117 protein-coding genes and 2 pseudogenes (1 of these 119 only partly in view) are annotated in these 111615 nt (G+C 72.4%); 61 read left to right on the top strand and 58 right to left on the bottom strand.

What is annotated here, in order from left to right:
• Positions 1-844, bottom strand: partial view of an acyl-CoA dehydrogenase family protein gene (locus ACFPFQ_RS27180; protein WP_379623722.1) — the 5' portion only. It extends 311 nt beyond the left edge of the window; 844 of the gene's 1155 nt are visible here — the first part of the coding sequence; the start codon lies at positions 842-844; its stop codon lies off the left edge, out of view.
• 87 nt (positions 845-931) lie between these two features.
• Between ACFPFQ_RS27180 and ACFPFQ_RS27175 the strand changes: the two genes are divergently transcribed.
• A complete protein-coding gene (locus ACFPFQ_RS27175) occupies positions 932-1618 on the top strand; it encodes a TetR family transcriptional regulator (protein WP_379623720.1) in 687 nt (228 codons plus the stop codon).
• A 361-nt stretch (positions 1619-1979) separates the two neighbouring features.
• Here the strand turns inward: ACFPFQ_RS27175 and purE are convergent, their stop codons facing one another.
• Positions 1980-2483 (bottom strand): 5-(carboxyamino)imidazole ribonucleotide mutase, encoded by a 504-nt coding sequence (gene purE, locus ACFPFQ_RS27170; RefSeq protein ID WP_379623718.1) that lies wholly within the window; start codon positions 2481-2483, stop codon positions 1980-1982.
• Entirely contained in the window at positions 2476-3687 is a 1212-nt protein-coding gene (locus ACFPFQ_RS27165; RefSeq protein ID WP_379623716.1) for a 5-(carboxyamino)imidazole ribonucleotide synthase, read from the bottom strand. The genes purE and ACFPFQ_RS27165 overlap by 8 nt, the downstream gene beginning before the upstream one ends.
• Positions 3688-3745: 58 nt before the next feature.
• On the opposite strand from ACFPFQ_RS27165, the gene ACFPFQ_RS27160 reads away from it, so the two are divergent.
• Complete coding sequence (locus ACFPFQ_RS27160) at positions 3746-4258, top strand: GtrA family protein (protein ID WP_379623714.1); 513 nt, start codon at positions 3746-3748, stop codon at positions 4256-4258.
• 25 nt (positions 4259-4283) lie between these two features.
• On the opposite strand, the gene ACFPFQ_RS27155 is transcribed toward ACFPFQ_RS27160, so the two are convergent.
• Entirely contained in the window at positions 4284-5555 is a 1272-nt protein-coding gene (locus ACFPFQ_RS27155; RefSeq protein WP_379623712.1) for an ATP-binding protein, read from the bottom strand.
• On the bottom strand, positions 5555-6211 hold the full coding sequence (locus tag ACFPFQ_RS27150; protein ID WP_379623710.1) for a response regulator transcription factor: 657 nt from the start codon (positions 6209-6211) through the stop codon (positions 5555-5557). The genes ACFPFQ_RS27155 and ACFPFQ_RS27150 overlap by 1 nt, the downstream gene beginning before the upstream one ends.
• A 100-nt stretch (positions 6212-6311) precedes the next feature.
• On the opposite strand from ACFPFQ_RS27150, the gene ACFPFQ_RS27145 reads away from it, so the two are divergent.
• The 7 genes from ACFPFQ_RS27145 (at position 6312) to ACFPFQ_RS27115 (ending at position 13418) form a co-directional block, all read left to right on the top strand.
• Positions 6312-9251, top strand: a complete 2940-nt coding sequence (locus ACFPFQ_RS27145) for a BTAD domain-containing putative transcriptional regulator (protein WP_379623708.1) — start codon at positions 6312-6314, stop codon at positions 9249-9251.
• Positions 9252-9314: 63 nt separating this feature from the next.
• Positions 9315-10085 (top strand): hypothetical protein, encoded by a 771-nt coding sequence (locus ACFPFQ_RS27140; protein WP_379623706.1) that lies wholly within the window; start codon positions 9315-9317, stop codon positions 10083-10085.
• Positions 10082-11053 (top strand): LLM class flavin-dependent oxidoreductase, encoded by a 972-nt coding sequence (locus ACFPFQ_RS27135; protein ID WP_379623704.1) that lies wholly within the window; start codon positions 10082-10084, stop codon positions 11051-11053. The genes ACFPFQ_RS27140 and ACFPFQ_RS27135 overlap by 4 nt, the downstream gene beginning before the upstream one ends.
• Before the next feature lie 42 nt (positions 11054-11095).
• A complete protein-coding gene (locus ACFPFQ_RS27130; RefSeq protein WP_379623702.1) occupies positions 11096-11608 on the top strand; it encodes a DinB family protein in 513 nt (170 codons plus the stop codon).
• A complete protein-coding gene (locus ACFPFQ_RS27125; RefSeq protein ID WP_379623700.1) occupies positions 11605-12129 on the top strand; it encodes a DinB family protein in 525 nt (174 codons plus the stop codon). Before ACFPFQ_RS27130 ends, ACFPFQ_RS27125 begins: the two co-directional genes overlap by 4 nt.
• A gap of 16 nt (positions 12130-12145) precedes the next feature.
• Positions 12146-12925, top strand: a complete 780-nt coding sequence (hisN, locus tag ACFPFQ_RS27120) for a histidinol-phosphatase (protein ID WP_379623698.1) — start codon at positions 12146-12148, stop codon at positions 12923-12925.
• Positions 12926-12959: 34 nt separating this feature from the next.
• Positions 12960-13418 carry a MaoC family dehydratase gene (locus ACFPFQ_RS27115; RefSeq protein ID WP_379623696.1) on the top strand — a complete coding sequence of 153 codons (459 nt, stop codon included), beginning with the start codon at positions 12960-12962 and terminating at the stop codon, positions 13416-13418.
• Between the two features lie 81 nt (positions 13419-13499).
• Here ACFPFQ_RS27115 and ACFPFQ_RS27110 read toward each other — a convergent pair whose 3' ends face one another.
• The 6 genes from ACFPFQ_RS27110 to ACFPFQ_RS27085 all read right to left on the bottom strand — a co-directional run bounded on the left by ACFPFQ_RS27110 (position 13500) and on the right by ACFPFQ_RS27085 (position 18136).
• Positions 13500-14054, bottom strand: coding sequence for a Uma2 family endonuclease (locus ACFPFQ_RS27110; protein WP_379623694.1), 555 nt, complete (start codon positions 14052-14054; stop codon positions 13500-13502).
• A 70-nt stretch (positions 14055-14124) separates the two neighbouring features.
• Complete coding sequence (locus ACFPFQ_RS27105; RefSeq protein WP_379623692.1) at positions 14125-15291, bottom strand: LLM class flavin-dependent oxidoreductase; 1167 nt, start codon at positions 15289-15291, stop codon at positions 14125-14127.
• Positions 15292-15362: 71 nt separating this feature from the next.
• Positions 15363-15713, bottom strand: coding sequence for a Uma2 family endonuclease (locus ACFPFQ_RS27100; RefSeq protein ID WP_379623691.1), 351 nt, complete (start codon positions 15711-15713; stop codon positions 15363-15365).
• Positions 15714-15850: 137 nt separating this feature from the next.
• Positions 15851-16786 carry a hydroxymethylglutaryl-CoA lyase gene (locus ACFPFQ_RS27095; RefSeq protein WP_379623689.1) on the bottom strand — a complete coding sequence of 312 codons (936 nt, stop codon included), beginning with the start codon at positions 16784-16786 and terminating at the stop codon, positions 15851-15853.
• Entirely contained in the window at positions 16776-17261 is a 486-nt protein-coding gene (locus ACFPFQ_RS27090; protein WP_379623687.1) for a PH domain-containing protein, read from the bottom strand. Before ACFPFQ_RS27090 ends, ACFPFQ_RS27095 begins: the two co-directional genes overlap by 11 nt.
• A 68-nt stretch (positions 17262-17329) precedes the next feature.
• Positions 17330-18136: a biotin--[acetyl-CoA-carboxylase] ligase gene (locus ACFPFQ_RS27085; protein WP_379623685.1), complete on the bottom strand. Its 807-nt coding sequence runs from the start codon at positions 18134-18136 to the stop codon at positions 17330-17332.
• A 248-nt stretch (positions 18137-18384) separates the two neighbouring features.
• Between ACFPFQ_RS27085 and ACFPFQ_RS27080 the strand changes: the two genes are divergently transcribed.
• From ACFPFQ_RS27080 to ACFPFQ_RS26990, 19 genes are all read left to right on the top strand, one after another.
• Positions 18385-20025, top strand: coding sequence for an acyl-CoA carboxylase subunit beta (locus ACFPFQ_RS27080; RefSeq protein ID WP_379623683.1), 1641 nt, complete (start codon positions 18385-18387; stop codon positions 20023-20025).
• Entirely contained in the window at positions 20025-20252 is a 228-nt protein-coding gene (locus ACFPFQ_RS27075) for an acyl-CoA carboxylase subunit epsilon (RefSeq protein WP_379623681.1), read from the top strand. The genes ACFPFQ_RS27080 and ACFPFQ_RS27075 overlap by 1 nt, the downstream gene beginning before the upstream one ends.
• Positions 20253-20378: 126 nt before the next feature.
• Positions 20379-20651, top strand: a complete 273-nt coding sequence (locus tag ACFPFQ_RS27070) for a hypothetical protein (protein ID WP_379623679.1) — start codon at positions 20379-20381, stop codon at positions 20649-20651.
• A 399-nt stretch (positions 20652-21050) separates the two neighbouring features.
• Positions 21051-21560: a hypothetical protein gene (locus ACFPFQ_RS27065; RefSeq protein WP_379623677.1), complete on the top strand. Its 510-nt coding sequence runs from the start codon at positions 21051-21053 to the stop codon at positions 21558-21560.
• Positions 21557-22666, top strand: coding sequence for a sensor histidine kinase (locus ACFPFQ_RS27060; protein ID WP_379623675.1), 1110 nt, complete (start codon positions 21557-21559; stop codon positions 22664-22666). Before ACFPFQ_RS27065 ends, ACFPFQ_RS27060 begins: the two co-directional genes overlap by 4 nt.
• Entirely contained in the window at positions 22663-23304 is a 642-nt protein-coding gene (locus tag ACFPFQ_RS27055; protein WP_379623673.1) for a response regulator, read from the top strand. The genes ACFPFQ_RS27060 and ACFPFQ_RS27055 overlap by 4 nt, the downstream gene beginning before the upstream one ends.
• Positions 23305-23326: 22 nt before the next feature.
• Positions 23327-23950 (top strand): Maf family protein, encoded by a 624-nt coding sequence (locus tag ACFPFQ_RS27050; protein ID WP_379623671.1) that lies wholly within the window; start codon positions 23327-23329, stop codon positions 23948-23950.
• Positions 23951-23960: 10 nt separating this feature from the next.
• Positions 23961-24851 (top strand): sulfurtransferase, encoded by an 891-nt coding sequence (locus tag ACFPFQ_RS27045; protein ID WP_379623669.1) that lies wholly within the window; start codon positions 23961-23963, stop codon positions 24849-24851.
• On the top strand, positions 24848-25285 hold the full coding sequence (locus ACFPFQ_RS27040) for a SufE family protein (protein WP_379623667.1): 438 nt from the start codon (positions 24848-24850) through the stop codon (positions 25283-25285). The genes ACFPFQ_RS27045 and ACFPFQ_RS27040 overlap by 4 nt, the downstream gene beginning before the upstream one ends.
• Before the next feature lie 109 nt (positions 25286-25394).
• Positions 25395-26306, top strand: coding sequence for a TIGR04222 domain-containing membrane protein (locus ACFPFQ_RS27035; protein ID WP_379623666.1), 912 nt, complete (start codon positions 25395-25397; stop codon positions 26304-26306).
• A 134-nt stretch (positions 26307-26440) separates the two neighbouring features.
• Complete coding sequence (locus ACFPFQ_RS27030) at positions 26441-27451, top strand: TIGR04222 domain-containing membrane protein (protein ID WP_379623664.1); 1011 nt, start codon at positions 26441-26443, stop codon at positions 27449-27451.
• Positions 27444-28322 (top strand): DUF692 domain-containing protein, encoded by an 879-nt coding sequence (locus tag ACFPFQ_RS27025; protein WP_379623662.1) that lies wholly within the window; start codon positions 27444-27446, stop codon positions 28320-28322. The genes ACFPFQ_RS27030 and ACFPFQ_RS27025 overlap by 8 nt, the downstream gene beginning before the upstream one ends.
• On the top strand, positions 28319-28753 hold the full coding sequence (locus ACFPFQ_RS27020) for a hypothetical protein (RefSeq protein WP_379623660.1): 435 nt from the start codon (positions 28319-28321) through the stop codon (positions 28751-28753). The genes ACFPFQ_RS27025 and ACFPFQ_RS27020 overlap by 4 nt, the downstream gene beginning before the upstream one ends.
• 112 nt (positions 28754-28865) lie before the next feature.
• A complete protein-coding gene (locus ACFPFQ_RS27015) occupies positions 28866-30629 on the top strand; it encodes an acetyl/propionyl/methylcrotonyl-CoA carboxylase subunit alpha (RefSeq protein WP_379623658.1) in 1764 nt (587 codons plus the stop codon).
• 292 nt (positions 30630-30921) lie between these two features.
• A complete protein-coding gene (locus tag ACFPFQ_RS27010; RefSeq protein ID WP_379623656.1) occupies positions 30922-31389 on the top strand; it encodes a hypothetical protein in 468 nt (155 codons plus the stop codon).
• A gap of 188 nt (positions 31390-31577) precedes the next feature.
• Entirely contained in the window at positions 31578-31913 is a 336-nt protein-coding gene (locus tag ACFPFQ_RS27005; RefSeq protein WP_379623654.1) for a hypothetical protein, read from the top strand.
• Complete coding sequence (locus tag ACFPFQ_RS27000) at positions 31910-32977, top strand: PPE domain-containing protein (protein ID WP_379623652.1); 1068 nt, start codon at positions 31910-31912, stop codon at positions 32975-32977. The genes ACFPFQ_RS27005 and ACFPFQ_RS27000 overlap by 4 nt, the downstream gene beginning before the upstream one ends.
• Before the next feature lie 34 nt (positions 32978-33011).
• Positions 33012-33254, top strand: coding sequence for a hypothetical protein (locus tag ACFPFQ_RS26995; protein WP_379623650.1), 243 nt, complete (start codon positions 33012-33014; stop codon positions 33252-33254).
• Complete coding sequence (locus ACFPFQ_RS26990; protein ID WP_379623648.1) at positions 33247-34074, top strand: ESX secretion-associated protein EspG; 828 nt, start codon at positions 33247-33249, stop codon at positions 34072-34074. The genes ACFPFQ_RS26995 and ACFPFQ_RS26990 overlap by 8 nt, the downstream gene beginning before the upstream one ends.
• A gap of 34 nt (positions 34075-34108) precedes the next feature.
• Here ACFPFQ_RS26990 and ACFPFQ_RS26985 read toward each other — a convergent pair whose 3' ends face one another.
• Entirely contained in the window at positions 34109-34477 is a 369-nt protein-coding gene (locus tag ACFPFQ_RS26985; protein WP_379623646.1) for a hypothetical protein, read from the bottom strand.
• Between the two features lie 67 nt (positions 34478-34544).
• Positions 34545-34919: a VOC family protein gene (locus ACFPFQ_RS26980; RefSeq protein WP_379623644.1), complete on the bottom strand. Its 375-nt coding sequence runs from the start codon at positions 34917-34919 to the stop codon at positions 34545-34547.
• A gap of 62 nt (positions 34920-34981) precedes the next feature.
• Between ACFPFQ_RS26980 and ACFPFQ_RS26975 the strand changes: the two genes are divergently transcribed.
• Together ACFPFQ_RS26975 and ACFPFQ_RS26970 are read left to right on the top strand one after the other, a co-directional pair.
• A complete protein-coding gene (locus ACFPFQ_RS26975) occupies positions 34982-35731 on the top strand; it encodes an AraC family transcriptional regulator (RefSeq protein ID WP_379623642.1) in 750 nt (249 codons plus the stop codon).
• Between the two features lie 11 nt (positions 35732-35742).
• Positions 35743-36027: a DUF5808 domain-containing protein gene (locus ACFPFQ_RS26970; protein ID WP_379623640.1), complete on the top strand. Its 285-nt coding sequence runs from the start codon at positions 35743-35745 to the stop codon at positions 36025-36027.
• On the opposite strand, the gene ACFPFQ_RS26965 is transcribed toward ACFPFQ_RS26970, so the two are convergent.
• Complete coding sequence (locus tag ACFPFQ_RS26965; protein ID WP_379623638.1) at positions 36002-37405, bottom strand: NAD(P)H-quinone dehydrogenase; 1404 nt, start codon at positions 37403-37405, stop codon at positions 36002-36004. The two genes, ACFPFQ_RS26970 and ACFPFQ_RS26965, sit on opposite strands and share 26 nt — an antisense overlap.
• Before the next feature lie 73 nt (positions 37406-37478).
• On the opposite strand from ACFPFQ_RS26965, the gene ACFPFQ_RS26960 reads away from it, so the two are divergent.
• Positions 37479-37928: a gamma-glutamylcyclotransferase gene (locus ACFPFQ_RS26960; RefSeq protein WP_379623636.1), complete on the top strand. Its 450-nt coding sequence runs from the start codon at positions 37479-37481 to the stop codon at positions 37926-37928.
• 191 nt (positions 37929-38119) lie between these two features.
• Here the strand turns inward: ACFPFQ_RS26960 and ACFPFQ_RS26955 are convergent, their stop codons facing one another.
• The 3 genes from ACFPFQ_RS26955 to ACFPFQ_RS26945 form a co-directional block, all read right to left on the bottom strand.
• The gene (locus ACFPFQ_RS26955) at positions 38120-39019 is read right to left on the bottom strand and encodes an endonuclease domain-containing protein (RefSeq protein ID WP_379623634.1); all 900 of its coding nucleotides are present in this window, start codon (positions 39017-39019) and stop codon (positions 38120-38122) included.
• 284 nt (positions 39020-39303) lie between these two features.
• Positions 39304-40551 carry an amidohydrolase gene (locus ACFPFQ_RS26950; protein WP_379623632.1) on the bottom strand — a complete coding sequence of 416 codons (1248 nt, stop codon included), beginning with the start codon at positions 40549-40551 and terminating at the stop codon, positions 39304-39306.
• On the bottom strand, positions 40548-40673 hold the full coding sequence (locus ACFPFQ_RS26945; RefSeq protein WP_379623631.1) for a hypothetical protein: 126 nt from the start codon (positions 40671-40673) through the stop codon (positions 40548-40550). The genes ACFPFQ_RS26950 and ACFPFQ_RS26945 overlap by 4 nt, the downstream gene beginning before the upstream one ends.
• Positions 40674-40991: 318 nt before the next feature.
• Here ACFPFQ_RS26945 and ACFPFQ_RS26940 point away from each other — a divergent pair, with 318 nt between their 5' ends.
• From ACFPFQ_RS26940 to ACFPFQ_RS26930, 3 genes are read left to right on the top strand one after another with little or no spacing between them, the layout of a single operon-like run.
• Positions 40992-42686, top strand: coding sequence for a serine/threonine-protein kinase (locus tag ACFPFQ_RS26940; RefSeq protein ID WP_379623629.1), 1695 nt, complete (start codon positions 40992-40994; stop codon positions 42684-42686).
• Positions 42687-42714: 28 nt separating this feature from the next.
• A complete protein-coding gene (locus ACFPFQ_RS26935) occupies positions 42715-43506 on the top strand; it encodes a purine-nucleoside phosphorylase (protein WP_379623627.1) in 792 nt (263 codons plus the stop codon).
• 35 nt (positions 43507-43541) lie between these two features.
• Positions 43542-45116: a phospho-sugar mutase gene (locus ACFPFQ_RS26930; protein ID WP_379623812.1), complete on the top strand. Its 1575-nt coding sequence runs from the start codon at positions 43542-43544 to the stop codon at positions 45114-45116.
• Positions 45117-45119: 3 nt separating this feature from the next.
• Here ACFPFQ_RS26930 and ACFPFQ_RS26925 read toward each other — a convergent pair whose 3' ends face one another.
• A complete protein-coding gene (locus tag ACFPFQ_RS26925; protein ID WP_379623625.1) occupies positions 45120-45902 on the bottom strand; it encodes a GDSL-type esterase/lipase family protein in 783 nt (260 codons plus the stop codon).
• Positions 45903-45917: 15 nt separating this feature from the next.
• Between ACFPFQ_RS26925 and ACFPFQ_RS26920 the strand changes: the two genes are divergently transcribed.
• From ACFPFQ_RS26920 to ACFPFQ_RS26910, 3 genes are read left to right on the top strand one after another with little or no spacing between them, the layout of a single operon-like run.
• The gene (locus ACFPFQ_RS26920; RefSeq protein WP_379623623.1) at positions 45918-46379 is read left to right on the top strand and encodes a flavodoxin family protein; all 462 of its coding nucleotides are present in this window, start codon (positions 45918-45920) and stop codon (positions 46377-46379) included.
• 8 nt (positions 46380-46387) lie between these two features.
• Positions 46388-46987: a TetR/AcrR family transcriptional regulator gene (locus ACFPFQ_RS26915; protein ID WP_379623621.1), complete on the top strand. Its 600-nt coding sequence runs from the start codon at positions 46388-46390 to the stop codon at positions 46985-46987.
• Positions 46988-46997: 10 nt separating this feature from the next.
• Positions 46998-48395 (top strand): amidase, encoded by a 1398-nt coding sequence (locus ACFPFQ_RS26910; protein WP_379623619.1) that lies wholly within the window; start codon positions 46998-47000, stop codon positions 48393-48395.
• Positions 48396-48398: 3 nt separating this feature from the next.
• On the opposite strand, the gene upp is transcribed toward ACFPFQ_RS26910, so the two are convergent.
• Both upp and ACFPFQ_RS26900 read right to left on the bottom strand, forming a co-directional pair.
• Positions 48399-49022 (bottom strand): uracil phosphoribosyltransferase, encoded by a 624-nt coding sequence (gene upp, locus ACFPFQ_RS26905; protein ID WP_379623617.1) that lies wholly within the window; start codon positions 49020-49022, stop codon positions 48399-48401.
• Between the two features lie 9 nt (positions 49023-49031).
• The gene (locus ACFPFQ_RS26900; RefSeq protein WP_379623615.1) at positions 49032-49469 is read right to left on the bottom strand and encodes a winged helix-turn-helix transcriptional regulator; all 438 of its coding nucleotides are present in this window, start codon (positions 49467-49469) and stop codon (positions 49032-49034) included.
• Between the two features lie 66 nt (positions 49470-49535).
• Here ACFPFQ_RS26900 and ACFPFQ_RS26895 point away from each other — a divergent pair, with 66 nt between their 5' ends.
• Positions 49536-50948 carry an MFS transporter gene (locus ACFPFQ_RS26895; RefSeq protein ID WP_379623613.1) on the top strand — a complete coding sequence of 471 codons (1413 nt, stop codon included), beginning with the start codon at positions 49536-49538 and terminating at the stop codon, positions 50946-50948.
• 583 nt (positions 50949-51531) lie between these two features.
• On the opposite strand, the gene ACFPFQ_RS26890 is transcribed toward ACFPFQ_RS26895, so the two are convergent.
• Together ACFPFQ_RS26890 and ACFPFQ_RS26885 are read right to left on the bottom strand one after the other, a co-directional pair.
• Positions 51532-53100, bottom strand: coding sequence for a metallophosphoesterase family protein (locus tag ACFPFQ_RS26890; protein ID WP_379623611.1), 1569 nt, complete (start codon positions 53098-53100; stop codon positions 51532-51534).
• The gene (locus ACFPFQ_RS26885; RefSeq protein WP_379623609.1) at positions 53097-54014 is read right to left on the bottom strand and encodes a haloalkane dehalogenase; all 918 of its coding nucleotides are present in this window, start codon (positions 54012-54014) and stop codon (positions 53097-53099) included. Before ACFPFQ_RS26885 ends, ACFPFQ_RS26890 begins: the two co-directional genes overlap by 4 nt.
• 434 nt (positions 54015-54448) lie before the next feature.
• On the opposite strand from ACFPFQ_RS26885, the gene ACFPFQ_RS26880 reads away from it, so the two are divergent.
• The gene (locus tag ACFPFQ_RS26880; protein ID WP_379623608.1) at positions 54449-54685 is read left to right on the top strand and encodes a hypothetical protein; all 237 of its coding nucleotides are present in this window, start codon (positions 54449-54451) and stop codon (positions 54683-54685) included.
• 118 nt (positions 54686-54803) lie between these two features.
• Here the strand turns inward: ACFPFQ_RS26880 and ACFPFQ_RS26875 are convergent, their stop codons facing one another.
• A complete protein-coding gene (locus ACFPFQ_RS26875; protein WP_379623606.1) occupies positions 54804-55838 on the bottom strand; it encodes an alpha/beta hydrolase in 1035 nt (344 codons plus the stop codon).
• An 85-nt stretch (positions 55839-55923) separates the two neighbouring features.
• Between ACFPFQ_RS26875 and deoC the strand changes: the two genes are divergently transcribed.
• From deoC to ACFPFQ_RS26860, 3 genes are all read left to right on the top strand, one after another.
• A complete protein-coding gene (gene deoC / locus ACFPFQ_RS26870; protein ID WP_379623604.1) occupies positions 55924-56907 on the top strand; it encodes a deoxyribose-phosphate aldolase in 984 nt (327 codons plus the stop codon).
• Position 56908: 1 nt separating this feature from the next.
• Entirely contained in the window at positions 56909-58342 is a 1434-nt protein-coding gene (locus tag ACFPFQ_RS26865; protein WP_379623602.1) for an aldehyde dehydrogenase family protein, read from the top strand.
• A gap of 225 nt (positions 58343-58567) precedes the next feature.
• On the top strand, positions 58568-59440 hold the full coding sequence (locus ACFPFQ_RS26860) for a DNA-3-methyladenine glycosylase family protein (protein ID WP_379623600.1): 873 nt from the start codon (positions 58568-58570) through the stop codon (positions 59438-59440).
• Between the two features lie 27 nt (positions 59441-59467).
• Here the strand turns inward: ACFPFQ_RS26860 and ACFPFQ_RS26855 are convergent, their stop codons facing one another.
• Complete coding sequence (locus ACFPFQ_RS26855) at positions 59468-59794, bottom strand: hypothetical protein (protein WP_379623598.1); 327 nt, start codon at positions 59792-59794, stop codon at positions 59468-59470.
• Between the two features lie 32 nt (positions 59795-59826).
• Positions 59827-60039 carry a hypothetical protein gene (locus ACFPFQ_RS26850; protein ID WP_379623596.1) on the bottom strand — a complete coding sequence of 71 codons (213 nt, stop codon included), beginning with the start codon at positions 60037-60039 and terminating at the stop codon, positions 59827-59829.
• Positions 60040-60288: 249 nt separating this feature from the next.
• On the opposite strand from ACFPFQ_RS26850, the gene ACFPFQ_RS26845 reads away from it, so the two are divergent.
• Together ACFPFQ_RS26845 and ACFPFQ_RS26840 are read left to right on the top strand one after the other, a co-directional pair.
• Complete coding sequence (locus tag ACFPFQ_RS26845; protein WP_379623594.1) at positions 60289-61167, top strand: aldehyde dehydrogenase family protein; 879 nt, start codon at positions 60289-60291, stop codon at positions 61165-61167.
• Between the two features lie 25 nt (positions 61168-61192).
• A complete protein-coding gene (locus ACFPFQ_RS26840; RefSeq protein WP_379623592.1) occupies positions 61193-62407 on the top strand; it encodes a primosomal protein in 1215 nt (404 codons plus the stop codon).
• Between the two features lie 4 nt (positions 62408-62411).
• On the opposite strand, the gene ACFPFQ_RS26835 is transcribed toward ACFPFQ_RS26840, so the two are convergent.
• From ACFPFQ_RS26835 to ACFPFQ_RS26825, 3 genes are all read right to left on the bottom strand, one after another.
• Complete coding sequence (locus ACFPFQ_RS26835) at positions 62412-62930, bottom strand: SRPBCC domain-containing protein (RefSeq protein WP_379623590.1); 519 nt, start codon at positions 62928-62930, stop codon at positions 62412-62414.
• Positions 62927-63268, bottom strand: coding sequence for an ArsR/SmtB family transcription factor (locus ACFPFQ_RS26830; protein ID WP_379623588.1), 342 nt, complete (start codon positions 63266-63268; stop codon positions 62927-62929). Before ACFPFQ_RS26830 ends, ACFPFQ_RS26835 begins: the two co-directional genes overlap by 4 nt.
• 332 nt (positions 63269-63600) lie before the next feature.
• A complete protein-coding gene (locus ACFPFQ_RS26825) occupies positions 63601-64689 on the bottom strand; it encodes an adenosine deaminase (protein WP_379623586.1) in 1089 nt (362 codons plus the stop codon).
• 202 nt (positions 64690-64891) lie between these two features.
• Between ACFPFQ_RS26825 and ACFPFQ_RS26820 the strand changes: the two genes are divergently transcribed.
• On the top strand, positions 64892-65929 hold the full coding sequence (locus ACFPFQ_RS26820) for a PA containing protein (protein ID WP_379623584.1): 1038 nt from the start codon (positions 64892-64894) through the stop codon (positions 65927-65929).
• Between the two features lie 125 nt (positions 65930-66054).
• Here ACFPFQ_RS26820 and ACFPFQ_RS26815 read toward each other — a convergent pair whose 3' ends face one another.
• From ACFPFQ_RS26815 to ACFPFQ_RS26790, 6 genes are all read right to left on the bottom strand, one after another.
• On the bottom strand, positions 66055-67335 hold the full coding sequence (locus ACFPFQ_RS26815; protein ID WP_379623582.1) for a thymidine phosphorylase: 1281 nt from the start codon (positions 67333-67335) through the stop codon (positions 66055-66057).
• Between the two features lie 40 nt (positions 67336-67375).
• A complete protein-coding gene (locus ACFPFQ_RS26810; protein ID WP_379623580.1) occupies positions 67376-67771 on the bottom strand; it encodes a cytidine deaminase in 396 nt (131 codons plus the stop codon).
• The gene (locus tag ACFPFQ_RS26805) at positions 67764-69032 is read right to left on the bottom strand and encodes an ABC transporter permease (RefSeq protein ID WP_379623578.1); all 1269 of its coding nucleotides are present in this window, start codon (positions 69030-69032) and stop codon (positions 67764-67766) included. The genes ACFPFQ_RS26810 and ACFPFQ_RS26805 overlap by 8 nt, the downstream gene beginning before the upstream one ends.
• Positions 69029-70123 (bottom strand): ABC transporter permease, encoded by a 1095-nt coding sequence (locus tag ACFPFQ_RS26800; RefSeq protein WP_379623576.1) that lies wholly within the window; start codon positions 70121-70123, stop codon positions 69029-69031. The genes ACFPFQ_RS26805 and ACFPFQ_RS26800 overlap by 4 nt, the downstream gene beginning before the upstream one ends.
• Positions 70120-71679 carry an ABC transporter ATP-binding protein gene (locus ACFPFQ_RS26795; RefSeq protein ID WP_379623574.1) on the bottom strand — a complete coding sequence of 520 codons (1560 nt, stop codon included), beginning with the start codon at positions 71677-71679 and terminating at the stop codon, positions 70120-70122. The genes ACFPFQ_RS26800 and ACFPFQ_RS26795 overlap by 4 nt, the downstream gene beginning before the upstream one ends.
• 91 nt (positions 71680-71770) lie before the next feature.
• The gene (locus ACFPFQ_RS26790; RefSeq protein ID WP_379623572.1) at positions 71771-72928 is read right to left on the bottom strand and encodes a BMP family lipoprotein; all 1158 of its coding nucleotides are present in this window, start codon (positions 72926-72928) and stop codon (positions 71771-71773) included.
• Between the two features lie 217 nt (positions 72929-73145).
• Between ACFPFQ_RS26790 and ACFPFQ_RS26785 the strand changes: the two genes are divergently transcribed.
• Positions 73146-73601, top strand: a complete 456-nt coding sequence (locus ACFPFQ_RS26785) for an SRPBCC family protein (protein WP_379623570.1) — start codon at positions 73146-73148, stop codon at positions 73599-73601.
• 77 nt (positions 73602-73678) lie between these two features.
• Positions 73679-74794, top strand: coding sequence for a D-alanyl-D-alanine carboxypeptidase family protein (locus ACFPFQ_RS26780; RefSeq protein ID WP_379623568.1), 1116 nt, complete (start codon positions 73679-73681; stop codon positions 74792-74794).
• Positions 74795-74799: 5 nt separating this feature from the next.
• Here ACFPFQ_RS26780 and ACFPFQ_RS26775 read toward each other — a convergent pair whose 3' ends face one another.
• The 4 genes from ACFPFQ_RS26775 to trpS are packed head-to-tail and all read right to left on the bottom strand — an operon-like array spanning position 74800 to position 77797.
• Positions 74800-75243 (bottom strand): hypothetical protein, encoded by a 444-nt coding sequence (locus ACFPFQ_RS26775; RefSeq protein WP_379623566.1) that lies wholly within the window; start codon positions 75241-75243, stop codon positions 74800-74802.
• Between the two features lies 1 nt (position 75244).
• Positions 75245-75616 (bottom strand): hypothetical protein, encoded by a 372-nt coding sequence (locus tag ACFPFQ_RS26770; RefSeq protein ID WP_379623564.1) that lies wholly within the window; start codon positions 75614-75616, stop codon positions 75245-75247.
• A 45-nt stretch (positions 75617-75661) separates the two neighbouring features.
• Positions 75662-76744: an inner membrane protein YhjD gene (yhjD, locus tag ACFPFQ_RS26765; RefSeq protein ID WP_379623562.1), complete on the bottom strand. Its 1083-nt coding sequence runs from the start codon at positions 76742-76744 to the stop codon at positions 75662-75664.
• A 27-nt stretch (positions 76745-76771) separates the two neighbouring features.
• A complete protein-coding gene (trpS, locus tag ACFPFQ_RS26760) occupies positions 76772-77797 on the bottom strand; it encodes a tryptophan--tRNA ligase (protein WP_379623560.1) in 1026 nt (341 codons plus the stop codon).
• 112 nt (positions 77798-77909) lie between these two features.
• On the opposite strand from trpS, the gene ACFPFQ_RS26755 reads away from it, so the two are divergent.
• The 3 genes from ACFPFQ_RS26755 to ACFPFQ_RS26745 are packed head-to-tail and all read left to right on the top strand — an operon-like array spanning position 77910 to position 80891.
• Positions 77910-78797: an alpha/beta fold hydrolase gene (locus ACFPFQ_RS26755; protein WP_379623558.1), complete on the top strand. Its 888-nt coding sequence runs from the start codon at positions 77910-77912 to the stop codon at positions 78795-78797.
• A gap of 54 nt (positions 78798-78851) precedes the next feature.
• Complete coding sequence (locus tag ACFPFQ_RS26750; RefSeq protein WP_379623556.1) at positions 78852-80318, top strand: carotenoid oxygenase family protein; 1467 nt, start codon at positions 78852-78854, stop codon at positions 80316-80318.
• Between the two features lie 33 nt (positions 80319-80351).
• Complete coding sequence (locus tag ACFPFQ_RS26745) at positions 80352-80891, top strand: hypothetical protein (RefSeq protein ID WP_379623554.1); 540 nt, start codon at positions 80352-80354, stop codon at positions 80889-80891.
• 87 nt (positions 80892-80978) lie between these two features.
• Here ACFPFQ_RS26745 and ACFPFQ_RS26740 read toward each other — a convergent pair whose 3' ends face one another.
• The 3 genes from ACFPFQ_RS26740 to ACFPFQ_RS26730 form a co-directional block, all read right to left on the bottom strand.
• Positions 80979-82487, bottom strand: a complete 1509-nt coding sequence (locus ACFPFQ_RS26740; protein ID WP_379623552.1) for an amidohydrolase — start codon at positions 82485-82487, stop codon at positions 80979-80981.
• Positions 82488-82534: 47 nt separating this feature from the next.
• Positions 82535-82714 carry a hypothetical protein gene (locus ACFPFQ_RS26735; protein ID WP_379623550.1) on the bottom strand — a complete coding sequence of 60 codons (180 nt, stop codon included), beginning with the start codon at positions 82712-82714 and terminating at the stop codon, positions 82535-82537.
• 102 nt (positions 82715-82816) lie between these two features.
• Positions 82817-85453 (bottom strand): bifunctional FO biosynthesis protein CofGH, encoded by a 2637-nt coding sequence (locus ACFPFQ_RS26730; protein WP_379623548.1) that lies wholly within the window; start codon positions 85451-85453, stop codon positions 82817-82819.
• Between the two features lie 117 nt (positions 85454-85570).
• On the opposite strand from ACFPFQ_RS26730, the gene ACFPFQ_RS26725 reads away from it, so the two are divergent.
• Positions 85571-86512, top strand: coding sequence for an alpha/beta hydrolase family esterase (locus ACFPFQ_RS26725; RefSeq protein ID WP_379623546.1), 942 nt, complete (start codon positions 85571-85573; stop codon positions 86510-86512).
• A gap of 106 nt (positions 86513-86618) precedes the next feature.
• Here the strand turns inward: ACFPFQ_RS26725 and ACFPFQ_RS26720 are convergent, their stop codons facing one another.
• The 3 genes from ACFPFQ_RS26720 to ACFPFQ_RS26710 all read right to left on the bottom strand — a co-directional run bounded on the left by ACFPFQ_RS26720 (position 86619) and on the right by ACFPFQ_RS26710 (position 89672).
• Positions 86619-87107: a YbaK/EbsC family protein gene (locus ACFPFQ_RS26720; protein ID WP_379623544.1), complete on the bottom strand. Its 489-nt coding sequence runs from the start codon at positions 87105-87107 to the stop codon at positions 86619-86621.
• Between the two features lie 23 nt (positions 87108-87130).
• Positions 87131-88603 (bottom strand): serine/threonine-protein kinase, encoded by a 1473-nt coding sequence (locus tag ACFPFQ_RS26715; RefSeq protein ID WP_379623542.1) that lies wholly within the window; start codon positions 88601-88603, stop codon positions 87131-87133.
• 754 nt (positions 88604-89357) lie between these two features.
• A complete protein-coding gene (locus ACFPFQ_RS26710) occupies positions 89358-89672 on the bottom strand; it encodes a hypothetical protein (RefSeq protein WP_379623540.1) in 315 nt (104 codons plus the stop codon).
• A gap of 49 nt (positions 89673-89721) precedes the next feature.
• On the opposite strand from ACFPFQ_RS26710, the gene ACFPFQ_RS26705 reads away from it, so the two are divergent.
• A complete protein-coding gene (locus tag ACFPFQ_RS26705) occupies positions 89722-89991 on the top strand; it encodes a hypothetical protein (RefSeq protein WP_379623538.1) in 270 nt (89 codons plus the stop codon).
• 55 nt (positions 89992-90046) lie between these two features.
• Here ACFPFQ_RS26705 and ACFPFQ_RS26700 read toward each other — a convergent pair whose 3' ends face one another.
• Positions 90047-90844, bottom strand: a complete 798-nt coding sequence (locus tag ACFPFQ_RS26700; protein WP_379623536.1) for an exodeoxyribonuclease III — start codon at positions 90842-90844, stop codon at positions 90047-90049.
• A gap of 14 nt (positions 90845-90858) precedes the next feature.
• Positions 90859-91212: a hypothetical protein gene (locus tag ACFPFQ_RS26695; RefSeq protein ID WP_379623534.1), complete on the bottom strand. Its 354-nt coding sequence runs from the start codon at positions 91210-91212 to the stop codon at positions 90859-90861.
• 185 nt (positions 91213-91397) lie between these two features.
• On the opposite strand from ACFPFQ_RS26695, the gene ACFPFQ_RS26690 reads away from it, so the two are divergent.
• Positions 91398-93590 (top strand): NADP-dependent isocitrate dehydrogenase, encoded by a 2193-nt coding sequence (locus ACFPFQ_RS26690; protein WP_379623532.1) that lies wholly within the window; start codon positions 91398-91400, stop codon positions 93588-93590.
• Here the strand turns inward: ACFPFQ_RS26690 and ACFPFQ_RS26685 are convergent.
• Complete coding sequence (locus ACFPFQ_RS26685) at positions 93577-94269, bottom strand: VC0807 family protein (RefSeq protein WP_379623530.1); 693 nt, start codon at positions 94267-94269, stop codon at positions 93577-93579. The genes ACFPFQ_RS26690 and ACFPFQ_RS26685 overlap by 14 nt on opposite strands.
• A gap of 106 nt (positions 94270-94375) precedes the next feature.
• On the opposite strand from ACFPFQ_RS26685, the gene ACFPFQ_RS26680 reads away from it, so the two are divergent.
• Both ACFPFQ_RS26680 and ACFPFQ_RS26675 read left to right on the top strand, forming a co-directional pair.
• Positions 94376-95512, top strand: coding sequence for a sensor histidine kinase (locus tag ACFPFQ_RS26680; RefSeq protein ID WP_379623528.1), 1137 nt, complete (start codon positions 94376-94378; stop codon positions 95510-95512).
• The gene (locus ACFPFQ_RS26675; protein ID WP_379623526.1) at positions 95509-96174 is read left to right on the top strand and encodes a response regulator; all 666 of its coding nucleotides are present in this window, start codon (positions 95509-95511) and stop codon (positions 96172-96174) included. The genes ACFPFQ_RS26680 and ACFPFQ_RS26675 overlap by 4 nt, the downstream gene beginning before the upstream one ends.
• Positions 96175-96196: 22 nt before the next feature.
• Here the strand turns inward: ACFPFQ_RS26675 and ACFPFQ_RS26670 are convergent, their stop codons facing one another.
• Positions 96197-97063, bottom strand: a complete 867-nt coding sequence (locus tag ACFPFQ_RS26670; protein WP_379623524.1) for an LLM class flavin-dependent oxidoreductase — start codon at positions 97061-97063, stop codon at positions 96197-96199.
• Entirely contained in the window at positions 97060-98082 is a 1023-nt protein-coding gene (locus tag ACFPFQ_RS26665; protein ID WP_379623522.1) for an aldo/keto reductase, read from the bottom strand. The genes ACFPFQ_RS26670 and ACFPFQ_RS26665 overlap by 4 nt, the downstream gene beginning before the upstream one ends.
• A 119-nt stretch (positions 98083-98201) precedes the next feature.
• Between ACFPFQ_RS26665 and ACFPFQ_RS26660 the strand changes: the two are divergent.
• Positions 98202-98345: pseudogene (locus ACFPFQ_RS26660) on the top strand (TetR family transcriptional regulator); the annotation flags it as partial.
• A 312-nt stretch (positions 98346-98657) separates the two neighbouring features.
• Here ACFPFQ_RS26660 and ACFPFQ_RS26655 read toward each other — a convergent pair.
• Positions 98658-98825: pseudogene (locus ACFPFQ_RS26655) on the bottom strand (hypothetical protein); the annotation flags it as partial.
• A gap of 343 nt (positions 98826-99168) precedes the next feature.
• On the opposite strand from ACFPFQ_RS26655, the gene ACFPFQ_RS26650 reads away from it, so the two are divergent.
• From ACFPFQ_RS26650 to ACFPFQ_RS26640, 3 genes are read left to right on the top strand one after another with little or no spacing between them, the layout of a single operon-like run.
• Positions 99169-99954 (top strand): ABC transporter permease, encoded by a 786-nt coding sequence (locus ACFPFQ_RS26650; RefSeq protein WP_379623520.1) that lies wholly within the window; start codon positions 99169-99171, stop codon positions 99952-99954.
• Positions 99947-100750: an ABC transporter permease gene (locus ACFPFQ_RS26645; protein WP_379623518.1), complete on the top strand. Its 804-nt coding sequence runs from the start codon at positions 99947-99949 to the stop codon at positions 100748-100750. The genes ACFPFQ_RS26650 and ACFPFQ_RS26645 overlap by 8 nt, the downstream gene beginning before the upstream one ends.
• Complete coding sequence (locus ACFPFQ_RS26640) at positions 100747-101688, top strand: ABC transporter ATP-binding protein (protein ID WP_379623516.1); 942 nt, start codon at positions 100747-100749, stop codon at positions 101686-101688. The genes ACFPFQ_RS26645 and ACFPFQ_RS26640 overlap by 4 nt, the downstream gene beginning before the upstream one ends.
• Before the next feature lie 4 nt (positions 101689-101692).
• On the opposite strand, the gene ACFPFQ_RS26635 is transcribed toward ACFPFQ_RS26640, so the two are convergent.
• Positions 101693-101992 (bottom strand): DUF3017 domain-containing protein, encoded by a 300-nt coding sequence (locus tag ACFPFQ_RS26635; protein ID WP_379623515.1) that lies wholly within the window; start codon positions 101990-101992, stop codon positions 101693-101695.
• Positions 101989-102846: a bifunctional methylenetetrahydrofolate dehydrogenase/methenyltetrahydrofolate cyclohydrolase gene (locus ACFPFQ_RS26630; protein ID WP_379623513.1), complete on the bottom strand. Its 858-nt coding sequence runs from the start codon at positions 102844-102846 to the stop codon at positions 101989-101991. Before ACFPFQ_RS26630 ends, ACFPFQ_RS26635 begins: the two co-directional genes overlap by 4 nt.
• 164 nt (positions 102847-103010) lie before the next feature.
• Between ACFPFQ_RS26630 and ACFPFQ_RS26625 the strand changes: the two genes are divergently transcribed.
• Entirely contained in the window at positions 103011-103634 is a 624-nt protein-coding gene (locus ACFPFQ_RS26625; protein WP_379623511.1) for a GPR1/FUN34/YaaH family transporter, read from the top strand.
• A 90-nt stretch (positions 103635-103724) separates the two neighbouring features.
• Here the strand turns inward: ACFPFQ_RS26625 and ACFPFQ_RS26620 are convergent, their stop codons facing one another.
• The 3 genes from ACFPFQ_RS26620 to ACFPFQ_RS26610 all read right to left on the bottom strand — a co-directional run bounded on the left by ACFPFQ_RS26620 (position 103725) and on the right by ACFPFQ_RS26610 (position 109592).
• On the bottom strand, positions 103725-104339 hold the full coding sequence (locus ACFPFQ_RS26620) for a pentapeptide repeat-containing protein (RefSeq protein ID WP_379623509.1): 615 nt from the start codon (positions 104337-104339) through the stop codon (positions 103725-103727).
• A 26-nt stretch (positions 104340-104365) separates the two neighbouring features.
• The gene (locus tag ACFPFQ_RS26615; RefSeq protein ID WP_379623507.1) at positions 104366-106126 is read right to left on the bottom strand and encodes a hypothetical protein; all 1761 of its coding nucleotides are present in this window, start codon (positions 106124-106126) and stop codon (positions 104366-104368) included.
• A gap of 103 nt (positions 106127-106229) precedes the next feature.
• Positions 106230-109592 (bottom strand): error-prone DNA polymerase, encoded by a 3363-nt coding sequence (locus tag ACFPFQ_RS26610; protein ID WP_379623810.1) that lies wholly within the window; start codon positions 109590-109592, stop codon positions 106230-106232.
• A 91-nt stretch (positions 109593-109683) separates the two neighbouring features.
• On the opposite strand from ACFPFQ_RS26610, the gene ACFPFQ_RS26605 reads away from it, so the two are divergent.
• Positions 109684-110154: a hypothetical protein gene (locus ACFPFQ_RS26605; protein WP_379623505.1), complete on the top strand. Its 471-nt coding sequence runs from the start codon at positions 109684-109686 to the stop codon at positions 110152-110154.
• On the opposite strand, the gene ACFPFQ_RS26600 is transcribed toward ACFPFQ_RS26605, so the two are convergent.
• From ACFPFQ_RS26600 to ACFPFQ_RS26590, 3 genes are all read right to left on the bottom strand, one after another.
• A complete protein-coding gene (locus tag ACFPFQ_RS26600; RefSeq protein WP_379623503.1) occupies positions 110138-110470 on the bottom strand; it encodes a thioredoxin family protein in 333 nt (110 codons plus the stop codon). The two genes, ACFPFQ_RS26605 and ACFPFQ_RS26600, sit on opposite strands and share 17 nt — an antisense overlap.
• Positions 110467-110850: a MerR family transcriptional regulator gene (locus ACFPFQ_RS26595; protein WP_379623501.1), complete on the bottom strand. Its 384-nt coding sequence runs from the start codon at positions 110848-110850 to the stop codon at positions 110467-110469. The genes ACFPFQ_RS26600 and ACFPFQ_RS26595 overlap by 4 nt, the downstream gene beginning before the upstream one ends.
• Before the next feature lie 67 nt (positions 110851-110917).
• Complete coding sequence (locus ACFPFQ_RS26590) at positions 110918-111520, bottom strand: DUF6226 family protein (protein ID WP_379623808.1); 603 nt, start codon at positions 111518-111520, stop codon at positions 110918-110920.
• Positions 111521-111615 lie beyond the last annotated feature (95 nt).

Below are 111615 nucleotides of genomic sequence, written 5' to 3'. Positions count from 1 at the left end.
ACTCCGCGATCGCCTTGCCGAACTGCTTGCGCTCCTTGACGTAGGAGATCGCGATGTCGAGCGCGCCCTGCGCGATGCCGACCGCCTGCGCACCGATCGTCGGGCGGGTGTGGTCGAGAGTGGCGAGCGCCGTCTTGAAGCCGGTGCCCTCGGCGCCGATGATGCGGTCGGCCGGGATCGTGCAGTCCTGGAAGTAGATCTCACGCGTCGGCGAGCCGTTGATGCCGAGCTTGCGCTCCTTGGGCCCCACCTCGAAGCCCGGGTCGTCCTTGTGGACGACGAACGCGGAGATGCCGTTGGCCTTCTTCTCCGGGTCGGTGACGGCCATGACCGTGTACCAGCTGGAGACGCCGGCGTTGGTGATCCAGCACTTGGTGCCGTTGAGCACCCAGGTGTCGCCGTCGCGGCGAGCGCGGGTCTTCATCGACGCGGCATCGGAACCGGCCTCCCGCTCGCTCAGCGCATAGCTGATCATGGCCTCGCCCGCGGCGATGGACGGCAGGACCTGCTGCTTGAGCTCGTGCGACGCCGAGAGCAGGATCGGCGTCATGCCCAGCCCGTTGACGGCCGGGATCAGCGAGGACGAAGCGCAGACCCGCGCCACCTCCTCGATCACGATGCAGCCCGCGAGCTCGTCGGCACCCTGGCCGCCGTACTCCTCGGGGATGATGATCGCGCCGAAACCGGCCTTCTCCAGCGCGTGCTGCGCTTCGATCGGGTAGCGGCCCTGCTCGTCGACCTCCGCCGCGTAGGGCGCGATCTCCTTCTCGGCCAGCGCCCGCACCGCTTCGCGCAGCGCCTCGTGCTCATCGCTGAGCCGGTAGGTGTCGAAATCGGTGTCCATGGCCCCGTTTCCCGTCGAGCGAGTGGATTGCTTCCACTCTAACGGCACTACGTGCCATTCAACAAGAGCACTGCTACCCTCCGTGCCATGAGTCAACCGGTGGTGCGTGCCCGCCGCGGCCGCTCCGCCGCGGGCCGGGCCGAGGTGCGCCGGGATCTCGTCGCCGCCGCCGTGCAGCTGTTCCGCAGCCAGGGCTACGAGGACACCACCGTCGACGACATCGCCGCGGCAGCGGGCGTCGGGCGGCGCACGTTCTTCCGCTACTTCCGCAGCAAGGAGGACGCGATCTCGCCCGATCACGAGACCGCGCTCACCCGCATCGCCGAGATCTTCGCGACCGCGCACCCGACCGAGCCCACCGGCGGGCTCGCCCTGCGCGCCGGCGAGACCGTGTTCGACCTCTACACCGATGACCCCGGCCTGTCGGTCGAGCGCTTCGCCCTGATCCGCGAGGTGCCCGCGCTGCGCGATCGGGAGTCGGCGAGCGTCGATCACTACCGGCGGCTGTTCACCCGCAACCTGCGCGGTCGTCTCGCCGACACCCCGGACGGCGACCTGCGGGCCGCCGTCATCGGTGCCGCCGTGGTGGCGGCCCACAACCTGGCGCTGCGGGCCTGGCTCGCCGCGGGCGCACCGGTCAGCGGCATCGACGCGCTGCGCGCCCGGTTCCGGGCCGTGGCCGGCATGCTGCCCGTGGAGCCGGCCCGCGACCTGCATGCGGTGGCGGAGCGGCTGGAGGCTGCGGTGGGGCGGCTGGAGCGGGCCGACACGTAGCCGGCTCGCACGGTCCCGGCGGTGGGGATCGAACGGCACGCTCGTACAACTGGAGTGGACGAACGTGCCGTTCGCTCGGACCGGCCGGCGACCCACCCCGGACATGCGTGATCCCCGGGCCGCACCCTACGAGTGCGCTAGCCGAGCTGGACGGGCTCGGGCCCGGGGATCACGGGTGACTGCCTGGGATTCGCCGGCACCACACCGGCTCCACAAACCGTCGGAAAGAACTAGTCCTGTGGTGCTAGCGGACAGCCACCTCACGAGTCCAATAGCTATTCAACGCTGGACCACCTCCTCTCACGTGTACCGCCACAGTACGACCGCGGGAGCCGGTTCGCCACGTTATTTTCGGGCCGTCTCAGTCGACCCCGGCCCGGGCCCGCAACGCCGCATCCTTGGTCAGGACGGAGCGCTCCAGATCGGCCTGGAACGCCTCCATCCGAGCGCGCAACGCCACGTCTGCGGCGCCGAGGATCCGCACCGCCAGCAGCCCCGCGTTGCGCGCGCCGCCCACTGCCATCGTCGCGACGGGCACCCCCGCCGGCATCTGGACGATCGAGAGCAGCGAGTCGAGCCCGTCGAGGTACTTCAGCGGCACCGGCACCCCGATCACCGGCAGCGGCGTGACCGAGGCGACCATGCCCGGCAGGTGGGCGGCGCCGCCCGCGCCCGCGATGATCACGCGCAGGCCGTTGCCCGCCGCGGCGCGGCCGTAGTCGATCATCCGCTGCGGGGTGCGGTGGGCGGAGTACACGCCCACGTCGTAGGCCACGTCGAACTCGGCGAGCGCCTCGGCGGCAGCCTCCATCACCGGCCAGTCCGAGTCGCTTCCCATGACGATGCCGACGAGCGGGTCAGACATTGGCTTCTTCCCTCATTCCGGCGTGCGCGGACCAGCCGTCGCTCCATTCGCCCGTGGACAGCCACTCCGCCGCGAGCGCCGCCCGCACCCGCACCTCGGCCATGTCGGTGCCCAGCGCGGTGACGTGCCCGACCTTGCGCGCCGGCCGTTCGGCCTTGCCGTACAGGTGCACCTTGACGTCCGGGAACCGGGCGAACAGGTGGTGCATCCGCTCGTCGACGCCCATCACGGGCGGGACGGCCGCGCCGAGCACGTTGGCCATCACCACGGCGGGGGCGGTGGGGGTGGTGGCACCCAGCGGGTAGTCGAGCACCGCGCGCAGGTGCTGCTCGAACTGCGACGTGCGGGCGCCCTCGATCGTCCAGTGCCCGGAGTTGTGCGGCCGCATGGCCAGCTCGTTGACGACCACGGCGCCCGAGTCCGTCTCGAACAGCTCCACGGCGAGCAGCCCGGTGACGCCCAGCTCGGCGGCGATGCGCAGCGCCAGCTGCTGGGCCTGCACGGCCCGCTCCTCGGGGAGGCCCGGCGCGGGCGCGAGGACCTGGACGCACTGCCCGTCGGCCTGCACGGTCTCCACCACCGGCCAGGCCGAGGCCTGGCCGAACGGCGAGCGGGCGACGAGCGCGGCCAGCTCGCGGCGCATCGCGACGCGCTGCTCGATCATCAGCGGCGTGCCGGCGGCCAGCAGCTGCGCCACGAGCGGCGCATCGGGCTCGTCGAGCATCCACACCCCGCGCCCGTCGTAGCCGCCGCGGACGGCCTTGAGCACCGACGGGCCGTGCTCGGCCAGGAACGCGGCCACGTCGCCCGGCTCGAGCACCTCCGCGAAGGGCGGCACCGCGATGCCGAGCTCGACGAGCCTGCGGCGCATCACGAGCTTGTCCTGCGCGTGCAGCAGCGCTCCCGGCTCCGGGTGCACCGCGACGCCGTCGGCGACGAGCGCGCGCAGGTTCTCCTGCGGAACGCCCTCGTGATCGAACGTGACGGCCGAGCAGCCGCGGGAGAACGCGCGCAGCGCGGCGAGGTCGACGGCTGCGCCGGGACGGACGTCGGCGCACACGAGCGCGGCCGGATCACCGGGATCGGCGGCCAGCACTCGCAGTGACTGTCCGAGGGCGATGGCGGCCTGGTGCGTCATGCGGGCGAGCTGCCCGGCACCGATCATCCCGACCACCGGCAGGTTCTTCGACTCAGCAGCGTCCACGGTGCGGGGAGCCTACCTGGCCGGGCCGACCGGTCTCTGATCTGGCACGATCGATCAGGTGGCATTAGTCGAGACGGTGCTCGGGCACATCCCACAGCCCTACCGGGATGTGGCGATCAAGCACCGTGAGCTGGTGAAGTTCGGTCTCGTCGGCGGTTCGACGTGGGTCATCGACACCGCGGTCTTCCTGTTCCTCAAGAGCACCGTGCTGGCCGACAAGCCGCTCACGGCGAAGGTGATCGCGGTGATCGTCGCCACGATCGTTTCGTACATCCTCAACAGAGAGTGGTCATTCCGGACACGCGGCGGGCGTGAGCGTCATCACGAAGCGTTGTTGTTCTTCGTGATCAGCGGCGTCGGGGTGGCCGTGTACACGGCTCCGCTGGCGATCTCGCGCTACCTGCTCGACCTCAAGTACCCCGGAGTGTCGATCTTCACGCAGGAGGTCGCCGACTTCGTCAGCGGCCAGATCGTGGGCGTGCTGGCCGGCATGGTGTTCCGCTGGTGGGCCTTCCGCCGCTTCGTGTTCCCGACCGAGGACGCGCGGCGCCAGGAGCCGATCGTCGACTGACCCCACGCGCGTCGAGCGAGGTCGCTCAGCGCGGAACCTGCGGCCGGCGCGGCGCCCCGACCACATCGTCGGCCCGGGCGGCGGGCAGGAAGATCGTGAACATCGCCGGGCGCGGCCGCGACAGCTCCAGCCGGCCCCCGTCGGCCTCGACGAGCGCGCGGGCGAGCGCGAGCCCCAGCCCCGTGGACGACCCGACGGAGACGCCGCGGTCGAAGACGTGGGGCACCAGCTCCTCCGGAACCCCGGCGCCGTTGTCACCGACCTCGATCAGCAGGCTGTGCTCGGTGGCGCGCGCGGTGAGGGTGACCGTGCCGCCGCCGTGCTGGATGGCGTTGTCGACGAGCGCGCCGACGGCCTCGCGGATGCGGGCCGGGGTGACGCGGGCCAGCAGCCCGTCGGGCACCCGGAACTTGAACGAGCGACCGGCGGCCCGCACCACCGGGCGCCACTCGTCGGCCACCGCGGTGAGCCCGACGCGCAGGTCCTGCAGCTCGGCCCCCGCCGCGCGGGCGGCCCGTGCGGCCTCCAGCAGCTCGTCGAGCACCCCGGAGAGCCGCTCGGCCTGCTCCAGCGCCGCGAGCGCCTCCTTGCCGACGCTCGGGTCCGGATGGGTGCTCAGCTCGTCGAGCCGCAGCTGCAGCGCCGTCAGCCTGCTGCGCATCTGGTGCGACACGTCGCCCACCAGCTCCCGCTCGCGCTGCAGCAGCGTGGCCAGTGCCGCGGCGGAGGTGTCGAGCACGTCGGAGACGCGGTCCAGCTCGAGGATGCCGTAGCGGTGCGGGGCGGAACGGAAGTCGCCGGCACCCAGGCGGGCCGCCCGGTCGGCGACGTCGGAGAGCGGCTCGGCCAGCCGCCGCGCCGTGACGGTGGCGACCACGGCGCCCGTCCCCACCGACATCACGACGAGCAGCAGCACCACGAGCGTGACCTGCAGCTGCTGGCCGCGCATCAGCGACTGCGGCTCCTCGAGCCGGATCGAACCGCCGGGCCCGAACGGCACGGTCTCCGACACCGTCTGCCCGACGACGGGCGAGCCGATCACCTGCGCCGGTGCGCCCTCCGGCTCCAGCACCAGCCGCCCGCCCGCCGGGATCGCGAGTTCGATGGCCGAGACGTCGCCGGCGTCGATCGTGCCGCTGCCGTCGATCCGGCCGGCGATCTGATCGAGCCGCGACGTGAGGTCCGAGCGGGTGAAGTCCTCGACCAGGCGCCACGTCGTGAACGCCAGCGGCCCGCCGAGCACCAGCGCCGTGATCGTGACGACCAGCAGCGTGGACAGCAGGATCCGGCGACGCATCAGTCGTGGTTGAAGCGGAAACCGACGCCGCGCACCGTCGCGATGCGGTGGTCACCGCCGATCTTGCGGCGCAGCCAGGACATGTGCATGTCGAGCGTCTTGGACGTCTTCATCTCGGGGTCGTTCCAGACCTCGCGCAGGATCTCCTCGCGCGTGACGACCTGCCCGGCGCGCAGCAGCAGCACCCGCAGCAGCTCGAACTCCTTGTTGGCCAGCCCCACCTCGGCCCCGTCGACGAGCACGCGCCGCCCCGACAGCTCCATGCGCACGCCGCCGACCTCGACCGACTCCGGCGTGAGCCTGCGCAGCAGCGCCCGGACCCTGGCCAGCAGCTCGGCGAGGCGGAACGGCTTGCCGACGTAGTCGTCGGCTCCCGCATCGAGCCCGACGACGAAGTCGACCTCGTCGGTGCGGGCGGTGAGCATCAGCACCGGCAGGTCCGGGAAGTCGAGCCGGACGCGCCGGCACACCTCGAGCCCGTCCATCCCGGGCAGGCCCAGATCGAGCACCAGCAGGTCGATGTGGCCGACCCGCACCTGATCCAGTGCCGCGAGCCCATCGGCCGCGACCTCCACGACATAACCCTCGCGCTGCAGCGCTCGGGAGAGCGGTTCGGCGATGGCGGTGTCGTCCTCGGCGAGCAGGACGGTAGTCACGGAGGACACCTTAGGCCGATCGGAGCCGACGGAGCGGAATTGCCATGATCTACACATGTCCGACGACCCGCGCGCGTCCGAGGCCTAGTCTGGTCCGACGATGAGTTCGCAGCTGGCGTTCCGGATACTGGGACCGCTCGAGGTCGTGCGCGACGGTCGGCGCGTGGAACCGAGCAGCGCCAAGCTGCGGGCGCTGCTGATCGCGCTGCTGGTGCACCGCACGCAGTTCCGGACGGGCCCGCAGCTCATCGACGACATCTGGGGCGATCGACCGCCGACCACGGCGCCGGGGGTACTGCGCAACTACCTGTCGCAGCTGCGGGAGCTGCTCGGGCCCGGCGTGCTGATCCGGCACGGAGCCGGGTACGGCATCGACGTGCGCCCCGGGGAGCTCGACAGCGAGCGGTTCGAGGAGCTCGCCGCGGCGGCGCGGACGGCGGCGCGCGGGCGTGATCTCGCGGCGGTCATCGATCTGACGGCGACGGCGCTGGCGTTGTGGCGCGGTGCGGCGCTGGCCGACGTGGCCGCGGCCGAGTTCACACGTCCGCACGTCGCCCGGCTGGGCGAGTTGCGCGATGCATTGACCGAGCTGCGCCTTGAGGCGACGATCGCGGCGGGCCGACCGCACGAGGCCATCGCCCCGCTGGAGGAGCTGCTGGTCGTCGATCCGTTGCGCGAGCGACTCTGGTGGCTGCTGATGCTGGCCCAGTACCGCTGCGGGCGTCAGGCGGACGCGCTGCGCTCCTACCAGCGCGTCCGGGCCGAGCTGGCAGGCGAGCTCGGCGTCGATCCCGGCACCGAGCTGCGCGAGCTCGAGGTCGCGATCCTCAACCAGCGCCCCGAGCTCGACGACCTGCTCCCCAGGGCGGCCGCGCCCGCGGTCGAGCAACCGGTCACCGGGGTGTCGCGCCTGCTTCCGCCGCGCCGCTACCGCACCGCGTTGGTGGGACGGGCGGGCGAGCTCGATGCGTTGGTCGGGAGCGTCGTGGCCGGTGCGGTGCTGACCCTGACCGGGGTCGGTGGTGCGGGCAAGACGCGGTTGGCCGTCGCGTTGGCCGAGCGCGTGCGCGCCGGTTGGTCGGACGGGGTGGCGTTCCTCGATCTCGCCCCGGTGGGCGACGACGGCATGGTCGCGGTCGCCGCGCTGGTGGCGCTGGGGCTCGACGAGGAGCCGGCCCGGCCGCCGCTCGACACCGTCACGCGTGCGTTGCGCCAGCGTCGGATGCTGCTCGTGGTGGACAACTGCGAGCACGTGATCGAGGCGGCCGCGCGTCTCGCGGATGCGGTGGTCGATGCGGCACCCGGCTGTGCGGTGCTGGCCACCAGCCGCGTGCCGCTGGCGGTGCCGGACGAGCGGGTCTGGGCCGTGGGGCCGCTCGCGGCCGACGACGAGGGGTCCGACGCGGTGCGGCTGCTGGTGGAGCGCGCGGTCGCGGTGAATCCGGGCTTCCGCGCCGACCACCACGCCGTCGAGCTGGTCCGGCGGCTGGGCGGCCTGCCACTGGCGATCGAGATGGTCGCGCCGTGGACCCGCACGCTCTCGATGAGCGACATCGCGGATCGGCTCGACCAGCTGGTCGCGATCGGTGATGACGCGAGGCCGCAACGACAGCAGCGGATGGCTGCCGTCTTCGACTGGAGCGACCGCCGCCTCGATCCGGCCACCCGGCGGGTCTTCCACCGGCTCGGCGTGTTCGTCGGCGATTTCGATCTCGCCGCGGCGGAGGCCGTCGTCCCGGCCGATGCCGGGGAGCGGCCCGGCGTGCTGGTGGCGCTGGGCAGGCTCGTCGATCACTCGCTGGTGATCGCGGAGACCTCGGGGGGACCGACCCGGTACCGGATGCTGGAACCGGTGCGGCAGTTCGCGGCGGCGCTGCTCGACGGGGGCGGCGACGGGGAACCGGTCCGCGACCGGCACGGGCTGCACTACCGGTCGATCGCGATCGGTGTCGGCCGGCACGCGGCCGGTCCCGCGGCCACGGAGTGGCTCGCCCGCGCCGATCAGGAGACCGCCAACCTGCGCGCCGCACACGACCGGGCGCTGCGGACGCGGCGGGCCGACGATGCCGCGGTGATCGCAGGCGGGCTCTACTGGTACTGGTGGATCCGGGCGTCCAGCACCGAGGGGATCGACCGCCTGCGCCGCTCGCTGGACCTGCGACCGTCGCCGGGGCCGCGGGCCAGGGCCCGGATCGGCCTCGCGTCGTTGCTGATCCAGGCCGATCGGCTCGACGAGGCCGCGGAGCAGGCCGAGGCGGCCGTCGAGGATGCCCGCCTCGCCGGTGACGCGCGCCTCGAAGCGCACGCGGTCGGCACCGTCGGCAGGATCGCGGGCGACCGCGGCCGCTCCGATGTCGCCGAGGAGATGCTGCGCGATGCCCAGGACCGTTTCGAGGCATGGGGCAACCGCGGAGGCACGGTGTGGTGCCTGTTCGTGCGCTACGCGGTCGCCGCCCGACCCGGAGCCCAGGCCGCGGCGTTGCCGGGCCTGCACCGCGCGCACCGGCTCGCCATCGAGGAAGGCACGCGGTGGGGACAGGCCTGGACCACGGCCCTGCTGGGACTGGCTGCGCTTCGCGACGAGCGGTTCGAGGCCGCCGTCGACCTGTTGACCACGGCGAACCGGCTCATCGACGACAACGGCCTGCGTGATGAGCTGGCGGTCTACGCGAAGTCGTACCTGGGCGTCGCCCGGGCGCGGACCGGTCGTGCGCGCACCACCACCGGCGTGCTCGGGCAGGCACTGGCGATCGCGGAGGGCTTTCCCGATCGGAAGCCGCTGGCGGCATGGCGCTGGGCGCTCGCCGAGGTCGCCGCCGCCACCGCGGATCCCGAGCTCGTCGCACGCTCGCTCGGCGCTGCGGAGCCCCGTGTCGAGCTGGTCGGCTGCATGACCGACACCGAGCGGATCGACGCGCTGCGGGCCACGGCCGCCGCGAAGCTGGGTGCGACCCGCGTCGAGGCCCTGTACCGCGCGGGCGAACGCGAGCCCGACCACGACCTGCTGGCCGAGCTCGAGGCGAGCCTGAACCGCGGCTGAACCACGGCTGAACACCTCATCGGCAGGCTGATCCGCACCGAGTCTCCCGACGGACGGATCACCGTGACAACGACGAGCTTGTTCCTCTCATCCCGGTTCAACGGGCCGCCCGGCGTGGCGAACGGGGGCATCGCCTGCGGGTCGCTCGCCGGCGCCGCCGGTGTCGCTCCCGGCGCAGCCGTCGAGGTCCGCCTGCGCCGACCGGTGCCGCTGGATCGACGGCTGGACGTCCGCCTCGACGGCGACGCGTTCCGGCTCGAGGACGCCGGCGAGGTGGTGGCCCGCGGACACGTCACGGAGGCCGGCCCGGACCTCTCCGTTCCGGATGTCGTCACCGCCGACGAGGCCGTCGCCGCGACCCGGCGTCACACGAACGCGGTCTTCCCGGCCTGCTTCGTCTGCGGATCGGGGCGACCGGACGGCGACGGGCTCCGGATCTTCCCGGGCCGGGTGGCGGACCGTCGGGTGTGGGCCGCGCCGTGGACGCCGGACCGCTCGGTCGTGGGCGCGGACGGACGCGTCGCCCCGGAGTTCGTCTGGGCCGCACTCGACTGCCCGGCCGGCTTCGCGGCCGTGGAGGACGCCCTCGAACGCGACGCGCTGCCAGGGGGCTCCGCCGCGGTGCTGGGCCGGATGAGCGTGCGGCTCGCGGGCCTTCCCGAGATCGCGGTCGAGCACCGGATCGTCGCCTGGCCGATCGCCGTCGACGGGCGCAGGCTCACCGCAGGCTCGGCGCTGCTGTCCCCGAACGGGGACGTGCTGGCGGCGGCCGGCACGACGTGGGTCGCGCTCACCGCGTCCGCTCCGCAGCTCGATGCCGGACGTGTGCGGTGAGCGCGGGACGCCGCGGGGTGGCACTGACCCCGATGGAGACCCGTGAGGACATCATCGTGCGCACCGCACTGCTGGCCGACGAGCTGGGCTACGAGGCGTTCGCCCTGCCGGAGGCGTGGGGGCTCGACTCGACGGTCCTGCTCACCCGGATCGGGCTGCAGACCCGACGGATCGCGCTGGTGGCAGGTGTCCTGTCGGTGTGGGGCCGGACCCCGGCCACGATCGCGATGACCGCGACCGCGCTCCACCGCGCCACCGATGGCCGGTTCGTGCTCGGGCTCGGCACCAGCACGCCCGCGCTCGTCGAGGGCTTCCACCGCGTCGCGTTCGAGCATCCCGCCGCCCGGCTGCGCGAGGTCACGCGCGAGGTGCGGAACCTGATCAGCGGTGGGCGGGCCCAGCTCAACCCGGAGCTGGCGACCCGCGCGCTCGGCATGGGCGTTCCCCCGGTCCCCGAGCTGCCGATCTGGGTCGGGGCGCTCGGCGAACGCACGGTCGAGGTGGCCGCCGACCTCGCCGACGGCTGGTTCGCGGTCTTCCAGACCCCGACCGGCCTCGCCGACCGTGCCGCGCGGTTCACCCGGCCGATCACCGTTGTCGCAGGTCCGTTGACCGTCGCAGGCGATGACGGCGGGGCCGCGCGGGCGGCTGCCGCCGGCGCGCTCGCCTGGTACCTGTGCGCGATGGGCACCGACTACGCGGCGGCCGCGACCCGGCAGGGCCACGGTGCGGCGGTGCGCGCCGTCCAGGCCGCGAACCCGCGCCCCAACCCCGTCACCGGCGTCGTCCCGGAGGAGGCGAACGGGCTGCTCGACGACTTCGCCGCGCACGGGGACCCGGCGCAGGTCCGCGCCGCGCTGGCGGACTGGGACGAGGTCGCCGACATCGTCATGATCGGGTTACCACCGGGGCTGTCGTGGGACCGGATCGAGGCGACGCTGCATGCCGCCGCACCGGACATGCCGTGAATGTGGTGGCAGCGGGCGGGGCCGCCCGCCATGCTCGCCGCCATGACCGATCCCCGCACCCAACCGCCGCTGGTCGCCGACGAGCGTGCCACCCTCGCCGGGTTCCTCGACTGGCAGCGCCAGACACTCGCGCTCAAGTGCGCGGGTCTGACCCCCGCGCAGCTCGCGGAGCGCCCCGTCCCGCCGTCGGCGATGTCGCTGCTGGGCCTCGTCCGCCACCTCACGGAGAACGAGCGCGGCTGGTTCCTCGAGGTGCTCGACGGGCAGGACGTGCCGCTGCTCTACGGCGCCGGTGATGCCGACATCACCGGCGTCGACCCGGAAGGTGTCGACGCCGCCGAGGTGACGGCCGTGTTCGACACCTGGAACGCCGAGTGCGCCCAGTCCCGGGAGGTCGTCGCCCGGCTCGCGACGCTGGACGCCATCGGCAAGGACGACCGCGGCCGGGAGTTCTCGGCGCGCTGGATCATCACGCACATGATCGAGGAGTACGCCCGCCACAACGGCCACGCCGACTTCCTGCGGGAGCGCATCGACGGTGCCACCGGAGAATGAGCCTCGACCGCCGCACCCGACCGGCGCAGGACGCCGACGAGCGCACGATGCTCGCCGGGGTACTGGAGTTCCAGCGTGAGACGCTCGCCCGCAAGTGCGAGGGCCTGTCCCCCGGTCAGCTCGCCGAGCGCGCCGTCGCGCCGTCGCCGATGTCGCTGCTGGGGCTGATCCGCCACGTCACCGACGTCGAGCGGGGCTGGTTCCAGCGCGCGCTCGGAGGGCTCGACGCACCGCCGCTCTACTACGACGAGGCCGCCAACCCGGACGGCGACTTCGACGACGTCGACGCGGCCACGGTCGGCCCGGCGGAGGTGGACGCCACGTTCGCGACCTGGCGCGCGACCTGCGCCCGGTCGCACCAGATCTACACCGCGCTGCCGTCGCTGGAGGCCACCGCGCACAACCGCGGCCGCGTCCTGTCCGCCCGCTGGGTGCTCCTGCACCTGATCGAGGAGTACGCCCGCCACAACGGCCACGCCGACCTGTTGCGGGAGCGCATCGACGGCGTCACCGGTGAATGAGGCAGGCTCTGTGCTCGTGGACCGCGATCTCGAGCTCGCCCTGCGCATGGCCGACACCGCCGATGCGATCACGCTGAAGCGGTTCCGGGCCGCTGACCTGCACGTCACCCGCAAACCCGACCGCACCCCCGTCACCGACGCCGACACGGCCACCGAGCACGCGCTGCGCGAGCAGATCAGCGCCGAACGCCCCGACGACGCCGTGCTCGGCGAGGAGGAGGGCGGCACGGTGCCCGAGTCGGGGCGCGGCTGGGTCCTCGACCCCATCGACGGCACCAAGAACTACTCCCGCGGCGTGCCGGTCTGGGCCACGCTCATCGGGCTGACCGTGGCCGGGCAGCCGGTGGTCGGGGTGGCCAGCGCTCCCGCACTGGGTCGGCGCTGGTGGGCCGCGCAGGGGCTGGGTGCCTGGACCACCGACAGCCCGGGCGGAGAGCCCCGGCGGCTCACGGTCTCGGGTGTCACCGACATCGGCGACGCGTACCTGTCCACCACCGACGTCCGGACGTTCGCGGAGCAGGGCCGGCTCGACAACTACCGCGCGCTCATGGACGCGGTGTGGGAGACCCGCGCGTTCGGCGACTTCTGGCAGTACTGCCTGGTGGCGGAGGGCGTGCTCGACATCGCCGTCGACCCGATCGCCAACCCGTGGGACCTCGCAGCGCTCGTACCGATCCTGGACGAGGCCGGCGGACGCCTCACGTCGCTGACCGGCACCGGCGGCTACGCCGACGGCGACGGGATCGCCACCAACGGCGCGTTGCACGAGGCGGCACTCGCCCTCGTCGGCCGCTGACCCCCACCGACCAGTACCGAACGTGGAGACACCAGTGCCCGAGTACGCCTTCGAGGACCTCACCGCCGGCCGCGTGTTCGACCTCGGCACCCTCGTCGTCGACCACGACGAGATGCTTGCCTTCGCGCGCCGGTTCGATCCCCAGCCGTTCCACGTCGACGAGGCCGCGGGTGCCGCGTCGATCTTCGGTGGGCTCGCCGCGTCGGGCTGGTTCACCGCATCGCTGTGGATGCGCACCTACGTCGACGGCATCCTCAACCGCGCCACCTCGCTCGGCTCCCCGGGTGGCGAGGAGATCCGCTGGCCGGCACCGGTCTTCGCGGGCGACAAGCTGCAGGCGACGATGGAGGTGCTCGAGGCCCGCCGTTCCCGCACGCGCCCGACGATGGGGCTGATCAAGTTGCGCGGCGTGCTGCGCCGGGGCGACCAGGAGGTCTTCACCAGCATCTTCACCGGGATGTTCGGCACCAGGGACGCGACGCCGGGCACCTGATCGGCGCCCGACCCTGATCGGGAACTGAACCACACCGACCGGGGTGCGGCCGGTGTGGGACCTGGCGGCGCGAGCGGCAGCTCAGGGAGCCTCGACGAGCCCGGCCACGTCGATGCGCAGCGGGAACGGCACCGACGTGACGAGCTCGCCGGTGGCCCGCTGGCTCTCGACGTAACCGTCGCCGGGCGCGCCGAGGCCGAACACCGTGATGGACGGCACCGGCGGATCGAGATCCACCACCCAGTAGTGCGGGATCCCGGCCCCGGCGTACTCGAACGGCTTGAGCACCGTGTCGATCCCCCGCGAACCGGGCGAGATGATCTCCACCGCGATGAGCACCTCGCTTGCCGCTACCCGCATCTGCGCGCCACCCCGGGGCACGACCACCAGATCGGGAGCTCGAACGATCGCAGGCGTCTCGGCACGCACCACGACCTCGAAGTCGAACAGGGCCTGCCACCGTGGTGGCAGCTGCTGGCGAACCGACCAGGCGAGCGCCAACAGAGCGTCCTGGTGCCTCCGCGCGGGCTTCGGCGACACGACGAGCACCCCCTCCTGCAACTCGACGTGCCCCGCGTTGTCCTCGGGAAGCGCCTCCCATTCCGCCAACGTCATCAGCGCATGCGGGATCGGCATGACCATTGCGACACCTCCTGCCCCGGTCGCGACCAGTGTGCCCGACACCACCGACGGTTGCGGTGCCAGATCAGCTCTTGTCGGCGATCTCCTTCTGGTACTTCTCCGTCATGTGCGCCACGGCTGCGAGCTGCGCGTCGGCGTGGCCGGTGCGCGTCTCCGAGGCCCTCGCCTTGGCGTCGAGGGTGACCTGCGCCTGGCCCTGGAAGCGCGGCAGCACGTGCTGTGCGATGAGCTCGTAGGAGCGCTTGGTGGCCTCCGGGTTGGCCCACTCGTGGGCCAGCAACAGCATCGAGCCGAACCCGCCGGACTGGTCGACGAGCTTCTGCACCTGCGCCGCCGCGTCCTCCACGGTGCCGATCGCGCCGATGCCGGCCTCGTTGATGAAGTCGATCATCTCCTTGACGTCGCCGCCGCTCACCGCCATCTGCGGGAACGCCGCCACCTTCTGGAAGTAGCGGAACCACTGCTCGATGCCGAACTGCACGTCGCGGTAGGCCTGCTCGCGCGTCTCGGCGATGTGCATGAGCCCGACGAGCCGCCACTTGAGCCGGTCGACGACCTTGTCGTGCGCTGCCGCCCGCTCCTCCATGACGTTCCAGTGGTGCGCGAGCGCGTCGAAGCCCTCCGGCGACAGCGTGGCGCCGATCGACAGGAGCCCGACGCCGTGGGTGCCCGCCAGCCGGGGACCGGTGGGCGAGGCCACCGCGGCGACCGTGACGTCGAACAGCGGGTCGGAGTAGGGCCGCAGGTGCGTGCGGGCCTCGATGAGCGTGTGGGTGCGGGTCTGCGCCGACACGGTCTCGCCGCGCAGCAACCGCATGACGATGTCGAGGTTCTCCTGCAGCAGTTCCCGCGTGTCGGTGGGGTTGAGCCCGATCATGGCGGAGTCGGTGGGCAGCGATCCCGGGCCGACGCCCAGCATCACCCGGCCGCGGGTGAGGTGGTCGAGCAGGATCATGCGCTCGGCCACCCACAGCGGGTTGTGATAGCTCAGCGAGGTGACGCCGGTGCCCAACCTGATGTGCTTCGTGCGCTCGGCGGCTGCGGCGATGAAGATCTCCGGAGAGCCGATGATCTCCGAGCCCGCCGAGTGGTGCTCACCGATCCACGCCTCGTCGTAGCCGAGGTGGTCGAGGTGCTCGATCAGCGCGAGGTCGCGCTGCAGCGCGCTCGTCGGGTTCTCGCCTGCGGGGTGGAACGGTGCCAGGAAGATGCCGAACCGCAGTCTGCTCACGTGGGCTCCCAGTCATCGGTGACGTCCCTCGACCGTAAGCACCCGCCGCGCTCGGCGGCACCCCCAGTCGGTCAGGTGCCGCGCGGGGCCAGCAGCGCGGGGACGTCGACGCGCGACGGGAACGGCGCGGTGACGTTGAGCTCGCCGGTGGCGATCTGGCTCTCGACGTAGCCGTCACCGGGGGCACCGAGTCCGAACACCGTGATCGACGGCGCCGGCGGATCGAGGTCCACGAGCCGGTAGTGCGGGATGTCGGCCTCTGCGCACTCGAACGCCTTGAGACGCGAGTCCAGGTTCCGGGTGCCCGCCGCGATGATCTCTACCGCGAGCAGTACATCGCCCGCCTCGACACGCTCCGGCGGACCATCGACGCGGACGATGACCAGGTCAGGGGCCCGGACGGTGGCAGCGATCCGTGCCACAGCCCGCTGGTGGTCACGCGGCGGTTTGGGGACGGCAAATGAGCACGCCCTCCTGCAGTTCGTAGTCGGCCGAGGTGTCCTCGGGCAACGCGACCCACTGCACCAACGTCATCAGGTCCCGCTGGATCGGCGGCACCTCATCCCGCCAGCGCCCGCACCACCCGCGACGGGGACGGCCTGCCCAGCTGCTGCGCCATCCACGCGCTCGTGCCCACCAGCGCGTCGAGGTCGACGCCGTGGGCGATCCCCAGCCCGTCGAGCATCCAGACGAGGTCCTCGGTGGCGAGGTTGCCGGTGGCGGACTCGGCGTAGGGGCAGCCACCCAGCCCGCCCGCGCTCGCGTCGACGGTGGTGACGCCCCGGCGCAGAGCCGCGAGCGTGTTGGCCAGCGCCTGGCCGTACGTGTCGTGGAAGTGCACCGCGAGCTGGCTCGGCGCCACCCCGGCCGCGACGCAGGCGTCGATGACCGCGCCGACGTGGCCCGCGGTGCCGGTGCCGATGGTGTCGCCGAGCGAGAGCTGCACGCAGCCCATGTCGACGAGCCGCCGTGCGACGGCCGCGACCTGCTCGGGCGCCACCGCGCCTTCCCACGGGTCGCCGAAGCACATCGACACGTAGCCGCGCACCCGCAGGCCCTCGGCCCTGGCGCGGGTGACCACCGGGGAGAACATGGCGAACTGCTCGTCGAGGGTGCGGTTGAGGTTGCGCTTGGCGAACGTCTCGGTGGCGCTGCCGAAGATCGCGATGTGCCCGACGCCCGCGGCGAGCGCGCGGTCCAGGCCGCGGTCGTTGGGCACCAGCACCGGGTAGTCGAGGCCGGGACGGCGCGCCAGCGTGGCGAGCAACTGCTCCGCGTCGGCGAGCTGGGGCACCCATTTCGGGTGCACGAAGCTGGTGGCCTCGAGCACGCCGAGGCCGGCGTCGGCGAGCCGGTCGAGGAACTCGACCTTCACCTCGACGGGCACCACGGTGGACTCGTTCTGCAGCCCGTCGCGGGCACCGACCTCGTAGATCGTGACCTCGGCCGGCAGGTCCGGGTCGCGCACGATCATGGGGAGCGCTCTAGTGGTCATCGGCCACCTCCTGGTACAGCAGTGCGTGCACCCGCTCGACACCCGGGATGTCGGAGAACTCGAGCGGCTCGTCCGAGGCCGACTCGATGACGAGCGTGCCGCAGCCGAGCAGCCGCTCGATCACGGTGTGGCGGAACTGGACGCTGTTGATGCGGCTCATCGGGATGTCGATGCCGTGGCGTGACACCAGCCCCTCCCGCACGAGCACCCGCCGCGTCGTGACGACGAAGTGGGTGGTGCGCCAGCGGACCACCGGCTTCACGGTGAGCCAGACGACGAGCACCAGCCCGACCACGGCCAGCGCGATCCACGCCCACGGCGCCCACGACTGGTTGCGCACGAGCGCAGCGAGGAAGCTTCCGATCCCGATGACGAGCAGCAGCGCCAGCACCGGCAGCACCAGCATCTTCCAGTGCGGGTGCTTGTGCATGACGATCTGCTCGCCAGGGACGAGGAGATCGTCCGGATAGGCCACATCGTCACCGTATCGCCCCCCGGCCCGGCGCCGGCACCCACGGACGGAGGGTCAGCCGGCAGGGGTGCTCAATCGGCTGGGCGCAGGTGCACGACGTCACCCGCAGCCACGGCCCGGCGGTGCCCGGCGGCGTCGAGCAGCAGCAGCCTGCCGTCACGGTCGACGTCCTCGGCGATGCCGGTGAACGACGCCCCGCCCGGCAGCTCCACGCGGACCTCGGAGCCGAGGCTGACGCAGCCGGCGCGGTAGTCGGCGCGCAGACGGGTCAGGTCGGGGTCGCCGCTGCCCTCGCGCCAGGCGGCCTCGCGCTCGAGCAGCCGGTTGAGCAGCGTGACGAGCAGCGTGGCGCGGTCGATGTCGGCACCCTCGGCCGTCAGCGACGATGCGCCGGCCTGCTCGGGCGGCGAGGCGTGCACGTTGATGCCCATGCCGATCACGACGGCGGGGCGCACCGAGTCGGCGACCTCGGCGAGGATGCCGGCGGCCTTGCGCTGCTGTGCACCGATGAGCAGGTCGTTGGGCCACTTCAGGCCGGCCGGGACGGCGGTGAGCTCACGCACCGTGTCGAGCAGCGACAACCCGGCCAGCAGCGGCAGCCAGCCGAACCGCGACGGCGATACCCCGACGGGGCGCAGCAGCACGCTGACCATGAGGGCGGTGCCCGGCGCCGACGACCAGCTGCGGGTGAGCCGGCCGCGGCCGGACTCCTGGAACTCGGCCACGAGAACGGTGCGGTCGGGCGCGCCCTGGGCGGCGGCCGCGACCAGGTCGGCATTGGTGGAGCCGGTGCGCTCCACCACGTCGACCTGGGCCCACGGACCGATCAGCGCGGCGCGGAGCGCGTCGATGTCCAACGGGTGCGCCGTGCGGTTCATGAGCCGGGACGCTACCGGCGGCGTGGAGTGGCTGACGGTCGCGAAACGATGGCGGCGACGGACGGCCGGAACCCGTCGCCGGGCGCACACTCCGTGATCACCCGGCGCGCGGCGGCCCACGCCCGGCGCGACGAACGGCGCTCCGCTCATCGGTGCCCGTCGGACGTCGCCCGGTGGCGGAAAGGGTGACGTAGACCGCTCCGCGGGAGCGGGACCTGCGGGTTACCGACGGGTTAGGCTCCGCGACCATGAGTGCCGCAACGGAGCCGCTCCAGGGCCGCGCCGACGATGCTGCTGACGAACCGGACATCCACACGACGGCGGGCAAGCTCGCCGATCTGCACCGGCGGGTCGACGATGCCGTGCACGCCGGCTCGGCGGCAGCGGTGGAGCGCCAGCACGCGAAGGGCCGCCAGACCGCCCGCGAGCGCCTCGACGCGCTGCTCGACCCCGGGTCGTTCATCGAGATCGACGCGCTGACGCGGCACCGGTCCACGAACTTCGGCATGGAGGCCAAGCGCCCGTTCGGCGACGGCGTGGTCACCGGCACCGGCACCATCGACGGCCGCAAGGTCGCGGTGTTCAGCCAGGACGCCACGGTGTTCGGCGGCGCGCTCGGCGAGGTGTACGGCGAGAAGATCATCAAGGTGATGGACCTGGCCGTGAAGGTCGGCTGCCCCGTCATCGGCATCAACGACGGCGGCGGCGCGCGCATCCAGGAGGGTGTGGTCGCGCTCGGGCTCTACGGCGAGATCTTCGTGCGCAACGTGCGCAGCTCCGGTGTCATCCCGCAGATCTCGCTCGTGATGGGCCCGTCGGCTGGTGGCGCGGTGTACTCCCCCGCGCTCACCGACTTCATCGTGATGGTCGACGAGACCAGCCACATGTTCATCACCGGGCCGGACGTGATCAAGACCGTGACCGGCGAGGACGTCGGCATGGAGGAGCTCGGCGGCGGGCGCGCCCACAACGCGAAGTCGGGCGTGGCGCACTACCTGGGCAGCGACGAGGACGACGCGATCGCCTACGTCAAGGAGCTGCTGAGCTACCTGCCGTCCAACAACCTCTCGGAGCCGCCGGTCTTCCCGGCGCCGCCGCACGCCGGGTCCATCGAGGACGGGCTCACCGACACCGACCTCGAGCTGGACACGATCATCCCGGACTCCCCCAACACGCCCTACGACATCCGCGAGGTCATCTCGCGGGTCGTCGACGACGGCGAGTTCCTCGAGGTCCACGAGCTGTTCGCACCCAACATCGTGGTCGGCTACGGCCGCGTCGACGGCCACAGCGTCGGCGTCGTGGCGAACCAGCCCACCCAGTTCGCCGGCTGCCTCGACATCGACGCCTCCGAGAAGGCGGCCCGGTTCGTGCGCACCTGCGACGCGTTCAACATCCCGATCCTCACCTTCGTCGACGTCCCCGGCTTCCTGCCGGGCACCGAGCAGGAGTGGAACGGGATCATCCGCCGCGGCGCGAAGCTGATCTACGCCTACGCCGAGGCCACCGTCCCGAAGGTCACGGTGATCACCCGCAAGGCCTACGGCGGCGCCTACGACGTGATGGGGTCCAAGCACCTGGGTGCCGACATCAACGTGGCATGGCCGACGGCGCAGATCGCGGTGACGGGCGCGGCGGGCGCGGTGAGCATCCTCTACCGCAAGCAGCTCGCCGGGCTCGAGGGCGACGAGCTGGCCACCGAGCGGCAGGCGCTGCAGCAGGAGTACGAGGACACCCTCGCCAACCCCTACATCGCCGCCGACCGCGGCTACATCGACGGCGTGATCGCGCCGTCGCACACGCGCGGCTACGTCGCCCGCGCGCTGGCCACGCTCGAGACGAAGCGCGAGGCCGGCCCGGCCCGCAAGCACGGGAACATCCCGCTCTGATGGAGGAGCAGACGCCCGAGGAGCGGCGCGCCCTGTTCCGGGTGGTGCGGGGCGAGCCCAGCGATGCCGAGCTCGCCGCGCTCACCGTCGTGCTCGCCGCCGCCGGCTCCGGCGACGGCCCGCCCGCCCCGCGCGTCCAGGACCGCTGGTCGGACCCCTCAGCGCGGTTGCGCACGCCGCTCACCGCAGGTCCCGGCGCCTGGCGCACCACGTACTGGCCACGCTGACCTGCACCTCAAGTCCTCCTCAACAACCTCGCCAGAGCGCGTCGCCGCGGCTCATCGTGTGATGGAGGGCACGCGGACGACGGGCTTCCGGGGGGAGGCCGACCGCGGGCCGGAGGAGGTACCGACATGAACGGTCCACTGGTCCTGATCATCGTCATCGGGCTCGTCGTGCTGGCCGCGATCATCGTCGCCGTCGGGCGTTCCGGTGGGTCGCGCGGTGGGAGCTCGGGAAGCGATGCCGGCAGCGGGTTCTTCGGTGGCTTCCTGGGCGGATCCGACGGCGGCGGGCACCACGGTGGGTTCGACGGTGGCGGCTTCGGCGGGGGCCACGGGGGTGGCCACGGCGGCGGTGACGGCGGGGGTGGCGGCGGGGGTGGCGGCGGCTGCGGGAGCGGCTGAACCCCTACCTCAAGTCCTGGTCAACTTGCTCGACTCCGACTGTGGCCCCGCCCACACTGGACACAGACGGAAACCGCTCCGTCACCGACAAAGGAGGTGCGAGATGCTCACTCTCATCGTTGTTGTCCTCGTCCTTCTGCCCCTGCTCTTCGGTGTTGTCAACCTCCTCACCGACAGGGGCCGGAGAAGGCGTCCGACGAAGCACTGGCCGCTCGAGCCGAGCGGATCCACCTACCTGACAGTGGCCTGACCGAACGGGGCCCGACCGAACGGCGGTGACCGTGGCGGCGCCGACGCGGCGCCGCCACGGTCTCCACCCCAGGGTTGAGGTCCCAACTCCACCCGGGACCGATCCGCGGACCGACGTCGCGGCGGCGCCGGCCGAGCAGAGTTCTCGCCATGGACATCGCCAACTACCTGATCCCCGCCGCCGCGATCATCTGGATCGTCTACCGGCAGTTCGTCGGCCGCTACGCCAACCCGGCGCGGATGATCCTGCCGCTGGTGCTGATCGTCCTCGGCGTCTCCCAGACCGTCTCCGCCCACATCGACTGGACGCCTGCCGTGATCGGCATCATCGGCGCCGACCTGTTCGTCACGGTGGTGCTGGGCGCCATCCGCGGCGGGGCGATCAAGCTCTCGATGCAGGACGGCTACCTGTTCCAGCGGGGTGGGGTCACGAGCCTGGTGCTGTGGCTGGTCTCGATCGGGGCCCGCGTCCTGTTCGGTGTCTTCGCCGCCGGCACCGGGGCCGGCCCCGCGAGCACGGCCACGCTGATGCTCTCGTTCGGGATCAGCATCGCGGCCCAGTACGTCGTCCTGTCCGCCCGGATCAGGGCCGACGGTCGCCCGATCCGCCCGTCCGGGGATCGACGCCCGACCCGCTCGGGGTCCACACTCGGCAGGTGAACACGGATTGGGGCCCGCTGCGGCGGGCCAGCAATCTGGCCTGGATCCCGCTCGTGCTGGTGTCGTCGTTCCTGACCGCACCCGAGCAGTTCGGCGCCGTGTCGGTGGTCGCGTCGCTGGTCGCCGCGGCAGGCTGGGTCATCACCGGGCTGCGGCTCGAAGAGCCGCCGTGGCTGGTGCCCGCCGGGATCGTCACCATCGCGGCCGGCGGGATCACCGCGCTCGCCGCCATGCACGTCTGGGCCGCCACGCTGGCCTTCCCGTTCTACGCCGTGCTCAGCGCGGGGGCCCGGCTGCCCGTGCTGGCGGCCGCCGTCATCACCCTCCTGACCGGCGCCGGGGTCGCGCTGGCCGCCCACACGGTGACACTGGCCAACCTCACGATCATCCTGGTGAGCCTGCTGGCCGCGCTGCTGTTCGGGATGGGCCGCCGGGAGAGCCGCAAGCGCGCGGAGGAGCGGGAGCTGACGCTCGTCGCCGACGCCCGGGTGCACGAGGAGCACGCGCGGGCCGCGGCGCTGGCCGAGCGCGCCCGCATCGCCCGCGACGTCCATGACGTGCTCGCCCATTCGCTGTCCGCGCTCGCCGTCCAGCTGCAGGGCGCGCGGCTGATGCTCCAGCGCGACGGCGCAGCGCCCGACACGATCGCCCAGGTCGAGCGCGCGCAGCGCCTCGCGGCCGACGGGCTGGCCGAGGCGCGGCGCGCCGTCACCGCGCTGCGGAGCGAACCCGTCGACGTCACCGAGGGGCTGCGCGCGCTCGTCGCCGACGCGCCCGGGGCGTCGCTGGAGATCGACGGCGAGCCGGTCGACCTGAGCGCCACCGCCCGCGAGACGCTGCTGCGCACCGCCCAGGAGGCGCTGTCGAACGCGCGCAAGCACGCGGCGGGCGCACCGGTGACGGTGCGGCTGTCGCACCGCGGCGGCGCCACCGAGCTGGAGGTGCACGACCGGGTGGGCTCGCCGCCGCCACGCCGGGGCGGTGGCTACGGTCTGATCGGGATGGCCGAGCGAGCCGCGCTCGCCGGTGCCCATCTCGACGCCGGACCCGTCGCCGACGGCTGGCGGGTGCTGCTCTCACTCCCCGATGCCACGGAGGCCACGTGACCTCGGCACTGCGGGTCGTGCTCGCCGACGACCAGACGATCGTGCGCGACGGCCTCGTCACGCTGCTGGGGCTGCTGCCCGGCATCGACGTGGTCGGGGCCGCCGCCGACGGCGCACAGGCCGTCGCGATGGTGGCCGAGCACGCCCCCGATGTGCTGCTCACCGACCTGCGGATGCCGGTGTGCGACGGGGTCTGCGCCACCCGACGTGTCCGCGCCGAGCATCCGGCCACGGCCGTGGTCGTGCTCACCACCTACGCCGACGACGCCGCCGTGCTGGACGCGCTGCGAGCCGGCGCCGTCGGCTGGCTGTCCAAGGACGCCGACGCCGAGGCGATCGGGCATGCACTGCGCTCGGCGGCCGCCGGCCAGTCCACGATCGACAGCGCCGCGCTGGCCGCGCTCGTCTCCGCGGGACCGGCCGCCCCGGCCGCGCCCCCCGACGGGCTGACCGCGCGCGAGGCCGAGGTGCTGGGCCTCATCGCGGGCGGGCTGTCCAACGCGGAGATCGCCCGCAGGCTGGTGGTCAGCGAGGCCACCGTCAAGACGCACGTCAACCACCTGTTCGCGAAGGCAGGCCTGCGCGACCGCGCCCAGGCCGTCGGCTACGCGTACCGCCACGGCCTGGTCCCCGGATAACCCTGCCTTAGGGTCGGGCACCGTGCACGTCGTACTCGCCTCCGCGTCCCCTGCCCGCCTCGCCGTGCTGCGCGCGGCCGGGATCCGCCCGCACGTCGAGGTCGCCGATCTCGACGAGGAGGCGCTGCTCGCCGCGATGCCCGACGCCGCGCCCGGCGAGAAGGTGACGGCGCTGGCCGCTGCCAAGGCCACCACGATCGCGCGGCGCATCGCCGGCAGCCACCCGGACGCCCTCGTCATCGGTTGTGACTCGATGCTGCACATCGACGGCGCGCTCGTCGGCAAGCCCGGCGACGTCGACACCGCCCGACAGCGCTGGAAGGCGATGGCGGGTGGCAGCGGCGAGCTCGTCACGGGCCACGCCGTGCTCCGGATGGCCGACGGCGAGATCGACCGCGTCGCCGAGGGCCACGCCCTCACCGTGGTCCGCTTCGCGACGCCCACCGACGCCGAACTGGACGCCTACCTCGGCACCGGCGAGCCGCTCGTCGTCGCCGGCTCCTTCACCCTCGACGGGCTCGGCGGCTGGTTCGTCGAGGGCATCGACGGCGACCCGTCCAACGTGATCGGCATCAGCCTGCCGCTGACCCGCAGGCTGCTCGCGGGCGTCGGTGTCACGGTGACCGACCTGTGGCGACAGGACTAACGTTTCCGGTATGGCTCTGGACAACGACACCGACCCGAAGCTGGCCGCCTACGCGCATCCCGAGCGGCTGGTCACCACCGAATGGCTCGCGGCGAACCTGGGCGCGGACGGCCTCGTGGTCGTCGAGTCCGACGAGGACGTGCTGCTCTACGACACCGGCCACATCCCCGGCTCGGTGAAGCTCGACTGGCACACCGAGCTCAACGACCCCGTCACCCGCGACTACGTCGATGGCGCCCGCTTCGCGGAGATCTGCGGCGAGCGCGGCATCTCCCGCGACACCACGGTGGTCTTCTACGGAGACCGCAACAACTGGTGGGCCACCTACGCGTTGTGGGTGTTCTCCCTGTTCGGCCACGCCGACGTCCGTATCCTCGACGGCGGCCGCGCCAAGTGGGTGGCCGAGGGCCGCGAGATGACCACCGAGGCATCCAAGCCCGCCGCCACCGACTACCCCGTCATCGAGCGTGACGACTCCTCGATCCGGGCGTTCAAGGACGACGTGCTCGCGCACCTCGGCAAGCCCATGGTCGACGTCCGCTCCCCCGGCGAGTACTCGGGCGAGCTGCTGCACATGCCCGACTACCCGCAGGAGGGCGCCGTGCGCGGTGGCCACATCCCCGGGGCCGCCAGCGTGCCGTGGGCCCGCGCGGCCGCCGAGGACGCCACGTTCAAGTCCCGCACCGACCTCGAGGCGATCTACCTCACCGAGCAGGGCCTGTCGGCCGACGACGACGTCGTCGCGTACTGCCGCATCGGGGAGCGCTCCAGCCACACCTGGTTCGTGCTCACCCACCTGCTCGGCTTCGGCCACGTCCGCAACTACGACGGCAGCTGGACCGAGTGGGGCAACGCCGTGCGCGTGCCGATCGTGCAGGGTGCCGAGCGGGGTTCTGTGTGAGCCTGCCGCCCCAGCTCGAGGAGCTGGTCGAGGACTTCTCCGGGGTCGGGCCGAAGGATCGCCTGCAGCTGCTGCTGGAGCTGAGCCGGGAGCTGCCCGAGCTCCCGGAGCGGTTCGCCGACGCCGCCGGCACGATGGAGCAGGTGCACGAGTGCCAGTCGCCGCTGTTCCTGGCGGTCGAGGTGGAGCCCGACGGCGAGCGGGCCGTGCACCTGTTCTTCTCCGCACCGCCGGAGGCCCCCACCACGCGCGGCTTCGCGTCGATCATGCACACCGGTCTCGACGGCGAGCCCGCCGCCGAGGTGCTCGCGGTGCCCGATGACTTCTACGTGGCGCTGGGGCTGGCCCAGGCCGTGAGCCCGTTGCGGCTGCGGGGCATGTCGGCGATGCTCGGGCGGATCAAGAACCAGGTCAGGGCGGCGATCGCGGCCTGAAGATCGGCCATCTGCCAACCTCAAGTCTCGGTGAAGAACGTTCCCTGACGCCCTGTGCACTGCCCACACTGTGAGTCCGCTCATAGGGCAGCAGCTCAGGGGGTGTGTGATGGCAAGTCTCGCAGCCACCGGCGACACCTGGGGGATCAGCGGGCCGGAGTTCCTCTGGCTCTACCTCGCCGTCGCCGTCGTCGTCCTCATCGTCGGCACCCGCGTCCGCAAGGCGCAGGCCAGCACCGCGAACGCCGGAGCGGAGGGCGACCTCGGCGCCCGGCCCCATGACGTCGCCTACCTCAACGGCGGCGCGACGCTCGCGATGTACTCGGCGCTCACCTCGTTGCGCCTGCGCGGGCTCATCAGCTCCGACCGGGGCCGGATCACCGCCACCGGGCGGATCGAGCCCGGTGCCGACCAGCTCGAGCAGGCGATCCACATCGCCACGGCCACTCGCAAGTCCCGCGTGCAGCTGCCCCACAACCGGTCGGTGGCGGCGGCGCTCGCCATGATCGACGCGCGGCTCGTCGACGAGCGGCTCCTGCTGTCGGGCGAGCAGCGCAGCCGGATCCGCAACGTCGGGCTGTGGATGTTCGTGGTGGCCGCGTTCGGCTTCGTCCGGCTGGTGGCCGGCATCGCCGACGCCAAGCCCACCAGTTTCCTCGTGGTGGCCATCGTCGCCACCATCGGCATCGGCATCTACCAGCTGGTCAACGTCCCGCGGCGCACGAACCGCGGCACCAGGGCACTGGACGGGATGCGCACCCGCAACGACGCTCTGCACCCGCGGTCCACCCCCAACTGGGCGGTGTACGGGCCGGCGGGCGCCGCGCTCGGGATCGGACTCTTCGGCACCAGCGCGCTGTGGGCGTCGGACCCGGCCATGGCCTCGGAGTTCGCGACGCAGCGGATGACCTCGGGCGACGGTGGCAGCTCGTGGAGCGGCGGCGGGGACAGCGGCGGCAGCAGTGGCAGCAGCTGCGGCGGCGGGGGCGGTTGCGGCGGCGGCGGGGGCTGCGGCGGCTGACCGGCCACAGACGGGGGACCCGCTCCCGCAGATCCGTCAGGAGGGGTACGGATCTGCGGGAGCGGTGGGGGCCGCCATCGGCGGGATGCAACGAAGTGGCGCGCGGGTACGTCCACTTGCCGGGGGTGAGTTCGATGACCGGAGCAGCGGTGGCGTTCGGCGCCATCGGGATCGCCCTGCTCGTGGTGCTGGCCCTGCTGCGGCGGGACCGCCGCGACCCGGCGCAGGTCGCCGCGCTCCGGGAGCTGGTGGACCGGCCCGAGCACCTCGCCTACCTGGCGGGAGGCCCGACGCGGGCGCTCTTCACCGCGATCGCGGCGCTCGACGTGCAGGCGCTGATCACCACCACCGGCGGGACCGTCCGGGCCACCGGCGCGGTCAACAGCTCCGCGCCGGTGCTGGAGCGGGCCGTTCACCGATCGACACGGCTGCCGGTGCAACGCACAGCGCTGCCGGTGCTCGCACCGGTGGCCGCCGCGCTGGGAGAGATCAGGGATCGCCTCGAACACGACCGGCTCCTGCTGCCCGGTGGGCGGCGAGACACCGTCCGGGCACTCGCGCTCCTGCTGCTCGCGCTCGCCGTGGGCGGGGCGGTCTGGGCGGGGTTGCGCGCCATCGACGGGCACGCCGACCTGCCGTTGATCGGGACCTGCCTGGTGCTGGGGGTCCTCGCGATCTGGCAGCTGCGGACGGTGCCGATCATCAGCGGCAGCGCCGCCCGCGGTCTGGACCGCCTGCGGCGGGCGAACCACGGCCTCCATCCCCGCAACCGGCCCGACTGGAACGTCTACGGAGCCGACGGTGCGACCCTGTCGGTGGCACTGTTCGGGATCGACGCGATGTGGGCGTCGGAGCCGACGCTGGCAGGCGAGCTGGGGTTGTGGCGGCGCCAGAGCCTCGACGCCACCCGCAGCGACTGGGGCTGCAACTGCGGTTCCACGGTGTGCGGGGCGGGCAGCGCCGGGGGAGGTCACCACGCCGGCATCGGGTCCGGCCTCTTCGGCGGCTGGGGCGGGGACGGCGGCACGCACCACCACGGCAGCACGCATCACCACGGGGGCGGGCACCATGATGCGGGCGGCCACCACGGTGGCGGGAGCAGCTGCGGGGGCGGTTGTGGTGGAGGCGGCGGAGGAGGTGACTGAGCTGATGGCCGAGACGATGACGGCGATGCACGACGTCGCAGGTCTGCGCCGTGGGGTCGGGGTCGGCTGGCGCCCCGAGATCGCGGGTTGGGTCGAGAGCGTGCCCGCGCTCGGCTTCTGCGAGGTGATCGCCGAGGCGATCGACCCGGCAGCACCGCCGCGGGGTGTGCTCGAGCTGCGGGACCGCGGGGTCGCCGTGATCACCCACGGGGTGCGGCTGTCGCTCGGCGGCACCGAGGGGCTCGACGCGCACCGCGTCACGCACCTCGCCGCCGCTGCGGCCGCCGTCGGTTCACCGGTGGTGAGCGAGCACATCTCGTTCACCCGTGCGGGTGGTCGCGATGCGGGCCACCTGCTGCCGATGCCGCGGACGCGTGAGGCCCTCGACGTCCTCACGCGCAACGTGCGGCGCCTGCAGGCCGAGCTCGACGTCCCGCTCGCGCTGGAACCGATCGCCGCGCTGTTCGACTGGCCCGACGACGCGTTCAGCGAACCGGACTTCCTCACCGAACTGCTGGAACGCACCGGCGCGCTGCTCCTGCTCGACGTGGCCAACGTGCACGCCAACGCGCTCAACCGCGGTCAGGACGCCGCGGCGATCCTGGACCGGATGCCGGTGGACCGGGTGGCGTACGTGCACGTCGCGGGTGGTTCCGAGTACGAGGGCCACTATCACGACACGCACACCGATCCGGTCCCCGACGCCGTGCTCGACCTGCTGGCACAACTGGTCGAGCGCACCGGCACCGCGCCGCCCGTGATGCTGGAGCGCGACGGGCGCTACCCACCGGCGGCCGAGCTCGCCGGCGAGCTCGCCGCCATCGCCGCGGCGGCCCGGCTCGACTCCCCCCTCGTGGCGGTCGCGCCGTGACCGCCCACCGGGACCTCGCCCGGCAGGATCTCGGCGAGCGGCAGGCCGAGCTCGTGGCCGCGCTCGTCGCGGGAGCGCCGCTGCCCGGCGGGTTCGATGCCGTACGCCTGGACGCCACCCGCCGCGCGCTGCTGCGCAAGCGGGCGGGGATCGCGGCAGGCGTCTGGCCGCTGCTGGCCGCGTCGCTGGGTGCCGAGTGGAAATCCGTCTTCGCCGCCCACCACGACGGGCACGAGTCGGCGGGGGCGCTGCGCGACGGCTGGGACGTCGCACGGGCCCTGCGCGCACGAGGTGAGCTCGCCCCCGCTGCGGCCGTCGAGCTGGGCGAACGGGAGGCCGCGCTGCACTACGACGGGCACAGCGCGCCGCGTCCCCGCCGGTTCGGGCGGGCCCGCCTGATGCTGCGCTCCTGGGTGCCGCAAGTCCCGTAGCGAGGGCTACGCCACACCCCAGAGACCGCGGAGCGGGCCACTGTCGTTCTAAACTCCCCGGTAACCACGCGCCGGGGCAGGGTGTCCCCGTGGCACCACTAGGAGGCCGACCGTGCCGCGCTTGAGCAAGATTCTGGTCGCGAACCGCGGGGAGATCGCGGTACGCGTGATCCGCGCCTGCGCCGATGCCGGGCTTACCAGCGTCGCCGTCTACGCCGACCCGGACCGCGACGCGCCGTTCGTCCGGCTCGCAGACGAGGCGTTCGCGCTCGGTGGCAGCACCGCTGCCGAGTCGTACCTGGTCATCGACAAGCTCCTCGATGCGGCGAAGCGCTCCGGCGCCGACGGCATCCACCCCGGATACGGGTTCCTCTCCGAGAACGCCGAGTTCGCACAGGCGGTGATCGACGCCGGCATCACCTGGATCGGCCCGACGCCGCAGGCGATCCGCGACCTCGGCGACAAGGTCACGGCGCGCCACATCGCGACGCGCGCCGGCGCCCCCCTGGTGCCGGGCACCAACGACCCGGTCTCCGGCGCCGACGAGGTCATCGCGTTCGCGGAGGAGCACGGGCTGCCCGTCGCGATCAAGGCGGCGTTCGGCGGCGGCGGTCGCGGCATGAAGGTCGCCCGCGAGATGAAGGAGATCACCGAGCTCTACGAGTCGGCTGTGCGCGAGGCCACGGCGGCGTTCGGACGCGGTGAGTGCTTCGTCGAGCGCTACCTCGACAAGCCCCGCCACGTCGAGGCGCAGGTGCTGGCCGACACGCACGGCAACGTGATCGTCGTCGGCACCCGCGACTGCTCGCTGCAGCGCCGGTTCCAGAAGCTCGTGGAGGAGGCGCCCGCGCCGTTCCTCTCCGACGAGCAGCGCGCCACGATCCACGCCTCGTCGAAGGCGATCTGCAAGGAAGCGGAGTACCACGGCGCCGGCACCGTCGAGTTCCTCGTCGGGCAGGACGGGCTGATCTCGTTCCTCGAGGTCAACACGCGGCTGCAGGTGGAGCACCCGGTCTCGGAGGAGACCAGCGGGCTGGACCTGGTGCGCGAGCAGTTCCGCATCGCCGAGGGCGAGGTGCTCAACATCCTCGAGGACCCGACGCCGCGCGGGCACTCGATCGAGTTCCGGATCAACGGCGAGGATGCCGGCCGCGGCTTCCTGCCCGCCCCCGGCACCGTCACGTCGATCTCCTTCCCGGCCGGGCCCGGTGTCCGCGTCGACGCCGGTGTCGAGTCCGGCTCGGTCATCGGCGGGCAGTTCGACTCGCTGCTGGCCAAGCTGATCGTCACCGGCTCCGACCGGGCGCAGGCGCTGGAGCGCTCGCGGCGCGCGCTGGCCGAGTTCCAGGTGGAGGGCATGGCCACGGTGCTGCCGTTCCACCGCGCGGTCGTGGCCGACCCGGCGTTCGCATCCGACGAGTTCACCGTGCACACGCGCTGGATCGAGACCGAGTGGGACAACACGGTGCCGCCGTTCGAGGGTGACCCGGGTGCCGACGAGGAGACCGGCGAGCGCCAGACGGTCGTCGTCGAGGTCGGTGGCAGGCGGCTGGAGGTCTCCCTGCCCGGCGACCTCTCCTTCGGCGGCGGCGGTGGCCCCGCGGCCTCGGCGAAGGCACCGTCGCGCAAGCGCGCGGGCGGCAAGAGCGGCAAGGCCTCCGGCGACGCCGTGACGGCGCCGATGCAGGGCACCATCATCAAGGTCGCCGTCGCCGACGGGGACACCGTCTCGGCGGGCGACCTGATCGTCGTGCTCGAGGCGATGAAGATGGAGAACCCCGTCACCGCGCACAAGGACGGCACGATCACCGGGCTGGCGGCGGAGGCCGGTAGCTCCGTCACGCAGGGCACGGTCTTCTGCGAGATCAAGGACTGACCGCGGGTTCCGGCGACTTCGGCCAGTACCTGGCCGAAGTCGCCGCCGCCTGGCGCCCGGCTGTTGACGCCGCCGGGCACCGCACATAACGTCGAGCGGCCAGGTCACTTCACAGCGACCCCGCACCGTGCTGAACAAGTGCATAGCGGACAAGCAGTGATCAACCCGTGTGTCCATCCACGGGGCCCGGTTCCTCCGCCACGCGGAAGTGCCGCGCCGCGGATCCGTTCACCACGCTGGCCCAGCCGCGCCGTGGACACGCCCCCATCCCTACCGGCGACCAGGATCCGTCATGCCCCCCGACCATGTGTACGTCTCCACCCACATCCACACCGACGGGCCGATCCCCGGCCCACACTCCCTGCTCACCGTCACCTCCGTCGCCTACGCGCCGGACGGTGGCCCGATCGGTACGTTCACCACGAACGTGCGGGAACTCCCCGGCGCCACCCTCCATCCCGTCGCACTGCAGAACTGGCGGCGACGGGCGGAGGACTGGCTCTCCACCCGCCGGGCGAGCCTCCCACCAGCGTTGGCGATGAAGTCCTACCTCCGGTGGCTCGACAGGATCCCCGGGGACAAGGAGTTCGTGGCCGACACCGCGGAGCCGGACTACCTGTTCCTCTACTGGTACCTGCAACGTTTCGCCGGGCAGTGGCCCTTCGCCCGGACGAACACCGAGGTGGGTCTGCACGACCGCCTCAGCCCCACGCCGATGTGCCCGCTGGCCGGTTGCCGGTTGCTGGCACGCACGAGCTGAGGTTTCTCGACCACGATCGGCCGGTGCCGCTGCAGCCGCACCGGCCGATCGTCGTTCCCGGGGTGTTCCCGCCCCCGAGGATGACGTCGCTGACGTTCACCATCGCGAACCGTTCTCCCGCGATCGGCCTCGAGCCCCCGCCCCGCACTCCTACCGTGGCGGCGCACTCGAACCGAGGGGGAGGCGCCGTGCCCGAACGTCCATCGGCCGTGCTCCGGCTGGAGCCGCACCAGATCCCGGCGCTGCGGGCCGCCTTCGCCGACGCCGCCGCGTCCGTGGCGCAGTCGGTCACGCGGTTGCGCAGCAGCGGCTACGTCACCACGCCGTGGATGGGCGATCCCGTCAGCGAGACGGTCCGCACGATCTACAACAACCGCGCTCTCGATGGGCCTGATTCGGCCTACCAGCACCTGTCGAGCTATCACGACGAGCTCATGGCCGTGGTGCGCACGCTCGATCGGATGCAGGCCGACTACGGCAGCACCGAGGGCACCAACGCGGCGCTGTGGGAGCGGCAGGCGTGACGGGCCCGGCCGCCGACGCCACCCGCTGGCTCGGCCACACGCACGAGGAGATCTACGCGATGGTGCAGGCGGGTGCCGGCCCGGCCGCCGCCCACGGCGCCGAGCAGTTCTGGACCAGCACCGCCGGCACGCTCTCCGCGACCGCGGCGCAGTTGGGTGGCGCGATCCAGGCCGCGGGCGCCGGCTGGGAGGGCGTCGCGGCCGACGCCACGGCCACCGGCGCTGCCCCGCTGGCGGCCTGGGCGCTCGATCGCGCCACGCTGGCGAGGCGCACCAGCGCCACGCTGGCGGTGCAGGCCGGGTACGTCGACCACGTCCGGCGCGAGATGCCGGTCCCGGCCCCGCCGGGCGGTCCGGAGGTGGCCCAGCTCGGCGCCGCCCCCGATCTGCTGTCCGACTGGAGCGCCGCCGATCTGGCCCGGCAGAACGCGGCCGAGCGGGCCGTCGAGATCATGGACCAGTACACGTACAACGCCTACGACACGCTGCCGGGCGTCGAGATCGGGTCGATGCCGCCCGCAGTGGTCGTCGACCAGGGTGGAGCCACCCCGGCCGCCACCCCAGCCGTCGCCCCGGCCCCGACGGCGGCTGCGGCGGCGCTCCCGGTGCCGCCCGCCCTCGCGCCGGCGCCGGTCGCAGCTGCGGCGGCACCCGCCGCGATGGCGGCGCCGCCGGCAACGGCTCCGGTGGCTCCCGCCGGCACGGCGGCGATCACCGGTCCACCCAGGATCACCGGGCCGACCACGGTCCCCGGGCGCAACCCGGCAACGGCGCCTGGTGTCGATGGCGCCGGATCCGCCGCCGGCGGCCGAGCGGCCCGATCCGGTGCTCCGTTGCCGGGAGGTGCGAGCGAGCTCCCGGCAACCGTTGTGCGGTCGACCCCCGGTGGCGGCACCGAGCTGGATGTCGGGCTCGGTTGGCCCCCGGGTGGATCCCACCGTCCGGGCGGCAGCGTCCGGCATCCGGCCCGAGCGTGCTCTGGATGCACCGGCCAGCACGCCCGGTGGCGCCCCGCCCGTCTCCGTCGGTGGCGGCGTCCGGGCCGCACGCGGGGTCGGCAGTGACGATCGACATCGGGTGGCACCGCCGCCTGCAGAGGTGGCTCGCGGCGCGGCGGAGCCGCCGGTCCTCACCGTGAGCGCCACCGGCGTTGCACCGCCCCGCACGGGCCGCGCGGAGCAGGCCCCGTACGTCCCGCCGCCGGGAGGGGCCGGGGTCCGCGGCACCGAGCGCACCCACCGCCGTCCCGACTACCTGATCACGCCGGATGCGTTCGCCGACGACCGCGTGGTGGCGCCCGCTGTGATCGTTCCCGATGATCTGGAGGAATCCCGTGGCTGAGCCGCTTCCCGTCGTCGATGCCACCGGCCACGCCGGTTTCTGGCACGACGCACCGCGCCAGGTGCTCACGGCCGTCGAGTTCGACGTGCTGTGGGAGCGGCTCGGGCTCGGCGTCACCCCCGTCGCGCTGCGCCTGCCGTCGCCGGGACGCACGCAGGGCGAGCGTCGTGACGTCATCGCGTCCGGCTGGCAGGCACTGCGCGATCGCGGGCTGGCCGGCCCGGCGGGCCCGGATCCGGAGCTGGCCCGGATGCTGCGCCTGCTCGCGAGGCCCGCAGCGCAGCTCGAGCTCCGCGCCAACTGGGGTCGCAGCGTCCGGGCGCTCGCCGCCGGCAGCCCCGGCGCGGGCGTGCTGGCCGTCCGCCAGGACGCCACCGTCACGCTGGGCCCCTGCGGTTCCCTGCCGTCCGGGCTGCTCAGCGTGCTCCCGGCGGCCGGTCCGGGCCCCGGGCAGGCGGCGAGCGTGCCCACCGCGGCGCTGGCGTCCGCCCTCACCCCGGCCGGGGTCGGGCTCCGCACGGCGCTGCTGGGCCAGGATGTCGACGCCGAGGAGGCCGCGCTGCTGGCCCGGATGCTGGGTCTCGTCGCGGGGCGGGCGCAGATCGTGGCGCTCGCCGCCGACCGGTGGGGGGTGGCGCGCCGCGCCGGCGGTGTCGTCGGCGTGCTCGACGGGCCACGTGGCCGCTACCTGATGACGCGCTCCGCAGGCGACGACGGCACGGAGTGGACCACGGTGGCGCCCACCGACCGGCGCCGGCTGCACCACCGCGTGGCCGAGCTCCTCGACCACGCCACCCTTGCGGCGGCGCCGATGGCGTAGCGCATGTGCGATGGCGCGCCCTCGAATCGACGTGCTAGACGTCGAAGGCCTCGCGGGAGGCGAGGCCGCGGCCGGCGACCGCGGCACCGACACCCACCACCACCGTCACCACGGCGAGCAGGATCGCGATGATCCCGAGCCCGCCGATGATCAGGCCGATGACCGCCGAGGTCAGGCCCACGGCGAGGCCGGTGCGCGCAACGGTCGCACCGCTGTGGCCCGTTGTCAGCGCGCGGGCGGCCACCGCGGTGAGCAGGATGGCGATCAGGCCGCTGAGCGGCGCGATCACCAGCCCGGAGGGCGGGAAGATGAAACGGACGGCGTCATCAGCGAGCTGGGCGCCGAGCCCGGCGAGCAGAACGGGCACGGCGGCAACCCGGGACGTGGCAGGCACGGTGGTCATGTGTTCGAGGATGCGCCGCGCTCGGGCCGTCCGGCATCGGGGATGACCCCGAGGTCGACCCCGGCCCTCATTCGGCCGCCGCGTCGTACTGCATGGCACCGATCGCGTTGCCGTCCGGGTCCTCGATCCAGGCGAGGTGACCGACCCCGGAGATCGTCGTCGTGTCCATCAGCACACGGCCACCCGCGGCGACGGCGGCCCGCACCACGGCCGCCACGTCGTCGACGGCGAAGGTGACCTCGAGCCCCCGCATCGGCACCCCGTCGGCGAGCTCACGGCGCTGCTGCAGCGCGCCGAACACGGCGGAGTCACCGGTGTCGATCTTGAAGAAGCCCGGCGGTCCCCAGGGGGTGAAGCGCCAGTCGAAGACAGCCGCGTAGAAGCGGCGGGCCGCGTCCAGGTCGGTGGCATTGACGGCGAAGTGACGCAAAGGGCTGGGCACGGCACCAGCCTTGCGCTCCCGCGACTGGCGCGCTGTCGCTGGTGCGGCGAACACTGTCGCAGATGCGACACGAGCTCACCGACGCCGACCTCGTTGCGCGGGGCTACGCGGTCACGCACCCGAGCGGGGCGATCGTGCTGCCCACCGAGCCCGGCTGGCACGAGCTGATCTTCGCCTCGTCCGGGGTGATGCGGGTGGAGACGGGCTCCGCGGTGTGGGTACTGCCCCCGCATCGGGCGTTGTGGCTGCCCGACGGTGCCCGCGCCCGCATCGTCATGCACGGGCGCGTCATGGTGCGCACGCTCTACCTGCGCGGGGCCGCGCTGCTCGGGCAGCGCACGGTTGCCGTCGACGTCCCGCCGTTGCTGCGCGAGCTGATCCTGCACGCGGTGCGCAGCTGCCCACTGGAACGCGACCGGCCCGAGCACCGCCGGGTGGTCGACATGATCGGTGACCTGCTCGCCGTCGCCCCGCAGGCGCCCCTGCTGCTGCCCGGACCCACCGACCCGCGGGCCCGCGCGCTGGCCGCGGCACTCGAGACCGACCTGGCGGCCGGTGCATCGCTGGAGCGGCTCGCGGCCGCCGTGGGCGCGAGCAGGCGCACCCTGGAGCGGCTGTTCCGTACCGAGACCGGCATGTCGATCGGGCAGTGGCGGCAACGGTTGCGACTCGCCAGGGCGCTGGAGCTGCTCGCCGCCGGGCAGCCCGTCACGGCCGTCGCCTCTGCGGTCGGGTACGCGACCCCCAGCGCGTTCACCGCGATGTTCCGCGCCCAGCTCGGCGAACCACCGCGCGTCCACCTACGGGCGTAGGGTCCTCTCGCATGGCAGCACGGCTGAACCGGATCGTCATGCTGAGCGGGGTCGCCGCCGTCGGCCTCGCCGTCGCGCAGGAGCTGCGCAAGCCCGCTGAGCAGCGCGAATGGCACGGCACGCTGGGCGGGCTGGTGCCCTACGACCTACGGCCGCCGACAGCGTCGCGGCTGCGCCGGGCGATGTGGAACCCCGACGAACCGGCCGTGCTGGTGCCGCACGCGTTCGGCGTGGGCTGGACGGTGAACATGGCCGCCGTGGCGGCGCTGCTCAGTCGAGGTCGCCGTGGCGCATGAGCTGGCGACCGGCCTCGGTGATCGAACCGGATAGCGAGGGGTACACCGAGAACGTGTAGGCCAGGTCGTCGACGGTGAGGCCGTTCTGGACGGCGAGTGCGATCGGCAGGATGAGCTCGCTGGCCACCGGCGCCACCACCACCCCGCCGACCACCACGCCCGTTGCGGGCCGGCAGAACAGCTTCACGAAGCCGCGGCGCAGGCCCTGCATCTTCGCTCGCGGGTTGGTGGAGAGCGGCATCATGATCGTGCGGGCCGGCACCTCACCGGCGTCGATCGCGCGCTGGCTGATACCGACGGTCGCGATCTCCGGTCGGGTGAACACGGCAGCGGCCACCGTCTTGAGCTTGATCGGCGCCACCCCCTCGCCCAGCGCGTGCCACATCGCGATCCGGCCCTGCATCGCGGCGACCGAGGCGAGCATCAGCACGCCCGTGCAGTCACCGGCCGCGTAGACACCGGGCACGGACGTGCGGGAGACGCGGTCGACCGGGATGAACCCGCCGCGGCCCAGCTCGATGCCGATCTTCTCGAGGCCGAGCTCGGTGGTGTTGGGCACCGACCCGACCGTCATGAGCGCGTGTGAGCCGGTGACCGTGCGGCCGTCGGCGAGGGTGACGACGACGCCGTCACCCTCCCGGCGCACCGAGTCGGCGCGGGCCTGGCCGAGGATCTCGACACCACGCTCGGCCAGCGCGTCCTGCAGTACCGACGCGGCGTCGGCGTCCTCGCCGGGGAGCACGCGGTCGCGGCTCGACACCAGGGTGACCCGGGCGCCGAACTCGACGTAGGCCGACACGAACTCGGCTCCGGTGACACCCGAGCCGATCACGATGAGGTGCTCGGGCAGCTCGTCGAGGTCGTAGATCTGGCGCCAGGTGAGGATCCGCTCGCCGTCGGGCTTGGCGTCGTCGAGGACCCGCGGGGTGGCGCCAGTGGCGATGAGCACCACGTCGGCGGGCAGCTCCTCCCGCCCACCCTCGCTCGTGCGCACCTCGATGACGTGTGGCGCGCGCGTCGCCGGCTGGTCGGTGAAGGCGGCCGAGCCGCGCACGATCCGCACACCCTCGCGCTCGACGCGAGCCCGCACGTCGGCCGACTGGGCCTGCGCCAGGCCCTTCACACGCCCGTGGACGGTGGGCATGTCGAGGCTGCTGGCGCGGTCCTCCGCCATCACCCCCATCGCGTGTGCGCGGCCGAGGTCGACGCGGGCGCCCGCGGAGGAGATGAACGTCTTCGACGGGACGCAGTCGTCCAGCACGCAGGCGCCGCCCATGCCGTCCCGCTCGACGACGGTGACGTCACTGCCGTGCTGCGCGGCGACCAACGCGGCCTCGTAGCCTGCCGGGCCGCCGCCCATGATCACGATGCGCGTCACGGATGACGCCTCCTCACGAGTTGTCTGGTTGCCCGATCACGGTACGCGGGAGGGCGCGCACTAGTCTGTGGCGGTGCCGTTGTATGCCGCCTACGGGTCGAACATGGATCCGGCGCAGATGAAGGAGCGGGCCCCGCACTCGCCGATGGCGGGTAGCGGCTGGCTGATGGGTTGGCGACTCACGTTCGGTGGCTCGGACTACGCCTGGGAAGGCGCACTCGCCACCGTCGTCGAGGCGCCCGGGGCGCAGGTGTTCGTGGTGCTCTACGACGTGCCCGACCACGACGCCGCCCAGCTCGACCGCTGGGAGGGCGGTGAGATGGGGCTGCACAAGAAGCTCCGCCTCCGCGTCCACACCCTCGACGGCGACGTGCTGGCGTGGATCTACGTCCTCAACGACTACGAGGGCGGCGAACCCAGCGCCCGCTACCTCGGAGTGCTCGCCGACGCGGCCGAACTGGCCGGCGCCCCCGACGACTACGTAGCAGCCCTGCGCAGCCGCCCCAGCAGCAAATCCTTCTGACGCGAGTTGCGCTGAACCGTCCCGCGAGTTGCGCTGAACCGTCCCGCGAGTTGCGCTACATCGCCCCGCGAGTTGCGCTACATCGCCCCGCGAGTTGGGGCAATCGGACCTGCGAGTTGGGCAGAACACTCCGAGACTCGGGGTCAATGGCCAGCGAATCGAGACGGAGAATCTCAGAACGCAGTAGTCTGTCAGCTGGCGCAGCCGCGACGCGCGAGTGCTGCCCGGATCGTCGCGATCACCGCAGCCTTGTCCTGGAGATCCTCGGCCCATACCGAGATGACGGTCCACCCGCGACGTTCGAGATCACGCACGCGAGCTTCGTCGGCGGGCTTCCTGCCGATATGTGCTGCGTACCCGTGGTACTCGATCGCGATCCGCAGATCTGGCCAGGCAAGATCGAGTCGGTAGATTTCTCGACCGTCGATATCCAGGACCGGCCAGTTCATCTCCGGCAGTGGCAGCCCGGCTTCGGCGACGGTCCACAGCATGATGCTCTCCATCGGTGAATCAACTCGACCGGTGGCGAGATCGAGGATGCGCGCGCCACGCACCGTGCCACGCGGATCGTCACGATCGACGAGGCCGGCGTGCAATCGTTGGCGTAGCGCGCCGCGTTGCGCCTCCGGGATGAGTGCCAGCGCTTGGTCGACGACCGCGAGCGCGCCGCCAGGCTCTGCCGTTGCCAGCAGATCGACGACGACGCGATGCAGAGCGAGGACGCGCAACCCGTCAAGTTCCTGGACGACGTCCTGGAAATGTCTGCTCTTGTGGACCACCAACCCGGGCTGGGTCCTCAAGGAATGTTCGTACGGCACCATCAGGTGCACGGGCAGTGCGGGCATCGCTTGGCATCCGTGCAGGTGAGCGGCGGTCGGCCCGGTGATAGCCGACGCCGGTCCGCCCGCTACGAGCGCTGCACCGGCTCGACCAGCGATCGTCGCTGCCCGATCGGCATCAATGACCACACCGGACCAGAGCTCCACGAGCGCACCGCTGGTCACTGCCGATCGCACCCGTTTTCGCCCGAGCTCCGCGACCAACTCACTGCGACGACACGCTCCCAGCTTTCCCACCACGCGAATGCCCATGCGTCGACGGTGACGGACGGCGACGGTCACCGGACCGGAATCGGCAAACTGTGGATAGACGGTGCTGCATGTGGATAACTTTCGCGAGGACAGCCCAACGCTCACGGGACGGCTCAGCGCAACTCGCGGGACGGCTCAGCGCAACTCGCGGGACGGCTCAGCGCAACTCGCGGGACGGTTCAGCGCAACTCGCGGGGTAATGCAGCGCAACTCGCGGGACGGTTCAGCGCAACTCGCGCGGGGGGCCTGGTGGCCACCCCGGCTGGTGCCGGGGTGGCGGGGCGTCAGGGGGTGGGGACGGCGAGGGCTCCGAACGCCGCCGTGACCAGGATGCGGACGCCGAAGGGGATGGCGCGCTCGTCGAGGTCGAAGGTGGGCTGGTGGATGTCGCGCATCGGGCCGTGGCCGGGCCACACCCCGAGCCGCGCCATCGCACCGGGGACGTGCTCGAGGTACCAGGCGAAGTCCTCGCCACCGCTGGACTGCTCGGTGGTGGTGGAGGCCTCCGGGCCGAGGACGGTGGCGGCCGCATCGGCGAGGATGCCGGCGCTGATCTCCTCGTTGACCACGGGCGGGACGCCGCGGATGTGGTCGAGCTCGTAGCCGACGCCCATGGGCGCCAGCACGGCCTCCACCAGCATTCCGAACTTGGCCTCAAGCTCGCCCCACGTTGCGTGGTCGGCGGTGCGCAGCGTGCCGCGCAGGACACCGTGCTGCGGGATCGCGTTGGCCGCCTCACCCGCGTGCGCCGCGCCCCAGACCAGGACGGTGCCCGAGCGCGGGTCGACCTGGCGGGTGAGCAGCAGCGGGAGCTGGGTGATGAGCAGGCCCATCGCCTCGACGAGGTCGGCGGTGAGGTGCGGCCGCGACGTGTGACCGCCGGGCGAGGTGAGCCGGATCTCGACGACGTCGCACGCGGACGTGATCGGCCCGACGCGGGTGCCGAGCTTGCCGACCTCCAGCCGGGGGTCGCAGTGCAGCGCGAAGATCCGCTGCACGCCCTCCATCGCGCCGTCGGCGACCATGTCGATGGCGCCGCCGGGCTGCACCTCCTCGGCCGCCTGGAAGATCAGCCGGACGCGGCCGGGCAGCGCGGGAGCCGAGGCGAGCGCGAGTCCCGCGCCCAGCAGCATCGCGGTGTGGGCGTCGTGCCCGCAGGCGTGCATCGCACCGTCGACGGTGGACGCGAACGGCAGGCCGGTGTCCTCCTGCAGCGGGAGCGCATCGAGATCGGCGCGCAGCGCGACGCAGCGATCGCCGTAGCCGATGTCGCATACGAGGCCCGTGCCGCCGGGCAGCGTGCGCGGTTCGAGGCCGGCGGCCATCAGGTGGCGCGCGACCATCTCGGTGGAGCGGAACTCCTGCCGCCCCAGTTCGGGAAGGGCGTGCAGGGAACGCCGCCACCCGACGACGTCGGAGCGGTGGGCGGCGAGCCAGGACTCGAGCCATGCCGGGCCGCTGCCGATGCCGAGATCGGCCGTTTCGGGTCCGCCCGCGGGGATGAGATCGGTGTGCGCGTCCACAATCGTCACCGGACCTCACCGTCCCCGGTGGACACCGGCCGGACCGGGGCGGCACCCACCGACGCCGGAACGCGCGTGGGCGCCCCGTCGAGCCCCAGGGGGGCTCCCATCGGCACTGCTGTGTCGTGCATCGCTCAATGGTGCTCACCCGGACGGCGGTGTACCAACTCGAATCGGGCCAGAACGGAGGATGCTCGCCAAGGGGTCGCGGATCTGCTGCGGGCGGCCGGGCTACCGATGACGAACGGTTGTGCGGTCGTGCGCCGAACGGGACCTCACACCGCTCGTCGCAGGTAGCAGCCCCGAATGCACCTGACTACGCCGTTCGCCACCGTTCGTTCCACCGATGGCAGCGTCCGGTTACCCCGATCGGTGGCCGTCGCTGGGCTCAAGGCGTGGCCGAAGGGGGCGATAGCGCTCGGTGATCAGGGCCTCGACAGAATGGGCCCGTGCCGGAGGGTAGCCAACGCGACGACGAGCAGCGCCGTATCGGCGGGCGCTATCGGCTGGCCGGTCAGCTCGGCAGCGGCGCGATGGGCACCGTCTGGTCCGCCTACGACGACGTGCTGCAGCGCCGCGTCGCGGTGAAGGAGCTGAAGGTGCCTCCCGGCGTGCCCGCGCAGGAGGCGCTGGACATGCGGGAACGCATCATGCGCGAGGCCCGCGCGCTGGGCGGGCTGTCGCATCCCAACGTCATCATGGTCTTCGACGTCGTCGACGCCGACGGCGAGCCGATGGTCGTCATGGAGCTCGTGCCCTCGCGCAACCTCGCCGAGCTGATCACCGAGAAGGGCACGCTGTCGCACCAGGAGGCGGCCGTCATCGGCTTCGCCACCGCGAGCGGCCTGCGGGCGGCCCACCGCGCGGGCATCACCCATCGCGACGTGAAGCCGGGCAACGTCCTCATCGCCGACGACGGCCGCGTCAAGCTCACCGACTTCGGGATCGCCCGCAACGTCGCCGACGCGCCGATGACCAGCGCCGGGCTCGTGCTCGGCTCCCCCGCCTACATCGCGCCCGAGGTGGCCGCCGGGCAGGCGGTCACGCCGGCAGCCGATCTGTGGGGGCTGGGCGCCACCCTGTTCGCCGCGATCGAGGGCCGCCCGCCCTACGACGTGCACGGCGACCCGTTCTCCACCATCACGGAGGTGGTCGACGGTGCGGTGCCGCGGCCGCGCGGCAGCGGCCGGGTGGTCGACGTCATCGTCGCGCTGATGGTGAAGGACCCCGACGCCCGGATGCCGCTCGAGGAGGTCCGGCTGCGGCTGCGGCCGATGATCGAGGACCCCGACGACCCGATGTACCCGGACTCGCCCGACGCACCGACGATGGCCGCCGCCGTCATCCCGACGCAGGCACCGCCGGCACGCAACGAGTACGTCACGCCCCGGCCCACCCCGCTCCCCCAGGCCGCCGCACCCGTCGTGCCACCGGCGCCACGCGCCCCCGCACCGCTCGCGGCGTCCCCGGGCCCGCTGCCGGTGCCGCCACCCCGCGCGACGCCCACACCGGCTCCGGCCCCGCTCCGCGCCGCTGCGTCCGCCCCGCTCGCCCCGCTCGCGCAGCAGTGGCAGCCGCCGCCCCGGCCCGCGGCGCCCGCCACCGCGTGGTCGTCGCTCGGGCTGGTGCTGGCGGGCGCTGCGGTGGTGCTGGTCGGCGCGGCGGCCGGCTGGGTGGTCACCCGGATGCTCGGCGGCCAGTCGCCCTGGATGACGCAGAACATCACCGCGTCGTCCACGTCGCTGGTGCAGCACCAGGACGCGAACGGTTTCAGCATCGCCGTCCCGCAGGGATGGTCCACGTTCCCCGGCGACGGCACGGGCGGCGACCCGGTGGTCAACTTCGTGAGCCAGGACGGCACGGAGGAGCTGACGGTGGCCAGGGCGGCCACGATCGATGCCGCCAAGGCCTTACCGAGCCCCACCAACACGTTGCTGGTCCCGCCCGTCGCGGAGACGGCCGGGCCGGCAGGAGCGTTGCGGATGTCGTACGGCACGTCGCAGCGCACGTCGTGGCGGCGGATCGTGGTGGAGGGCAGGGCGGTGTGGACGATGACGCTCACGGTGCCCCGTTCGGTCGCGGGCGCCACCTCGGAGGCGCTGTTCGCCACGCTCGCCAACACGTTCTCGCCGGTCTCTCCCTGATTCCGGGGCCCGCCGTAGGCTGCCTCGCATGACCTCCCCCGCCTCCCCCGCCGAGGCCGCCGCCGCGATCGCCGACCGCACCGGGGTACCCGCCCACGACGTCGCGGTCGTGCTGGGATCGGGCTGGCGACCAGCCGCCGATCTGATCGGTGAGTCCACACACGACATCCCGATGGGCGACCTGCCCGGGTTCCTCGCACCCACCGTCGCCGGGCACGGGGGCACCGTCGGATCGGTCGTGGTCGGCGAGCGCCGCGTGCTCGTCATGCTCGGCCGCACCCACCTCTACGAGGGCCACGGCACCCAGCAGGTGGCGCACGGCGTGCGCACGGCCGCCGCGGCGGGCTGTCGCACCGTCGTGCTCACCAACGCCGCGGGCGGGATCCGCGAGGACATGAGCGTCGGCGAGCCGGTGCTGATCTCCGACCACCTCAACCTGCTCGCGACGTCGCCGCTGGAGGGCGCGCGGTTCGTCGACATGACCGACCTCTACTCCCCGGCGCTGCGCAAGCTGGCGCAGGAGATCGACCCGACGCTGCGCGAGGGCGTCTACGCCGGGCTGCCCGGCCCGCACTTCGAGACGCCCGCCGAGATCCGGATGCTGCGCGGGCTGGGCGCCGACCTCGTCGGCATGTCCACCGTGCTCGAGGCGATCGCGGCGCGCGCGGAAGGGATGGAGGTGCTCGGGCTCTCGCTCGTCACCAACCTCGCCGCCGGCATCACCGGTGAGCCCCTCAACCACGAGGAGGTGCTCGCCGCAGGCGCCGCATCGGCCGAGCGGATGGGCCGGCTGCTGCACGAGCTGGTCGCGCGCTCGTGACCGCGCCGCTCCCGCCCGCGCTGCGCGACGCGGCGATGCGCTGGATCGCCGACGATCCCGACGCCGTCACCCGCACCGAGCTGCAGCAGGTGCTCGCCGCAGCGATGGGCCGCACGCCGGGCGCCGTCGAGGAGCTCACCGCCCGCATGGCGGGCATGCTGCGGTTCGGCACGGCCGGTCTGCGCGGTCCGGTCCGGGCCGGGCCCGCCGGGATGAACGTGGCGGTGGTGCGCCGCGCCACCGCAGGCTTGGCAGCGTGGCTCGGCCGGGGCGGCACCCGCGGGGTGGTGGTCGTCGGTCGCGACGCCCGGCACGGTTCGGAGGCGTTCTGCGCAGCGGCCGCGGAGGTGCTCGCCGGCGCCGGCTTCACAGTGCGCGTGCTGCCCTCCCCGCTGCCGACGCCCGTGCTGGCCTACGCCGTGCGCGCGCTCGGAGCCGTTGCGGGGGTGCAGATCACCGCGTCGCACAACCCGCCCGCCGACAACGGCTACAAGGTCTACCTGGCCGACGGCGCGCAGCTCGCACCGCCGTCGGACGCCGAGATCGAGGCCGCGATCACCGCGGCACCGGCGGCCGTGTCGGTGCCGACCGGCACGTCGATCACCACCGCCGACGTCACACCCGACTACCTGGCGCGCGTGGCGCGGCTGCCCCGCGGCACGGCGCGCGAGCTGCGGGTGGCGCTCACCCCGATGCACGGCGTCGGCGGGGAGACGGCCGTGCACGCGCTCGCCCTGGCCGCCTTCACCGACGTCCACGTCGTGGCGTCGCAGGCGGCGCCCGACCCCGACTTCCCGACGGTCGCGTTCCCGAACCCGGAGGAGCCCGGCGCCACCGACGCGCTGCTCGCGCTGGCCGCCCAGGTGGGCGCCGACATCGCCGTGGCGCTCGATCCCGACGCCGACCGGTGCGCGCTCGGTGTCCCCGGCCCCGACGGGTCGTGGCGCATGCTCTCGGGCGACGAGACGGGCGTGCTGCTCGGCGACCACCTGCTGCGCAGCAGCACCTACGCCGACCCGCTGGTGGCCACCACCGTCGTCTCGTCGTCGATGCTGCAGGCCGTGGCAGCCGGGTACGGCGCGCGGTACGCGGAGACCCTCACCGGGTTCAAGTGGATCGTGCGCGGCGGGCCCGGGCTGGTGTTCGGGTACGAGGAGGCGCTGGGCTACTGCGTCGACCCGGACGCCGTGCGCGACAAGGACGGCATGGCGGCCGCGGTGATCGCGTGCGATCTCGCCGCCACGCTGAAGGCGGCCGGGCGTGGCATCGACGACCGGCTCGACGAGCTCGCCGTGGCCCACGGCGTGTACCGCACCGAGGGCGTCTCGCTGCGGATGGAGCCGGCGGCACGGGACGCTGCCGTCGCGGCGCTGCGCACCACGCCTCCGGAGGGCTGGACGGCCACCCGGCCGGCCCCGGACGTGCTGGTGCTGCGCCGGGAGGGTGAGCGGCTCGTGATCCGGCCCTCCGGCACGGAGCCGAAGCTCAAGGCCTACCTGGAGGTGGTGGCACCGGTCGTCGACGCGCCGGGGCTGGCGGCGGCGAAGGTGGCCGCCCAGCGTCGCCTCGACGCCCTGCGTACCGAGGTCAAGGCGCTGCTGGGAGCCTGAGGCTCACCGCGTCGGGGGCAGCGCCGCCCTGATCTGCTTCTCCCACATGCGGGCGATCTTGCGATAGCCGGCGGGGTTGGCGTGCAGCCCGTCGATGAACTCGCCGGGTGACTGCAGCAGCCCGGACGTGTCGACGAAGGTGCTGGCACGGCCCTTCGCCTGCTGCGCGGCCACCACCACGGCGGCCTGCCTGGCGAACTCGATCCGTTGCGGCATCGGCGCCCACACCCCGGCGACGATCACGTGTGCATCGGGGGCCTCGGCCGCGATGTCGTCGAGCAGCGCGCCCAGCTGCCGGGCGGTCTCGGCGGGGCTGACGTTGCGGAGCATGTCGTTGGTGCCGACGTGCAGCAGCACGACGTCCGGGTGCTGGGCGCGGATCCAGCCGCGGACCAGCGGTTTCATCTGGGCGATCGTCCAGCCGCTGTGACCCTCGTGGTCGGGGTCACGCACGCCGGGGACGTCGGCCTGGTGCAGCGAGCCCACGAAGTCGAAGACGATCCCGTCGGTGCCGAGCATCGTCTGGAGCAGCCCGCGGTAGCCGCCGGTGGCGGGACTGCCGATGCCCTCGGTGCTCGATGCGCCCAGCGGCATGATCCGCACCGGCACCGCAGCCGGCGCCGCGGCCGCGATCGCGGCGACGGCGGGCGCCGCGGCCGGCCGATCCTCCGCGGAGACGACGAGCAGGAGCGCGAGGGCCGTGACCACGACCGCGGCAACGCGCCGGACACCGAACCGGGCCACCGACATCCTCCGTACGCGGGCCTGGGCGGCGATCTGCTCCATGGCAGCATCACCCGGGTGGCCCGCCTGCTGATCGTGCACCACACGCCCTCCCCGCCAACAGCGGAATTGCTCGACGCCGTGCTGCGCGGCGCAGCCGACCCCGAGATCACCGGGGTCGAGGTGGTGCGCCGGGCCGCTCTGGCCGCCACGGCGTCCGACCTGCTGGCCGCCGACGCTGTAGTACTCGGTACACCGGCCAACATCGGTTACATGTCGGGCGCGTTGAAGCACTTCTTCGACACCGTGTTCTACGTCTGCGCCGACGACACGAGGAACCTGCCCTACGGCCTCTACGTGCACGGCAACCTCGACACCGCGGGTACCGTCACGGCCGTCGACACCATCGCGGGAGGCCTGGGCTGGCAGCGCGCGGCGGCCACCGTCGAGGTCCGCGGCGCACCCGATGCCGCGGCGCGCGAGGCCTGCTACGAGCTCGGTGCGACGCTCGCCGCCACGGTCGCGGTCGACGGGGGTTAGTGTTCGTCATGCCTCGTCCGAAGATCCATGACGAGAAACTGCGGGTCCGCCTGTTGCGCAGGGCCGGCGCCATCGTCTCGGCCGATGGTCTCGACCGGCTGAGCCTGCGCACGCTCGCCACCGACTGCGAGACCTCGACCACCGCCGTGTACTCGCTGTTCGGCGGTAAGACCGGGCTGCTCACGGAGCTGTTCGACGAGGCGTTCCGCCGGCTCGGTCGCCATCTCGCGCAGGTGCGGCCCGGTGCCGACGCGCTCGATGACCTCGTCCGGATGGGGCAGGCCTACCGCGACAGCGCGCTGGACGACCCGCACCTGTTCGCGATGATGTTCACCGGACGCACCCGGCTCCCGGCGGAGGCCGAGGGACGCACGGTGGCCGGCACGGCGCTGGGTCCGCTGCGCGAGGCCGTGGAGCGGGCCGTCGACGAGAAGGTGCTGCGGCCGGACACCGATGCGGCCACCGCGTCACTCGTGCTGTGGACCACCGTGCACGGCTGGGCGTCGTTGCAGCTTCGAGGGTTCCTCCCGCCGGGTGCCGACGGCCTGTTCGACGTCGCGGTGCGTGCCGTGCTCGATGGCTGGCGCCCGGCCGGGTTCGCGAGTTGAGGGGGTAGCAGTGGCTGACCGGATCCAGGCATTCACCGATGACGTGCTGTCCGACCACGACGCCGTCGCGCTGGCCGCGATGGTGCGCAACCGTGAGGTGAGCGCAGCGGAGCTGGCCGCGGCCGCCGTGGCGCGGGCCGAGCTCGTGGAACCGGCGCTGCACGCGATCGAGTACCGCTCGTTCGACGAGCCGACCAGGGGTGCGGCCGATGGGCTGCTGGCAGGCGTGCCGTCGTTCGTCAAGGACAACACCGATGTCGCCGGCATGCCGACGGGCAACGGCACGTCGGCGTACCGCCCGTCGCCCGTTCCGGCGCACGGCGCGGTCACCCGGCAGTTCCTGAGCACCGGGCTGAGCGTCCTGGGCAAGAGCCGCATGCCGGAGTTCGGGTTCAACGCCACCACGGAGTTCCCCGGCGCCGAGCCCACCCACAACCCGTGGGACACCGCGTTCTCCTCGGGGGCGTCCTCGGGCGGCGCCGCGGCGCTGGTGGCGGCCGGGGTGGTGCCGATCGCCCACGCCAACGACGGCGGCGGCTCGATCCGCATCCCGGCGGCCTGCTGCGGGCTGGTCGGGCTCAAGCCCAGCCGCGGCCGCCTCGTCCCCGGCGAGACCAGCCGGAAGATGCCGCTCGACATCGTCACCGACGGCGTCGTCACGCGGTCGGTGCGTGACACAGCCACGTATCTCGCCGCGGCGGAGCGCTACCGCCGCAACCCGGCGCTGACGCCGCTCGGGCTGGTGCGCGGGCCGGCCGACCGCAAGCTGCGGATCGGCCTGCTCGTGGACGCCCCGACCGGCTTCCCCACCGACGCCGAGACCCGCGCCGCGGTGGTGGAGGCGGCCCGGACGCTGGAGAAGCAGGGCCACGACGTCGAGGAGTGCACGATCCCGTTCGACCGGGGGTTCGTCGAGGACTTCGTCGACTACTGGGGGATGCTCGCGTTCACGGTGGCCGTCAGCGGCCGGTTCATGATCGACTCCAGCTTCGACGCGCGCCTGATGGACGGGCTGAGCCAGGGGCTGCGCGAGCGCTACCGGCGCGCGCTGCCCCGCACGCCCGCGGTGCTGCGCCGGCTGCGCAAGGTCCGCGCGACCTACGCCGGGATGTTCACGAGCCACGACCTCGTGCTCTCCCCCGCGCTCGCCCACGTGACGCCGGAGCTGGGCCATCTGAGCCCGAACGTGGCGTTCGACGAACTGCTGCAGCGGCTGATGTCCTACGTCGCGTTCACGCCGCTCAACAACGCGGCGGGCGCGCCTGCCATCGCGCTGCCCACCGGGGTGGCGTCGAACGGGCTGCCGATCGCGGTGCACCTGTCCGCGGCGCACGGCGACGAGCGCACGCTGCTGGAGGTGGCGTTCGCGCTGGAGGCCGACCGGCCGTGGCGGCGCATCCAGGACTGACGGCTACACCGCGCCGAACTGGCGGTCGCCCGCGTCGCCGAGGCCGGGCACGATGTACGCGGAGTCGTTGAGGCGCTCGTCGATGCTCGCGGTGACCACGCGCACCGGCAGCCCGCTCACCCGCAGGTGCTCGATGCCCTCCGGAGCGGCGAGCACGCAGATCGCCGAGACGTCGGTGGCACCGCGCTCGGTGAGCAGCCGGATCGTGTGCGCCATGGAGCCGCCGGTGGCCAGCATCGGGTCCAGCACGAAGACCGGACGGCCCTCGAGCGACTCGGGCAGCGACTCCATGTACGGCGTGGGCTGGTGGGTCTCCTCGTCGCGCGCCATGCCGACGAAGCCCATCTGGGCCTCGGGCATGAGCGCCTGCGCCGCGTCGGCCATGCCGAGCCCGGCGCGCAGCACCGGCACGAGCAGCGGCGGGTTGGCCAGCCGGTAGCCGGTGGTGCGGGCAACGGGGGTGTGCAGCGGCGCGGTGACCATCGGCGCGTCGCGGGTGGCCTCGTAGATCAACATCAGGGTGAGGTCGCGCAACGCCGCGCGGAAGGTGGCGTTGTCCGTGCGCGCGTCGCGCATCTCGGAGAGCCTGACCTTGGCCAGCGGATGATCGACAAGGCGGACGTCCATGGGGTGAAACTACCTGGCGGCCGCGGCGGCCGCGGCACGCTCGTCGTAGGCAGCGCGCGCCGAGGCGATCTCCCGCTGGTGCATCTCGGTCCAGCTGACGAGCGCCTGGATGGTCTGGTGCAGCGTGGAGCCCAGCGGCGTGAGCCCGTAGTCGACGCGCGGGGGCACCACCGGATGCACGGTGCGGTGCACGAGGCCGTCGCGCTCGAGCTGGCGGAGCGTGACGGTGAGCATGCGCTGGCTGACACCGTCGATCTCGCGCTGCAGCTCGGTGAACCGCAGCGTCCGGGTGTCGAGCAACGCGATGACCAGCAACGACCACTTGTCGGCAATGCGGTCGAGGATCTGGCGGACCTCGCAGTCCTCCCGGGTGTCCCACTGGTACGGGTCCGGATAGGCGCCGGTTACACAGGAGTAAGCGGGTGACTTCGAAGTGCCTTCTTCCACGATCGTTCATGGTGTCCGACGATGAGGTCAGTTACAAGAAGGAACTGACCGAACGTAGGAGAACTGGTGTCCACAACCCTCGACACGTCCGGTCGGCTGCGCGGCCGCGCGCTGGGCGTGCTGTTCGTCCTCTGCGGCGCGATCTTCCTCGAGGGGATCGACATCTCGATGATGGGCGTCGCACTCCCCGCCGTCCGGGCCGAGCTCGGCCTGTCGACCGCCGAGCTGCAGTGGGTGGTGAGCGCCTACGTGCTGGGTTACGGCGGCTTCGTGCTGCTGGGCGGCCGGGCCGCCGACCTGCTGGGCAGGCGCCGGATGTTCCTGCTCTGGCTCGCCGTGTTCATCGCCTTCTCCGGGCTGGGCGGGCTGGCCGGAGAGGGCTGGATCCTCCTGCTCGCCCGCTTCACGACGGGCATCGCCGCCGGCTTCATGACACCGGCCGGGCTGTCGATCATCACGACGTCCTTCGCCGAGGGACCGGCGCGCAACCGGGCCCTGCTCGTCTACGCCGGCACCGCAGCGGGCGGCTTCACGCTCGGGCTCGTCGTCGGCGGCCTGCTGACCGCGATCGGCTGGCGCTGGGTGTTCTTCGCCCCGGTGCTCCTGGCGGCGGTGATACTGGCCGTCGCGGTACGCCTGATCCCGAAGGAGCCCCGCATCGAGCGCATTCGCGGCGGCTTCGACGTCCCCGGCGCAGCGACGCTGACGACCGCGATGCTCCTGCTCGTGGCGGGCATCGTCCGCGCTCCGGAGGTCCCGGCGGCGGTGACCGCGGCGACGCTGCTGGGCGGCATCGTGCTGCTCGGCGCCTTCGCGGTGATCGAGCGCCGCTCGGCGGCACCGCTGGTGCGGCTGGGCATCCTGCGCTCCGGTGCGCTGTTGCGGGCCAACACGGGTGCGATGCTGCTGGTGGGCTCGTTCGTGGGCTTCCAGTTCGTGCTGGTGCTCTACCTGCAGGAGCTGCGCGGCTGGTCGGCGATCGAGACGGGCCTCGCGATCCTGCTCGCCGGGCTCGACACGATCCTCGCCCCGACGATCACGCCGTGGCTGGTCAACCGGTTCGGCAACCGGGTCGTCGCGTTCACCGGGCTGCTGCTGGCCGGCGTCGCGTACCTGCTCGTGTGGCCGCTCGGCGCCGAGTGGGGCTACCTCGCCTTCCTGCCGACGATGCTCGTGCTCGGCACCGCCTTCGCACTCGGCTACGGACCGCTGACGATCGCGGCCACCGACGGCGTCGACGAGCGTGAGCAGGGGCTGGCGAGCGGGCTGCTGACCACGTCGATCCAGTTCGGCTCCGCGCTCGGACTGGCGGTGGTGACGGCCGTGGTGGTGGCGGCGACCGGCGTCGACCCGACACCGGAGGCGCAGCTGGCGGGGTACCGGGCCGGGTTGACGGTGCCGCTGGTGGCGGCCGTGCTCGGGGCGCTGGTGCTGGGCTCGGGGTTGGGGCGGCGGGGGTGGGTACCGCTCGCGGCCTGAGGTTGCAGGACAGCCACTTTCCCGCAACGTCGTTGCGGGAAGGTGGCTGTCAGGAGAATCCCCATCCGCTAGAGGGAAGTGCATCCGACGCCCCCGCGCTGGCCCCGTTGCAGGAAAGGTGGCCTTCCCGCAAGAATCTTGCGGCAAGGTGGCCTTCCTGCAACGCGACAGCCGGCCGCGCGCCGGACGAGTGATCAACGCCCACAGGTTCCGGTTCGATCATGAGCCAATGCGCACTCGGCAGCGAACGCGGTGATCGCACCCCACGGCCCCTGCCGGGCCCTGCAGCGCCGCTCGCGGAGCTTGATCCGCGCGAGCCGCACCTCAACGCCATTGCGAGGGCCGTACGCGCAGCCACGCCGCCACCTCGAGGCCACGTTCCCAAGCCTGCGCGTGGGGCGGGCGCGTGATAGCCCGATAGGGAGGTCGGCGGGAGGGCACAACCCCCCTCCTGTTGATCTGCCGGCCCGGCGAGGGCGCAGTAAAGCCGGGGCACGCGGTCCAACCGCACCCGACAGCGCCGATTCTCATCCTTCATAGCGGCCGCAGGCCATGACGGACTTTCCTGCAAACGAGGTACCCGCTACGGCACCGCTCTCCCCGGCGTCTCACTCGTCCAGGTCCAGGTCCCGTCCGCCTCCCGCCGGGCGCGCATGCGGTCCTCCAGCACCGGGTCCCGCTCGTGCTCGAGGCAGCCGGTGGCCGCCCAGCAGGAGATCACGACCTCCTGGTCGGTGGCGTCGAGCCGCAGGAAGCACTTGAACAGCGGCGGGGTGTTGGTGTCGAACAGCAGCGACATGAAGTTGTGCGCGGGTGACACCCCGCGCGCCGGGAGCGGGAAGACGCGGTCGGCGGCGCGGCGGGCCCGCTCCCCGACCACCGCCGACCCGGTGCGCGGCGGCGTGATCCCCACCCGCTCGGCCATGATGGTGGTGGCGTCGTCGGGCGAGATCACGAGCCGCCCGGTACCGAAGCGCAGCAGCCGGTCGTAACCGCGGCTGAACAGCGCGAGCGAGTCACCGCGCAGCGGGTAGCAGCGGAAGTCCTCCTCGTGGACGGCGGGCGCGAGCCGGTCCACGTTCGGGATCTGGTGGGTCGCCGAGAGATACGCCCCGGAGCCGCCTGCCACGAGGTAGAGGATCGTGCGGCCGTCGGGCTGCCGGACCGGGTAGCGCTGGTAGTTGTGGTCGTCGCCGCCGATCGCCGCGATGTAGTTGTGCGCGGGGTCGCTGACGATCTGGTTGACGTCCAGGTCCTCCGGCCCCTCGATCCGGCTGCGCTGCACGGCAGCGTAGGTGAAGAGCGGCTTGCCGGTGAGCAGGATCTTGGGCTGCGGCCCCTGTGACACCTCGCGGAGCCATTCCGCCTGGTCGCGGTCGATGCCGCCGCTGATCCCGGTGTCGATCAGCACCAGCCGCACCGGGCCCGCGTCGATCGCGCAGTACGGCCCCGGCTGGCCGGCCTGCTGCGACTCGGCGTCGCGGTACCACCGCATGCCGGCCACGTCCTCGACGGTCGCCTTCGGCGGGCGCCGCCACAGCAACCGGCGCAGCAGCCGCTGCAGCGCGTTACCCGGTCCGGGGACGTCGGGCGCGCCTGCGTCGGGCGGCACGTCGCAGAACGTCGTCATGAAGCCGGTGAGGCCGTCGTACCAGTCGTGGTTGCCGGGCAGCCCGTAGATCGGCGCCGCGTAGTCGGCGTAAGGCCGGTAGAAGCGGTCCTCGTAGGACCGGATCCCGCCTGCCGGGTAGATGACGTCGCTGCACACCACCGCGAAGTCGGTGTGAGCCGCGACCCGCTCGAACACCGGCACCACGACGTACTGCGACGCGTCGCCCTCACCGGGGTCACCGAGCAGCGCGACGGAGATGCGGTCCCGGTCGGCGAAGCGGGTGACGATCCGGTCGCGCGACGGCGGCGCCACGCCTTGGGCGCGCGCGTAGTCGTCGAGCCTGCGCATCCAGGCGCGGCGCATCTCGTCGGTCGGGTCGCCACCGAGGTGCCGCGAGATCACGTCGTTGCGGGAGGCGATGAGCGGGCCCGGCCGCAGCCAGGAGAACGGCCTGCTCTGCGGGGCGATGTCGACGAACTCGCCCAGGTGCTGACAGCCCCATCCGGCGCCGGCCTTCGAGCTGCGGGACGGTCGGCTCACGACGTCCGGAGGGACGCGACGAAGTCCACCACGGCCGCGGCGAGCGCGGGCCCGGCGTCCTCCTGCAGGAAGTGCCCGGCGCCGACGATCGTCGGGTGCTCCCGCCCGGCCGCACCCGGCAGGGTGGCCCGCAGGACCGGCTCCATCGCGGCGGTGATCGGGTCGCCGTCGCTGAACGCGCACAGCAGCGGCACATCGGATCGGGTCAGCACGTCCCAGGCCGTCCGGTTGGCCGCGCTCGCCGGGTCGTCGGGGCGGGTCGGCACGATCAGCGGCATCGCCCGCGGGCCGGCCTTGAACGTCTCGTCCGGGAACGGCGCGTCGTAGGCGGCGGCGATCTCGGGCGTGAACCGCGTGCGGCAGCCCGACTGCACCAGCCGCGCGACGTCGAGGTGCGTTGCCTGCTCGACGGCCCGCCGGAACTGCCACCACACCGCGGGCATGTCCCGGTCGCCGGTGGGCAGCCCGGTGTTGGCGGCGACGATCCCGGCGAACCGGTCGCGGTGCTCGGCCACCAGCCGCAGCCCGATCAGGCCGCCCCAGTCCTGGCCGACCAGCGTGACGTCGCGCAGGTCGAGCACGTCGAACGCGAGCGCCCGCACCCACTCGACGTGCCGCGCGTAGCTGTGGTCGGCGATCTCGGCAGGTTTGTCCGACCGGCCGAACCCGACGAGGTCGGGCGCCACCACCCGCAGACCGGCGCCGGCCAGCACCGGGATCATGGTGCGGTAGAGGAACGACCAGCTCGGTTCGCCGTGCAGGAGCAGCACCACCGGGCCGTCGGCAGGGCCGTCCTGCACCCACGCCATCCGCAACGTCTCGCCGTCCTGATCGGGGACGTCGGCGTAGTGGGCCGGGAGGTCGAATCCGGGGAGATGGTCGAACCGCTCGTCAGGGGTACGGAGCGCGCGCATGGACGCGATACTGGCACCCGGAGCGCCACATCGCCGACAACCCGACCGCACGGCAGCGCACGAGCCACCGAACCGGGTTCGACGTTGATCACCATCTGCGACCGCACGTGCAAGTGCAAACGGTTCTGCACGTTCCGCAGATGCCCGGTCGCCTGCCGTGACGGCCGTGTTCGAGACCGCGCAACGGCCGTTACAGGACGGTTATCACCGGCCCTCCGGAGGCGCTTCAGCCACGGGCCGTGGCGATCACCGAGAGTGCCAAGATCGTCACCCAGGTCGCACATCTGGACCGGTTCACACGCTTGGCGCGCCAAAACGGCGACCGCTAGTGATCAACAGCGAGTTTCACCCTGACCCGAACGGGTGGTATGCCACGAACACTGTCACGCCGGAGGCCCTCCCGACGCTGTACTACATGACAAGGAGGTGATCCGGTGCAGGAGTTCACGACATCTGACGAGGCGACCTTGGTCGCTGCAGCAGAGAAGCTCACGCAGTGCGACGGATACGTCGTTCTCGCGGTCGACCCGCAGACCGGCGAGGTCGACGCGCACGGACCGTTCGACGGGCTTACGGCCACGATCAAGGCCGACCAGCTGCGTCGCGATTTCGACAGGGGCGGTCTCGAGGACGTCACCGTCGGAGTGGTCCGGCTTCACAGCTCTACCTGATCCGCCGCCCCCCGGCGTCCGACCGTGGGGAACACCGGATCCGCGCCTGCCTTCACGCCCGCCGCTCCTCCCGCGCGGCGGGCGTTGCGCGTTCCGGGCCCGGTGACCGGCATGGGTCTCAGGTGGCGATCCGGTGGCAGAGCCAGGCGAGCGCCGTCGGATAGCGGTAGTCGATCGCCATGTGAGTGGCGTCGAAGATCTCGAACCGCACCACGTCGTCGGCCACGCCGATGTCGGCCAGCGCCTGCCGGAACGCCTGGGCACCCACGTCGAGGTACCACTCGTCCCGGTTGCCCGCGTCGATCCACATCGAGTGCACCGAGCGCAGCGCGTCGGCGTGGTCGGGCACCATCCGCACGGGGTCCCAGTCCAGCCAGCGCTGCCAGATCTCGGGTCGCAGCACCCCCGTGACCGGGTCGAACGGGATCTCCGGGGTGCCGTCGGGTCGCGCGGAGAAGCATGCCGAGATGCCCAGCAGCGACAGCAGGTCGTGATCGCAGCCCTTGGTGAACGCGACGCGTGCGGTGAAGTCGTCCCACCATCGCATCAGGTCGCCGTCGTAGTCGCGCAGCTGGCGAACCATCCTCCCGAACTCGGGCAGGTAGCAGTACTCGTAGAGGTTGTCGCCCGCGTGCGTGGCGAGCGCGCCGAACAGGTCGGGCCGCAGCATCGGCGTGATCATCGCGCCGAACCCGCCGCTGGACTTCCCGCTGATGGCCCGGTGCGCGGGAGCGTCGAGGGTGCGGTAGTGCGCGTCGACCCACGGCACGATCTCGTTGCACAGGTAGGAGTGGTAGGCGCCGGTGCCGGGCGAGTCGACGAACTGGCTGCCGCCGTAACGGGTCCAGGCATCGACGTAGACGATGATCGCCGGCGGCGCCTCCTCGCGCGCGAACACCGCGTCGGCCGTCTCGATGAACGGCTGCCGGTACGGGGTGCGGTTGCGCCACATCGCGACGTGGCCGGTGTAGCCCTGGATGACGTAGACGGTGGGGTAGCGCCGCGCGGCGTCGTCGTCGTAACCGGGCGGGACGTAGACCCACAGCGGCCGCACGTGGGGATCGCCCAGCGGGTTGCCCAGCAGCAGTTCGCTGGTGATCTCGCGTTCTTCCAGCCGTCCGGCGAGCGGCGCGGACCATGGCAGCGTCGACATGTCCCGAGCATGGCGCATGCCCGCCGCGTCCTCGTGGCAATTCTCGACGACCCGGCGGGTCGGCGTGCCGCTTACAGTGGTCGGCGTGACCAGGACCGTTCCCGCGCCGAGGCGCAGTTCCGATCCCGGAGGCGATCCGGGTCTCGCCGATGCCGTGCGCGACGACGCGTCGCTGCGGCGGTTCCTGCACGGCCTGCCGGGCGTCGACGAGGTCGGGCTGGAGCGCCGCTCGGCGACGCTCGCCACCCGCAGCATCAAGAAGGACTCCAAGCTGCAGGCCATCGACCTGGCCGTCTCCATGATCGACCTGACCACCCTCGAAGGCGCCGACACACCTGGCAAGGTGCGCTCGCTGTGCGCGCAGGCGCGCCGGCCCGACTCCGAGTACCCGGAGGTGCCGCCGGTCGCCGCCGTCTGCGTGTACGCCGATCTCGCCCGCGTCGCGTCGGATGCGCTGGCGGGCAGCGGGGTCGGCGTGGCCGCGGTGAGCACGGCGTTCCCGTCGGGGCGCTCGTCACTGGCGATCAAGCTGGCGGACACGGAGCTCGCGGTCGAGAACGGTGCCACCGAGATCGACATGGTCATCGACCGCGGCGCCTTCCTGACAGGCCGCTACGGCGAGGTGTACGACGAGATCGTCGCGGTGAAGCAGGCCTGCGGGTCGGCGCACCTGAAGGTGATCCTCGAGACCGGCGAGCTGGCCGGCTACGACGACGTGCGCCGCGCGTCCTGGCTGGCGCTGCTCGCGGGCGGCGACGTCATCAAGACCTCCACCGGCAAGATCTCCCCGGCCGCCACGCTGCCGGTGGTGCAGCTGATGCTGCTGGCCGTGCGCGACTGGCACCGCCTCACCGGCGAGCACCGCGGCGTCAAGGCCGCTGGCGGCATCCGCACGTCGAAGGACGCCATCCGCCACCTCGTGGCCGTCAACGAGGTGGCCGGGCCCGCGTGGCTCACGCCGGAGCTGTTCCGCTTCGGGGCGTCGTCGCTGCTCAACGACCTGCTGCGGCAGCGGCGCGCGCAGCTCGAAGGCCACTACGTCGGCACCGACTACATCGGGAGCGCCTGACATGACCACCTGGACCTACGCGCCCGCGCCCGAGTCCGCAGCGCTGGCCAACCTGCAGCCCACCTACCGCCCGTTCATCGACGGCAAGTTCGTCGACGGCGGCGGCGAGCCGCTCAAGACGCTCAACCCGGCCACCGAGGAGGTGCTGGCCGAGGTCGGCACCGCGTCCGCCGACGACGTCGACCGGGCGGTCGCCGCGGCGCGGCACGCCTACGAGACGACGTGGGGGCCGATGTCGGGTGCCGAGCGCGCCAAGTACCTCTACCGGATCGCGCGGGTCGTCGCCGAGCGCAGCCGCGAGCTCGCCGTGCTGGAGACGCTCGACAACGGCAAGCCGATCCGCGAGTCGCGCGACGTCGACGTGCCCACCGCGGCCGCGCACCTGTTCCACCACGCCGGCTGGGCCGACAAGCTGGAGTACGCGGGCCTCGGCCCGGCACCGCGCCCGGTGGGGGTGGTCGGCTCGGTGATCCCGTGGAACTTCCCGCTGCTCATGGCCGCCTGGAAGATCGCGCCCGCGCTGGCCTGCGGCAACACGATCGTCCTCAAGCCCGCCGAGACCACCCCGCTCACGGCGCTCGTGCTCGCCGAGATCGCCGCCGACGCCGGCCTGCCCGACGGTGTGCTCAACGTGGTGCCCGGCGCCGGTGACGTCGGGCAGGCGCTCGTCGGGCATCAGGGGCTCGACAAGGTCGCGTTCACCGGGTCCACCGACGTCGGCAAGGAGATCCAGCGCCGCCTCGCCGGCACCGGCCGCCGCCTGACGCTGGAGCTGGGCGGCAAGGCCGCCAACATCGTCTACGACGACGCGCCGCTCGACCAGGCCGTCGAGGGCGTCGTCGACGGCATCTTCTTCAACCAGGGCCACGTCTGCTGCGCGGGCTCCCGGCTGCTCATCCAGGAGTCGATCGCCGAGGAGTTCGCCGAGCTGCTGCACGCCCGCATCGAGACGCTGCGCGTGGGCGACCCCCTCGACAAGAACACCGACGTCGGCGCCATCAACTCCCGCGCCCAGCTCGACCGCATCGTCGAGCTCACCGCGGCGGGCGACGCCGAGGGCGCCCTGCGCTGGACGAGCTCCTGCCCGCTGCCCGAGCGCGGCCTGTTCTTCCCGCCCACGGTGTTCTCCGGCGTCGAGCAGACGATGCGGGTGGCCCGCGAGGAGATCTTCGGCCCGGTGCTGTCGGTGCTCACGTTCCGCACGCCCGAGGAGGCCGTGGCGAAGGCCAACAACACGCCCTACGGGCTCTCGGCCGGGATCTGGACGGAGAAGGGCTCCAAGGCGCTCTGGACGTCGCAGCGCCTGCGGGCCGGTGTCGTCTGGACGAACACGTTCAACCGCTTCGACCCCGCGTCGCCGTTCGGCGGCTACCGGGAGTCCGGGTTCGGGCGCGAGGGCGGGCGGGTCGGCCTGGAGGCGTACCTCGCGAGGTGATCGGCGTCCAGCGACGGGCTCGACGGCGCCAACCCCGTAGCCACCGCGCCAACGTCTCGACATAGGCGCCGTGGCCACTTCGTCGGCGCGGTCGAGAGGACGCTCGACCGCGCCAATCTGTTGGCCACCGCGCCAACGTCCCGACATCGGCGCGGTGGCCATTTGGTTGGCGCGGGCGGGAGGACGTTCGGCCGAACTGTCGGGGGTCGGGCCCACACTGGCGCCATGACCACGTTCGACATCGTTCCCCGGGGCGCCTTCTCGCTGCGGGAGAGCGTCGAGTTCGGCTTCGGTCAGCGGCACTCCACCGTCCTTGACGGCACGATGCGGCTGGCGTTCTGCGTCGACCACCACACCGAGCAGGTCGGGGCGGTGCTCACGCAGGATGCGTCGGGCGTGCACGGCGAGCTCGTCGGCGATGCGCCGGTCGACGCCGTGCGGGCCCAGGTGGCGCGCATGCTCTCCCTCGACGTCGACGCGCGCGCCTACGAGGAGGTCGGCGCCCGCGACCCGGTGGTGGCCCGTGCGCTGGCCGCAGCACCGGGGCTGCGACCGCCCCTGTTCCACTCCCCCTACGAGGCCGCCGCCTGGTGCGTGCTGTCGCTGCGCTGGAGCGCCCGCCAGGCCGCGGCCGTCCGCGAGCGGTTCGCGACGGCCCATGGGCGCGTGTTCGACGTGGCAGGCGAGCGGATGGCCGCCTTCCCCACGCCTGCGCAGCTGCTGACCGTCGCGGAGTTCCCGGGGATCCCGCCGGTCAAGATCGAGCGGCTGCACGCGGTCGCCCGCGCGGCGCAGGCGGGCGCGCTCGACGCCGAGAAGCTGCGTGCGGCCGAGCCGGATGCGGCCACTGCCGGGCTACGACAGATCCCGGGCATCGGCCCGTTCTCGGCATCGCTGATCGTGCTGCGCGCGTCCGGGGTCTGCGATGTGCCGATCGATCAGGAGCCGCGGCTGGCGGAGCTCGTCGGGCAGCTCTACGGGCTGCCCGCCGTGGCCACCCCGGCCGACATGCTGCGCATCGGCGAGGCCTGGCGGCCGTTCCGCACGTGGGTCGGGGTGCTGCTGCGGGCGGCGGGCGCCCGCATCGCGGTCAGCTGACGACACCTGCTCACGGGCGGCACGGGCTCAGCCCAGGAACCTCTCCAACGTCGAGCCGTAGGACAGGCGCGAGTGCGAGGACTGGTTGCAGTACACGGTGCTGGCGAAGCCGGCCCAATTCCGCCATGGCCCGTACGCGTAGTAGGTACCCGATCCGTTCGAGCAGTAGACCCACACGCGGTACTGCTCGATGCTGGACAGGCCCGAGCAGATCGCGGTCGCACCGTTGGGGTTCAGGTCCCACTGACCGCACGAGGCCGAGGAGGTCCCGGCGGCGGACGCCGACCCGGAGCCCCCGATCAGCGCACCGCCCACCAGCGCCGCCACGACGAGCGACCGCATCATCCTGATCATGCGCTGCTTCCTGGCCCCGATGGCCTCGCGCCTCATGTGGAGATCACCAGCTCGTGCCCGAGGCCGGTACGTGCGTCCGCCGCGACGTTGCAGTAGACCCGGCTGGTCTCGTTCTCGCCCGTTCGCCACGGGCCATGGGCGCGGTAGCCCGGCGCGCAGTCCACCCAGACCCGGAACTTCTCGCCCCGGCGAGACCCGAGCAGGTGGCGTCGGCCCCGTTCGGTTGCACGCCGCTGTGCGAGCACGTCCGCTTCGCCCCCGCGTCGGCCGGGGCTGCCGGGCCGACGCCCGCGAGTACCGAACCACCGGCCAGCGCCGCAACCGCGGCCATTCGCATCAATCCGATCACGGCGCTCCCATCCGTCGACAACCGTCGGACGCGACGGTAGGTAGGTGCCCGGTCGGCGACCATGCCTTTCAGCGCTGCCTTCACGTGACTCGTCGCCACGGTGATCGCCGTCGCCATTCGTTCCACGGGCGGTAGCCTCGGCACGGTGACCACCTCCACCGACGGACGCCTGGCCGTCGCCAAGACGTACAAGCTCTACGTCGGCGGCGCGTTCCCGCGTTCGGAGTCGGGGCGCAGCTACCCCGTCACCGACCAGAAGGGCCGGTTGCTGGCGCACGCCGCGCTGGCCTCCCGCAAGGACGTCCGCGACGCGGTGAGCGCAGCCCGTTCGGCGGGTGCCGGCTGGGCGGGCGCCACCGGCTACAACCGCGGGCAGGTGCTCTACCGGGTCGCGGAGATGCTGCAGGCGCGCCACGACCAGTTCACCGACGACGTCGTCGCGGCGGAGGGCGCCACCCGCAAGCGCGCCACGGCGGTCGTCGACGCGACGATCGACCGCTGGGTCTGGTACGCGGGGTGGACCGACAAGATCACCAGCGTGCTGGGGTCGGTCAACAGCGTCGCGGGCCCCTATCTGAACTGGTCGGCGCCCGAGCCCACCGGCGTCGTGGGGGTGCTCGCGCCGCAGTCGTCATCGCTGCTGGGCCTCGTCGACGTGCTGGCGCCCGTGCTCGCCACGGGATGCACCGCCGTCGTCGTCGCCTCCCAGGAGCGGCCGCTGCCCGCGATCGGGCTCGCCGAGGTGCTCGCCACGTCCGACCTGCCGGGCGGGGTGGCCAACCTGCTCACCGGTAGCGCCACCGAGCTCGGCCCGAGGCTGGCCGCGCATGCCGAGGTGCAGGCGCTCGATCTCGCCGGGGCGCCCGAGGAGCTGGCCGCCGAGCTGGAACGCGCGGCAGCGGGCACCGTGAAGCGCGTGCTGCCCCGACCAGCGACGGAGGCCGACCACACCCGCGTCCCGGGCATCGAACGGCTGCGCGCCTACACCGAGATCAAGACGGTCTGGCACCCGGTCGGGCGCTGACCTGCGGGGGTTCTAGGCTCACCGCGTGGCCAGCGACATCGTCTCGATCCAGCTCTCCCTGACCGAGGGCGACCTCGTCACGCTCTGGGCCCCGCGGTGGCGCGAGGACGGCGAGGAGTGGGAGGCGTTCCTCGGTGATGACGACTCCCTGTTCGCCTTCCCCGAGGTCGCCCAGCTCGCGGCGTTCGTGCGCACGGTGCGCGAGCACGATCTGATCGATCATCCGGCCTGGTCGGTGGTGCCCGAGCTGACGGTCGCGGAGCTCACCCCCGACGACACCCAGAGCTACGACATCATCGGCGTGCCCGAGCTGGCCGCCGCCGAGGCCGACACGTGGACGATCAGCGAGCTCGCCGAGATCGTCGAGATGGTGCGCTCCATCGCCGACGTGTGCGAGCTCGACACCGTCACCGAGGTGCTCGACTCGGCGCCTGCGTTCTCCATGCTGCGCCAGGGCACGCTGCCGTTCGTCGGGCGCGAGGGCGGCCGGCTGTGGACGCAGCTCATCGACACCATCGCCCGCCGGTGGGACGACGTGATCGACGCGCTCGACGCGCTCGTCGACACCCCGGCCGTCGACCCCGCCGCGCTCGCGCTCGCGGAGAAGGAGGTGGCGCTCGTCGCCGAGGCCGACGGCGAAGCCGCTGCCGACGTCGACGACGCCGCCCCCGCCGAGGAGCACCAGGACGGCTTCTGGGAGGAGGTCGGCATCGACCCGATCCGCATCACCACCAGCACCGGCACGGTCCTGACGCTGCGGTGCTACCTCGACGACGCCCCGGTCTTCCTGGGCTCCGCCGGGAAGATCGAGGTGTTCCCCAGCGAGCGGGCACTGGTGCGCTGGATCGGCGAGGACGGAGCCGACGGCCACGACCTGACGCGCGCGTCCACGTGGAACGACATCGTGGAGCGGGCCGGGGTGGGCGACCTCACGGTGGAGGTCGACGAGCTCAACTCCTACGCCCTCACCGGGCTGGAGCAGGACATCGCCGAGGACACCCTCGAGGTGGACCCCACCCAGCTCGAGCTGGCCGTGGAGCTGCTGCTCGATGTGGCCGACTGGGCGGGCGACGACGAGCCGAAGGACGCGCTCGCCGAGTCGCAGTCGCTGGGCTGGCTGGTGTCGTTCCTGACCAAGCCCGACCCGACCCGGCTGGCCCCCAGCCCGCCCTTCACCACGGAGGCCGCACGCTGGCACGAGCTCGTCGAGGAGCTCACCGCCCGCCTGCACGTCAACTGAGGGATCAGTGGGCGACGATGCTGTCGCCCGTCTCCAGCACCGACTTGAGGTCCGAGAGGATCCACGCCCAGCCGCCGCCCGCGCTCTCGCCGGGCCCGGCGTCGATGTTCTCGAAGCGGCCGGCCACGAGTGCCTCGTGGGCCGGCGCACCGGTGAGGTCGTGGGTCACGGTCAGCCGGACGCCTGCCGTCTTCGTCTCCTCGATGTCGTAGGTGATCGTGGTGAACGGCTCGGCGGCGAGGCCGGGGTCCATCAGCAGCCGCCACGTCATCACGAGCTTGCGCGGTGCGTCGGCCACGAGCACCTCGCCATGGGCCATGTCGCCGCTGAAGCCGAACTCCTCCAGCTCGGGCGTCGGCGCCAGGCGGTAGCTGCCGCCGGGGCGCTGGTCGACGTGCGCGAGGCCGGTGTACCCGTAGCGGCGGGTCCACTCCGGCTGCGTGAGGGCGTCCCAGATCGCCTGCGGGGTGGCCCTGATGTAGATGCGGTGCACCTGGACGGTGGCGGTGGACGGCTCTGTCATGGCTGGGGCTCCTCGGGGTTCGGACGGGATTCGAGCTCGGCCCGCAGATCGAGCAGGGCCGAGACCTGACGTTCGGTGTACTTGTCGATCCACCGGTCGTGGACCTCCCGGATCGGGACCGGGTTGAGGAAGTGCCACTTCTCGCGGCCCTCCTTGCGCGTGACGACGAGACCCGCCTCCTCCAGCAGCCTGAGGTGCTTCATCACCCCGAAGCGCGACATGTCCACCTCGGACTCCAGGTCACCGAGCGTGCGGCCGTCGCGGGTGAAGAGCAGGTCGAGCAGGAAGCGGCGGGTCGGGTCCGCGAGCGCCTTGAACACGAGGTCGTCGTCGGGCACCCCGCCAAATTAGGTGACCAAAAGGTCACATGTCAAGCCCGGCCCGACTGCTCGGCGGGATCAGCCCACCGTTCGGCGTTCACGCGACGGCTTCAGCCGTAGCTCTGCGTAGCAATCGCGCTCGGAGTCCGCCGGCGCGAGCCGTGGACGATCTTGCGCAAACCAACCCTGTGGGTCTACACGGGTCCGGCCGTAGCCATCGCAGCGCCGGCGCTGCCTCCGGAAGCGGCGAACGGGTGGCAGCACCACCGAACGGGTGACGACCACCGGATGGCAGGAAAGCCACTTTGCCGCAACCTCGTTGCCGGAAAGTGGCTTTCCTGCAACGGCGGCTACGCCATCAGGGCCGCGTACCCCGGCTTGATCACGTCGTTGATCAGCGCGAGCCGCTCGTCGAAGCCGATGAAGGCCGACTTCATCGCGTTGACGGTGAACCAGCGCAGGTCCGACCAGCCGTACCCGAACGTCTCCACGAGGTCGGCGAGCTCGCCGCTGGTGGTGACCTGCGACATCAGCCGGTTGTCGGTGTTGACGGTGACCCGGAAGCGCAGCTTCGTGAGCAGGCCGATCGGGTGATCGGCCAGCGACTTCGCCGCCCCGGTGTGGACGTTCGAGGTGGGGCACATCTCGAGCGGGATGCGCATGTCCCGCACGTAGGCGGCGAGCAGTCCCAGCTTCGGCGTGCCGTGCTCGTCCACGGTGATGTCGTCGACGATGCGCACGCCGTGGCCCAGCCGGTCGGCCCCGCACCACTGCAGCGCCTCCCAGATCGACGGCAGGCCGAACGCCTCACCCGCGTGGATCGTGAAGTGGGCGTTCTGCTGGCGGACGTACTCGAACGCGTCCAGGTGACGGGTGGGAGGGAAGCCCGCCTCGGCGCCTGCGATGTCGAACCCGACCACCCCGGAGTAGCGGTACCGCACGGCGAGCTCGGCGATCTCGCGCGAGCGGGCGGCGTGCCGCATGGCCGTGAGCAGGCAACCGACCCGGATCCGGCGGCCGCGCTCCGCGGCGCGCGCCGTGCCGACGCGGAAGCCCTCCAGCACCGCCTCGACGACCTCCTCGAGCGCGAGGCCCTGCTCGACGTGCAGCTCGGGGGCGAATCTGACCTCGGCGTACACGACGCCGTCGGCGGCGAGGTCCTCCGCGCACTCCGCCGCGACCCGGACCAGGTTCTCGACGCTCTGCATCACCGCAACGGTGTGGCTGAAGCTCTCGAGGTAGCGCACCAGCGATCCGGAGTGCGACGCGGCGAGGAACTGGGCGCCCAGCTCAGCAGGGTCGGACGTGGTGAGCGACGCGTAGCCGACCGCGTCGGCCAGCTCGATGATGGTGGCGGGCCGCAGCCCGCCGTCGAGGTGGTCGTGCAGCAGCACCTTCGGCGCGTCACGGATGGTCTCGACGTTCAGCGGCGCAGGCACGGCCGTCACGCTAGAACACCAGGCCACGACGCCCCCTACGGGCGGCCGAAACTGCTCCGATCGGGGCAGTACACGTCCGATTGGGGAGCCGCGGACGGGTGATCCACGAGGGTCGCTACGCTCTGTGTTGCCAATCTCGTACCCAGCTCAGAGGAAGCTCCCCGCCGCCATGAGCAATGACTCCACACTCTCGTTCGACCGTATGCGAGGAATGCTGGTGCGCGCCGCGGAGATCCGCGACAGCGAGCAGCAGCAGATCTTCGATTCCCTCGACGAGATCCATGCCCGGCTCGCGGCGCTCGACGCCCTCGGCACCGTGCGCAAGCGGCTCACCGAGCTGCCCGACCGCACCGAGGTCAGCGTGCTGGCCGAGCGGCTCGACGAGACCGTCGCGAAGCTCGACGCGCAGGACGCCACGCTCGCATCCGTGATGCGCGCGGTGGAGTCGCTGCCCGACAAGCTCGCCAAGCCGTTCGCGCAGCTCGACGGGCGCCTCGACGGGATGGCAGGCAGGCTCGAGGGTGTCTCCGGCCGGATGGACGGTCTCGACGACCGCCTCGGCGGGCTGCACAAGCGCCTCGACGACCTCGACAACCGGCTCGACCGCCACGAGATGCGCCTCGACGCGATGCCCACCAACGTCGGCTCGCCGATCAAGGATCGCATCGACGGCATCGAGCGCACCGTCCGCGAGCAGCTCGACAGCGCCACCCGGTCGTTCGACGAGACCGGTGAGGGCCTGCGCAACCTGCTGGGCGACACCAGCATCGGCCTGCACCGCCGGCTCGAGGAGCTCGCCGGCCGTCCCGCCGTCGACCCGACGGAGCCGCTCGACGCGCTCGACAAGCGCCTGGACACCCTCGCCACGCGCCTCGAGGCGATCGCCGGCAGGCTCGACAGCGTCGAGGAGGGTGTCGGTGAGAAGCTCGGCAGCCTCGGCGGCACGATCGACGAGAAGCTGGGCAAGCTCGACTCCCAGCTGACCCAGCGTCCCGACGCCTCGGCGATGAACAAGCTCGTCGCCGTCGCCAACGAGGAGTCCGAGCGGCGCACCGCCGGTCAGCTCGACGACGCCATGGCCACGTTCGCCGAGCTGATCCTCGGTCGCGGCTCCTCGGTGCAGGCACCCCCGCCCCCGCCCCGCCCGGCCCAGCGCCGCGGCCGGGCCAAGGTGTCGGTGAAGTCGTCCAACGGCCAGTCGGTCAACGACACCGTCACCGACGACCCCGACGACGACTGAGCCGCACCCCCGCAGCACCCCGATCGCCGCGAGATCCGCGCTCCCCACCCCGTTCCGGTGGCGGGCCCGGAGCTCGCGGCGATCGTCGTTTCCGGGGCGGGTCGATCCGTCCCGACAGAACGCCCCTACGGGCGCACGGTGCCCAGCAGGAGGTCCGGGCGCACCGCCGGCTCGTCCGTGATCCCCACGCCACCCTCGAGGGCCGCACGGGCCCCTGCCACGGCCGCGGGGGTGTCGGTGTGGAGTTCCAGCAGCGGCTGGCCCGCCTCCACCTGCTCCCCCGGCTCCACGAGCAGCAGGACGCCGGCGCCGGCCTGCACCGCGTCCTCCTTGCGGGCGCGACCGGCCCCGAGGCGCCAGGCCGCGACGCCGACGGCCAGCGCGTCGCAGGAGAACGATCCGGCGCGGTCCGCCACGACCGTCTCGACATGGGTGGCGACGGGCAGCGGCGCCGACGGGTCGCCGCCCTGCGCGGCGATCATGCGCTCCCACACCGGGTAGGCGGCGCCGGAGGCCAGCACCTCCGCCGGGTCGACGTCGGTGATGCCGCCGAGCGCGAGCATCTCCCGCGCCAGCGCCACGGTCAGTGCGACGACGTCGGCGGGACCGCCGCCGCGCAGCACGTCCACCGACTCGGCGACCTCCAGCGCGTTGCCGACCGCCCGGCCCAGCGGTACCGACATGTCGGTGAGCAGTGCCGTGGTCGCGAGCCCGTGCGCCGTGCCGATCCGGACCATCGTCTCGGCCAGCTCGCGGGACCGGTCGAGCGTCTTCATGAACGCCCCCGACCCCACCTTGACGTCGAGCACCAGCCCGCCGGTGCCCTCGGCGATCTTCTTGCTCATGATCGAGCTGGCGATCAGCGGGATCGACTCGACGGTGCCGGTGACGTCGCGCAGCGCGTAGAGCTTGCGGTCGGCGGGCGCCAGCGTCGGGGTGGTGGCGCAGATGACGGCGCCCACGTCGGCGAGCTGCGCCGCGATCTCCTCCAGCGACAGCGATGCGCGCCAGCCGGGGATCGACTCCAGCTTGTCCAGCGTGCCGCCGGTGTGGCCGAGCCCGCGCCCGGACAGCTGCGGCACCGCCGCGCCGCAGGCCGCGACGAGCGGCGCCAGCGGCAGGGTGATCTTGTCGCCGACGCCGCCGGTGGAGTGCTTGTCGACCAGCGGGCGGCCGACGTCACCGAGGGAGAGCACCTCGCCGGAGTCGATCATCGCCTGGGTCCAGCGCGAGATCTCGTCGGTGTCCATCCCGTTGAGCAGGATCGCCATCGCCAGCGACGCCATCTGCTCGTCGGCGACGTCGCCGCGGGTGTAGGCCGCCAGCACCCAGTCGATCTGCTCGTCGGTCAGGCGACCCCCGTCGCGCTTGGCGGTGATCACATCAATGGCGCTGATAGTCGACACCCGTGGAGCGTATCCGCCGGATGGAGGTGCCCTGCGGACGTCAGGGCAGGTCGTCGGGCCCGAACGCGTCGGGCAGGACCTCGCTCATCGGCAGCACCCCGCGCGGGGTGTCGACGAGGCAGTCGGGGCCGCCGAACTCGTAGAGCACCTGGCGGCAGCGCCCACACGGCATCAGCAGGTCACCGGTGCTCGACCGGCACGCGACGGCGACGAACCGGCCGCCGCCGGTGAGCCGCAGCTGCCCGGCCATCGTGCACTCCGCGCACATGCCGAGGCCGTAGGAGGCGTTCTCGACGTTGCACCCGGTCACGATGCGGCCGTCGTCGCACTGCGCCGCCGCGCCGACGAACAGGTGCGAGTAGGGCGCGTACGCCGATCCCGCGACCTCGACGGCCGCGGCCCGCAGCGCGTCCCAGTCGGTTCCGTTCTCAGTCACCTTCGCCTCGCCGGTACTCGAGGCCGTCGGCAGCGGGCGGGCGCAGGCGTTGGGACGCCGCGGCGAGCACCACGAGCGTGACGATCTGCGGCGCGTACGACGCGAACTCCGTCGGGATCGTGTCGATCACCAGGTAGAGGACGTACACGATCACCCCGGCCCCGGCGGCGATCGCCGCTGTGACCCAGCGCCGCCGTGCCACCCACACGACCGCCACGACGACGGCGAGCAGCGTGGCCCCGTAGAGCAGCGCGTGCACCGCCTCGCCGCCTGCCCGCAGCTGCAGCCCGTCGACGTAGCCGAACAGCGCCGAGCCGGCGAGCAGCCCGCCGGGCCGCCAGTTGCCGAAGATCATCGCGGCGAGTCCGATGTAGCCACGGCCGCCGGTCTGGCCCTCGAGGTAGCCGAGCTGGCCGGGGTTGAGCACGAGTGCCGCCCCGCCGAGCCCGGCGAGCGCGCCCGACACGATCACGGCGACGTACTTGTGCGTGTAGACCGAGACGCCGAGCGACTCGGCGGCCACCGGGTTCTCCCCGCACGAGCGCACCCGCAGCCCGAAGCGCGTGCGCCACAGGATCCAGAAGCTGATCGGCACGAGCGCGAAGCCCAGCACCACCAGCGGTGTCAGCCCGGACACCACGCCGCGCAGCAGACCGGCGACGTCGGAGACGAAGACGCGTTTCTCGTTCTCGAGATCACCGAGCCAGTCGGCGAGCGGCTGGATGGAGAACGTGTCGAACCCGGTGAGCCGCGGCGACATCCGCGGGTTGTGCGACACGGGGAAGAACAGCAGCGTGGAGAGGTACTTCGCGACGCCGGTGCCCAGCAGCGTGATCGCGACGCCGGACACGATGTGGTTGACGCCGAACGTCACGGTGGCGACCGCGTGCAGCAGCCCGCCGAGCGCGCCGAACACGATGCCGCCGATCACGGCGGCCCACGGTCCCCACTGGTAGCCGGCGAACGCCGCGCCCCAGGTACCGAGGATCATCATGCCCTCGAGCCCGAGGTTGATCACGCCGGAGCGCTCCGCCCAGAGCCCGCCGAGCCCGGCGAACAGGATCGGCAGCGTCAGCTGCACCGCGGCCTGCGCCGTGCCGCTGGAGGTGAGCTGCACCTGCCCGGTCAGCGTGACGGTGATGGCGAGCACCACCATCGCCACGAGGACGACGAGCGCTGCCGACGCCCAGCGCGGCAGGTTCCACAGCCGGTTCGCCTTCCGCGCAGCGGGAGGTGGCGCGACCGGATCGGCGAGCGTCATGACGTCGCCCCTTCCGCAACCGGGGCGGCCGCGGCGGCGCGCAGCTCGGCGGCCACCCGCCGCTGCTCGGCGGCGAGGCCGTAGCGGCGCACGATCTCGTAGGCGACGACGACCGACAGCACCACCGAGCCCTGCATGATCAGCACGATCTCGCGGGGCACCCCGACGTTGTCGAGCGCGAGCGCCGACTTGTCGAGGAACGCCCACAGCAGCGCGCCGATCGCGATCCCGGCCGGATGGTTGCGGCCCAGCAGCGCGACCGCGATGCCCGTGAAGCCGTACCCCTGCGGCGCGATGATCGTGTAGACGTGTTCGCGGCCGAGCAGCTCGGGCAGCCCGACCAGCCCCGCGATCATACCCGACATGATCATCGCGATCAGGACCATGCGCCGGGCGTCGACGCCGCCCGCGGTGGCCGCCGTCGGCGACTCACCCGATGCCTTGAGCTCGAACCCGAACCGGGTGCGGCCCAGCAGGAACCAGTAGCCCAGCCCCAGCGCGGCGGCCACGAAGACCATCCCGAAGATCGTGCCGGAGGCGCCGAGCGGGATGCCGGGGAACCAGCCCGACGGCGCGATCGGCTCGGTGGTGATGTTGTTGCCGGCCAGCCGGCCGAACGTGTCGGGCCGGATCAGGAACGCGATCATGCCGACCGCCAGCGCGTTCAGCATGATCGTGGAGATCACCTCGCTGACCCCGCGGTAGGCCTTGAGCAGCGCGGGGATCAGCGCCCACAGCCCGCCGACGAGCACGGCGACCAGGATGATCACGATCACGTGGATCACCGGCGGCAGCGGCAGCATGCCCCCGACGATCGCCGCCACGCACGCGGCGAGGCGGTACTGGCCCTCGACGCCGATGTTGAACAGGTTCATCTGGAAGCCGATCGCGACCGCCAGCGCGGCGAGGTAGTAGATCGCCCCGCTGTTGATCACGTCGACCGCGGTGGTGCCCTGACCCAGCTGCGTGATCATCGCGACGAGCGCGGTGCCCGGCGACGCGCCCGTGATCAGCAGGGCGATCGCGCACAGCAGCGCGGCGAAGGCCACCGCGAGCAACGGGGGCAGTGCGACGGTGCGGAGCCGGTTCACGCGGCCCCCTCCTCGCCGCCGGCGCCGGTCATCGACACACCCAGCTCCTCCGGGGTCACGGTTGCGGGATCGGCGTCGGCCACCAGCTGCCCGCGCAGCATGACCTTGATCGTGTCGGAGAGGCCGATCAGCTCGTCGAGGTCGGCGCTGATCAGCAGCACCGCGAGGCCGCGCGCTCGGGCCGCCTTCAGCTCGTCCCAGATCCCGGCCTGCGCCCCGACATCGACACCCCGGGTGGGGTGCGACGCGATGAGCAGGACGGGGTCACCGGACAGCTCGCGACCGATCACCAGCTTCTGCTGGTTGCCACCCGACAGCGCGGCGGCCGGAACGTCGACACCCGGGGTGCGGACGTCGAACTCCGCGACGATCCGCTCGGTGTCGCGCCGTGCCGCCACCTTGTCGATCAGTCCGATGAGGCCGCGCCGGGCCACGGGCGGGCGCGTCTGGTAGCCCAGCACCCGGTTGGCCCACAGCGGCTGGGTGGCGAGCAGCGCGTGCCGCGTGCGGTCCTCGGGGATGTACCCGATGCCGGCCTCGCGGCGCGCCAGCGTGCTCGCCCTGGTGACGTCGGCGGTGCCGACCGTGATGATGCCGGCTTCCGCCCGGCGCATGCCCATGATCGTCTCGACGAGCTCGGTCTGGCCGTTGCCCTCCACGCCTGCGATGCCGAGCACCTCTCCGGCGTGCACGACGAGGTCGACGCCGTCGAGCAGCGGGCGCCCGCCGGTCTCGCCTGCCAGGCGCAGCCCCTCGACGCGCAGCACCTCGCGGTCGGTGACCGTCGACTCGCGCGTCTCCGGGCTGGGCAGCTCGCTGCCCACCATCATCTCGGCCAGCTTGCGGCTGGTGACCTCACGCGGGTCGGCCGTGCCGACGTAGGTGCCGCGGCGGATCACCGTGATCGAGTCGGCGATCGCGCGCACCTCGTCGAGCTTGTGGGAGATGAACAGGAACGTGTAGCCCTCGCCCTGCATGCGGCGCAGGGTGGCGAACAGGTCGTCGACCTCCTGCGGCACGAGCACGGCGGTCGGCTCGTCGAGGATGACGATCCGGGCACCGCGGTAGAGCACCTTGACGATCTCGCAGCGCTGCCGGTCGGCCACCCCGAGGTGCTCGACCAGCACCGTCGGATCGGCGTCGAGCCCGACGGTGCGCGCGAGCTCGACGATCCGCTTGCGGGCCCTGGCCCCGATGCCCAGCTGCGCCTCGGCACCGAGCAGGATGTTCTCGGCCACCGTCAGGTTGTCGGCGAGCATGAAGTGCTGGTGCACCATGCCGATGCCGGCCTTGATCGCGTCGGACGGGGAGCGGAACCGCACGACCTGGCCGTCCACGGAGATCGTGCCCTCGTCGGGCTGCTGCAGCCCGTAGAGGATCTTCATCAGCGTCGACTTGCCGGCGCCGTTCTCACCGCACAGCGCGTGGACCTCGCCGCGTCGGACCCGCAGGTTGATGTCGCGGTTGGCGACGACCCCCGGGAACCGTTTGGTGATGCCGGCGAGTTCCACCGCGTAGGAGGAGTCCGCCGGTACTGCTGCGGTGTCCGCTGTCACGGGTCTGCAGCCTCCCTCGATCGGATTCGGACGGGTCGGGGCGCGTCGCCCACCACTGTGGCCGACGCGCCCCGATTTGCGATCCGACCGCCTACCGCGTGGACTTCACCGTGATCTTGCCGCTGACGATCTCGGCCTTGTAGCCGTCGAGCTTGGCCTTGATGTCGTCGATCTTGCCACCCGAGGTCGCGTAGCCGACGCCGTCGACCTTGAGGTCGAAGGTCTTCGGCAGGGTCGTCAGGTTGTTGGACGCGAGCGCCGTGACGTAGTCGTACACCGCGACGTCGACCCGCTTCATCATCGACGTGATGATCACGTCCTTCACCGCGGCGTCGGCGGTGAGGTACTGGTCGGAGTCGACACCGATCGCGTAGCGCGGGCTGTCGGCCGTGGTCTTGGCCTTGACCGCGCTGAACACGCCGGAGCCCGACGCACCGGCCGCGTGGTAGACGACATCGGCGCCGGCATCGAGCTCACCGGTGGCGACGACGTTGCCCTTGGCGGGGTCCTGGAAGCCGGTGAAGTCACCGGCCGGGCTGATGTACTTGGTCTCGATCTTGATGTTCGGGGCGACCGCCTTGGCACCCTGGATGTAGCCCGCCTCGAACTTCTGGATCAGCGGCACGTCGACGCCACCCACGAAGCCGATGTGGCAGGCCTTCGTCTTGAGCGCGGCAGCGGCACCGACCAGGAACGAGCCCTGCTCCTCGGCGAACACCAGCGGCGTCACGTTGGGCAGCGAGACCGACGAGTCGTCGACGATCGCGAACTTGACGTCGGGCTTCTCCTTCGCGACGACACCGAGCGCGGTGGCGTACTTGAAGCCGACCGTGATGATCGGGTTGTAACCACCGTCGGCGAGCTGGCGCAGCCGCGTCGCCGCGGCGTCGTCGGGCTCGTTGGCCGAGGCCGTGAGCTCCTTGACGTCGGTGAGGCCGTAGTCCTTCTTGGCCTTGTCGATGCCGGCGGCGGCGGAGTCGTTGAACGACTGGTCGCCACGACCGCCGATGTCGAACGCGATGCCGACCTTCATCTTGCTGGCATCGGGCTTGGCGCCTGCTGCCGCGGTGGGGGCTGCGGCACCTGCTGCGTCGGGGGCGGCCCCCGTGGCACAGCTGTTGCCGGAACCTGCGGTCGCACCGGCGCCGCCCGAGCCGGCCGGCGCGCCGGTGTCGCGGGCGCAGCCCACAACCACCAGAGCGCTGGTCAGCACGGCTGCTGCCAGTACGAAGCCTCGTCTGATCCGCACTGAAGAACGCCTCCTGGTTCTGGCCGGTCCCGTGTCGGACCCGCCGCGACGAAGGGGGACCGTAACCGAGGGAATGCCTCATTCACATGGTCGACTTCGCGGCGTGACCGAATCGTCGATTTCGTTCAGTGAGCGTTTCGTCACCCATCGCATGCATTCGGGGGCGGTGTGCAACATTCGGGTGTGATCACGTGCAGGCAGATGGACGGAGCGAGACATGGATGAGGCCACCGTGACGATCGACGCCGAACCCAGCCGGGTATGGGCGACGATCACCGACATCACGCGGATGGGGGAATGGAGCCCGGAGTGCCGGGGCGGCCGGTGGGTCGGTGGCGCGGCCGGTCCGGCGGCGGGCGCGAGGTTCATCGGCTCCAACGCGCACGGGCTGGTGCGCTGGCGGACCCACTGCCAGGTGGTCGTGTGCGAGCCGGAGACCCGGTTCGCGTTCACCGTGGCCGAGAGCGGCATGACGTGGGGCTGGCGCGTGGATCCCGAGGACGGCGGCACGCGGCTGACGCAGTGGCGCGACCACACGTCGAAGACGCCGTTGGTGGCGCGGATCGCCACCGGGAGCGGCCTGCTCGGCAAGAACCGGGAGACGCTCATGGTCGACGGCATGCACCGCACCCTCGAAGCCGTGAAGACCCGGCTGGAGCGCATGCCCGTGTGACCGTCGAGAACGACGTTACCGTGATCGACAGGGCCTTTCGATCATGACAACGTCGTTCTCGACGGTAGGGTCGCGCGGTGTCGTGGCTGGGTGCGGTCCTGCTCGTCGCCGCGCTGACGGCGCCCGTCCAGGCGGTGGGTTGCGCGGGGCAGGACGTGCCCCCCGCCGTCGCCACCGAGGCCACCGTCACACCGTTGCCGTGGCCTGCCGAACCCGTTGGCGGGGCCGGGCTGGGCACCTGCGGTGACGTCGGCCCGGCAGGCGTTCCGGCCGTCGGTGCGGCGTCCTACGTGCTGGCAGACCTGGACTCCGGCGCGGTGCTCGCCGCCCGCGCCGCGCACGCGCGCCACCGCCCGGCCTCGACGTTGAAGGTGCTCACCGCGCTCGTCGTGGCCCGGCGGCTCAACCCCGACACGGTCGTCGACGGAACCGCCGAGGACCTGCGCGTCGACGGCAGCAAGGCCGGCATCGGGCCCGACGGTCACTACACCGTGGCGCAACTGCTCGACGGGTTGCTGCTCAACTCCGGCAACGACGCTGCCGAGGCGCTGGCCAGGGCACTGGGCGGGGACGCCGCGACGACGGCCGCCATGACCGAGACCGCCCGCGGCATCGGGGCGCTCGACACCCGACCGGCCACGGTGTCCGGGCTCGACGGTCCAGGGATGGCCATGTCGGCCTACGACCTCGCGGTGATCTACCGGGTGGCGATGCGGGAGAAGCTCTTCGCCTCCACCATGGCCACCCGGATGGTCGCGTTCCCCGGTTACGGCCCGAAGCCGGGCTTCATGCTGTCGAGCAACGAGCTGTTCGTCGCGAACTACCCGGGCGCGGTGAACTCGAAGTCGGGTTTCACCGACGACGCGCGGCACACGCTCGTCGCGAGCGCGGAGCGCGGCGGCCGCCGGCTCGTGGTGACCCTGATGCGCGGCGAGCAGGCACCCGTGCCGATGTGGCGCCAGGCGGGGGCACTGCTCGACTGGGGGTTCACCCAGCCGGCAGGCGGGCCCGCGATCGGCACGCTCGTGGACACCGCCCCCGTCCCGCCACCGACGGTTGCCCCCGTAGCGGCCCCGCTGCCGCCCGCCCCACAAACCGCGGCGGACCCGGTGCTGATCGGCGCCGCCGGTGCCGCGGTCGCGGTGCTGCTCGCCGTGGCGGCCACGTTCCTCCTGCGGCGCCGACGGCGCTGACGCGTCTACTCCTGCGGTGGCGTGTGCGGGCGGCGCAGCAGCCGGAACACGCCACCCGCCACCCGGTTGACCTCGGAGATCGCGTCGTAGACGCCGTCGGTGACGCCGTCGTGGGCCTGGCGCACCACCCGGGCCGCGCCACGGGTGGTGGCGATGGAGTCGAGCACGTCGAACGGGATGTCGGAGATCACCCGGTGCACCCCGCGGACGCCGGACGTGCCGGCCTCGACGGCGTCGGTGGCGAACTCCTGCACCGCGATCAGCTCGTCGGCCGTGAGGGGGTCCGGCTCCCGATCGAGCTCCAACTTGACCGCGGCCGAGCGGCGTGCGAGCGCGCGCAGCTTCCCGTCGAGGCCCAGCAGCGTGAAGATCGCGGCGAGCAGCGCGCCGAGACCGAGGAGTGCGAGCACCGCGAGCGCGGGATCGAGCGAGCCTGCGGTGGCGGGCACGTCAGCGCGCCCGGGGCTCGACGATGCGCACCTCGGCGCGGACACCCTGTTCGGTCAGCCCTGCCACCAGCTGCGCCGCGGCGCGCGCCGCGACCTCCCGGCCGACGATGCGGGGCACCAGCGTGCCGAACCGGCGGGCCACCCAGGACTCGCGCGAGGCGAGCTCGTGGGCGTTGAGGATCTCCACCGACAGCATCGGGTTGCCCACCGGGGCCCGCAGCGCGGGTGCGCGGCCCTCCGCGGTGGCCTCGAGCTCACCGACCTGGTCGTCCAGGGCCGCAACGCGCTCCCGCAACGTCACGGCTTGGCGCCACAGGACCGCTCCGGCCAGCAGCTCCAGCGCCAGCACGACCAGCACCACGACGGTCCACATGGCCCATCCTCGCCTTCCCGGAGGGGAGCAGCGTAACCGCGGGGATCAGGAGCGCTTGCGAGACCTGAACAGGCCCAGGCCGAGCACACCCGTCAGGACCCCGGCCCCGAGCAGCCCGGCGGCAGCCGCGGGGCTGGGTCCGGACTGCATCACGACCTCGGAGCGGATCACCGCAGGACCCGGTACCGGTGCGGGCTTCTCCTGCTCGTTCTCCCGGGACGTGGCCGCCCACGCGGTGACGAACAGGATGAACCGCGACATGAAGAAGGCGAACACCAGCAGGCCGATGAACGGACCGATGATCCGGCCGGTCGGTGAATCGCCGACGATCTTCAGGTAGTAGGTCATGACCTGCTTGAGCACCTCGAAGCCGATGGCGCCGATCACCGCTGCCCGTACCGCGCTGCGCAGCGTGGCGTGCTCGCGCGGCAGCCGCGCGATCACCCACAGGAAGATCAGCCAGTTCGCGAGGAGCCCCAGCAGTACGCCGAGCACCTTGAGCAGGATCGTGGCCCATTCCTGGCCGCCCAGTCCGACGGCATTGAGGACGGTCGTCGCGAACCCGGACACCAGCCCCGTGATCGCGAACGAGACCACCATCGCGAGCCCGAGTCCGAGCAGCGTGAGCAGGTCGAACAGCATCCGCTTGAGCAGCGCGGGCGCCTCCGGAACCTGGCCCCACTGCTCCGACAGCGCCTCGCGCAGGTTAGACATCCAGCCGATCCCGGAGTAGAGCGCACCGAGCAGGCCGATGATCCCGATCGAGTTGCGGGACGTGATGGCGTTGTCGACGATCGGGTTGATCAGCTGGTCGAGCCCGGCGGGCACGTTCTTCGTGATGCCGGCCTGCAGCTGCGTGAGCAGGTCGGGTTGCGCGGCCAGCACGAAACCGGCGATCGCGAAGCCCACCAGCAGCAGCGGGAACAGCGACAGCACGCTGAAGTAGGTGATCGCCGCGGCGTAGTGGTCACCGTGGCGCTCGGTGTAGCGCTCCCCGGCCCGCACGATGTGGTCGAGCCACTCGTGGCGATCGCGGAACTGCTGGAACTTCGACGGCTCCGCGGGCTCCTCGAACTGCGCCGCCTTCGCCCGGACAGCATCCGCATCGGTGTCGACAGCGGTCGCCACGGCGCTCACCTCATCTGCGTCAACGGGTCACCCGGCGGGTGGCAGGAACCCGATCTTTGCGTAGACCGCGGCGAGTGTCGCGCTGGAGACCTCGCGCGCCCTGCTCGCCCCGGCGGCGAGCACCCGATCGAGCTCGGCCGGGTCGTCGAGGTAACCCTGCACCCGCGCGGCGAGCGGGGTGGTGAAGTCGGCGACGATCTCGGCGAGGTCCTTCTTGAGGTCGCCGTAGCCCTTGCCGGCGTAGTCGGCCTCGATCTCGGTGACCTTGCGGTCGGTGAGGGCCGCGTAGATCGTGAGCAGGTTGGAGATGCCGGGCTTGGCCTCCTGGTCGAAGCGGATCTCGCGCTCGGCGTCGGTGACGGCCGAGCGGATCTTCTTCGCCGACACCTTCGGGTCGTCGAGCAGGTTGACGATGCCGGCGGGGCTGGAGCTGGACTTGCTCATCTTGGCGCTCGGGTCCTGCAGGTCCTGGATCTTGGCGGTGCCCGCGAGGATGTAGGGCTCCGGCACCGTGAGCGCCTTGCCGAACCGGCTGTTGAACCGCTGCGCGAGATCGCGGGTGAGCTCGACGTGCTGGCGCTGGTCCTCGCCGACCGGAACGCGATCGGCCTGGTAGAGCAGGATGTCGGCGGCCTGCAGGATCGGGTACGTGAACAGACCGACGGTGGCGCGGTCGGCCGTCTGCTTGGCGGCCTTGTCCTTGAACTGCGTCATGCGGCTGGCCTCACCGAAACCGGTGAGGCACCCCAGCACCCACTCCAGCTGGGCGTGCTCGGGCACGTGGGACTGGACGAAGACGGTGCAGCGCTGCGGGTCCAGGCCCAGCGCCAGCAGCTGCGCGGTGGCGTTGCGGGTGCGCGCGGCGAGCGTCTTCGGGTCGTGCTCAACGGTGATCGCGTGCAGGTCGGGCACGAAGTAGAACGCGTCGTGGTCCTCCTGCAGGGCCACCCACTGCCGCACCGCACCGAGGTAGTTGCCGAGGTGGAAGGAGTCGGCTGTCGGCTGGATGCCCGAGAGCACCCGCGGACGGCGATCGGTGACAGGCGCGGTCATGCGGTGATTCTCCCAGTCCCCGTTTTTCGTGGAGCGTGTGGCTGTCACAGCCGTTGGCGTGCACAACCGTTGGCGTGGGGGCGCCCGAAGCCGGTGGCCATAGGCTGAGGCCGTGCAGTCACCCGAGCTCGTCACGGTAGGTCCGAAGGAGCTGGGGTTCCAGGGTCTGGACAACTGGGGGCTGGGGGCGCGGTCATGGCCCGCGGGCTCCGGACGTCCGGTGCTGCTGGTGCACGGGCTAGCCGCCAACGCCCGGCTGTGGGACGAGGTCGCGGGGCACCTCTCCGCGGCCGGGCACCCGGTGCTGGCCGTGGACCTGCGGGGCCACGGATCCTCGGCAGCGGTGCCCGACACCGACACCGACGACCCGGACGCCCCGGCGAAGGACCCGACGCACACCGCGGCGTCCGACCTCGCGGCCGTCTGCGACGAGCAGGGTTGGGCGGCACCCGTGGTCGCCGGGCACGCCTGGGGCGGCAACGTCGCGCTGCAGCTGGCCGCCGACCGGCCCGCGCTGGTGCACGGGCTCGCCCTCGTCGACGGCGGTTGGCTGCACCTCGGTGACCAGTGGCCCAACCTCGACGACGCGTGGGGTGTGCTGGCGCCGCCGCAGTTCGACGGGATCACCGCGGAGCTGTTGTGGTCGAGCCTGCGGGCCGGGCACCCGGGCTGGTCCGACGACGCGGTCAGCGCGGTGCTGGGCAACCTGCAGGAGCGTGATGACGGCACGGTGACACCGTGGCTGGAGCGTGACCGCCACCGCGGCATCCTCGGCAGCATGCTGCGCCACAAGCCGCGGGCGCTCTACGCGCTGGTGCGCTGCCCGGTGTTGCTGCTCGCCGCGGTCGGACCCAGCACTCCCCCGCGCAAGCGCGAGCAGCTCGCCAAGGCCGTGGCGGCGCTGCGCAACGCCGAGGTCGTGGAGTTCCCGGGCGGCGACCACGACCTGCACGCCCAGCAGCCGGAACGGGTGGCGGAGCTGATCGCCGGGCTGACCTGAGCCCATCTCGCCTTCCCCGTTGCCCGCAGCTGCCGGCACTCGTAGCGTCGTCCCATGACCGTCGACCAGCCCGTCGCCGTCGCCAGGCAAGTGGATCAGGACGGCGAGGAGAACCCGTACCTGCTCGGGATCTTCGCGCCGGTCCACGACGAGATCACAGCCGGTGACCTCGAGGTGATCGGCGAGATCCCGCGCGACCTCAACGGCGTCTACCTGCGCAACGGCCCCAACCCGCGCTACGCCGCGCCGGGCCGCTACCACTGGTTCGACGGCGACGGCATGGTCCACGCGATGGCGTTCGAGAACGGGCGGGCCCGCTACCGCAACCGCTACGTCCGGACGCGGGCGTTCGGCCAGGAGGAAGCCGCCGGGTCGGCGTTGTGGACCGGCGTCATCGAGTCACCGCGGGGCAACCCGATCGGCACCGCGCGCGGGCTGCCGTTCAAGGACAGCGCCAACACCGACCTGATCCAGCACGACGGCCGGGTACTCGCCACCTGGTACCTGTGCGGGCAGCCGGTGGCACTCGACCCGCTGTCGCTGGAGACGATCGGGGCCGAGACGTTCCTCGGCACGCTGCGCGGTGACGTGATGGCCCACCCGAAGCTCGACGAGGCCACCGGCGAGCTGATGTGGTTCGACTACGGCGCGCGTGACCCGCTGCTGCGCTACGGGGTGGTCGGGGCCGCAGGCGAGATCGTGCACGAGGTGGCCATCGACCTGCCCGGCCCACGGCTGCCCCACGACATGGCGATCACCGAGCACTACTCGATCCTCATGGACCTGCCGCTGGTGCAGGACCAGGCCGCGGCTCGCCAGGGCCGCTACAAGCTCTCGTTCGACCGGGAGATGCCGTCGCGGTTCGCGGTGATCCCGCGTCGCGGCACGGCGTCGGACGTGCGGTGGTTCGAGGCGGCGCCCTGCTACATCTACCACGTCGTCAACGCCTGGGAGGACGGCGAGACGATCGTGCTCGACGTCTGCCGCGTCACCCGCCCGGAGCCGAAGCCGACCCGCCCCGGCCCGCTGGGCAAGCTGCTGGGGTACCTCCAGCTCGACGCCCGGCTGCACCGCTACGTCTTCGACCTCACCACCGGCACCACCACCGAGACCCAGCTCGACGACGCCAACACCGAGTTCCCGTCGATCGACTCCCGGATGGTCGGCAGGCCCAGCCGCTACGCCTACAACGTGCACATCGCCGGCGGGGAGACCGTGCGGTTCGACGGGCTGCTGCGCTACGACCGCGTCACCGGCGAGCGGCAGGACCACCGCTTCGGGCCAGGTCGATTCGGCAGCGAAGCGCCCTTCGCTCCGCGCGACGGCAGCACCGGCGAGGACGACGGCTACCTCGTCAGCTTCGTCACTGATGAGCGCGATGGACGCAGCGAAGTGCAGATCCTGGACGCGTCCGACCTCACGGCGGGCCCCGTTGCCAGGGTGCTGCTCCCCCGGCGCGTACCGGTGGGCTTCCACGCCACCTGGGTGCGCCAGGACCAGCTCCGCCCGTCCAGGCCGTAGCTCAGGCCCGCCGGCGCGCCTACCCTCGTCATCATGAGTGCGCGTCCCGGCCTGACCTACCGGTACGACCATTTGATCAATTTCCGGCACTTCGACTTCCCGCCGGGCAGCCACCACGGATTCCGCTGGGTCGACATCAAGCGCTACACGATGCCGTCGGGTCCGGCCGTCGACCGCGCCGCCGACCGCGCCGTACTGGCCGCGCTGATCGCCGACCCGCAGTTCCGCGACACCTACGACGGCGCCGGGGCCGACAGCAACAGCAACCGGCACGGCCAGTGGTGGCTCGACCGGCTGGCGCCCAGCGCGTACGAGCGCGTCGGTGCGCGGGCCGCAACAGCGGTGATCAGTTCGTGGGCCACGCAGCACGGCAGCCTGCCCGATGAGCTCGGCGCGAGCCTGATGCACGAGGTCTACGCACCGATCCTGATGGCATCGAGCCGGTACCTGCTGGGCCGGCTGCCCGTGCAGGCGATGCACGACTACGGGCCGGTGCACGTCGACTTCCACGAGCTGGTGCTGATCGACCGGGAGTCCGGTTCCCTGCTGCTGATCGTGGCGGCGGACGACTAGCGCCGCGCCCCCACCTCGTTGCAGGAAAGCCACTTTCCCGCAACGAGGTTGCAGGAAAGTGGCTTTCCTGCAATCCGAGGGCCCGCCTCACACCACCCGGAACGTCGCCCGGCCCCCCACGAACGTGGCCTGCACCGGCATCTCCCGCAGCTCGGACGGGGTGGCGTGCCACGGGTCCAGCCCGACCACCACGACGTCGGCGGCGTCCCCCACGGACAGCTCGGCGCGACCCGCGCTCGCCGCGGCCAGCGCGGTGGGCAGGTCGATGGCCTGCTCGGGATGCCACGGCGGCCGGTCGTCGTCGGTGCGGCTGACGGCCGCTGCGATCGCCTGCCACGGGTCCGGTTCCGCGACCGGCGCGTCGGACCCGAGGTGCAGCGTGGCACCGGCGGCCACGAGCGACCCGAAGGGGAACGCCCACCGCGCGGTCTCGGCCCAGTGCCGGTCGGCGACGTCGCGGTCGGTCATCGCGTGCTGCGGCTGCACCGAGGCCACCAGGCCCGGACGGGCGAAGCGGTGCAGGTCGGCCTCGTCGACGAGCTGGGCGTGCTCGATGCGGCCCGGCCCGCCGACGGCCTCGAACGCGTCGAGCACCACGGTGTTGGCGCGGTCGCCGATCGCGTGCACGGCCGGGCGCAGGCCGCCACCCACCGCCGCCGTCATGAGCTGCTGCAGCTCGTCGGGCTCGATGAGCAGCATGCCGTGGTCGTGCTCGTCGGTGACGTCGGGATAGGCGTGGTAGCAGTAGGCCGTGCGGGTGTTGAGCGAACCGTCGACGATCACCTTGAACGGTCCGACCCGCACCCGGCCGCCCGTGCCCGGCAGCACCGCGTCGCTGCGCAGCCCGGCCGCCAGGGCCTGCTCGAGCCACGGCTGCCAGATCGACGCCTGCACGCGCAGCCCGAGGTCCCCGCGTGCGGCGCGGCGCGACCAGTCCGCGATGTTGTCGGCGAACTCGAAGTCGAGGACCTCGGTGATCCCCTTGGCAGCCGCGGCCGCCGACGCCTCGGCCACCCAGGTGTCGGTGAGCTCGGCCGGCTCCTCCTGGCTCAGCCGGAGCTGCACCTCGAAGCTGTCGCGTTCGCGCAGCACACCCGTCGGGTGGACGATCTCGAGCCGGCGCAGCGCAGCGGGGCTGAGCCAGGTGGTGTGCAGGTCCATGCTGACGACCGCGACGGCGACGCCGGGCAGCGCGCGCTCGAGCATCGACGCGTGCGGCGCATCGGCCCACAGCGCGTCCTGGAAGCCCTGCGCCCGCACGATGTCGTTCCGCCCGACCGAGCCGGCAGCCGCCACCAGCGCCGCCACCCCCGTCGCCGACGTCGCCGCCGAGACGTCGATCCGCCTGCGGAAGCCCGACCACTGCGTCCAGTGGACGTGGCCGTCGACCAGCCCCGGCAGCACGTACCCGCCACCGGGCACGTCGACGACGTCGTCGCCGGCGCGCACCGGCGCCTCGCCCGCGCCGGTGATCGCCTCGACGCGACCGTCGGCCAGCCGGACATCGACGCGGGGCCCGCCGCCGGCCGTGCTGACCCCACGCAGGACGACAGGGGCCGCGGGATCCGACGGTTCGAGGATCTGCTGCATCGGCATCTGCGCGACGCTACGGGCGAGAGGGCGGACCTCGTCGTGAACCCCGGTCAGTGCTCCGGCTCGGCGTCCCCGGCAGCGGCGTCCTCGGCAGCGGGAGCGGGCCGGTGCACCTGCACCACACCGTTCTCCAGGTCGATGGGACCCAGCCGCCACTTCTGGCCGTCGCCCGCCTCACCGGCCTCGTCGAGGATCTTGCGTCCCGGGAACAGCTCACCCAACACACCCATACGGCAACGCTACGCCGCGCCGGAGCGCGCTCGCACACACCGCAACCGCACGGCACACACCATGTGCGGTGTGTGCCGTGGTGGCGCGGTGTGTGCGAGCGGTCAGGCGGGGGTCAGCGGCAGCAGACGCGGCGCGGCGCTGCTCGCCGGCACGAGACGCTCCACCGGCTCCTTGTACGTGGTGCTGCGCTGGCGCACCGGACGGCCGGCCTTCTCCGCGATCGCGGTCAGCTCGGCCACCGTGCGTGCCGAGCCGTTCTCCGACCCGGCCATCCGGCTGATCGTCTCCTCCATGAGCGTGCCGCCCATGTCGTCGGCGCCACCCTGCAGGATCTGCGTCGATACCTCGTCACCGAGCTTCACCCACGAGCACTGGATGTGGTCGATCCGCCCGTGCAGCCCGAGGCGGGCGAACGCGTGCACCGCCCGGTTGTCACGCTCGGTGGGACCGGGCCGGGCGATACCGGCCAGGTAGATCGGCGAGTTGGTGTGCACGAACGGCAGCGGCACGAACTCGGTGAACCCGCCGGTCTCGTCCTGCAGTGCGGCGAGGGTGCGCAGGTGCCCGAGCCAGTGCCGCGGCTCGTCGACGTGGCCGTACATCATCGTCGAGGACGACGGCACGCCCAGCCGGTGCGCCGTGCCCACCACCTCGAGCCACTGCGCGGCCGGCAGCTTGCCCTTGGTGAGGATCCAGCGGATCTCGTCATCGAGGATCTCCGCGGCCGTGCCCGGGATCGAGCCGAGCCCGGCGTCGCGCAGCTCGGTGAGCCACTCCGCGATCGACACCCCCGCCTTCGCCGCCGCGGACACGATCTCCATCGGCGAGAACGCGTGCACATGCATGCCCGGGACGGCGGCCTTCACCGCCCGCACCAGGTCGGCGTAGAACGTGATCGGCAACTGCGGGTCGATGCCGCCCTGCATGCAGACCTCGGTGGCGCCGAGCTCGGCGGCCTCCACCGCCCGTGATGCCACCTCGTCGAGCGAGAGCCGGAACGCGTCGGCGTCCCGCTCACGCTGGGCGAACGCGCAGAACCGGCAGCCGACGTAGCAGACGTTCGAGAAGTTGATGTTGCGATTGACGACGTAGGTGACGTCGTCGCCGTTGACGGACTTGCGCACGTCATCAGCGATCCGGGTGAGCTCGTCGAGCGCCACCCCGTCACTGATCAGCACGGCCATCGCGGCCGCCTCGTTGGCCGGGTCGAGCAGCGCCGCGGGATCGGACGCAGCCAGCGCCAGCCCGGCCCGGACATCGGAGTCCAGACGTTCGGGAGCACCGTCGATACGCGCTCCGCTGACGCTGCGCGCGTGATCCTGCCGCGTGGCCGCGAGCTCCTCCCCGACGGCGTCCCAGTCGCCGTAGACCGAGGAGAAGTCGCCGCGCCGGTCCTCGGTACGACCCTCGGTGTCGATCGAGGTGTTGAGGTCGATGCGACCGGTGGACTCGAACCCACCGTCGGGCTCCTGCCACGGCCTGCCGACGACCTCGGCACTGGAGTTGGCCAGCCCCGTCTCCGGATCCGCCAACGCCGCGACGTGCGCGAGCAGACGCGTGTCGATCCACGGGGAACCGGCCAGCACGAACTTCGGGTACGCCGTGAGCCGCTCGCGCATGGTGAAACCCTCAGCAGCCGACCGCGCCGCGAGCTCGTCGATCGCGGGCCACGGCATCTCCGGGCTCACGTGATCGGCCGTGATCGGCGAGACGCCACCCCAGTCGTCGATGCCCGCGCGCAACATCAGCCCGAACTCGTCACCGACGAGGTTCGGCGGCGCCTGCACCCGCATCTTCGGACCCAGCACCAGCCGGGAGACCGCGATGGTGGCCGCCAGGTCGTCCAGATCGGCGTCGGGGTCGTTCGCCATGGCGGTATCGGGCTTGGCGCGGAAGTTCTGGATGATCACTTCCTGGATGTGGCCGTGTGCCCGCGCCGCCGACCGGATCGCGAAGATCGACTCGGCGCGCTCGACCCGGTTCTCACCGATCCCGATGAGCAGCCCGGTGGTGTAGGGCACCCCGACCCGGCCGGCGTCGGTGATCGCCCGGATCCGGACGGCGGGCTCCTTGTCCGGGCTGCCGTAATGCGGGCCGCCCGGCTCGCTCCACAGCCGCGTGGCCGTGGTCTCGAGCATCATGCCCATGCTCGCGGCGACGGGCTTGAGCCGCGTCAGCTCCTCCCACGACAGCACACCCGGGTTGAGATGGGGCAGCAGCCCCGTCTCCTCCAGCACCGCGATGGCGCTGGCACGGACGTAGTCGATGGTGGACGAGTAGCCGCGCGCCTCCAGCCACTCGCGCGCGGCGGGCCAGCGCTCCTCCGGCCGGTCGCCCAGGGTGAACAGGGCCTCCTTGCACCCGGCGGCGGCACCGGCCCTGGCGATCTCCAGCACCTCCTCGCGCTCGAGGAACGCGGCCGGCAGCCGGTGCGGGACGGTGGCGAACGTGCAGTAGTGACAGCGGTCGCGACAGAGCCGGGTGAGCGGGATGAACACGTTGCGGGAGTACGTGACCACACCCGGACGGCCCTCGGCGACCAACCCGGCGTCGCGGACCCGCCCGGCGGCGGCCAGCAGCTCATCGAGATGCTCACCACGGGCACCGAGGAGCACCGCGGCCTCGGTGACGTCGAGGACCGCACCGTCACGAGCCCTGCGCAGGGCCCGCCGCACCGCGGAGTCGGGCGGGGCCGGCTCGGCGTGGACGCGCACACGAGGGAGAGGAACGTCGGTCATGGACCTCACAGTAGGTCGCGTGAGGGCGGCGGTCGACCGTGCGGACGCCGCCGTCTCCACCGAGCTGTGATAATCACAGTCAGGCGGGCTCGCCTCGACACCGGCGGTGCGCGGGGTGTGCACTGGACGGCTGTGCGCTTCCCCCGCCGCGGCGTCGGCGTCCTGCTCGTCCCCCGCCGCGGCGTCGGCGTCCTGCTCGTCCCCCGCCGCGGCGTCGGCGTCCTGCTCGTCGCTGCGCTGCTGGGCGCCTGCTCGTCCCCCGGCCCGCCCGACGCCGAGCCGCTGGCGACGCGCACCGTCATCACGTCCACCTCCGACGGTGACCGCAGCGCGATCGTCCACCACCCCGCCCGGGCGCGGCGCGGGGCACCGCTGGTGGTGGTGCTGCACGGCTCGAGCGGCAGCGGGCAGGCCATGCAGGCCGAGCTCGGGTGGGATGCACTGGCCGAGCGCGAGGGTGTCGTCGTCGCCTATCCCGACGGCATCGGCCACGCCTGGAACGCCGGGCGCTGCTGCGGGCGGGCCAGCACCAGCAGCGTCGACGACGTGCGCTTCCTCGACGCGCTGCGGGCGCAGCTCGTGCAGACCGACGGGATCGATCCGACCCGCGTCTACGCCGTGGGCTTCTCCAACGGCGCGATGATGACCTACACCTGGGCCTGCGGCCGACCGGGAACGCTCGCCGGGATCGGGGCGGTGGCGGGCTCGCTCGTCGCGGCCTGCCCGGCGCCCGCGCCCATCACGGTCGTCGCGGTGACGGGGACGTCGGACCGCAACGTGCCGATCGAGGGCCGCCCCGACCGCGGCTGGCCGGGCCTGGACGACTCGATCGCCCCGTTCCGCGCGGCGGCCGGTTGCCCCGCCCAGCCCGCCGTCAGCACGACGGGCGGCGCGGAGATCCGTTCCTGGACGTGTGCGGGCGGCCGCACGGTGACCCGCGAGGTGATCGCCGGCGTCGCGCACGCGTGGCCGGGCGGAGGCTCCGGAGCCGGCACGACGCTGCAGCCCACCGACGCCACCGGCTACCTCTGGTCGCTGCTGCGCCCGGCCCACACCTGACCGTCGAGAACGACGTTGTCATGATCGAAAGGGCCTGTTGATCACGGCAACGTCGTTCTCGACGGCTGCGCGAGGACCGGGGTCACGGGACCCACCTCGAACGCCATCAGGCGACGTCCGCCGCTTCCCCACCCGTGACGGCCACCAGCTCCGCGAAGGTGGTGGGGAAGACCGCGTGCGCGATGCCACCGGCGGCCCACACCTCGGGGTACTGCTCCAGTGCCCGGTCGACGAGCGTGCGCAGCGGGGCCGGGTGCCCGACGGGGGCCACCCCGCCGATGACCTGCCCGGTGGCTGCGCGGACGAAGTCGGGCGTCGCCCGGCGCACCTTCGCGACCCCGATCAGCGCGGCGACCCTGGCCGTGTCGACGCGGTGCGCACCGGAGGTCAGTACGAGCAGCGGCGCACCGTCGGCGTCGAAGACGAGGGAGTTGGCGATCTGGCCCACCTCGACCCCGAGCGCCTCGGCGGCGGCCGCGGCCGTGGCGACCGCGTCCGGCAGCACCTGCAGCCGGGCGATGCGGGAGGGTTCGGCACCGCCGGCGGTGAGCGCGGCGAGCACCAGTTCGACGTTGCGATGGACGGACGTGGTCACATCGAGCAGGGTGCCACGACGGCTCAGCCGGCGGGCGGGGATATCCGGGTGCCGGTCAGCTGGTGGCCGTCTGCGGCGTGCAGCACGCACAGCTGCTGGCGGGTGTCGTAGCTGCCCCCGACGGCGCGGCCGAACGCGGCCGCCGACGGCACGATCGCCACCGTCTGCAGGGTGGCCTTGTCCGGTCCGGTGATCGTGTCCGTTCCGAAGATCGACGAGCAGGTGGCAGCGGCGGCGGCGGCGAGCGCCTCGCGCCCGGGGTAGGAGACCGCCCCCGACGAGGGGAACGGGGTGAGGGCGGCGAACACCTCGATGTCGTGGGGCTCGTCGCAGCTCGTGGAGGACCCGGGCGTGAACGAGGTTCCGACGCCGAGCTTGCCGGTGGCGCAGTCGGCGGGGCCGAGCTCGAACGCCGGCAGGTCGCCACCCTCGCCGTAGGTGTAGGCGACGGCCCCGGCTGCCGGCGCGCCGGTACCGGGCGCACCGGCTGTGGGGACACCGGCTGCGGGCGCGCTGCGAGCCGCGCCCAGCACGAACCCGCCGACCCCGCCTGCGACCAGCGCGATCACGGCGACGAGCGCCGCCCACCACGGCGACAGCCCGCCGGGTCGGCGCCGGATCGCGGACGGGGTGGTGGCCGTGCGCGTCGCGGGCTCCGGCACGGGCTGCTGCCCGGTGACCGGCGCGTCCAGCATCGCCAGCGCCTCGGCCGCGCCGATCCGATCGGCCACCGGGCGTCGCAGCAGGCCGTTGATGACGCTGCCGAGCCTGCTGCGGGTGCGGAGCACCGGCAGCTCGGTGTGCAGCACCGCGGAGATCGTGGCGGCCGTGGTGTCGCGGGTGAACGGGCTCTCGCCCCGCAGCGCGTAGGAGAGCGTGGCGCCCAACGCCCACAGGTCCGACGCGGGGGCGGCGGGCTCGCCGTCCAGCCGCTCAGGTGCCATGTAGCCGGGCGACCCGACCATCGCCCCGGTGGAGGTGAGCCGCGGGTCGTCGGCGGCCTGCGCGATGCCGAAGTCGGTGAGCTTGACCCGGCCACCCGAGGCCAGCATCACGTTGCTGGGCTTGACGTCGCGGTGCACCACCCCGCTCTCGTGCGCCGTGCGCAGCGCGGTGAGCATCTGCCGGGCGATGACCAGCACGGCACTCTCGTCGAGCGGGCCGTTCGCCTCGACCACCTCGGTGAGGGTGCGGGCCTCGATCAGCTCCATGACGATGTGGTCGACGCCCTCGTCGGCGATCACGTCGTAGACCGTGACGATGGACGGGTCGTTGAGCCGCCCCGCGGTGCGCGCCTCGCGCAGCAGCCGCTCCCGGAACCTGCGGTGGTCGTCCGGGCTCAGGCCCTGGGGCAGGTGCAGCTCCTTGACCGCGACCTGCCGGCCCATGACGCGGTCCTCGGCCCGCCACACCACACCCATGCCACCGCGGCCGAGCTCGCCGAGAACGACGTAGCGGCCGCCGATGACCCGCGTGGTCGGGCTGATCGGGTTCATGCGCCCGGACCGTAGCCGACGGTGACGGGGGCGTTGTCCGACGCCCGGGCACGCGCCCTGAGCGGGACGGCGGGGCGGAACATGCATCGCAGAGTACGGCGACGTAGCCGCACGGATCCGAGTGCACGACCGTTCACGATCGCGTAACGGACTGTGGCTGGGTCGCGACGTAGAGCCGCCCCCACTTGCTCCCCGCAAGGTGAACGACCCTCCGGAGTCTTCGTGCTCACGCTGTCTCGTCGTGCCCTCGTCCTGTGCGTGTCCGGTCTCGTGGCCGCTGGAACCGTCGTGGTCCTCGCGACCACGGCCAGCGCGTCCACCGGTCACAACGACCGGCCGGACGGGTTCTACATGTTCTGCACCCCGATCGACCGCACCCCCGGTTACTACTGCACCCCCACGGACGACAACGGCCACAACTGGCAGCCGGGGCACCCGAACCCGGCGCCGCCGGTGACACAGCCGCCGAAGCCTCCGATCATGGTGCCACCGACCACGGTGCCGCCGCTCGACGAGGGCACGCCTGATCCGACGATCGCGCCGCCGAAGCCGACCAAAGAGCCGAAGCCCGTTGGGACCAGGGAGCCACGGACTCCGGCAGAGATCCCGAACCCTGCGAACGATCCTGGCCCGTTCCCACAGGGATCCGATGCAGCCGCGGAAACAGGGGCGAGCCCTCACGCATAAGGCCTAAGGGACCGGAGTCGCAACGTCAGGTCAACGACAGCGCCCCCGCCCTTGGGCGGGGCCATTGTCATTCAGTCGGTCGCGTGCGGCCACGGCGCGGGCCGAGTTCGGTTCCGCTGTCCGGCAGTAGATGCGGACGAGCCCAGTCGTGGGCCGTCATCGCGGGAACCCCGGTGAGTCGGCTGATCTCTGGCCAGCTCAGGCGGTCGCGCTGGTACAGCGTGGCGATCGCACGGCCGATCCGGTCCGGCCCGGCCTTCCGTAGCTCCGTCCAGGTACGGATCAGCTCCACCAGCTCTTCGTCGGCGAGAGTGTCGACGTCGCGAGCGATCAGGCGCGCGAGGGCCTCGACGCGCTCCGAAACCGGCTGGTCGTCCGCCATCCGGGTAGTCTGGGTTCGGCTTTCTTACGAATCCCGCAAGGTCGTCCGAGTGAGCGAGATGATCTATGCCGTGCACACGACCCGGCCCGACGACGTCGGGGCCGTCGAGATCCTGTTCCGTTCCCAACGCGAGGCGCGGTCCTACGCCAAGGATCGATCGAAGGACTTCCGGGTACTGAGCGCGTCGGTCACGCGGTACCTCATGGGCGAACTGGGCACCCGGCACCCGGTGGCGTGGTTCATCGGCGGAGTCGAACAGTCGGGCCGGGCCACACGACCGGGCGGGCTGTACCCGACCGATGCCGTACCGGCGGACTAGACGCGCAGCGTCCGAGTCCGGCCGCCGATGACCCGCGTGGTCGGGCTGATCGGGTTCATGCGCCCGGACCGTAACCGACGGTGACGGGGGCGTGGTCCGACCACCGCTCACCGTGGCTGGGCGCGCGCTCCACAGCGGCCGTGAGCGCGCGGGCACCCAGCCCGGGCGTCGCGACCTGGTGGTCGATCCGCCAGCCCACGTTGTTGTCGAAGGCCCGGCCGCGCACCGACCACCACGAGTAGGGGCCCTCGACGCCCGGGTGCAGGGCACGCACCACGTCCACCCAGCCTGCCGCGAACAGCGCCGCCAGCCAGGCCCGCTCCTCGGGCAGGAAGCCCGCGTTCTTGAGGTTGCCCCGCCAGTTGCGGATGTCGGCCTCGGCAGGGGCGATGTTCCAGTCGCCGCAGACCAGCACCTCGCGGTCCTCCGCGGCCGCCTTCTCCCGGCGTTCGTGCAGGTAGGGGGCGAACTGGGCGAGGAAGCGCTGCTTCTCCTCCTGGCGCGGCGTGCCCACCGCGCCGCCGGGCAGGTAGAGCGAGGCCACCGTGAGCCCGGGCAGGTCGACCTCGAGGTAGCGGCCGGATCCCTCGAACTCCGCCGCGCCGAAGCCGACGCGCACCCCCTCTGGCGGCTGCCGGGTCAGCACGGCGACACCGTTGCGGCCCTTCGCGGTCTCGCACGGCGCGTAGCTCACGAACCAGCCGTCGGTGAGGCCCTCGGGGATCTCCTCGGGCAGCGCTCGCGTCTCCTGCAGGCAGACGACGTCGGCGGCGGTGGCCGCCAGCCAGGCGCGCAGGCCCTTCGGCGCGGCAGCGCGCACCCCGTTGACGTTGACCGTGCTGACCGTCACCACCGCTGCAGCGTCCCTCAGGAACAGGTGGAGCCCGTCACGGGGGTCAGGTACTGGTCGAACGCCCACTGGCCGCCCGCCAGCTGGCGGAACCCGCCGCTGATCACCTTGAGGCCGTCGACGCGATCACCCTTCACGAGCTTCTGCACGACGCCGGCGTCCTGGTCGGGACCCGAGCGCACGTTCAGCTCGGCGACGGCCACCTCCAGCACGCACCCGGTGCTGCCGGTGGCGGCGGAGCGCAGCTCGGTGAGGCCGCCGCGGTCGATCACCGCGATGACCGCGAGCACCGTGCCGGCGATGAGCACGAAGGCCCAACCACGGAACGTGGACGCGGTCGGCTTCTTCAGCTTGATGTTGAGCTTGGCCATCGCTCGGGTCTCCAGGGGGCCGTCGGAACACCCACCGTAGCGGAGCGGACACGCCGATCGCACCACGTGAAACCGGCCGCACCCAGCCGGGTGTGTCGGGCGCGAGGGGATAGCGTGTCTCCCGGGGGCATCGAGCCCCTCATTTCCGTTCCGAGCACACGTCGTGAGGCAGGGCCGAAGCACCGATGAAGGTCATCTACACCTACACCGACGAGGCGCCCGCGCTGGCGACGCACTCGCTACTGCCGATCCTCGAGGCCTTCGCCGGCAAGGCCGGCGTCGACGTGGAGACCCGCGACATCTCGCTGGCCGCCCGCATCCTCGCGCAGTTCGGCATCGTGCCCGACGCGCTCGCCGAGCTGGGTGCCCTCGCCACCACCCCCGAAGCCAACATCATCAAGCTGCCCAACGTCAGCGCGTCGATCCCGCAGCTCAAGGCCGCGATCACGGAGCTGCAGGGCGCGGGCTTCGAGATCCCGAACTACCCCGAGGACCCCCGCACCGACGAGGACCGCGCCGCCCGCGCGGCCTACGACGCGGTCAAGGGCAGCGCGGTCAACCCGGTGCTGCGCGAGGGCAACTCCGACCGCCGCGCGCCGGCGTCGGTGAAGGGCTTCGCGCGCAAGCACCCGCACTCGATGGGCGCGTGGTCGAGCGCATCCGCCTCCCACGTCTCCACGATGACCGACGGCGACTTCCGCCACTCCGAGACGGCGGTGACGCTCACCGAGGCCACCGAGCTGCGCATCGAGCACGTCGCAGCCGACGGCACGGTCACCGTGCTCAAGCAGGCGCTGCCGGTGCTGGCCGGCGAGATCGTCGACGGCGCCGTCCTGCGCAAGGCCGCGCTCGACACGTTCCTCGCCGAGCAGGTGGCCGACGCCAAGGCCAAGGGCGTGCTGTTCTCCGTGCACCTCAAGGCCACGATGATGAAGGTCTCCGACCCGATCATCTTCGGCCACGCCGTTAAGCAGTTCTTCCCGAGCGTGTTCGCCGAGTTCGGCGCCGACCTCGCGTCCGTGGGTGCCGACCCCAACGACGGCCTCGCCAGCGTGCTCACCGCGCTCGCCAAGCTGCCCGCCGAGAAGCGCACCGCCATCGAGAACGCCATCACGGCCACCTACGACAGCGGTCCCTCGCTCGCGATGGTCGACTCCGACCGCGGCATCACCAACCTGCACGTACCCAGCGACGTGATCATCGACGCGTCGATGCCCGCCGCCATCCGGTCGTCGGGCCAGATGTGGAACGCCAAGGGCGAGCTGCAGGACACCAAGTACGTCATCCCGGACTCGTCCTACGCCGCGCTCTACGCCGAGACCGTCGACTTCTGCCGCGAGAACGGCGCCTTCGACCCCACCACGATGGGCACCACGCCCAACGTCGGCCTGATGGCGCAGAAGGCCGAGGAGTACGGCAGCCACGACAAGACCTTCGAGATCGAGACCGCCGGCAGCGTCCGCATCGTCGACGCCGCCGGCACCGTGCTGCTGTCGCACGACGTGGCGCCCGGCGACATCTGGCGCGCCTGCCAGACCAAGGACGCGCCCATCCGCAACTGGGTGGAGCTGGCCGTCTCCCGGGCCCGCGCAACCGGGTCACCCGCGGTGTTCTGGCTCGACGAGACCCGCGGCCACGATGCCGAGGTCATCACGAAGGTCCGCGCCCAGCTCGCCGAGCTCGACACCGACGGCCTGACCATCGAGATCCTCCCGGTCGCCGAGGCCACCCGCTACACGCTGGCCCGCGCCAAGGCGGGCGAGGACACCATCTCGGTCACCGGCAACGTGCTGCGCGACTACCTCACCGACCTGTTCCCGATCATGGAGCTGGGCACCAGCGCCAAGATGCTCTCGATCGTGCCGCTGATGAACGGCGGCGGCCTGTTCGAGACCGGGGCCGGCGGCTCGGCGCCCAAGCACGTGCAGCAGCTGGTCAAGGAGAACCACCTGCGGTGGGATTCGCTCGGCGAGTTCCTCGCGCTGGCCGTCTCGCTGGAGTTCCTGGCCGACAAGACCGACAACCCGCAGGCGGCGGTGCTGGGCAAGGCGCTCGACGACGCCACCGGCAAGCTGCTGGAGACCGGCAAGTCGCCCTCGCGCAAGGTCGGCGAGATCGACAACCGCGGCAGCCACTTCTACCTGGCGCTCTACTGGGCCCAGGCGCTGGCGGCGCAGAGCGACGACGCCGATCTCGCCAAGGTGTTCGGCCCGCTCGCGGAGCGGCTCGCCGCCGAGGAGGACACCATCGTCGGCGAGCTCAGCGCCGTGCAGGGCAAGCCGGTCGACCTGGGCGGCTACTACTACGTCGACAAGGCGAAGACGGACGCGATCATGCGCCCGAGCGCCACGCTGACGGCCGCCATCAGCGAGTTCTGAGCTCCACCGGACGGGGCCCGCGGCGGGCCCCGTCCGGTCGGAACATCTCGTTCCAGAAGCCGGCGCGGCGCATCAGCAGATGCGTCGGCACCTGCAGGATCAGCATCGAGCCGATCGTGAGCGCGGTGTCGAGTGCCGGCACCGCCGCCACCGGCAGCGTGTAGGCCATGACCACCCGCACGCCCGCATCGAGCAACATCACGAGGCCCCACACCACCGTGATCTGCCGCCACGCCGACCGGAATCGCGGCTCGGTCGCCCACAGGGCTTCCATCACCGCGGCGCGCTTCGGGAGCACCGTGCGGGTCGTCTCGTAGGTCAGCGGCCGCGCCAGCAGCAGCGACACGAGCGTCCACACCCCGGCCGGGGCCGACAGCCACGCTCCCCTGGCCAGCAGCTCGCGCGGGCCGCCGCCGAGCAGCGCCGCCACGATGCTCAGCGCCATCGAGAGCAGCACGGCCACCGCGATCGCGTCGATCCGCCGATCCCGCACCGCCGTCCACGTGGTGCTGAGCGCGGGCGGCACCGCACCCGCGATCAGCGCGAGCACGTCGTCGACGCCGCAGCCGTGCAGCACGTAGAACAGCCCGACGGGGCCCCCGATGTCGAGCACGATCGTGCGCAGCGCGGCCCGTCCGGGATGCGGGCGCCTCGCGGTGGTCACCACGGATGCGGTCATGGACGCAGCATCGACCGCCCGACACGATGCAGCGTCGGCCTGCCGATACGGGTGGTTCGACTTTCGTCGATGTCGGCGGCACCGCCCGGCGACCTACGCTCCGCACGTGAGCTGCCATCCCTACCTCCGCCCGCCGGGCGTCGCGGTCACCGCGGGCGTGATGCTGGCCGTCGGCGCGCTCACGGCCGTGACCCTGCTCGGGCGCAGCGACGACGGTACGCCCTGGTTCTGGTTCGGGATCGCCGTCGGGGTGGTCGCGGTGGCCCTGCTGCCGGTGCTCCTGCGCCGACCCGTGCCCGCGGCGGTGGCGCTGGCCGCGCTGGCCGCGCTCTCCCCCGCCGGGACGCCGGCCGCCACCGTCGGCACGTTGCTGGTGGCCCAGCGCCAGACGCCGCTGACGGCCATCGGCGTCGGGCTGGTCGGCACGGCGGCGCACGCCGTCCAGGGGTTGCTGTACCCGATCCCGGGCCTGCCCTACGGCTGGTTCCTGGTGCTCGACGGCGTCGTCCACGCGGCGCTCGTGGCGTCCGGCGCCTTCGCCAGGGCCCGGCGGGAGCTGCTCGACTCGCTGCGCGAGCGGGCGCAGCGCGCCGAGGCGGAGCAGGCAGAGCGCATCGCCGCGGCACGGTCGCACGAGCGCACGGTGATCGCCCGCGAGATGCACGACGTCCTCGCCCACCGGCTGTCGCTGGTCGCGGCCTACGCCGGCGCGCTGGAGTACCGCCCCGACGCCCAGCCCGCCCAGGTCGCGCGCGCCGCCGGCGTCGTCCGCGAGGGCGTGCACCAGGCGCTGGAGGAGCTGCGCGAGGTCATCGGCGTGCTGCGGGCCGACGAGCCGCGCGGCGACCACCCCCAACCGGTGCTGGCCGGCCTGGAGGACCTCGTCGAGGAGACGCGCGCGGCCGGCACCGACGTCACGTTCGACGACGCGGTCACCGATGCCACCTCGGCTCCGGAGACGGCCGGTCGCGCCGCCTACCGCATCGTGCAGGAGGCGCTCACCAACGCCCGCAAGCACGCTCCGGGCCGACCGATCCACGTCCGGCTGTGCGGCGGTCCGGGCACGGGCATCGAGATCGACGTGAGCAACGCGCTCACCGCCGTGGTGGCCTCGACGCCGGGCAGCGGCACCGGGCTCGCCGGGCTGGCCGAGCGCGCCGCGCTGGCGGGCGGGCGGCTCGAGCACGGCGTGACGGCCGCCGGGGAGTTCCGGCTGCACGCGGCGCTACCGTGGCCCCGGTGACCGCCCCCACCGACCGGCCCGTCCGGGTGCTCGTCGTCGACGACGATCCGCTGGTGCGCGGCGCGCTGACCATGATGCTCGACGGCGCCGCCGGGATCTCCGTGATCGGCGAGGTGACCGACGGCGACGAGGTGCCGGCAGCCGTCGATGCCCACGCCCCCGACGTCGTGCTGATGGACCTGCAGATGGCGCGGGTCAACGGGATCGTCGCCACCCGACGGTTGCGGGCCCGCACCCACCCGCCGGAGGTGGTGGTGCTGACCACCTTCGACACCGACGCCAACGTGCTGCGGGCGCTGCGGGCCGGGGCCAGCGGGTTCCTGCTCAAGGACACCCCACCCGCGCGCATGGTGGCGGCGATCCGGCAGGTGGCCGCGGGCGAGCCGATCCTGTCACCCACCATCACGCGCCGGTTGATGGAACGGGTGACGGCCGAGGCCGGCGCCTACGAGCAGGCCCGCCGGGCATTGGCTGCGTTGAGCCCGCGCGAGCACGAGGTGGCGCTGGCCGTGGCGCGCGGCCGGTCCAACGCCGAGATCGCGACGGAGCTGGGGATGACCGTGGCCACCGTCAAGGCGCACGTCTCGCATGCGCTCACGAAGCTGTCGATGGACAACCGCACCCAGATCGCGCTGCTCGTGCACGACGCCGAGCTCGTCTGAGATCCCTCTCGGCCGGCACCCGTCAGCGCACCGAGGCGACGAGCTCGTCGGCCACCCACCGCGCGACCCCCACGGGGTAAGGCGCCGGCAACCCGAGTACGACGTGCGGGAACCCGGCGTCGAGGGCCTCGGCGATCGCGGAGCGGGCCTGCCCGGGCTGGTCGTAGGAGACCGGCAGGACCGTCGAGCGGACGATCGACGCGGGGTCCCGACCGATCTCGGCGCAGAAGCGGTCGAGCAACGCGCTGCGCTCCACGGCGTCGGCGATGTTCCCGCCGGGGATGTTCCACATGTCGGCGTGCTCGGCGACCACCCGCAACGTCGAGGCGGCCCGGCCGCCGATCATGATCGGCGGATGCGGTCGCTGCACCGGCTTCGGGTTGCCGAAGGCGCCGACGAGCTGGTGGTAGGTGCCGTCGAAGTCGAAGGGTGCGTCCTCGGTCCACGCCCTCCGGATGATCGTGCACGCCTCCGCGAGGCTGCCCACCGCGTGGGCGGCGTCGTGGTAGGGCAGGCCGTGCGCCTCGTACTCGCGGCGGGCGAACGGGACGCTGGGGCGCGAGCCGGCACCGATGCCGAAGTCCAGCCGCCCTCCGGACACGACGTCGACGGTCGCGGCGATCTTGGCCAGTACCGCGGGCGGCCGGAAGCGGTTGCTGGTCACGAGTAGCCCGAGGCGCAGGCGCTCGGTCTGCGCGGCGAGGGCCGCGAGCAGCGTCCAGCCCTCGAAGACCGGTCCCTCGATGTCGCCCCCGATCGGCATCAGGTGGTCGAACAGCCAGGCGTGCTCGATCTCGGGAATCGCGTCGGCCTCGCGCCAGACGCGCCGGACGTCGGCATAGTCGACCTGCTGCGGGGCGGTCATGATCCCGATGCTCGTGCCGGTCATCGACGCCTCCGCAGTGCCGGGTCCAGCAGGGCCGGTGGGGTGTCGAACTTCTCGTCCGGGGCGAGATCGACGCCCGGGGCGACGATCGCGTCGATCGCGTCGAGCACGTCGACGGCGAGCACGGTGTCTGCTGCGGCGAGCTGGGAGCGCAGGTGGTCCACCGTGCGCGGGCCGATGATCGCGCTGGTGACGGCCGGGTGCGCGGTGACGAACCCGAGCGCGAGCTGGATCATCGTCAGGCCGGCCGCGTCGGCGACCTTGGCGAGCCGCTCGACGGCGTCGAGCTTGGCCCGGTTGGCGGGAACCGCGGTGTCGAAACGCCCCGGCACCACCGCCGAGCGATGGGTGACGATCTCCTGGCCCTCGCGGATCGCGCCCGACAGCCAGCCCCCGGCCAGCGGGCTCCACACCAGCGTGCCGAGCCCGTACTCCTCGGTGACGGGCAGGACGTGGGTCTCGATCCCGCGCTGCAGGATCGAGTAGGGCGGCTGTTCGGTGACGTAGCGGCCCAGGTGGTTCTCCCGGGCGGCCCACTGCGCCTGCACGATCCGGTAGGCGGGGAAGGTCGACGAGCCGAAGTAGCGGATCTTCCCGGCGCGCTGCAGGTCGGTCAGCGCCGACAGCGTCTCGTCGTCGGCGGTGGTCGGGTCCCACCGGTGGACCTGGTAGAGATCGACGTGGTCGACACCCAGCCGGCGCAGGCTGTTGTCCAGCTCGGTGACGATCCAGCGGCGCGAGCTGCCCTGCTGGTTGGGGTCCTCGCCCATCGGCGACCAGACCTTCGTGGCCAGCACGATGTCGTCGCGCCTGCCGGCGATGGCCCGACCCACCATCTCCTCCGACTCGCCTGCGCTGTACCGGTCGGCGGTGTCGATGACGTTGACGCCGCCCTCGAGAGCGGCATCGACGATGGCCGTGGCCTCGTCCTGCGTGGTGCGTCCGATGGCGCCGAAGTTCATCGCCCCGAGCACGAGCGTGCTGACCTGCACACCGGTGCGACCCAAGGTGCGGTACTGCATGACCTGACTCCTCCATCGCGGGTGACCTGCCGATCTGGCATCCTGTCGAAACGGAACCCCGCTCCGTTCAACATACGGAGCAATGTTCCGTTTGACAACCACGTGAGGAGAACGCCACGGTGTCCGACGTCGCCGAGGGACCACCCCCGCGCAAGCGGGCCGATGCCCGGCGCAACCAGCAGGCACTGCTGGACGCCGCCGCCGCCGTGTTCGTCACGGCGGGCGTCGAGGCACCGGTGCGCGACATCGCGGCCGCGGCGGGCGTCGGAATGGGCACGATCTACCGCCACTTCCCCACCAGGGCCGACCTGATCATCGCCGTCTACCGGCACCAGGTCGAGGCGTGCGCAGCGGCCGGCCCGGCGTTGCTGGCGAGCAGCAGCACGCCTCACGATGCGCTGGCGCGATGGATCGACCTCTTCGTCGACTTCCTCGTCACCAAGCACGGGCTCGCCGGCGCGCTGCGGGCCGACAACCCCACGTTCGAGAGCCTGCACACCTACTTCATCGACCGGCTCGTGCCCGTGTGCGCCCGGCTGCTGGAGGCTGCCACCAACGAGATCGGCACCAACGAGATCGGCACCAACGAGATCGGCACCAACGAGATCCGCACCGATGTGACCGCCCTCGAGCTGATGCGCGGCGTCGGCAACCTGTGTGTCGGCGCGGGCAGCGAGGGCTACGACGCCCGGCGACTGGTCGGGCTGCTCGTGGCGGGGCTTCGCCGGTAGACGCTCCCGCATCGACCGCGCCAACCAGGTGGCCACCGCGCCGACGTCCCGACATCGGCGCGGTGGCCATGGGGTTGGCGCGGTGGCGACAGCAAGCGCGCCACGACGGCGCGGGGAGCGCACGCCCTCGACCCCCGACGACCGAGGCCGTGCACCCCGCACCGAAATCGAAGTCGGGCGCGACGCCGGGGGTGACGTCGAGGGCCGCTCCGATCATGGCACCGACCCTGCACCACCGATCTGTCGCGACGGTGTGGCGGCGATGTGGCCCGCCTGTGCAGGTCCACGAGCCGGGCAGGACCACGAGCCGGGCAGGAACGAAAACCGGTTGCGGCCGTCCGTATCGTGGGAAGACGTGCTCGCGCCCTACCCCCAACTCGCCGCAGCGGGGTTCCGGCGCTACGCCGGTTACCGTCAGGCCACCCTCGCCGGGCTCACCGCCAACACCGTCTTCGGCCTGCTGCGCGCCGCCGTACTGGTGGCTGTGCTCGCCCAGCGCGGCACCGTCGGGGGCTACGACGTCTCCGTCGCGGTCACCTACGTCTGGCTCGGGCAGGGCCTGCTCGGCGTCGTGCTCATGTGGGGCGACATGGAGCTGTCGCAGCGGGTCCGCACCGGCGACATCGTGATCGATCTCAGCAGGCCGTGGGACCTGCAGACCGCCATGCTGGCCACCGACCTCGGGCGCGCCGGACACGGCGTGCTGTTCCGGCTGCTCCCCCCGGCGCTGGTCGGGGCGGTGTTCTTCCCGTTCCGCTGGCCCGAACAGGCCACCACCTGGTTGCTGTTCGCCGTGGCGGCCGGGCTCGCCGTGACGGTCAGCTTCGGGATCCGGTTCCTGCTCAACGCGAGCGCGTTCTGGATGCTCGACGCGCGCGGCGTGGTGGCGGTGTGGGGCGCGGCGGGCGGGGTGCTCTCCGGGTTGGTGATCCCGCTGTCCTGGTTCCCGGGGTGGGCGCAGGCGGCGCTCGCGTGGACGCCGTTCCCGTCGATCATGCAGAACCCGATCGACGTCTTCACCGAGCGCGGCAACGCTCTCGCCCTGATCGGCCAGCAGGGGTTCTGGGCCGTGGCGCTGTTCGTCGCCGGACGGCTCGCGCTGGCGGCCGGGAGCCGGAAGCTGGTGGTGCAGGGTGGCTGACACGGGCGGCGTCTACTCCCGGATCATCGCCTCGCGGGCGCGTGCGCAGCTCGCCTACCCCGGCTCGTTCGCGCTCGACCTGATCGCCCAGCTGCTCGGGCAGGGGATCGAGCTCGTGGCCATCCTCGTGATCTTCACCCAGGTCACCTCGCTGGGCGGGTTCAGCGCGGGTGAGGTGCTGCTGATCTACGGGCTGGCCGCCACGGCGTTCGGCATCGCCGACCTCACGGTCGGGCAGATCGAGCAGCTGCCGGAGTACGTCCGCACCGGCGAGTTCGACGTGATGCTGCTGCGCCCGCTGGGTGCACTACCCCAGCTGCTCTCGGCCGACGTCTCGCTCAAGCGGGTGGGCCGGGTGGTCATCGGGCTGGGGGTGCTGGTCTGGTCGCTCGCCCATCTGAACATCCACTGGACCACGCTGAAGGTGGTGGTCGCCATCGGCACCCCGCTGGTCGGGGCCGTCATCCTCGGCGCGATCTGGGTGGCCACCAACACCGTGTCCTTCTGGTTCGTCGACGGCCGGGAGTTCGCCAACTCGCTCACCTACGGCTCCAACTTCTCCACCTCCTACCCCGCCACGATCTACGGGCCCTGGCTGCGCGGCCTGCTGTGCTTCGCCGTACCGAGCGCGTTCGTGGCCTACTTCCCGACGCTCGCACTGCTCGACCGGGCCGATCCGCTCGGGCTGCCCGAGGCGCTGCGCTACAGCTCACCGCTGATCGCGATCGTCACCGTCACGATCGCGGCACTCATCTGGCGCTCCGGCGTCCGCCACTACCAGGGGACCGGATCATGATCATCACGACCGACCGGCTGCGCCGGGACTTCCTCGTCGGCACCCGCATCCGACGCAAGCAGATCACCGCGGTCGAGGACGTCACGCTGGCGATCGCGCCGGGCGAGGCCGTCGGCTTCCTCGGTCCCAACGGGGCCGGCAAGTCCACCACCATCAAGATGCTCACCGGCGTGCTCGTGCCGAGCGCGGGCAGCGCGCAGGTCTGCGGGCTCGACCCCGTCAAGGAGCGGCGCGAGCTGGCCCGGCGCATCGGCGTGGTGTTCGGGCAGCGCAGCCAGCTGTGGTGGGACCTGCCGCTGGCGCAGAGCTTCGACCTGCACGGCGCCATCCACCGGGTGCCGGCCGCGCGCTACCGCGACCGGCTCGAGGAGTGCGTCGAGCTGCTGGACATGAGCGGGTTCCTCACCACCCCGGTACGGCAGCTGTCGCTGGGCCAGCGGATGCGCGGCGAGGTCACCGCCGCGCTGCTGCACTCCCCGGAGCTGCTCGTGCTCGACGAGCCGACCATCGGGCTCGACCTCGCCAGCAAGGAGCGGCTGCGCACGTTCCTCTCGGCCGTCAACGCCCGCGGCGACGTGACGTTGCTGCTCACCACCCACGACCTGCCCGACGTCGAGCGGCTGTGCCGGCGCGTGATCGTCATCGACCACGGCCGGGTGCTCGTGGACGACGAGCTGACCACCCTGCGCCGGCGGTTCGCCGGGAACCGCGCTCTGGTCGTCGAGCTCGTGCAGCCGGCGCCCGCGCTGACCGGACTGCCGGGCGTGGTCGCTGCGGTCGTGGAGGCGCAGGGGCTGCGCCAGCGGCTGGAGTTCGCCCCGTCCCAGACCACGGCGGCCGATCTGATCGCGCAGGTGGCGCAGCGGGTGGAGCTGCGGGACGTCACGGTGGACGAGCCGTCGATCGAGGACCTCGTCCGCACCCTGTACGCCACCTGACCGGTCAGCCGGAGAGCGAGCCGCGGGTGATCGTCAGCGCCAGCACGATGATCACCACGCCGAAGCCGGAGTAGGACAGCACGTCGATCACCCGGCTGCGGATGGCGAGCAGGCCTGCCCGGTCGTCGGCCAGCAGCACCCGCAACGCCGCCGCCACCAGCAGCGCGGCACCGAGCAGCACCGCGCCCTGGCGCCAGTGCTGCGTGAGCACGCGGACCATGCCCGCCGCGGCGATCAGGGCCACCAGCCACAGCGGCGCGTGCAGCGGCACCTGGTGCCGCGCCTTCCGACCGGGGGCGTTCACCCGGCGGCCGCTGCGCGCTCCGCGGCCTCCACGACGTTGGTGAGCAGCATGCCGCGCGTCATCGGGCCGACCCCACCGGGCATCGGCGCCAGCAACCCGGCTACCTCGACCACCTCGGGAGCGACGTCACCGACCAGCCCGAGCTCGGTGCGCGTGACGCCGACGTCGAGCACGGTGGCACCGGACTGCACCATGTCGACGGTGATCAGCCCCGGCACGCCCGCCGCCGCGACGACGACGTCGGCCCGCCGGACCTCCGCCGCCAGATCCCGCGTGCCGGTGTGGCACAGCGTGACGGTGGCGTTCTCGCTGCGGCGCGTCAGCAGCAGCCCGAGCGGGCGCCCGACCGTGATCCCACGGCCGATGACGGTGACGCGGGCGCCCGCGAGCTCCACGCCGTAGCGCGTGCACAGCTCGACGATGCCCCGCGGGGTGCACGGCAGCGCCCCCGGCTCACCGAGCACCAGCCGCCCGAGGTTCACCGGGTGCAGGCCGTCGGCGTCCTTCGCGGGGTCGATGCGCTCGAGCGCGGCACCGGCGTCGAGGCCCTTCGGCAGCGGCAGCTGCACGATGTAGCCGGTGCACGCGGGGTCGGCGTTGAGCTCATCGATCGCCTGCTCGACATCCTTCTGGGTGGCGTCGGCCGGGAGCTCTTTCTGGATCGACGTGATGCCGACCTTCGCGCAGTCGCGGTGCTTGGCGCGGACGTAGGAGTGAGAGCCCGGATCGTCGCCGACGAGCAGGGTGCCGAGGCCCGGCTGCACGCCTCTGGCCTGCAGTTTCTCGATCCGGACCGCGAGCTCGTCGAGGATGTGGCCGAGCGTGGCCTTGCCGTCCATGAGGGTCGCCGTCACGCGGGCGATTCTCGCAGAGCCGCGGCCCGATCCTGATCTGCCGGGGTCCGTGTCAATTTGAGACAGAGGGAACTCCGCCAAGTGCCACCCTTTGCTGTGACGGCACACACACCGACTGCGGACCGTCGACGCTTCGCTTTCACCTCACTATGGAGGTTCGTGCTATGAGTGTAGACAGCGAGACCACATCCAGCACGGCAGCCGTAGCGGCTGCCCCGCCGGCCAACCCGGGCCTGCTGGGGCTCCCGTGCTTCGTCGCTGGAGGAATCGGTCTCAGCCTCTACCTTCTCGGATATCTGCCGGCCACCGGCCTCGGTGCGCTCGTCCCGATCGTGCTGTTCGTCCCCGGGCTGGGTCTGATCATCTCCGGGATCTGGGCGATGCGTGAGGGCCAGAGTGCTGTCGGCAGCATCTTCGGCCTCTTCGGCGCGTTCTGGATCAGCTACGGAATGCTGGTCTTCGGTCTGGTGTCCGGCGTGCTGAAGGTCGATGCCGCGGCCGCGAACGCCGCCCAGGCGACGTTCCTGACCGCATGGCTCGTCGCGTTCGTCTGCCTCACGGTGTCGACGCTTCGGCTCCCGCTGGCGTTCACCGTGATGTTCGTGCTGGTGACCATCGCGGTGGCGCTCGTGCTGCTCGCGGTGCTCACGGGCTCCGCAGGTCTGCTCACCATCGCCGGCATCGTCGGCCTGCTGTTCAGCCTCGACGGCGCGTACATCTACATCGGCAGCATGTCGGCCGAGCTCGGCGGGAAGGGTCTGGGGCTCGGTAACCCCATGGTGCACTGACCCGGCCGCCACATTCCGACAAGGCGTCTCCGCGCGGCGTTCGCCCGCCGCTGGAGGCGCCTTGTCGGGCGTTCGGGGCAGGCACGCCGCTCAGGCGACGCGCAGCCCGTGGGCGGCCGCGAACGCCAGCGCCTGCTCCGCGGCGACCGTGGCGCCCGCGAGCCTCGCCTGCACCAGCCCGTCGGCACCGATGCGGGCACCGCGCAGATCGGCTCCCTCGAACCGGGTGCCCTGCAGCCGGGCACCGGTGAGGTCGGCGTCGCGCAGATCGCACTCGCGCAGGTCGGCGTCCACGAGGTTGGCCTCACGCATCCGCAGCCCGGACAGATCGGTCTTGCGCAGATCCGCGCGGCCGAGCCCGACGAGCGTCAGATCGCAGTCGACCAACGTGGCCGGCCGCAGCCGGCAGTCGATCAGCGCGCTCCCCAGCAGCGAGCAGCCGCTGAACCGGGCTCCCCCGAGCGACGATCTGCGGAACGTGCAACTGCGGAACGCTCCCGCCCGGTGCACCGAATCGCCCAGGTCCGCACCGGAGAAATCGCACTCGTCGAACGTGCACGTCTCGGTGACGAGCTCCCGCAGGTCGGCCCCGGTGAAATCGCACCGGACGAAGCGCCTGCGCAACCATGGCACCTCACCGGCGGTGAGGTCGGAGAGGTCGAGGGCGGTGAACTCGGCATCATCGAGGGCAGCTGGGTCAGACATCCCGCACAGGGTGACACAGCGGTCCGTCAGACCCGGACGAGCACCAGGTCGTACCCGTCCTGCGTGGTGATCCGGTACTTGCCGGTGGCCGCCAGCTCCTGCGCGAGCCGCAGCGACCAGCCGGGCTGCAGGCCGTCGAGCACCACACCCTTCCGCTCGGTCGACGGATAGCTGATGATCACGTCCGGGGCCGCGGCGACGATGCACGCCACCGGGTCCGTTCCCGAGGGCTCGCCGATGCACTGGTCGATGCCGACACCGTTGCGGTGGTCGGCGACGCCCGCCACCTGGCTGGGCCCCGCGTCGCTGATCAACGAGGCGATCGACCGGCCCGGCGCCGTCTGCGCGATCGTCGTCCGCAGCAGCGCGACGTCCTGCGGTGTGACGAGCTGGTAGCCGTCGTTCCCGCCGCGGATCAGCACGAGCGTCGCGAACAGCAGTGCCATGCCCGCGGCGAGCACCAGCTCGATCCGGCGCCGCCCGAACGGCCCGCCCCGCTGCCGTTGCCTGCGCACCAGCGCGCGCAGTGCCTCGGTGCCGAGGATCGTGAGGATCGGCAGGCCGTAGAGGACGATCCGCAGGATCAGCTCGCCGCCGTAGCTCTGGACGGCGGCGAACCCCATCGGCATCACGGCCAGCCCGATCGGGACCAGGTCGCGGGTGCGCCGCCAGTGGACCCTGGCCCCGATGATCGCCAGCAGCCACGTCAGCGCTGGCACGGCGATGCTCAGGTACTTGACCACGACCTGGCCCGTGTCGCCGGTGATCCGGTCGGCGATGCCCGCCTGCAGCGCCGCGCCCCCACCGCCGCCGATGAACAGGCTCAGCTGGTTGAACCAGATCGAGCGGGCCCCGATGAGGATGTAGGCGACCACGGCCACGATCGCGACCAGCAACAGGCCGCGCCCGCGGAACCGGCCGAAGGCAGCGAGCAGCGCGAGCTGCACGATGATCGCGAACGGCGTCAGCTGGTGTGCCGGCGCGACGGCCAGCACGCACAGCCCGAGGCAGAACCAGATGAGCAGCAGCTGCCGCGGCGGCAGGCCCGGCCGGTTCGACGGGGTCCGCACCGCGGCGATCACCCGCCGCCACCGGCCGGCCAGAACCGCACCGCCTGCGGTGGCGATGCGGCGGGTGGCCAGCGGGCCGAGCACGAACGTGATCACGGTGAGCAGCAGCACGATGCCGGTGGCCTGCGGCGAGAAGTAGTCCTGCTGGATCCAGTTCAGCCCGAGGAACAGCCAGGCCGCAACCCACGGCGTGCGGGTGCCGCCCAGGATGGAGCGGGCCATCGCGTAGATGGCCGTCGCCCACACCGCGTTGATCGCCGGCGGGAACCAGCGCAGCACGGAGTCCAGCTGGGTCGCGCCGCCTGCGTCCCGGAAGAACGCCCACTGCGCGAAGAACGCGGGCCAGGAGAACCGCGCGTCGACGGTGACGGGTGCGACCCCGCCCTGCGCGATGGCGTCGACGAACCCCGACATCTGCCACGCCGTGCTGAACCGTGCCGCGGGCTCCACCACCGACGGCATCCCGAACGAGCAGAGGATCAGCACACCCGTGGCGACGGTCAGCATCGGGATGCGCGGGCTCGGGTGCTGCAGCTCCGCCACGCACGCGGCCACCGCACACAGCAGCGACGCCCACGCGGCCGGCCCCAGCACGGCGGCCAGCCCCCAGCCGCCGATGCGGGCCAGATCGGTGGTGGCCGCCGCCACCGGGAGCAGCCCGACGGCCACCGCCGCCAGCATCGGCGACAGCCAGCGGTGGATCGTCGCCCTGCGCACGGCGCCTCCTTCCGCTCCAGGGTGCGGCGATGACCTGTGGGGTCGCTGAGGGCGCGGTGATGAAGGGGTGCGAGACCCGTGAAGATCGTGTGCGTGCGGGGGTTCAGCGGAAGTCGCGCGACTTGACCTCAACCGTGAGGGGCAGCTTCTGGAGCCGGTCGGCCACCAGGTTGAGCACGCCTTCCGGGCTGCGCTCCAGCCGCCCGCGCACGAGCAGGGCCGCGCTGCCGACCGCCACCGTGCGGTAGCGGGCCCACAACCCCTCCGAGCAGGTGACATTGAGCATGCCGCTCTCGTCCTCCAGGTTGACGAACGTGACGCCCTTGGCCGTGGCCGGCCGCTGCCGGTGGGTGACGAGCCCACCCACCAGCACGCGGGGCGGGCGGGTCTCGGGGTCGAAGGGGTCCAGATCGCGGCCGATCTCGTCGAGCCCGTCGATGCGGACGGCACCGAGCGCGGCCAGCCGTTCGCGCAGGTGCTGCATCGGGTGGCTCCCCGGCGAGACACCGGTGGCCCAGATGTCGGACGCGGTGAGCTCGACGTCGGTCATGCCCGGCAGCGCGGGCGCGTCGAGCCCGACGGTGGTGCCGGGCAGCTGGCCGGGCCGCACCGCCGCCACCACCCCCGCCGCCCACAACGCCGAGCGCCGGTCCAGCCCCGATCCGTCCTTGGCTCCGAAGCAGCCGAACGCGCCTGCGGTGGCCAACGCCTCTGCCTGCGGCACGGTGAGCTGCACCCGGCGGGACAGGTCGGCGAGATCGCGGTAGTCGCCGCCGCCGTCACGCTCGGCGTCGATCTTCTCGGCGAGCTCGATGCCGATGCCCTTCACCTCGGCGAGCCCGAGCCGGATCGCGTGCCCGCCGGTGCTGAGCGGCGCGGGCTGCAGCACCGCCTCGGCACGGCCGAGGTTGACGTCCGGGCCGCGCACGAGCACGCCGTGGCGGCGGGCGTCGGCCACCAGCGACTGCGGCGAGTAGAAGCCCATCGGCTGCGCGTTGAGCAGCGCCGCGCAGAACGCGGCCGGGTGGTAGAGCTTGAACCAGGCGCTGTAGTAGACCAGCGACGCGAAGCTGATGGCGTGGCTCTCGGGGAAGCCGAAGTTGGCGAACGCCAGCATCTTCTGGAAGATCTGCTCGGCCAGCTCGTCGCCGATGCCGTTGGCCGCCATGCCGGTGAACAGCCGCCCCCGCAGCCGCTCCATCTTCTCCTCCGACCGCTTGGACCCCATCGCGCGACGCAGCTCGTCGGCATCGCTCGCGGAGAACCCGGCGACGTCGACGGCCACCTGCATCAGCTGCTCCTGGAACAGCGGCACGCCCAGCGTCTTGTCCAGCGCGTTCTTCAGCAGCGGGTGGTCGTGTTCCCACTCCTCCTGCCCGCGGCGGCGGCGGATGTAGGGGTGCACCGAGCCGCCCTGGATCGGGCCGGGGCGGATCAGCGCGACCTCGACGACGAGGTCGTAGAACGTTTCCGGGCGCAGCCGCGGGAGCGTGGCCATCTGGGCGCGGGACTCCACCTGGAACACCCCGACCGAGTCGGCCCGCTGCAACATCGCGTACACGCTCGGATCGTTGGGCTGCAGATCGTGCAGCTCGACGGTGCGCCCCTCGTGCTCCAGGACGAGGTCGATCATCAGGTGCAGCGCGGTGAGCATGCCCAGCCCGAGCAGGTCGAACTTGACGAGCCCGGCCGACGCGCAGTCGTCCTTGTCCCACTGCACGACCGTGCGGTTCTCCATCCGCGCCCACTCGACGGGCACCACCTCCGACACCGGCCGGTCGCAGATCACCATGCCCCCGGAGTGGATGCCGAGGTGGCGGGGGAAGCCGAGCAGCTGATCGGCCAGCTCGACGACCTGCGCCGGCATGCCGTCCGGGAGCGGGCCGTCGGCGAGGCCGTGCCAGCGCTCGATCCGCTTGCTCCACGCATCCTGCTGGCCGGGTGAGAACCCGAGCGCCTTGGCCATGTCGCGCACCGCCGAGCGCGGCCGGTAGGTGATGACGTTGGCGACCTGGGCGGCGCAGTCGCGGCCGTGGCTGCGGTAGACGTACTGGATGGCCTCCTCGCGGCGGCCGGACTCGATGTCGAGGTCGATGTCGGGGTAGCCCTCCCGGGCCGGGGACAGGAACCGTTCGAACAGCAGGCCGCACGCCACGGCGTCGACGTTGGTGATGCCCAGCGCGAAGCAGACCGCGGAGTTGGCGGCGGAGCCCCGGCCCTGGCAGAGGATGCCGGAGCGGCGGCAGAACTCGACGATGTCGTGCACGATCAGGAAGTAGCCGGGGAAGTCCTTCTCCTCGATGATCTTCAGCTCGTGCTGGATCATGTCGTGCGCCTCGGGGTTCTCGGCCTGGCTCCCGTAGCGCCGCATCACCCCCCGCATGGTGAGCTCGCGCAGCCAGGTGGCCTCGGTGCGTTCCGGTGGCACCTCGAACGGCGGCAGCCGCGGCGCCACCAGGTCGATCGAGAACGCGCACTCCACCCCGAACTGCGCGGCCCGCGCCACCGCGCCCGGGTAGCGCTCGTCGAACCGGGCCGCCATCTCCGCCCCGGAGCGCAGGTGCGCGGTGCCCGCTGGCGGCAACCAGCCGTCGGCGTCGTCGAGGCTGCGCCGGGACCGGACCGCCGACAGGGCGGTGGCCAGCGGGAACCGGGACGTGGTGGCGTAGTGCGCCGCCGTGGACGCCACCGTGGGCAGCCCGGCGTCGCGGGCGAGCTCGGCGAGCGCGTCGTTGCGTTCGGTGTCGGTGGGCAACCCGCCGTAGGTGAGCTCGACGGCCACGTGATCGGCGCCGAACCGCTCGACGAGCCCGCGCAGCGCCTTCGCCGCGCCCTCCCGCCCGCCGGTGCGCAGCGCCTGCTGCACCGCACCCTTGCGGCACCCGGTGAGCACCAGCACCCGGCCCGCGGTGTCGGCCACGATCTCGTCCAGCTCGTAGACCGGGCGCCCCTTCTCCTCACCGCGCAGCTGGGCGGCGCTGATCGTGCGACACAGCGCCCGGTAGCCGTCGGGATCGCGGGCGAGCAGCAGCAGGTGGCTGCCCCCGGGATCGGCGACGCCGTTCTGCGGCGCCGCGAGACCCAGGGACAGCTCGGAGCCGAAGACCGTGCGCACGCCCAGCTCCGCCGCCGCGTCGGCGAACCGCACCACCCCGTACATGCCGTCGTGGTCGGTGAGCGCGATGGCGTCGAGCCCGAGCCGGTAGGCCTGCTCGATCAGCTCCTCGGGGTGGCTCGCGCCGTCGAGGAAGCTGAAGTTGGAGTGGCAGTGCAGCTCGGCGAAGGGGACGCGGGGGCCGGTGACCTCGAGCTCGGGCGGCTCGTAGCGCTCCCGCTTGCGTGACCATGCCGGGCTGTCGCCGCCGTCGTGCTCGGGACCGCCACGCAGGCTCACCCCGTCGCGCGGGCGACCGGACAGCGCCGCCTCCAGCTCCGCCCACGAGACGTCCGGGTTGTTCCAGCCCACACCCATATTCGAACATGAGTTCGACATCGACTCAACCGCCGGACGATGGAGAACGGGTCACACCTTCGAGGTGGTCCGTACAGTTGCCGGGGTGACCGCAGCGTTGGGCAGGGGCGTGGCAACGGGAGCGCTCGCCGGCGCGATCGCCGGCCCGCTCTCCCTCGTCGCCTACGCCGTGCTCGGCGCGCTGCTGGCCCCGACCCCCCGGTTCGGCCTGCCCGCCCCCGACGTCGCCGCCGTGGCCAGGGGCGTCAACGGCGTGCTCAGCGCCCTCACCCTCACCGTCTTCCTCGGAGCGCTCGCAGGCGTGGTGCTCGGCGTGCTGGTGGGGCTCGTCATCGGCCTGCTCGGCCCGCGGCTCGGACGGCGTCCGCGGCTCACCGGCGCGGTGCTGAGCGGGGCGTCGGTACTGGTGCTGGGCGCCGCCTTCACCGCGCTGGGCATGGCCACCGACGCCGCGGTGTGGTTCACGATCCCGCCGCTGCCGGTGGCCGTGGCGGTGGGCGCCTGGCGGGGCCGGTACCTGGTGCACGGCCGCCCGGAGATCAGCCCAGCGGGCTGAGCAGGTGCTCGTCGAGCAACCGCAGCAGTGCCGCCTTCGGCTTCGCGCCGGTGCTGCGGGCCACGATCTCGCCGCGGGAGAAGAGCACGAGCGTGGGCATGGCGAGCACGCCCAGTGCGGCGGGGGTGCCGGGATCGGCATCCACGTCGAGCTGCGCGACCACGAGCCGGCCCGCCTGCTCCACGGCGATCTCCCGCAGCACCGGAGTGATCATGCGACAGGGTGGGCACCACTCGGCGGTGAAGTCCAGCAGCACGGGCAGCTCGGCGCGCAGCACCAGCTCCTCGTAGGTGGCATCGGTGACGGTGACGATCATGGGTGGGCCTCCGGGAAGAGCTCGCAACGCGGGACGGGCGGATCGAGCAGGCCGACGGCGAGCTCGGCCCGGACGGCCTGCAGCCGGGTGATCCAGCCGTCGACCTCGGCGAGCTTGCGCCGCTGCACCTCGCGCGAATCGGGGCAGCTCGCCCCGCTCGGGTGCCCGGCGCGCAGGCATTCGACGAAGGGGCGCGTCTCCTCGAGCGCGAACCCGAGCTCCGCGAGCGACCGGATCTCACCGACGATCGTGACGTCGTGCTCGTCGTACTCGCGGTAGCCGTTGGCCCGCCGCCCGGCCCGGATCAGGCCGAGCTCCTCGTAGTGGCGCAGCGTGCGGGTGCTCACCCCGGCCCGACTGCCCAGCTCCCCGATCCGCATGTCGCTGACGGTAAACCTTCACCCCGACGGCAACGCCAGCTCAACCTGCTCCGCGGCAGCACTCCGATCAGCCGATGTCCTGGCCGTCGGCCCTGCGGGACCAGGCCGCCCACGTCCGTTCGCCGTGCGGCATCGCGGCACGCAGCTCGGCGAGCTGGATCGGGTCCTCCACGAGCGACCGGCTGGAGCTCGAACGCCGCTCCGTCCGGATCCACCGCTCGTGCCACCAGCCGTCGTCCAGCGTCAGGCCCTCCCCGAAAGCGCCCGTGGCGAGCGCGTCGACGTAGTCGCCCAGCAGCTCGGCGCAGTCCTCGACCAACTCGTCACACGCATCGCAGCCACACGTCGGCAGGTAGAGGGTGTCGTCGTCGCGGCCCAGGCGCACGATCAACCCGGGAAAGGCCGTGAAGACCACCGTCAGCGTGGCAGCGGCGGGATCGCGCGGCACGAGCCGCACCACCGGAGCGGGCGCGGTGCTGTGCCGATCCGGCTCCAACGCCCGCTCCCGCGTGACGTCGTAGCGGAGCTCGAGCTCGTCGAGTGCCTCCCCCGCGATCGTGTGCAGCGCCGCGAACCGACCCGGGTCGGTGACCCGGCCGTATGCCTCTTCCGGAGGGGCCCCCGCCCACCTGCGATTCACCGTTTCATGATCCCCCGCGGACGCGGCGATGGCGAGGACGATTCGGAGCGGTTACCACTAGGGCGTGTCCTGTAAGGGTTCTGACCTGGTATCGGTGATCATGCTCGCGTGGTAGGGCGTGGCGA

The sequence above is a fragment of the Pseudonocardia sp. GCM10023141 genome (assembly GCF_042653605.1).
The sequence above is the reverse complement of the archived record's forward strand: the minus strand, read 5'-3'. Positions and strand labels throughout refer to the sequence as shown.

Bases quoted from the DNA above. Each gene is read 5' to 3' on its own strand.
- ACFPFQ_RS27175 (WP_379623720.1), top strand. From the start codon at position 932: ATGAGTCAACCGGTGGTGCGTGCCCGCCGCGGCCGCTCCGCCGCGGGC.
- purE (WP_379623718.1), bottom strand. From the start codon at position 2,483: ATGTCTGACCCGCTCGTCGGCATCGTCATGGGAAGCGACTCGGACTGG.
- ACFPFQ_RS27155 (WP_379623712.1), bottom strand. From the start codon at position 5,555: ATGCGTCGCCGGATCCTGCTGTCCACGCTGCTGGTCGTCACGATCACG.
- ACFPFQ_RS27145 (WP_379623708.1), top strand. From the start codon at position 6,312: ATGAGTTCGCAGCTGGCGTTCCGGATACTGGGACCGCTCGAGGTCGTG.
- ACFPFQ_RS27130 (WP_379623702.1), top strand. From the start codon at position 11,096: ATGACCGATCCCCGCACCCAACCGCCGCTGGTCGCCGACGAGCGTGCC.
- ACFPFQ_RS27125 (WP_379623700.1), top strand. From the start codon at position 11,605: ATGAGCCTCGACCGCCGCACCCGACCGGCGCAGGACGCCGACGAGCGC.
- ACFPFQ_RS27110 (WP_379623694.1), bottom strand. From the start codon at position 14,054: ATGCCGATCCCGCATGCGCTGATGACGTTGGCGGAATGGGAGGCGCTT.
- ACFPFQ_RS27095 (WP_379623689.1), bottom strand. From the start codon at position 16,786: ATGACCACTAGAGCGCTCCCCATGATCGTGCGCGACCCGGACCTGCCG.
- ACFPFQ_RS27085 (WP_379623685.1), bottom strand. From the start codon at position 18,136: ATGAACCGCACGGCGCACCCGTTGGACATCGACGCGCTCCGCGCCGCG.
- ACFPFQ_RS27080 (WP_379623683.1), top strand. From the start codon at position 18,385: ATGAGTGCCGCAACGGAGCCGCTCCAGGGCCGCGCCGACGATGCTGCT.
- ACFPFQ_RS27075 (WP_379623681.1), top strand. From the start codon at position 20,025: ATGGAGGAGCAGACGCCCGAGGAGCGGCGCGCCCTGTTCCGGGTGGTG.
- ACFPFQ_RS27070 (WP_379623679.1), top strand. From the start codon at position 20,379: ATGAACGGTCCACTGGTCCTGATCATCGTCATCGGGCTCGTCGTGCTG.
- ACFPFQ_RS27065 (WP_379623677.1), top strand. From the start codon at position 21,051: ATGGACATCGCCAACTACCTGATCCCCGCCGCCGCGATCATCTGGATC.
- ACFPFQ_RS27045 (WP_379623669.1), top strand. From the start codon at position 23,961: ATGGCTCTGGACAACGACACCGACCCGAAGCTGGCCGCCTACGCGCAT.
- ACFPFQ_RS27035 (WP_379623666.1), top strand. From the start codon at position 25,395: ATGGCAAGTCTCGCAGCCACCGGCGACACCTGGGGGATCAGCGGGCCG.
- ACFPFQ_RS27030 (WP_379623664.1), top strand. From the start codon at position 26,441: ATGACCGGAGCAGCGGTGGCGTTCGGCGCCATCGGGATCGCCCTGCTC.
- ACFPFQ_RS27010 (WP_379623656.1), top strand. From the start codon at position 30,922: ATGCCCCCCGACCATGTGTACGTCTCCACCCACATCCACACCGACGGG.
- ACFPFQ_RS26985 (WP_379623646.1), bottom strand. From the start codon at position 34,477: ATGACCACCGTGCCTGCCACGTCCCGGGTTGCCGCCGTGCCCGTTCTG.
- ACFPFQ_RS26975 (WP_379623642.1), top strand. From the start codon at position 34,982: ATGCGACACGAGCTCACCGACGCCGACCTCGTTGCGCGGGGCTACGCG.
- ACFPFQ_RS26970 (WP_379623640.1), top strand. From the start codon at position 35,743: ATGGCAGCACGGCTGAACCGGATCGTCATGCTGAGCGGGGTCGCCGCC.
- ACFPFQ_RS26955 (WP_379623634.1), bottom strand. From the start codon at position 39,019: ATGGGCATTCGCGTGGTGGGAAAGCTGGGAGCGTGTCGTCGCAGTGAG.
- ACFPFQ_RS26945 (WP_379623631.1), bottom strand. From the start codon at position 40,673: ATGCACGACACAGCAGTGCCGATGGGAGCCCCCCTGGGGCTCGACGGG.
- ACFPFQ_RS26935 (WP_379623627.1), top strand. From the start codon at position 42,715: ATGACCTCCCCCGCCTCCCCCGCCGAGGCCGCCGCCGCGATCGCCGAC.
- ACFPFQ_RS26930 (WP_379623812.1), top strand. From the start codon at position 43,542: ATGCGCTGGATCGCCGACGATCCCGACGCCGTCACCCGCACCGAGCTG.
- ACFPFQ_RS26925 (WP_379623625.1), bottom strand. From the start codon at position 45,902: ATGGAGCAGATCGCCGCCCAGGCCCGCGTACGGAGGATGTCGGTGGCC.
- ACFPFQ_RS26915 (WP_379623621.1), top strand. From the start codon at position 46,388: ATGCCTCGTCCGAAGATCCATGACGAGAAACTGCGGGTCCGCCTGTTG.
- upp (WP_379623617.1), bottom strand. From the start codon at position 49,022: ATGGACGTCCGCCTTGTCGATCATCCGCTGGCCAAGGTCAGGCTCTCC.
- ACFPFQ_RS26885 (WP_379623609.1), bottom strand. From the start codon at position 54,014: ATGCGCGCGCTCCGTACCCCTGACGAGCGGTTCGACCATCTCCCCGGA.
- ACFPFQ_RS26875 (WP_379623606.1), bottom strand. From the start codon at position 55,838: ATGTCGACGCTGCCATGGTCCGCGCCGCTCGCCGGACGGCTGGAAGAA.
- ACFPFQ_RS26865 (WP_379623602.1), top strand. From the start codon at position 56,909: ATGACCACCTGGACCTACGCGCCCGCGCCCGAGTCCGCAGCGCTGGCC.
- ACFPFQ_RS26860 (WP_379623600.1), top strand. From the start codon at position 58,568: ATGACCACGTTCGACATCGTTCCCCGGGGCGCCTTCTCGCTGCGGGAG.
- ACFPFQ_RS26855 (WP_379623598.1), bottom strand. From the start codon at position 59,794: ATGATCAGGATGATGCGGTCGCTCGTCGTGGCGGCGCTGGTGGGCGGT.
- ACFPFQ_RS26835 (WP_379623590.1), bottom strand. From the start codon at position 62,930: ATGACAGAGCCGTCCACCGCCACCGTCCAGGTGCACCGCATCTACATC.
- ACFPFQ_RS26820 (WP_379623584.1), top strand. From the start codon at position 64,892: ATGCGAGGAATGCTGGTGCGCGCCGCGGAGATCCGCGACAGCGAGCAG.
- ACFPFQ_RS26805 (WP_379623578.1), bottom strand. From the start codon at position 69,032: ATGACGCTCGCCGATCCGGTCGCGCCACCTCCCGCTGCGCGGAAGGCG.
- ACFPFQ_RS26785 (WP_379623570.1), top strand. From the start codon at position 73,146: ATGGATGAGGCCACCGTGACGATCGACGCCGAACCCAGCCGGGTATGG.
- ACFPFQ_RS26770 (WP_379623564.1), bottom strand. From the start codon at position 75,616: ATGTGGACCGTCGTGGTGCTGGTCGTGCTGGCGCTGGAGCTGCTGGCC.
- trpS (WP_379623560.1), bottom strand. From the start codon at position 77,797: ATGACCGCGCCTGTCACCGATCGCCGTCCGCGGGTGCTCTCGGGCATC.
- ACFPFQ_RS26750 (WP_379623556.1), top strand. From the start codon at position 78,852: ATGACCGTCGACCAGCCCGTCGCCGTCGCCAGGCAAGTGGATCAGGAC.
- ACFPFQ_RS26745 (WP_379623554.1), top strand. From the start codon at position 80,352: ATGAGTGCGCGTCCCGGCCTGACCTACCGGTACGACCATTTGATCAAT.
- ACFPFQ_RS26740 (WP_379623552.1), bottom strand. From the start codon at position 82,487: ATGCCGATGCAGCAGATCCTCGAACCGTCGGATCCCGCGGCCCCTGTC.
- ACFPFQ_RS26735 (WP_379623550.1), bottom strand. From the start codon at position 82,714: ATGGGTGTGTTGGGTGAGCTGTTCCCGGGACGCAAGATCCTCGACGAG.
- ACFPFQ_RS26730 (WP_379623548.1), bottom strand. From the start codon at position 85,453: ATGACCGACGTTCCTCTCCCTCGTGTGCGCGTCCACGCCGAGCCGGCC.
- ACFPFQ_RS26715 (WP_379623542.1), bottom strand. From the start codon at position 88,603: ATGAACCCGATCAGCCCGACCACGCGGGTCATCGGCGGCCGCTACGTC.
- ACFPFQ_RS26710 (WP_379623540.1), bottom strand. From the start codon at position 89,672: ATGGCGGACGACCAGCCGGTTTCGGAGCGCGTCGAGGCCCTCGCGCGC.
- ACFPFQ_RS26695 (WP_379623534.1), bottom strand. From the start codon at position 91,212: ATGGCCAAGCTCAACATCAAGCTGAAGAAGCCGACCGCGTCCACGTTC.
- ACFPFQ_RS26690 (WP_379623532.1), top strand. From the start codon at position 91,398: ATGAAGGTCATCTACACCTACACCGACGAGGCGCCCGCGCTGGCGACG.
- ACFPFQ_RS26685 (WP_379623530.1), bottom strand. From the start codon at position 94,269: ATGACCGCATCCGTGGTGACCACCGCGAGGCGCCCGCATCCCGGACGG.
- ACFPFQ_RS26670 (WP_379623524.1), bottom strand. From the start codon at position 97,063: ATGACCGGCACGAGCATCGGGATCATGACCGCCCCGCAGCAGGTCGAC.
- ACFPFQ_RS26665 (WP_379623522.1), bottom strand. From the start codon at position 98,082: ATGCAGTACCGCACCTTGGGTCGCACCGGTGTGCAGGTCAGCACGCTC.
- ACFPFQ_RS26640 (WP_379623516.1), top strand. From the start codon at position 100,747: ATGATCATCACGACCGACCGGCTGCGCCGGGACTTCCTCGTCGGCACC.
- ACFPFQ_RS26625 (WP_379623511.1), top strand. From the start codon at position 103,011: ATGAGTGTAGACAGCGAGACCACATCCAGCACGGCAGCCGTAGCGGCT.
- ACFPFQ_RS26620 (WP_379623509.1), bottom strand. From the start codon at position 104,339: ATGTCTGACCCAGCTGCCCTCGATGATGCCGAGTTCACCGCCCTCGAC.
- ACFPFQ_RS26600 (WP_379623503.1), bottom strand. From the start codon at position 110,470: ATGATCGTCACCGTCACCGATGCCACCTACGAGGAGCTGGTGCTGCGC.
- ACFPFQ_RS26595 (WP_379623501.1), bottom strand. From the start codon at position 110,850: ATGCGGATCGGGGAGCTGGGCAGTCGGGCCGGGGTGAGCACCCGCACG.